A 98153-nucleotide genomic window follows, 5' to 3' on the forward strand; every position below is an offset into this window, starting at 1 on the left:
ACCGACTACTCGAACACGGCCCGATCACCACTTGACAGACCATAGGAGCGTCGGCGGGGAGCGGCGCGCTACGCGCGGCCGCCACACCGACCAGAGGGCCCCACCGCCAGCCTGATCCGGCCTCGACCGGCCTGCCGGGCGCCATCACACCTAGCGCGAGGAGCGCTCCTCGGCGCCGCACGCGCACTCGAGCGCGATCTCGTCGAAGTGGGCGGCGAGCGAGGTGCCGCGCATGATCCCGGAGCCGGGCGTGGAGTGCCCGTAGGTCTCCCCCAGCGCGTCGACGGCCAGCAACACGGCGGCGGCGGTGTACGTCGTCTGCTCGTGCGGCCAGTAGACGTCGCGCGGCTCGTCGTCGGCGGGCGGGTGCGCCGGGTCGGCGTACACCCAACCGGTCCAGTAGGAACCGTTCTCGCCGCGCAGGTGCTGCATCTCCTCGACCAGCTGGCGGGCACGGGACGGCTCACCCATCGCATCGAGCGTCATCGCGAGCTCGCAGGTCTCGGCGCCGGTCACCCACGGGTTGGTGTCGACGCAGCGGATGCCGAGGCCGGGGATGACGAAGTCGTCCCACCGCTCGGCGATGCGGTCGCGCGCGTCCTGGCCGCGAACGGCGCCGCCGAGGACGGGGTAGTACCAGTCCATCGAGAAGGTGGACTTGTCGGCGAAGAGGTCGCGGTGGCGACGTACGGCGTGGCCGAGGCGGCCGCCCGCGAGCTCCCACTCGGGCTGCGGGTCGTCCATCAGGTCCGCGAGCGCGACGCCCGCGCGCAGCGAGTGGTAGATCGAGGAGCTGCCGGTCAGCAGGCAGAAGTCGTCGACGGGCGTCCACCGGATGCCACCCCACGACTCCTGCAGCGAGGTCACGAAGTCCAGGCCGGCGCGTACGGCGGGCCAGAACCGCTCCACGAAGCGGATGTCGCGACGGATGAGCCAGTGGTGCCAGACACCGACGGCGAGGTACGCCGACATGTTGCACTCGCCGCGCTCGTCCTCGACCTCACCGGCGACGATCTTCATCGGCCAGGAGCCGTCTGGACGCTGCATCGTCAGCACCCAGTCGTAGGCGCGCTCGGCCGCTTCGACCTGGCCGCCGACGAGGAGCGCCATGGCCGACTCGACGTGGTTCCAGATGTCGGTGTGCTCGCCGACCGTCCACGGGATCGAGCCGCAGTCCTCCTGCATCGCCGCGATCGAGCGGGCCGTCTCGGCGACCTGCTCGGCGGAGAGCAGGCCGTCGACGTACGGCAGCCGCGACAGCGGGACCTCAGGCATCGCTGCTCTCGGGCTTGCGGAAGTAGAGCACCATCGACTTGCCGATCATCGGGTCGAGGACCTTCCCGGCCAGCTTGAGGGCGGTGGGCTGCTTCATGATCTCCCAGACCAGCAGCTTGTGGTACGCCTTGGCGAGCGGGTGGTTGTCGTTCTCGACGCCGACCGCGCACTTGATCCACCAGTACGGCGAGTGCAGCCCGTGGGTGTAGCTCTTGCCCTCGAAGATCATCGCGTCGCCCGGCGTACCGTCGTTGAAGCGGCCGCCCTTGGTGACCTTGTCGACGAGCTCGTGGTCGGTGTAGATGCGGATGTGGCCGCCCTCGGCGTGGTGGTAGTCCGGGGACAGCCGCCAGTTGATGACCTCGGGCAGCCAGCGGGGCACGGTGACCGCCAGGGTGCCGCCGGGGCGCAGGACGCGGATCAGCTCGCGGATCGCGGCGACGTCCTCGTGGATGTGCTCGAGCACCTCGGAGCAGACGATGCGGTCGAACTCGCCGTCGGCGAAGGGCAGCGAGAGGGCGTTGCCCTGCTTGACGTCGGCCTCGGCGCCCTCGGGCACCTCGCCGGCCTCCTTCATCGCCACGAACAGGTCGCGGACGCCCTCGAGCTCGTCGGCATCGAGGTCGAAGGCGATGACGTCCGCACCGCGGCGGTACATCTCGAAGCTGTGGCGGCCGGCACCGGCGCCCATGTCGAGCACCCGCTCGCCGGGCTTGAGGCCGAGACGGTCGAAGTCAACGGTCAGCATCAGATAGAGCTCTTTCGGTTGTCGAGTGCCCGCGAGGAACGAGCGGGTGTATCGAGACACTGCTTGTACTCGGTGATGACGTCGTCGAGGACGTCGGCGGTCTTGACCGCCACGGCATGCCAGCTGAACAGCTCGAGGACGCGCTGACGACCCGCGGCGCCCATCCGGGCCCGACGCTCGGGGTCGTCGAGCAGCGCGCCGACGGCGGCGGCGAGGGCGCCGACGTCACCGGGCTCGACGACGTCCGCGCAGAGACCGTCCGGCCCGACGACCTCGGGGATCGCGCCCGCACGCGAGACGACCAGCGGCGTCTCGCAGGCCATCAGCTCGGCGGTCGGCAGCGAGAAGCCCTCGTAGAGCGAGGGCACGCAGGCGAGCTCGGCCGAGCCCATCAGCGCGACGAGCTCGTCGTCGGTCAGGCCGTTGGCGAACGAGACCTTGCCGACCAGGTCGAGCTTGTCGATGAGCTTCTCGGTGACGCCGCCCTCCTTGGGCTTGGTCACCAGCACCAGCTCGAGGTCGCGCTCGGTGAGGAGCTTGGCGAACGCCTCGAGCAGGATGTGGATGCCCTTGAGCGGGGCGTCGGCGCTGGCCATCGCCAGGATGCGCCCCTTGACGCGGGGCGCGGCCGAGGGCCGGAAGCGGTCGTCGACGCCGAGGAGGATCGTGCGGATCCGGTCGCCGTCGACGCCGAACTCACGGACGACGTCGCGGCGCGAGGACTCGGAGGGTACGACGACGCGACGCAGCTGGGGCGCGGTGCGCTTCTGCTCGGTCAGGAAGGAGTACCAGCGCCAGACCCCGAGCTTGGGCAGCTCGAGGTGGAACCGGCTGCCGGCCTTCTTGCGGAACCACGGCGCGGTCTCGAGCTCGATCGCCCGGTCCATGGTGATCGGGTGGTGGATCGTCGCCGCGAGCGGGAGGAACTCCTCGATCGCCAGCAGCGGCGTGGCCAGCGTCTGGTTGTCGAAGACGATGTCGAAGTCGTCCTGGCGCTGGCGCAGCAGCTTGACGACCCGCTTGGAGAAGCTCATCGGCTCGGGGAACGCGCCGGAGCGCATGGTCAGCCACTCCTGCACGTCGATGAGGTCGCGGAACTCGCGCGGGTGCGGGTTGCGGAACTCGTCGCCGGGCTTGTAGAGATCCAGGCTGGGCACCTTGGTCAGCGTCACGCCCTCGTCGAGCTCGGGGTAGGGCTGTCCGGAGAAGACCTCGACGGTGTGGCCGAGCGCCACCAGCTCCCGGGTCAGGCGCCTGATGTAGATGCCCTGACCGCCGACATGCGGCTTGCTGCGGTAGGACAGCATCGCGATCCGCATCCGAAACTCCTTCTCCTGGCCGGCAGGACCGCAGAAGCAGGGCCGGAACAAACTGGAACGTGTTTCTAATTTTACGCTACGGGCCAGTAGCCTAGACGCGCCCGTCCCACTGTCAGGCATCGAGCACGACGAGGAGCCTTCGTGAGTACCAACGCCACGACCGCCGAATCCGTTCCGGACCCGGGCGGGTCGGCAGCCCAGCGCGAGCGCCGCCAGCGGATCCTCGACGCGACGTACGAGCTGGCCAGCAGCGGCGGCTTCGAGGCCGTGCAGATGCGGGCGGTCGCCGACCAGGCGGAGGTCGCGCTCGGCACCCTGTACCGGTACTTCCCGAGCAAGATCCACCTGCTCGTCTCCGCGCTCGACCGGCAGTTCGAGGAGGCCGCCAAGCGGCTCCACGAGCGACAGATCCCCGGCGACACCGCCGCCGACCGCGTCCTGTGGGTCCTCAAGCGCCTGACCCGCGGCATGCAGGGCGACCCGCAGCTGACCGAGGCGCTGACCCGGGCGTTCATGTTCGCCGACTCGGCCGTCAAGGCCGAGATCCACGCGGTGGGCATGTCGATGACCTCGATCGTCACGCACGCCATGGACGGCCGTTCCGCCGACGAGGCCGAGATCACCGACGAGGACATCGCCATCGCCCGCGTCCTGGGCGACGTGTGGCTCTCGGCGCTGGTCTCGTGGGTCACCGGCCGGTCGACGGCCGCCGAGACGGCAGCCCACATGGAGAACGCCGTACGCCTCGTCCTGCGGGACTGACACCGTCCTCAGGGCCGCTTGGCGCGCTCGGCCTTGCCGATCGCCTCCTCGACGACGCTGTTGAAGCGCGCGCCGTTCGGCCAGCCGTCGTAGTGGCAGGCCATGATCACCAGCTCCCGCAGCTCCTCGTGGGTGAGCTCCTGGTTGGCGAGCGCTGCCGGCACCTGGATGCCGAGGACGTCGTTGGCCCGTTGGCCCACGAGCATGCCGATCAGGAAGAGCCGGCGGTCGCGGTCGCCGATCCCGGGCCGCTGCCAAATGTCGCCGAACAGGTGCTCGACGGTGTAGCGGAAGAAGTCGCCGTCGCCGTCGCTCATCTCGAAGCCGTAGACCTCCTCCATCTTCTCCAGCCCCTTGCGGCGGAGCTCCGGGAGGTCGTCGAACTTGCCCGTCATACGCCGAGCCCCTTTCCTAGACGGTCGATGGATTGCTTCGCGAGCGGTACGTCGACCCCCAGCTCGTCCGCGAGCGCAATCGCGTGTGCCAGGTCCTTCTCCCCCAGTGCGCGGACGTGGTCGAAGACGCCGTACCAGAAGTCGGTGGGGTCCAGGGGCGCCGTGGTGTCGCGGTACATGATCGCGCCGGGGCCGCCGGTGATGGCGTCGGTGTGGCGGACGACCTCGCCGAGCTGGACCAGGTCGATCTGCGCCGCCTCAGCGAGCCGCTGCGCCTCGGTGACGGCGGTGAACGCGACGAAGTGGATCAGGTTGCGCGCCAGCTTCATCCGGGTGCCCGCCCCCAGCTCGCCCGCGTGGACGACCTTGCTGCCCATCGCTGCCAGCGCCGGGCGCGCCCTCTCGAACGCCTCCGCGTCGCCGCCGACCATGATCGCCAGGCTGCCGTCCGCGGCGCCCATCGGGCCGCCGCTGACCGGGGCGTCGAGGACGGTGTGGCCCTCCGCCGCGAGCTCGCCCGGCGTCGTCGGCGCGACCGTCGAGTGGATGACGATCGTGGTACCTGCCGCGACGTTGCTGGCGACCTCGCGGACCTGGCTGTCGTCACGCACCATCACGCAGAGGACATCCACGTCCATCGCGGCGACGCTCTCCGCGGCGGTCGCGCCCGCCGCGACCAGCTCGGCGACGGGGTCGGGCGCGACGTCGTACACCTGCAGCTCGATGCCCTCGGCCTGGGCGAGGCGCAGCGCCATCGGCTTGCCGATGTTGCCGAGACCGACGAAGCCGACCCTCATAGCCGGAACGTCTGGCCGCCGTCGACCGCCAGGATCTGGCCGGTCACCCACGACGCGTCCTCGGAGAGCAGGTAGAGCAGCGCGCCGACCATGTCGTCGACCTTGCCCATCCTCTTGATGGCCAGGCTGTTGCGGACGATGTCCTTGGCGGCGTCACCGGCCTGGACCCGCGTGGCCTCGGTGTCGGTCGGGCCGGGCGCGATCGCGTTGACGCGGATGCGCTGGCCGCCGAGCTCGTGGGCGAGCTGCTGGGTGAGGCTGTTGATGCCGGCCTTGGCGAGACCGTAGAAGCCGGAGTAGAGGTACGCCGCTGTGCTGGACTGGTTGACGATCGCTCCCCCTCCGCGCTTGGCGATCTCGGGGTAGACCGCGCGGGTCATGACGAGCGCGCCGTCGAGGTTCACGCTCATGAACCTCTTGTAGTAGTCCCAGTCGACGCTGATCAGCAGGTTGAACTCCATCGTCCCGTAGATCGCGGCGTTGTTGACCAGGTGGTCGATGCCGCCGAGCTCTTCCACCGTCGTGGCGACCAGCGCCTCCGCCGACTCCGCGCTGGAGACGTCGCAGCTGACGAAGATCGCCCGCCCGCCCGACTCGTTGATCCCGGCCGCGACCTTCTCGCCGGCCTCGCTGTTGAGGTCGGCCACCACCACAGCCGCTCCCTCGCGCGCCAGCGCCTCGGCGTACGCCTGCCCGATCCCCTGTGCCGCGCCCGTCACGACGACGACCTTGTCCTTGAACCTCATGCCACTCCTGTCCCGTGCGCCGCAGGAATCACCGGTTCCCCGGTGATTCCGTCACTTTCACCCCATTGCATTGCCCTGTAAGTGCAGGTTTCACCGGTGAACCGGTGATTCCCACACCCCCTCACGCCGGCTCCGCGATCGTCTTCATCTCGAGGTACTCCTCGAACCCGGCAACGCCCATCTCGCGGCCGAGCCCGGACTGCTTGTAGCCGCCGAAGGGGGCATCGGGGCTGAACCAGACACCGCCGTTGACGGCGAGGGTGCCGGTGCGGATCCGGCGGGCGACGGCGTGGGCGCGCTCGAGCGAGCCGGAGTCGACCGAGCCGGAGAGGCCGTACGGCGAGTCGTTGGCGATCCGGACCGCGTCGTCGTCGCCGTCGTGCGGGATCACCACGAGCACGGGCCCGAAGATCTCCTCCTGCGCGAGCCGCGACTCGTTGGTCAGGCCCGCGACCACGGTCGGCTCGACCCAGAAGCCGGGCTGGTCGATGACCTTGCCGCCGGTGACGATGCGGCCACCCTCCTCCTCGGCGAGACGGAAGTACGCCGCGACGCGGTCGCGCTGGACCGCGGAGATGACCGGGCCACAGATCGCACCAGGGTCCTCGGGCGACTTCGCGCCGATCGACTCCATCACCTGCGCGGCAGTCGCGACGGCCTCGTCGTACCGCTCGCGCGGCACCACCAGCCGGGTGGTCAGCGCACAGCCCTGGCCGGCGTGGATGCACGCGGCGAAGGCGGTCGCGCCGGCAGCGGCCGAGACGTCGGCGTCGTCGAGCACGATCGCGGCGGACTTGCCGCCCAGCTCGAGGAAGACCTTCTTCAGCGTCGGCGCCGCGGCGGCCATGATCGCCCGCCCGACCCCGGTCGACCCGGTGAAGGAGACCATGTCGACCCGCGGGTCGCTGGCCAGCACGGACGCGACCTCGTTGGAGCGCGGCGTGACCACGTTGAAGACGCCCGCCGGGATGTCGGTGTGCTCGGCGATGAATCGCCCGAGCTCGCACGCCACCCACGGGGTGTCCGGCGCGGGCTTGAGCACGACCGTGCAGCCGGCCGCGAGCGCCGGGCCGATCTTGGCCAAGTTGATCTGGTTGGGCACGTTCCATGGCGTGATCGCCGCGACGACGCCGACGGGCTCGCGCCGGACGGTACGCCGGGTCGGGATCCCCATCGGCTGGGCGACCCCGAGGTCGGTCTCCCACTCATAGGACTCGAGCAGATCCGTGACCCACTTCAGCCCCTCGACCGGTACGTCGAAGCCGGCCGCGCCCATCATGAAGTCGGGCATGCCGACCTCGGCGGTCGTCAGTGCGCGGAACTCGTCGGCGTTCTCCATCAAGGCGGCGTGCAGCTGGCGCAGGCACCGCACCCGCAGCTCGACATCGGTCGACCACGAGGTCTCGTCGAACGCCCGCCGCGCGGCAGCGATCGCCGCCTCGACGTCGGCCGCCGTCGAGTCCGGCGCCTGGCCGATGACCTCGCCGGTGGCCGGGTTGAGGACGTCGTACGACGCCCCGTCGCTGGCGCCCGACAGCTTGCCGTCGACCAGCTGCTGGGCCGGAGGTGCGGAGATCATCGTGGTCCTTCCTGGGTGATGAAGTCGCCGCGCTCGACCGGCGGCGGCCAGACGGTGCTGGGCAGGTCGGCGTGGCGGTAGTGACCCGGGACGCCGAGACCGGTGACGGACATCCGCTTGAGCAGCGTGTCCGGCGCCTTTCCGGCCTCGATGATCGACAGGAACGTGTGCGCGGTCGACGGCATGTCGAACCAGTCGCGCTGCCAGTCGATCTTCACGCCCTCGTCGGTCCGCTTGAGACCGAACCACGACCCGCCGAGCCCGAGGATCTCGTACTCCTTGCCGGTGTCGTCGAGGATCCCGGAGCGCTGCTTCCAGAAGCCGATCACCATCGCCTTCCGGTCGTCGATGACGGTGCAGACGTAGTCGTAGTGCCAGCCGTCGAGGCCGTCCATCTCGATGCCGATCGCCCAGTCGCGGATCTGGTCGCGCCCGACTGCCATGAAGTGCTCGTCGGGTGCGTACATCCAGCCGTACGTCGCGTCCTCGGCGTACCACTCCGCCATCGGGCGCCAGTCGCCGCTGGCCTCGACCTTGCGGTTGATCTCGAGCCAGGAGTCCCAGAACTCCTCGATCTCGGCACGCGTCAGGTCACTCATGGGTCTCCTCCAGAGAGAGTGCGAAAGCGGGGCAGTACTTCACGGCCTGCTGTACGTCGGACCGCAGCGACTCGTCCGGGTGCTCGTCCAGCACGACCACCACGTCGGCGTCCTCGTCGAAACCGAACACGTCGGGCGCCTCGCCCTGGCAGAGCTGGTGGCCCTGGCAGATGCCGGTGTCGGCGACAACCCTCATCGCTGCCCCTCGGTGGTTGAGTAGTCCGAGCCGCTAGGCGAGGACGTATCGAAACCACCACGGCGGCGGTAGCGGACCCGAGCCGGCTGGGCGAGCTGGATGACCATCTTGGAGAAGTCGTCGCGGTACTCGTCCAAGGGCTGCGCGGCCTCGAAGCTGAAGTCGCGCAGGATCACCGAGAAGATCGCCTTCATCTGCATCATCGCGAACGCGTTGCCGACGCAGCGGTGCTTGCCGGCGCCGAACGGGATCCAGGTCCAGCGGTTCTGCAGGTCCTCCTGCCGCGGGTCGACGTACCTGCTCGGATCGAAGAGATCCGCCTTCGGGAAGTCCTCCTCGATCCGGTTGGAGACCCGCGGCGACGCGGCGACCAGGGTGCCGGCCGGGATCGTGTGGCCGAGCAGGTCGAAGTCCTCCTGCACGAGCCGCATCAGGATGACCAGCGGCGGGTGCAGCCGCAGCGTCTCCTTGAGCGCCGACTCCAGCACCGGGATCGACCGCAGCGCCTGGAAGGACACCTCAGGAGCAGCGCCGTCGGCATCCGGTGAGTACAGCGCGTCGAGCTCGGCGACGACATCGCCCATCACGTCGGGGTGGCGGAGCAGCTCGATCATCGCCCAGGACGCGGTGCCGGAGGAGGTGTGGTGCCCGGCGAACATCATCGAGATGAAGATCCCGGTCACCATCTCGGCGTCGTACCCGACCGCGATGAGCACGTCGAGCAGGTCCCTGTCCTCACGCGCGATCTCGCCCTGCGCGACCCGTGCGGCGATGATCGCCTGCACCTTCGCGACCAGCTGCTCGCGGGCCTCGTCGCGCAGGCGGAAGGAGTCGATGTCGGCGTACGGGTCGACGTACGCGATCGCGTCCGTGCCGTGCTCGAGCTGGTGATATACGTGAGCGAACGAGCCGTCGAGCTGCTCGCGGAACGGCTTGCCGATCAGGCACGCCGATGTCGTGTAGATGGTCAGCTCGGCGAAGAAGTCGAGCAGGTCGATCTCGCCCTCGTCGCCCCAGCCCGCGACCATCCGGCGGATCTCCGCCTCGATCGTCTGCGCGTGGCCGCGCATCATGTCGCCGCGCAACGCCTGGTTCTTGAGCATCTGCTGGCGCTCCTCGGGCGAGGCGTCGAAGACCACGCCCTTGCCGAAGATCGGCGTCATGAAGGGGTACGCCGCCGCCTGGTCCAGCACCTCCTCGGGTGCGCGGAAGAACGCCTCGTTCGCCTCGGCCCCCGTCACCATCACGACCTCGCGGTCGGCGAGCCGGAAGCGCCCGATGTCGCCGCACTCCTCCCGCACGCGGTGGAAGAGCCCGATCGGGTCCACCCGCATCTCCGGCAGGTGGCCGGTGCCCTTGATGATCGCGGGCACGCTCGGGTCCTGGTCGTCGAGGACGACCGACACTTCCGGAATCGGTGGTTGAGTAGCCGCCGACGAACGAGGCGGCGTATCGAAACCGCTCATGACTTCTCCTCAATCGGTGCTTCGGGGTTCACGTCGACGGGGCTGAGGTGCACGCCCCGCGGGGCGGAGACGACGGTGGTGATGGCGTCGGCGATCGCGCGCGCCTTGAGGAAGTGCGAGTGCCGCGCGTGCCCCCACTTGACCCACTCGGTGAGGACCTTGGCGGCGGCATCGGCGTCCCAGTCCATGCCCATCTCGCTCCAGGTCGGGCCGGGCCGCACGATCGAGGCCCGTACGCCGGACCCCTCGATCTCCATCTGCAGCGCACCGACCAGCCCCTCGAGAGCAGCCTTGGTCGCGCTGTAGCCGCCCATGAACGGCCGGGGCCGGACCGCCACGTCGGAGGACACGAAGACGAAGTCGCCCCGCTGCCGCTCGAGCATGCCGGGGAGGAACGCCCGCACCAGCCGGTGCGGACCGACGACGTTGACGTCGAGCTCCTGCTGCAGCCGATCGACCCCCGTGTCGACGAGAGCGCCGGGTCCGATCAGGGCCGCGTTGCTGATGACGACCTCGGCCTCGCCCAGCTCCTTCTCGACGTGCTGGGCGAACGAGGCCACCGACTCCTCGTCGCTGACGTCGAGCGCGAACGCCACGGCCTCGCCGCCCTCGGCCCGGATCTCCGCTGCCAGCGATTCGCACCGATCGACGCGACGGGCGCCGAGCGCGACCGGAAATCCGGCCAGGGCCAGAGCCCGAGCGGTCTCGGCACCGATCCCGGAGGATGCTCCGGCGACGACGGCGGGCCGCCGCTCGGGATGCATCGACTTGGCCATCAGGACCTCCAGTCAAACGTCACGGGCAGCTCGGCGAAGCCGCGGACGCTGGTCGAGTGCACCCGCAACGCCCGGTCGGCGTGCACGGTGAAGCCGCCGACGCGGCGTACGAGCTCGGTGAGCACGACGCGTGCCTCCAGCCGGGCGAGGTTGGCGCCGAGGCAGAAGTGGCGACCGGTGCCGAAGCTCAGGCTCTGCGCGAGCTCGTCGCGATCGCGGCCGATGTCGAACACCGTCGGCGAGGAGAAGACCCGCTCGTCGCGGTTGGCCGAGCCGAGCAGCACCAGCAGCTTGGCGCCCGCGGGCACGGTCACGCCGGCGATCGACACCTCCCGCGTGACCAGCCGCGCGAGCATCTGGCTGGAGGTGTCGAAGCGCAGCGTCTCCTCCACCCAGACCGGCACCAGCGAGGGGTCGGCGAGCACGGCCGCCTGCTGCGACGGGTGAGCCGAGAGGTGCAGGAGCGCGTTGCCGAGCAGCTTGGTCGTGGTCTCGTTGCCGGCCACGATCATCAGCAGCAGGAACGCGATGACCTCGTGGTCCTTGAGCCGGTCACCGTCCAGCTCGGCCTGCAGCAGCGCGGAGGTCAGGTCGTCGGCGGGGTGGGTACGCCGCTCCACGACGAGATCACCGAGGTAGCCGAAGATCGCGATCGCGGCCTCCATGCCCGCCGGCGGTACGTCGCGTACACCGGCCTCCCGGTGCACCAGCAGGTCGGCGAGGCGGCGTACCTCGTCCCGATCGGCCACGGGGACGCCCATCATCTCGGAGATGACGTCCATCGGCAGCCGGCCGGCGAGCTCGGCGATCCAGTCGGACTCGCCCCCGCTCGCGGCCATCTTGTCCAGGTAGTCCTCCGCCATCGCCTGCACCCGCGGGGTCAGCTCGCCGACCCGGCGGGGCGTGAACGCCTTGGACACCAGCTTGCGGATCCGGCTCTGCTCGGCGCCGTCCAGCGCCAGGAAGCTCATCACCCGGTGGGCGTCCGCGCTCCAGGCCGACGCGTCGAGCGAGACCCCCATCCGGTTGGAGAACGAGGCGTCGTCGCGCAGCACGTCGAAGACGTCGGCATGCCGCGAGACCACCCAGAGGTCGTCGACGGAGTGGTGGACCGGGTCCTCGTCGCGCAGCCGCGCGTAGAGCGGATAGGGGTCCTCGTGGAAGTCGTAGTCGTAGGGGTCGAAGACGATCATCGCCCACCACCCAGGATCGTGGCGACGACCGTGTCGAGGCGGTCGCCGAGGTCGGCGTACGACGTCACGCCCATGCCGGCCTGCAGGAGGGCGCCCGAGAACGCCAGGATGATCGCGTCCAGCCGCGCCGGCGTCGACGAGGAGCCGAGCGCGCCGTCGAACATCTCCACGAACGTGCCCCCGATGCGCAGCCGCAGCCGCTCGACGTCGGGGTCCCCGCCGAGCAGCGCGAGCGTGGCCCCGGCCGCGAGGTGCGGGGCGGCCTCGAGCATCTCGGTGAGGCCGCGGGTGACCGACTGGACCCGCGCGACGGCGGTACGCCCGGCGACCTCCTGGGCGTCGGCGTGCTCGATCAGCCGCTGGGAGAAGAGCTCGGCCAGCAGGTGCGCCTTGGAGGAGAAGTAGGTGTACGCCGTCGCGGGCGAGACGCCTGCACGTACGGCGACCTGCCGCACGGTCAGCGCCTCGGGCCCGACCTCGGCGAGCTGCTCGAAGCCGGCGTCGACGAGGCGCTGCACCGTCTCGGCCTGCCGTGGGCGAAGGCCCTGGCGGGGAACACTGGTCACCTGACTGGACACCTGTCCAACTTAGAACAAGTTCTAGTAATGTGGCAAGGGTGAGCACCAGCAACTTCGAGTCCCTGACCCGCGAGCAGCTCGCCGTCGTCGTCCCCGAGCTCCTGCTCATCGGCCAGCTCATCGACCGCTCCGGCATGGCCTGGTGCATCTCCGCCTTCGGGCGCGAGGAGATGGCGCAGATCGCCATCGAGGAATGGGCGTCCTCCTCACCGATCTACACCCGCCGCATGCAACGCGCCCTCGGCTACGCGCCCGACGTCGCGGGCGAGGGCGACGTGATCACGATCTTCAAGGGCCTGCAGCTCGACATCGGTGCTCCCCCGCAGTTCATGGACTTCCGCTACACCGTCCACGACCGCTGGCACGGCGAGTTCGCGCTCGACCACTGCGGCGCGTTGATGGACGTCGAGCCGATGGGCCCCGACTACGTCCGCTCGATGTGCCACGACATCGAGGACCCGACCTTCGACGCCACCGCCGTCGCCACCAACCCGCGCGCACAGGTGCGGCCGATCCACCGTCCGCCGCGGCCCACAGGCGCCACCGGTCAGCACTGCGCGTGGACGGTCGCCATCGACCCGTCCCACCCGCCGGTCGCCGCGATCCCCGCGCTGGCCGTCAACGAGCGCTCGCGGGCGGCGACGCTCGAGCTGGACCCGATCGACCGCGCCGACGAGGGGGCCGCCGACTACGCCGGACCGCTGCTCGCCGACCTGGACTTCACGGCCTTCTCGCACTCGGCGCTCGTCCGGATGGCCGACGAGGTGTGCCTGCAGATGCACCTGCTCGACCGCGGGTTCGCGATGGCGGTCGCCGCCCGCGCGCAGTCACCCCAGCAGGCGCTGGAGATCCGGCGCAAGCAGCTGACCGGCGTCGCCGGCATCGCCGCCGAGCGCCTGGTCCGCGCCCTCGCTCTTCCCGCGACCGAGGAGGGCGCGCAGCGCCTCCTGGGCCTGCACCCGATCTTCAACCCGGCGCGCTACGTCCCGGCGGCGGCCTCCGAGGACGGCGCCTGGCACTCCCTCTGCGGCCCCGACTGGCCCGATGCCCTCCGCGCGATCACCCGCGCCGTCGACCCCCACCTCGACGCCGAGGTGGTCGGGTCCGCGGACGACTGGCACGCCCACGTCGTACGCCGGACCGAGCCCCTCGCCGAGGACCCGGCCGTCGCGGTGGTGCGGTTCAGCACCGGTGCGGCCTTCACGTTCGAGCCGCGCCGGTCGCTCCCGATCACCCCCGTCTGACGCAGGGCGCGGCCGGATGCGCGTCGTACCTGATGTTCTGGCCCCAGTTCGGCCGATTTCGGGGCCAAAAGATCAGGTACGACGGAACCCGGAGACCTCAAGGCGCCAGGTCGAACCAGTCCGCGAACCCGCTCGGGTCGTGCCGGCCGAGTGCGCCGTGCTCGAAGAGCCCCCAGCCCTCGGTCCCGTCGGGCACCCCCGCCCCCGGGCCGTGGACGGTCGCCGAGCCGACGTGGTCGATGACGCCGAACATGATCCGCCCGGCGACGGCCGGGTCGCTCAACGAGTAGGTGACCCGCTCGCTGAACCCGGCGCCCTTCCAGGTGCCGTGGGCCCAGTCGGGGTCGCCGCCGTACCCGCCGCCGACGTGGATCGGTGTCGGCAGGTGCGAGGTCACCTCGAAGCGCACCTCCTTGCCCGCGGGCGTCGAGCACAGCAGCGTCGCGCCCGTGGGCACGCGCGTGCCGGGCGTGTAGTGGACGACCACCCGTGGCCAGCCGAGCTGCTCGACCCGCCCGTCGCGCCAGACCCGCGTGCAGTCGTTGACCGTGCGGAAGCCGTCCGGTGTCTCCTGGATGATCACGCAGAGGCAGAACTCCTCGAACCCGATCGGCACGTAGAGCCACCACATGCCGTCGAAGGCCGGCTCGGCCGGGCGTCCGGCCGGCAACGCCTCGCCCTGCGGGCGGATGCCCCACGAACGGTCGCGCGAGCCCGTCCACACGTCGGGAGTGACCTCGATCGACTCACCGTCGATCGTGATCACACCCTCCCAGCTGCCGACCTGCGCGAACCGCTGGGCGTTCAGGACGGTGCCGGGTCCCTGGCGCATGACGTGCGGCAGCTCCTGAAGCACCGGGTGCAGGCCGCGCCAGCGCAGGTCGAGCGCGATGCCCTCGGTCTCCTCCAGCACGATCCGCAGCTCCTGGAGCGGCTCGACGACCTCGATCCGGTAGCCGCCCACCCGCTGCTCCAACCGGTCGCCCCCGCGGGGATCGGCAGCGTCGCAGAGGTGCACGGCGGTCTGCTCGTCGCCACGGTGCACCAGGACGTAGGCGTCCTTGGTCCCGAGGTTCGGGTAGAAGCCGAGCCCGGTGATCACCATGATGTCGCCGGACCGGTCGTGGCAGTTGAAGTACGAGCGGTCGTAGAAGTGCCGGTCGCTGCTACCGCCCCACGCCACGGGCTGGGGGAGCTGGTGGATCGGGTACTCGTCGAGCGGCCCGATCCCGACGTACTCGCCGTGCGAGCCGACCTCGCCCGCGACACCCATCAGGCGCCCACCTGCGCGAGGAGCTCCTCGACGAGGGGCTTGCAGTGGAACAACGTCTCGATGTCGTCGGGCCGCTCGATCTCGCCGAAGTGGATCTGCCGGGTGCCGGTGCGCATGAACACGACGCACCAGGTCACCGCGTTGTAGAGGTGGTACCAGGTGAGGTCGCCGAGGGTGGTCCCGGTCAGCTCCTCGTACGTCGCCCGCACGTCGTCCTCCGCCAGGAAGGACGGCATGCCCGGCAGGCCCATCACCTCGGTGATCGACTGGAACACCCGGTGGGCGAAGACCAGCCAGGACACGTCCAGCTCGCGCGGCCCGAGCGTGACCATCTCCCAGTCGAGGACCGCCACCGGCGAGAAGTCGCGGTAGATCGTGTTGCCGATCCGGGCGTCGCCCCAGCACAGGACCGCCTCGGCGGTCGCGGGCAGGTTGGCCTCGAGCCAGCCGAGAGCGCGCTCGACCAGCGGCGAGGACCCGATGTCGGGGACGGCCCAGTCGTACCAGACGCGGACGTGCGCGAGATTGCGTCCGAGCAGCGTCTCGCCGAGCTCGCGCGGCGCGAGGAACCCGAAGGTCGTCGCGGGGTCGGGGATCGCGTGCAGCCGCGCGAGCACCCCGACGGTGGTGTCCTGCAGCGTGCGCTGGTCGGTGGGCGAGGCGTCGAAGAGCCAGTTGTCGCCGAACGGGTAAGGCAGGACGTCGGGCGGCACGACGCCGTCGACGCGCTCCATGAGGAAGAACGGCGAGCCGATCACCTCGCCGGTCGGCTCGTTCCAGCCGACGGCGGGTACCGGGACGTCGGTCAGCTCGCCGACCAGCCGCATCGCCTCGCGCTGCGCGGTCAGGTCGTACGCCGCGAAGACCGGCACGTCCTCGGTCCGGGGCGCGACGCGGGCGACGTACTCCCCCGTGCGGCGTGCGGTCCCCGAGCCTGCCGCGGGGTCGGTCCAGGCGATGTCGAGCACGACGGTCTCCGAGGACATGCCGTTGGCCTCGATGCCGGCCCGGATCGCGACCTCCGGCTCGGCGCCCGCGGGCAGGAGCGTCGCCAGCCACTCCTCCATCCGGCCGGTCAGCGCGACGACGTCGCGTCCCGACCGCTGCAGGTGGAACTCCTCGGCCGTGCTCACGGCGTCGGCTCGGGAAGCGGCAGGTAGACGGACTTGAGCTCGGTGTACTGCGCCAGCCCCTCCGGGCCGAACTCGCGTCCGGTGCCGGAGGCCTTGAAACCGCCGAACGGCGCCGCGAAGTCCATCGTGTAGGTGTTCACGCCGTAGGTCCCGGTCCGCACCCGGCGAGCAACCGAGATGCCGGCCTCCTCGTCGGCGGTCCAGACCGTGCCGGCGAGTCCGTAGTCGGAGTCGTTCGCGATCCGCACGGCATCGTCCACGTCGTCGTACGGGATGACCGAGAGGACCGGACCGAAGATCTCCTCCTGGGCGATCCGCATCCGGTTGTCGACGTTGCCGAAGACGGTCGGCCGGACGTACCAGCCGGCCGCGAGCCCGGACGGCATGCCGGGGCCGCCGGCGAGCAGCGTGGCGCCCTCCTGCTCCCCCAGCGCGATGTAGGACGCCACCCGCTCCTGCTGGCGCTTGGCGACCATCGGGCCGATCTCGGTGCCCGGGTCCATCGGGTCGCCGACGACCATCGAGCCGATGGCCGACGCCAGCGCAGCGGCGACCTCGTCGTGCCGCTCGCGGCTGACCAGCACCCGGGTCTGGGCGACGCAGGCCTGCCCGGAGTTCATCACACCGAGGAACTTCATCCCCTCGACCACCGCGTCGAGCGAGGCGTCGTCGAGCACGATCGCGGCCGACTTCCCGCCGAGCTCGAGCGAGACGCGCTTGAGCTGCTCGCCGCAGATCGCACCGATCTTGCGTCCGGCCGCGGTGGAGCCGGTGAACGCGACCTTGTCGACGCCCGGGTGGCGCACGAGGTGCTCACCGACCTCGCGCCCGCCGGCCACGATCGACACCACCCCCTCGGGGACACCGGCCTCGATCAACGCCTCGGCCAGGACGTAGCCGTCCAGGGGCGACTCGGGCGCCGGCTTCACGACGACCGTGCAGCCGGCGAGCAGCGCCGGCACCAGCTTGGAGAGCACCGTGAACTGCGGGACGTTCCACGGCGGGATCGCTGCGACGACCCCGACCGGCTCGTGCCGGACGATCACGTCGGAGCCCAGGGAGCCCGGCCGCCGCGACTCCCACGCGAACTCCCGCGCGATGGCCAGGAACGCCTCGATCTGCATCCACGGCGCCGGCGCCTGGGCGAGCTGGCTGAAGGAGATCGGCGAGCCCATCTCGGTCGAGATGACGCGGGCCATCTCGTCGAGGCGAGCGGCGTACGACGCCGAGAGTGCCTCGACCACCGCGATCCGCTCGGCGGGCGACATCCGTGGCCACGGCCCCTCGTCGAACGCCTTGCGGGCGGCTGCCACGGCCGCGTCGATGTCGGCAGGCGTGCCCTCGGGCACCCGGGCCACCACCTGCTCGGTGTGCGGGCTGACCACCTCCAGGACCGCGTCGCTCGCGGGCCGCGCCCACGTCGTACCGATGAAGAAGGCGTCCCGGTCGAGCGTCATGGCCTGCCCGCCTTGCCTAGGCGCCGAAGGCGTGGGTGGAGGTGACGCCGCCGTCGATGGCGATCTCGGCACCGTTGACGTAGCCGGACTCGTCGGAGGCGAGGTAGACGTAGAGCGGCGCGATGTCCTCGGGCGTGCCGACCCGCCGCAGCGGGACCTTCGAGGCGCCGAACTCCATCGCCGCGTCGCCCCCGTGGACCCGCGTCATCGGGGTGTCGATCATCCCGGGGTGCACGGAGTTCACCCGGATCCCCTTCGGGCCGAGCTCCATCGCCGCGCACTTGGTCATGCCACGGATCGCCCACTTCGTGGAGGCGTACGCCGTGCAGGACGGCATGCCGGCGAGGCCCTCGACCGACGAGGCGTTGATGATCGACCCACCGCCGTTCTTGCGCATGGTGCGGGCGACGGCCTGCATGCCGAGGAAGGTGCCGACCTGGTTGACGTTCACCAGCAGGAGGAACTCCTCGAGCGGCATCCGCTCGATGTCGCCGAAGCGCAGCACCCCTGCGTTGTTGGCCAGCACGTTGATCGGTCCGAAGCGGGTGTTCGCCTCCTCGACGACGGCGGCCCACGAGGCCGGGTCGCTCACGTCGTGCGCCATGAAGTGGGCAGCGTCGCCCAGCTCCTCGGCGAGCGCCTGACCGGCCTCCTTGGCGATGTCGGCGATGACGACCTTCGCGCCCTCGGCGACGTACGCGCGGACGATCGCCGCACCTTGACCTTGCGCGCCACCGGTGACGATGGCGACCTTGTTCTCCAGACGCATTCCAGGCCCTTCAGACGGTGAGCTGCATGATCGAGTCGGCGGCGAAGCCGACGGACGGGTCGCGATCGGCGAAGAAGCCACCGAGCTGCTTGTCGAGGTCGTCGGCCGACCAGAGGTCGCCGGACGCGTCGAAGCGCTGCTCGACGACCGGCGCGGCCACGAGGGCCACCATCCCGCCGTACACGACGAAGACCTGGCCGGTGATCCGCTCGGCGGCCGGCGACGCGAGGTAGGCGACCAGCGGCGCGACGTGGTCGGCGGAGTAGGGATCCACCGCCTGGCCGGAGGTGTCCTCGCCGAAGACCGAAGCGGTCATGGCCGTGCGGGCCCGGGGGCAGATCGCGTTCGCGCGTACGCCGATCCGCGACAGGCCACGCGCCGTCGACAGCGTCAGCGCGGCGATGCCCGCCTTGGCCGCGGCGTAGTTGGCCTGGCCCGGCGAACCGCCGAGGAACGCCTCGGACGCGGTGTTGACGACCGAGCCGTAGACCGTGCCGGACTCGGAGGCCTTCGCGGTCTCGCGCCAGTACGAGGCGGCGTTGCGCGAGAGCAGGAAGTGCCCGCGCAGGTGGACCGCGATGACCGCGTCCCACTCCTCGTCGGACATGTTGAACAGCATCCGGTCGCGGGTCATGCCGGCGTTGTTGACCACGATGTGGAGCCCCCCGAAGCCCTCGACCGCGGCCTGCATCATCGCGTCGGCGGTGGCCCGCTCGGAGACGTCGCCCCCGACGGCCACCGCGGAGCCGCCGGCCTCCTCGATCGCCGCGACGGTGTCGTCGGCACAGCCCGGCAGGTCGGCGACGACGACGCGTGCGCCGGCAGCCGCCAGCGCGACCGCCTCCGCGCGTCCCAGCCCGGCGCCCGCGCCGGTGACGATCGCGACCTTGCCGTCCAGCGTGGTCGATCCCTCGCCGCTCACTCCTCGACCAGCGCGATCGCGTTGCGCGGGCAGGACGCAGCGGCCTGACGGGCCCGCTGCTCGTTCTCCGAGGTCACCTCGTCGGTGTGCACGACCAGGAAGTCGTTGTCGTCGAGCTCGAAGATGTCCGGCGCCAACGCCTCGCACATCGCGTTGGACTCGCACAGGTCGAAGTCGACCTTGATCTTCAGCGCCACTTGCTTCTCCTCAGCTCATCTTCCGGTGGTCCCAGGTGGCGACCTTGTCGGCGTGGACGATGACGCCCACCCGCTTGGTCGCCTGCTTCTCCACGGTCTGCCGACCGAGGTCGCCGAGCGCCTCGAACGACTCCGCGGCCAGCATCCGGGTCGCGACGGCCGAGCCGATCGCGAAGATCTGGTCGGGGTCGCGCACGATCTCGGCACGCCCCTGGATCGAGACTCCACGGAGCTCGAAGTAGTCGGTCCCGTCCTCGACCAGCACGCTGACCCGCGGGTCACGCTCGAGGTTGCGGATCTTCTGGCTGGCGGCGTACGTCCAGAACGCGATCGACCCGTCGCGCACGACGTAGAACAGCGTGGTCAGGTGGGGTGCGCCGTCGGGGCCGACCGAGGCTACCTGCACCTTGAGGTTCTCGGCGAGCAGGTCGGCGACCTCCGCCTCGTTCATGCGTACGCCGTCGCGCCCGCCCGTCCCGGCCGACACGATCAGCCCTCCGAGGAGTGCCCGGGGAAGACGTGGGCGCTGGGGTCGACCACGACGGCGGCGTTGTTGACGGCAGTGGCGGCCTCGCCGAACCCGACCGCGATCAGACGGACCTTGCCGGCGTACTCGGTGATGTCGCCGGCGGCGAACACGCGCGGCAGGCTGGTGCGCATCGAGGGGTCGACGACGATGTGCCGCTTCGCGGTCTCCAGGCCCCACTGCTGCAGCGGCCCGAGGTCGGCGACGAAGCCGAGTGCCGCGACGACGGCCTGGGCGGGCCGCGTGTGGGTGACCCCGTCGACGGAGATCTCGACCTCCTCGACGGCCTCACCGCCGATCAGCTTGGTCACCTCGGCCTTGGTGAGGATCTCGACGGAGGACGCGCGCACCTGCTCCACCGTCCGCGCGTGTGCCCGGAAGGCGTCGCGACGGTGCACGAGCGTGATGGAGCGGGCGATCGGCTCCAGGCTCGCGGCCCAGTCGAAGGCGCTGTCGCCGCCGCCGACGATGATGATGTCCTTGTCGGCGTACGGCTCGAAGCTCGGCACGAAGAACTCCATGCCGCGCCCCAGCCAGTCGTCGCCGGCCGGCAGGGGACGCGGGCTGAACTTGCCGATGCCGGCGGTGATCAGCATGGCCTTCGCGCGCACCTCGGTGCCGTCGTCGAGGGTCAGCGTCAGGCCCTCGTCGTCGGTGAGGAGCGAGGTCGCCGTCCGGCCGAGGAGGTACGTCGCCCCCGCCGTGTCGGCCTGCTCCACCAGGCCCGCGACCAGCTCACGGCCCTTGACGGTCGGGAACCCGGCCACGTCGAGGATCTGCTTCTCGGGGTACATCGCGGTGATCTGGCCACCCAGCTCGGGCAACGAGTCCACGACCGCGACGCGCATCCCGCGGAAGCCCGCGTAGTACGTCGCGAACAGGCCGGTCGGGCCGGCACCGACGATCACCAGGTCGCAGTCCACGCCGGAACTGTAACGTGTTCTAGTTCCGGCTGTCTGCATCTGGCAGCTCCTATTTCGCGTCGATGTTGTCGATCAGCCAGCCGGTGTTGGTGTGCACCATCGTCACCAGCAGGCGGTAGGGGGTCAGGGTCATCCGGCGGTCCTTGCCGATGCCCTTGCTGATCCACTGGTTGAGGAAGACCAGTGCCTGGAGCTGGGTGCGGTTGGCGCGCACGACGCCCTGGTAGGTCACCCGGGCGTCGACGTCGACCTTCTTGGCGATCGACTGGGCCTTGGCGTCCGACGTCGTCTGCTTGAACTTGGTCGCGAAGTCGGACGTCATCAGGTCGGCCGCCTTGGCGACGTCGTCGTCGAAGTGCTGCCAGTGCAGGCTGACCGCGGTGGCCGCGTCCTTCGCCGCCTGGTCGACGCCGGCGTCGACGTCGGTCTGGTTCAGGATCACGGGCCGGCCGGACGGAACGGCGATCTGGCCCGTCGGCACGTGGGGAGCACGGTCCTTGTGCACGGCGAACCAGGCACATTGACCGGCGACCACGAGCGCGAGGACGCCGAGCGCGACCATCAGGACCCGGGTGAGCCGTCCGCCCGCGAACAGCACCAGGAAGCCACCGGGCTCCTGCGGCTGCCGCGGCGGCTTGGGCTGTGCCGAGGTCAGCTGCTTGCGGGGTGCCGCGACCCGCTCGACCTGGTCACCCTCGTCGAGAGGTACGTCGACCCGCCCCGCGATCTTGCGGGGCCGGGACGTCACGGGCCGGGATCCGGCCGGGCGCCGCTTGGGCTGGCTCATGACCCCTCCCCGATGAACGTCACGTTGTTGACCAACCAGCGGCCACCGGACCGGGCGAGGTCCACCTTGATCTGGTTGTTGTGCGCCGCGACCTGCTTGTGGGTGATGTCGCTGGACACGGTTCCCTGGGTCGCCAGCACGGTGGTCGCCGAGTCTGCGTCGCCGGTCGTGTAGCCGGCGTACACGACCTCGGAGCGGTAGGTCGCGTGCAGGCGCTGCAGGAGCGTCTTGGTCCCCTTGACCGACTTGTCGTACTGCGCCCGGAACGCACCGGTCGTCATCGAGCGAACGGCCGCGATCGTCGAGTCGGCGGTCTTGTAGTCGATGTTGGTGAACGCGTTGACGAACTTGGTGCTCGCCACCAGGACGTCCGCGATGCGCTGCTGGTCGGAGGCCGGCGACTCGTCCATCGCCTGGACCACACCGCTGCCGACGTCACTGCCGGCGTCGACGGTCGGCGCCTGCTCGCGCTGGTGCTGGTCGTACATCTTCGCGCCGAGGAAGATCGCGGCACCCGCCACCAGCAGGACGCCCAGCCACAACGCGAGGTTGAGGCGGATGCGGCTGCGATCTGTCGTCGGTTCGGTCGACGTGGTCGGCACCTCGGTCACTGGCCCGCCACCGGGCCCACCAGCAGCCACTTCCACGCGTCTCCTCCCAATACCGACAGGTTGCCGGGCGTCTGATATCTGATGGCGCGTCCGTTGCGGTCGACCACGCCGGGGAGCGTGCTCGTCCCGGCGCTGCCACTGTAGTCACGGGCGGGTGACTTGTTCAGGCCCGCGGTGTAGGCCAGCGCGGCGTCGGAGCCGCGGCGCTCGAACGGAAGCGGAGACTCGCACTTGGCCGGGTAGGTCGGCGCGTCGGTGAGGTCCTGCGTCGAGCGCCACTCCGACGGCGGCTTGTAGCCCTTGGTGCACGGCGGGACGCTGTAGTCCATCTGCACGTTGATGTGTCCCCAGCCGTCCTTGGTCGATCCGGTGGGCCCCGCGGCCAGCAGCGGCGGGTAGGTCACCAGCAGCTGCTCGATGCCGGGCCGGTTCGCGTCGAGGACCGAGCCGACGCCGATCAGGTTCGTCAGCAGGCCGGGCAGCACCGGACCGAGGTCCTCCATCAGCGCCTGCAGCTCGCGGGCTGCCGCGGGGGTGTTGGAGATGACCTCGCGCAGGTTCTTGTCGCTGCCGCGCAGGGCTCCGGTGAGGGTGTTCAGGTCGGCCGCGAACGAGCGGACGTTCTCCTTCTGCCCGCTCTGGGTCTTGAGCACCTTGAGGCCGTAGTGCAGCAGCGCGACCGTCTCCTTGGTGTGCCGCGACGCCTGGTCGATGAAGACCGTGCCGCCGTCGAGGAGGCGCTGGAGGTCGCGGCCGGTCCCGTGGAACATCGCGCCGAGCTCCTTGACGGTGCTGCGCAGGCTCTTCTTGTCGACCGAGTCGACGAACTTGTTGAGCGTGACCAGCAGGTCACCCTCGTCGACGGGGAGCGAGGACCGGTCGCCCTGGAAGACGGTGCCGTCCACGGCGTACGGGCCGTTGCCGTTGGCCGGGTCGAAGTCGAGGTACTGCTCGCCGACCGCCGACAGGTTGTGCACCGCGATCGGTGAGGACGTCGGCAGCTTGGTGTCGTGCTCCAGCTGCATCGTCACCTTGATGCCGGTCTCGGTCGGGACGACCTGGGCGACCTTGCCGATCTTGACGCCGCGGTAGGTCACCTCGCTGCCCACGAAGAGACCGCCCGACCCGGGCAGCATCGCGGTGACGGTGATGTTGCGGCCGGTGATCCTGTCGACGATGCCGAGGTACGACGCCGTGACGTACACCAGACCGACGGCACTCAGGACGACGAACGCCGCCAGCCGGATCCGTACTCCCCTGGTCATGCGCCCGCTCCGAACAGCTGGGTGACCGTGCCGGGCTGCTGGTCGCCGGCACCCACGATCCCGCGCGAGAGGCCGGTCGTGCCGGTGTAGTTGCTGCCGAGGATGCCGGGCGCTCCGAGCAGGTTGCCGAGGTTCAGCGAACCAGCGGCCCCGAGCGTCTGGCAGACCGCACTGCTCAGCGCCTGCTTGTCCTTGCACGCCTGCTTGAGGCTGTCGGTCATCGTCGGGCTGCCGAGCACCGCGGAGCAGTTGGTCGACAGGACACGGTTGCTGGACACGCACCTGCTGACAGCACGGTTGCCGGTGGCCGCTCGGCCGAGCTGGATGTCGGGCAGCTTGAGCGCGGAGTAGAGGTTGGCGAAGTTGATGTCCACACGCGCGATCGTGTTGGCGTAGTCGCCGTGCACGATGTTGTTGGCGGCCTTCGGGAAGGGGAAGCTCGCCAGCAGGTTCAGGCCGGGCGCGAGCTTGTTGCCGGCATCGGCGATCTTGTTCAGCACCGGGCCCAGGTTCTTCAGGATGCTGAGGACGTCGGCCTTGCTCCCCCGGATGACCCGGGTGCCGACCACGCCGAGCTTCTTCAGCGATCCGAGCATGCGGATCATCTCGCCGTACTGGCTGTTGAGGACCCGGATCGCCGGACCTGTCGCATCGAGCGCGCTGCCGATGACGTCCTTCTCACCGTTGAGCGTGGTCGAGAGGTTGTTCAGCGAGCTCATCGCCTGGACGATGTCGCCCTTCTGTCCGTCGATCGTCTTCACGACGCTCGCCAGGTTGCTCAGCACCCCGCGCAGCCGCTGGGTGCGTCCGCTCATGATCTTGTTGGCTTCCTGGGTGATGGTGCCGAGCTGGCTCACGCCACCACCGGTCAGGAGGAACGACAACGCACCGAGGACCTCCTCGACCTCCGGGTCCTGCCCGGTGGCCGAGAGCGGGATGTTGTCGCCATCGCTCAGGCGGCCGGTCGGCGTCTCGCTGGTGGGCGCCTCGAGAGCGACGTACTTCTCGCCCAGCAGGGAGACCTGCTTGATCTCGGCGATCGCGTTGTCGGGCAGCTCGACGGACTTCTTGACGCGCATCGTCACCTCCGCGTGCCAACCGACACGCTCGACGTCGGTGACCTCGCCGACGACGACGTCGTCGACCATCACCGTCGAACGTGGCACCACGTTGAGGACGTCGCTGAAGTCCGCGGTGACCTTGAACGAGTCGCCCGCGGACACGGGGTGTCCGGGCAGAGGAAGGTCGTAGGCGCCGTCGAACTTGCAGCCCGCGAGGGCGAGCGTTCCCACGACGAGGAGCACACCGAGTCGAGCCGGCCGGGCGTTCATCAGCTGCCTCCGATCAGCGTCGACAGCGACGGGGTGTCCTGCTGGGCGTTGTAGACCGGCGTGATCCGCTGGTCCAGCGGCGACTTCTTCGCCGAGGTGCCCTGCGGCGTGAACTGGCTGTAGTCCGGCGGGAAGTAGGGGATCTTGGTGAGCAACGGCTCCATCAGCTGGCTGACCAGGTCACAGGCGGTCTTCTTGAGCGAGGCCGGCATGCCGGGCTTCTGCATGATCAGCGCGCAGACGAAGCCGTCGGCGTCCCAGGCGTAGCCGGCGATCGAGACCCGTGAGTTCTCGGTGCCGGTCTGGTGGTCGAAGGACGCCTGCAGGTTGCCCATCGCCACTGGCGCGATCCGGAGCGCGGTGTCGAGGTTGGTGCGCTCGGAGTTGATCGTGCCCATCACCGTCGACATGTTCTTGAGCTGTGCGACGAGAGCGTCGCGGTTGTCGTGGACGAAGCCCTTGACGCTGCCGACGGCCTGCGCGACCGCAGCGATGGTCCGCTGCAGGTTGCCGCTCTCCCCCGCCAGCGTCTTCGACACCCCGGCGAGGTCCTGCATGAAGGCACGCACCAGCTTGTCGTTGCGTCCGAGCGTCTCGGTGAACTTCGCCAGCGACGACACCGTGTCGAACAGCGGTCCCGCACCCTTGCCGAAGGTCTGGGCCGCGCGGGAGAGCTGCTGGATCATGTCGTGACCCCGGGCTCCCTGCCCGCCCAGCGCGTTCTGGCCGGCCTGGAGCAGGTGGTTGAGCGTGCCGTCCTTGTTGACGCCGTTCGGGCCGAGGGCGGTGGTCAGCGTCTCGAGGCTGTTGTAGATGCGGTCGAGCTCGACCGGCACCATCGTCGGGCGCTTGATGTCGGTGCCGTCGCGCATGACCGGGCCGCGCCGGTAGGCCGGCGTGAGCTGCACGAACCGGTCGGCGACCAGCGTCGGGGTGACGATCGCGGCGGTCGCCGAGGCCGGGACGCGGTACTTCGCGTCGTACTCGATGCCGACGCGGACCGAGTCGCCCTCCGGCGTCACCGACGTCACCTTGCCGACGTTCACACCGAGCACGCGTACGTCGGTGCCCGGGTAGACGCTCACGGCGCGGTCGAAGTGCGCGGTGACGTGGATCATACGGTGGGGCGAGCGCACGGTGTTGAGCAGCGCGGCGAGCGCGATCAGCACGACCACCAGGATCACCACCCGGCGGTCGATGCGCTGCCAGACGTGGCGGATCACTTGACGTTCCCGTTCTCGTCGGTCATCCCGGGCAGGAACTCACCGGTGGCGACGGCGGCGAGGTTCGAGGCGTACGCGTCGAACCACGGGCCGGTGCCGAGGATGTTGGACAGGATGTAGACGTAGGGACCGAGCTCGTGGAGCGTCGCCTTGAGCTGGTTCTTGCGAGCGACGAGGGTGCCGAGCAGGCCCTGCACCTGCTGCAGCGCCGGGCCGATCTGCTTTCGGTTGTCGGCCGCGACGCCCTTGAGCTCCTGGGCCATCAACCTGGCGTTGATCAGGAGCTGGTGGATCGCCACCTTGCGCTTCTGGAGCTCCTTGAACACCAGGTCGGCGTTCTTCATCAGCGACACGATGTCGTCGCTGCGGGCCGCGAGCACCCTGCTCACCTGCTGCGAGCTCGTGAACAGGGACTGCAGCTGGCTGTCGCGCGAGGCCAGCGACCGGGAGAGCCGTGCGATGCCCTGGAAAGAGGCCTGGACCTCGGGCGCCGCGCTGTTGAGCGTGTCCCCCACGACGCCCAGCGCCTTGGACAGCTGCGTGGTGTCGATCGCCTCGGTGGTGTCGGTGAGGTCGCTGAACACCCCCACGATGTCGTACGCCGAGGACGTCCGCTCGAGCGGGATCGTGGCGCGGTCCGCGAGCTGGTCCCCGCCCGACGGCGTCACCTTGAGGTACTTCTCGCCGAGCAGGTTGAAGACCTCGATGGAGGCGCTCGGCTCGCTGCCGAGCTCGACGTCACCGTCGATCTCGAAGGCGACGACCACGTGCGAGCCCTCGAGCGTCACGTCGCTGACCCGGCCGGCCTGGATGCCGCCGACCTGGACCACGTTGCCCTTGTGCAGCCCGCTCGCGTCGCTGAAGTCGGCGTAGTAGGTCGTACCGCGGAACCCGGGGAACTTGCCCAGGTTGAAGGTCGCGGCCGAGATGATCGCCAGGAGCACCAGGGTGATCACGCCGAGCCGCAGCACGCGGGCATTGGATGCGTTCGCCATCAATGGAGCTGACACCTCGGCGCGCTGGAGTGGAAGTCGTTCTTGGCGATGTACTTCTGGATCTCGCTCACGATCGGCAGGTTGCTGATCAGCGGGAGGGTGATCTTCGCCGAGACACCGCAGATGTAGTACTGGTACCAGGAGCCGTAGGTGCCGGTGCGGGTCTGGTCGGACATGACCTCGGGCATGCGCTCGAGGAGGTCGACCAGGTCGGCCTTCTGGTCGGGCCGGTTCAGCAGCGTGGCCAGCCGGCGCAGCGCCGCGATGTCGGTCTTGAGCAGCGGGCGGCCCCGATGCAGCAGGTCGGCCACGGCCACGGTCAGCCGGGAGATGTTGCCCAGCGAGCCGCCGATGGTGTGGCGGCCCTTGGCCAGGTTCGTCATCCAGTCCTTGAGCTCGATCACCAGGGTGTTGAGCTGCGTGTGGCGCTGGTTGACGGTGTTCAGCGTCGAGGTCAGGTTGGTGACGACCTTGCCGATCAGCTGATCGCGATCGGCCAGGGTGTTGGTCAACGACGCCGTGTGCTCGAGCAGGCCCCGAACGGTGCCGCCCTCGCCCTGCAGGACCTGGACCAGGTTCATGCTCAGGTCGTTGACCTGCTGGGGCGTGAGCGCCTCGAACAGGGGCTTGAACCCGTTGAACAGGGTGGTCAGGTCGAGCGCGGGCTGCGTCTGCGAGACCGGGATGGTGCCGCCGGCCGGCAGCGGCGCCGCACCGGGGTGCCCCTCGCCGAGCGCGATGTAGCGATCGCCGACCAGGTTCAGGTAGTGGATGTCGGCGGTGGAGGCCGTGGTCAGCGGGACGCCCTTCTTCACGCTGAAGGTCACGATCGCCTCGGTGCGGTGGTAGTGCTCGACGTCCTTGACGCCACCCACGCTCACGCCTGCCACCCGGACGTCGTCGCCCTTCTTGATGCTGCTCGCGGTCGTGAAGATCGCCTTGTACTCCTGCTCGGCACCCAGCCCGATGTGGCCCATGATCACCGTCAGCGTGCCGGTGACGACCAGCGAGACGACGGTGAAGAGGGCGAGCTTGATGCCGGCCGACAGCGTGGTCAGGTTGCGACGGTTCACGACCCCACCTTCCGTGCCGCGGTCGCCGGCACACCGTGCCGGACGACGGGGCCGTAGATCAGCGAGCCGAGGGCGCCGTACGTCCGCGGGCTGTGGCCGGACCGATCGGCGAGCATCGCGTTGAGGATCTGCTGGTCGCCGGCCGAGCCCGCGGAGCCGCCGGTGAACGAGCTCGGGATGTAGGGGCTGAACGGCGTGATGTCAGTCGGCGGGTGCTGTGCCTGCTGGATGCCCTGGTGGAGGCGGTGCGGCGTCGCCGGGATCTTGAAGTTGGGCAGACCGACGCACCACGGGCCGTGGCCGATCTCGCCGAACTTGATCGCGTCCGAGGCCCGGTAGACGTGGTACTGCGGGTTGAAGAACTCGATGTACTGCTTGACCCAGCCACCCTCGAAGGTCTTGGACAGGATCGGCGCGTAGTTGGCCGCGCCCTTGATCAGGCACGGGAACTCGGGCGAGTAGCGCGCCAGCAGCGCGACCACCGGGGCGCTGACGTGGCCCATGTCGATCAGGTTCGCCTCGTTGGCCGCGAGCAGCCGGCGCGAGGAGTCGGCGAGCCCGGTCAGGTCGGAGAAGAAGACGTCGATGTCACGTCGCTTCTGCACGACCGTGTGCGCGGTGACGGTGAGGTTGGCGAGGGTGTCGAGGAGGTCGGGCGCGGCGGCGTCGTAGTCGTCGGAGACCTTCGCCAGCTCGATGAGGTCCTGCTTGAGCGTCGGCAGCTGCCCGCCGATGGCGCCGAGGTACTTCCCGAGCTTGTCCATCGTCGCGCCGATCTGGTCGCCCCTGCCCTCCAGGGCGGTGGCGATGGCACCGAGCGTGGCGTTCAGGTCGGCCGGCCGGACCGCGCGCAGCAGCGGGAACAGGTCGGAGAGCACGCGGCTCAGCTCGACGTTCGTCGTCACCCGGCTCGCCGGGATCACGTCGCCGTTGGCCAGCGGGGTGGCGGAGGCGTTCACCGGCCGCACCAGCTCGACGAACTTCTGGCCGAACAGGGTGGTCGGCATGATCTTGACCGTGATGTTGCTCGGGATCTGCTTGGCGGCGTCGGGGTCGAGCGCCACCTTGATGTAGGCGTGGTCGCCGGCCTGCCCGATCTCGCGCACCTGCCCGACCAGTGCACCGTTGAGGCGTACGTCGCCGAAGCGGGCGAGCTGCAGTCCGGCCCGGTCGGCATCGATGGTCACCATGGTGACGTGGTCGAACTTCTTGTTGTAGATCGCGACCGAGAGCCAGATCAGCGTGGCGATCGCGAGCAGGAACGCCACCCCGGCGACGAAGAGCCGGTTGTGCTCCTTCGCCGTGTCGTGGTGGACGTTGACCAGCATCCCCATCAGCCCGTGATCCTCACGGTGGTGGTGGAGCCCCAGATCGCGAAGCTCAGGAAGAAGTCGGCCACCACGATGGTGACGATGCTGGTGCGGATCGCCTGGCCCACGGCGCGACCCACTCCCGCCGGCCCGCCGGAGGCGGTGTATCCGTAGTAGCAGTGGATCAGGATCACCGCGACGGCCAGGAACGCCAGCTTGAGGAACGACCAGAGCATGTCGACCGGTGGCAGGAACTCCAGGAAGTAGTGGTCGTAGGTGCCCGCCGACTGGCCGTAGATCAGGGTCACGATCAGGCGCGGCGAGAGGTACGACGCGCACAGCGCGACGATGTAGAGCGGGATGATCGCGATGAACGCCGCGACCATCCGCGAGGTGACCAGGAACGGCAGCGACGGCACACCCATCACCTCGAGCGCGTCGATCTCCTCGGAGATGCGCATCGCACCGAGGCGGGCGGTGTAGCCGCAGCCCACGGTGGCAGCCAGCGCGATGGCCGAGACCAGCGGCGCGACCTCACGGGTGTTGAAGTACGCCGAGATGAACGCGCTGAACTTCGCGACGCCGATCTGGCTCAGCGAGGCGTAGCCCTGCATGCCGACCTCGGTGCCGGCGAAGAAGGCCATGAAGCCGATGACGCCGGCCGAGCCGGCGATCAGGGTCAGGCCGCCGGCGCCGAAGGCGACCTCGGCCAGCGTGTTGAAGACCTCGCGGCGGTACTTGCGGACCGTCGTCGGCACCCACATGAGCGCCTTGACGTAGAAGAGCAGCTGATCGCCGTACCCCTCGATCGTCGCGCGAGAGGACTTGTAGGCGTCGGTCGCCAGATCTCCGATGGCACTCATCAGATACCTGCCGGGGGTGCGACCTGGAAGTAGATCGCGGTGATGACGGCGTTCAGGAAGAACAGCGCCATGAACGCCACGATCACGGACTCGTTGACAGCACGGCCCACACCGCTCGGGCCACCACCGGCCTTGAGCCCCTTGTAGGCGCCGATGATCGCCGCGAGCCAGCCGAAGATGGCCGCCTTGATCATCGCGATGTAGAGGTCGGGCAGCGAGGCCAGCGCGGTGAACGAGGACAGGAACGCTCCCGCGGAGCCTCCCTGGACGATGACGGTGAAGAAGTAGCCGCCGCCGATGCCGGTGCCGATCACGATGCCGTTGATCATCACGGCGACGAACATGGTGGCCACGACGCGGGGCGCGACGAGCCGCTCGAGCGGATCGATGCCGAGGACCTCCATGGCATCGATCTCCTCACGGATCTTGCGCGCACCCATGTCGGAGCAGATCGCCGAGCCGGCGGCGCCGGCGATGATCATCGCCGCGGCCATCGGTGCTGCCTCGCGGACGGTGGCGAGCACCGCGGTCGCACCGGCGAAGGACTGAGCACCGAGCTGACCGGTCAGGCTGCCGACCTGGAGCGAGATCACCGCACCGAACGGGATGGAGACCAGGATCGTCGGCATCAGCGTCACGCTGGTGACGAACCAGGCCTGCTCGACGAACTCCCGGAACTGGAACGGCCTGGTGAAGATGCGCTTGGTGACCTCGATGACCATCAGGGCGATCTCACCGGGTCCACGGACGATCGAGACAGCGCTCAGCGCCACGTTCGATCACCTCTTTCGCCGGTCGGGACCCACCCGATAGTAGAACGTGTTCTCGTTTATACAGCACTGCGACCGCTTGTGACGCGATCCACACCAACTAACTGCGCCGCGCCCGCCTCGGTCACGCTCACACGATCCGGCCCGACGACGTTACCCGGGAGTCAATTGCGACACCGTGTGCCGCTCACTTCGTGGCGTTCACCATCTGGCGAAGCTCCTTCTTGAGATCGCCGATCTCGTCACGCAGCCGGGCGGCGAGCTCGAACTGCAGCTCCGCGGCCGCGGACTTCATCTGGTCGGTGAGGTCCTGGATCAGGACGGCCAGGTCGCTGCTCGGCAGACCGGCCAGGTCGCGCGAGTGAGTACCGACGTCGGTGGAGCGCAGGCGCGGCGTCGGGCTCTTGCCCTTGCCCGCCGGCAGGCTGTCGAGGAGCTCCCGGGTGGACTCGTCCTCGCGAGCCAGCATCTCGGTGATGTCGGCGATCTTCTTGCGCAGCGGCTGCGGGTCGACGCCGTGCGCCTCGTTGTAGGCGACCTGCTTGGCGCGGCGGCGGTTGGTCTCCTCGATGGCGGACTCCATCGACGGGGTGATCCGGTCGGCGTACATGTGGACCTGGCCGGACACGTTGCGCGCCGCCCGGCCGATCGTCTGGATCAGCGACTTGTCCGAGCGGAGGAAGCCCTCCTTGTCGGCGTCGAGGATCGCGACCAGCGAGACCTCCGGCAGGTCGAGGCCCTCACGGAGGAGGTTGATGCCGACCAGGACGTCGTACGCCCCCAGCCGCAGGTCACGCAGCAGCTCGATGCGCTTGAGCGTGTCGACCTCGCTGTGGAGGTAGCGCGTGCGGATGCCGGCGTCGAGGAGGTAGTCGGTCAGGTCCTCGGACATCTTCTTGGTCAGCGTGGTGACCAGGACGCGCTCGTTCTTCTCCACCCGCTCCTTGATCTCGTGGATCAGGTCGTCGATCTGGCCCTTGGTCGGCTTGACCACGACCTCGGGGTCGACGAGGCCGGTCGGCCGGATGATCTGCTCGACGACGTCGCCCTGGACCTTGTCGAGCTCGTAGTTGCCGGGCGTGGCCGAGAGGTAGATGGTCTGGCCGATGCGCTCGAGGAACTCCTCCCAGCGCAGCGGGCGGTTGTCCATCGCGCTCGGCAGCCGGAACCCGTGGTCGACCAGGTTGCGCTTGCGGGACATGTCGCCCTCGTACATGCCGCCGATCTGCGGGATGGCGACGTGCGACTCGTCGACCACGAGCACGAAGTCCTCGGGGAAGTAGTCGAGCAGGCAGTTGGGAGCGCTCCCCCGCTGGCGACCGTCGATGTGCATCGAGTAGTTCTCGATGCCCGAGCAGCTGCCGACCTGCCGCATCATCTCGACGTCGTACGTCGTGCGCATCCGCAGCCGCTGCGCCTCGAGCATCTTGCCCTGGCGCTCGAAGGTGGTCAGCTGGTCCTCGAGCTCGAGCTCGATGCCGCGGATCGCACGCTCCATGCGCTCGGGTCCTGCGACGTAGTGGGTGGCCGGGAAGACGTGGAGCTCCTGGTCCTCGGTGAGCACCTCGCCGGTGAGCGGGTGCAGCGTCATCAGCCGCTCGATCTCGTCACCGAAGAACTCGATCCGCACCGCCATCTCCTCGTAGACCGGGAAGATCTCCAGGGTGTCGCCGCGCACGCGGAACGTGCCGCGGGTGAAGGCGAGGTCGTTGCGGGTGTACTGGATGTCGACCAGCCGGCGCAGCACCGAGTCGCGGTCGTGCTCCTCGCCCACCTTGAGCCGGAGCATGCGGTCGACGTACTCCTGCGGGGTGCCGAGGCCGTAGATGCAGGAGACCGTCGACACCACGATCACGTCACGCCGGGTCAGCAGCGAGTTGGTGGCGCTGTGCCGCAGGCGCTCGACCTCCTCGTTGATCGAGGAGTCCTTCTCGATGTAGGTGTCGGTCTGGGGGACGTAGGCCTCGGGCTGGTAGTAGTCGTAGTAGCTGACGAAGTACTCGATGGCGTTCTTGGGGAAGAGCTGCCGCAGCTCGTTGGCGAACTGCGCGGCGAGCGTCTTGTTGGGCTGCAGCACCAGCATCGGGCGCTGCACCTGCTCGGCCACCCACGCCACCGTCGCGGTCTTTCCGGTGCCGGTTGCGCCGAGCAGCACGACGTCCTGCTCCCCCGCCTCGATCCGCCGGGTGATCTCCTTGATGGCGGCCGGCTGGTCGCCCCCGGGCTGGTAGTCGGACTCGACCTTGAACGGGGCTACTCGACGCTCGAGATCGGTGACCGGACGCATGGCTCCAGCCTACGGACCTCCACCGACATCAAGGAGCCGCGACCGCGCGTATCGAGACCTAGGCCGCCCGGGCCAGCTCGCCCTCGGCCTCCTGCTCCTCGGCCGGCACCTCGGGGAAGACCCACCGCCGGTAGGCCCAGAACCGGAAGAGCGTGCCGAGCACGACACCCACCACGTTCGCCGAGATGTTCTGGGCGATCGCCGACGTCAGGCCCAGCAGGTAGTAGCTGGTTCCGAGGCACGCCAGCGAGATGGCCAGCCCGGCGACGTTCAGCGCCGAGAACAGCAGGTACTCCCCCGCCACCCCCACCCGGTCGCGCTGCCCACCACGGTGGGCGAACGTCCAGGCACGGTTCACGGCGTACGAGAACGTCGCGGCGACGACGACGGCCACGGTCTTCGAGGTCAGCGGCCCGAGCCCGACGACGACGCGAGCCAGGTTGAAGGCGCCGAGGTCGACGACGAACGCGGCGCCTCCGACGACGCCGAAGCGGGCGGCCTCACCGCGCGTGCCGGTGCTCATCGGCCCACCCCCAGCGGGCATCCGCCCAACCTGCTCGTGGTGAGCATCATCCGGGCGAGCACCTGCCAGGCGTCGCCGTAGTACGTCGGGACCCGTCGGCTGATCACGTCGGCGTCGGCGAGCGCCACCGCTGCCGCCGTACGCCGGCCGGCGGCTGCCTCGACGGCCGACCGGGCCGACCACGACAGGGCGCTCGAGTAGGCCACGACCGGATGACCCTGAAGGTCGTCGACGGCACGGGCGTCGGCATCGCGCTCGAGGATGAGCCGCTGGCTGGCGGCGTTGGTCCGGTCGGCCGACGCGCACGACTCGACCTGCCGCAGCGGCACCCGGGCGGCCTCGAGGCCGTGCACGACCGGCTCACCCGACGGCCCGGTCGAGGCGTGCACCGAGCCGTCCTGACCGACGGACGCCCAGTCCGGGACCAGCCGGCGGGTCGGCGCCAGCCGGCTGATGACCGTGCGGCCGCCGATCTCGAGCTGCTGCCAGCGTCGATCACCGGTGGCACGGTGGAGCACCCGCGCCGACACGGGCGAGAAGTAGCTCGGGTTCACCAGGTACGGCGGTGTCCTCGCGGCCCACGGCCCGGGCAGCAGCAGCCGTCCGACCGCCGACCGCACCGTCTCCCGGTCGAGGATCGCGGTCCCGAGCCGCTTGCCGGCCACGGTCAGTCCCGACCGGCCGAACGCCCGGCCGGCGAGGACCAGGGCGCGGGCCGCGTCCAGGTCGGCATCGGCGGCGCTCTGCGGGTCGACGACCGCACCGTCGCGCCAGTGCCAGCTCAGCAGCCCGTCGCGCCGCTGCAGGTTGGCGCGGGTCCAGCTCCAGATCCGGTCGAAGGCGGACCGATCGCCGATGCCGAGGGCGATCAGCATGGCGTAGGCCTGCCCCTCGCTCACGGTGTCGCCTCCTTGATCCAGGCGTACGACGCGACCGGTGTCGTCGACGTACCTGTCCAGGAACGCCCGCGCACGGTCGCGGGTGGTGGCGGCCGTCGTGGTCCCGGCAGCCGCCTCGCCGGCCGTGCGGCCGCCAGTGACGTGCGTGGCGCTGCCGGCGACGATCGCCGAGCCGACGGCACCGGCGACGACGCCGGCCGCGACCAGGGGCACCGCTCTGGTGAGTCCGCTCATCGGTCTCCCCCCGACCTCTGCGGGCCCGCGACGACCCGGCGCACCTCCACCCGGTCCATGCCGTGGCCGTACGCCGACACGAGCCGCGAGTGCTGGAACGCGCCGACCAGGACCGGGTAGGCGCCCCCGCCGGGGGCGGTGCCCTGGGTCGCGAGCGAGCGACGCATCGACTCGGTGACCAGCACGTAGCTGTAGTCGCGCCACCCGTGCGGCGTCAGCCGCATCACGGCCGGGTCCGTGTCAGCCTTGTAGTACCAGACGACACGCTGACGCGGCCGACCCGAGCGCACCAGGTCGACCCACACGGCGTCGTCGACGAGCAGCCGCGCGTTGCGCGGCGCGTGCGTCTCCAGCCAGCGCTCGGCGCTCGCCATCGGCCGGTCCTGGTCCTGGGTCGTCAGCCGGTGCAGGCCCGTCGCCCAGGACGGTACGGCGACCAGGGCCACCGCCACCGCCGCGAGGACCGCGGTCGAGCGACGCCAGCCACCCCGGCGTACGCCGACCTCGACGAACGCTGCGATCGCGAGCGCCGCGAACGGCAGCAGACCGATGACGTACGGCACGGGCAGGTAGCCGGGCCGCAGCAGCAGGACGACCTGGAGCAGGAGCGCGAACGCGAGGGGACGCAACCGGCGGTGTCCGAGGAGGACGACCGCAGCGATCACGCCGGCGGCCAGCAGGAAGGCGTCATAGTGGAGCCAGATCGCGACCGTCGCGAACGCCTGCGTCCCCCGCTCGAGGACGAAGCCGCTCGACTGGCGGGTGAACAGCTGGAACTTGATGCCGTCGACCAGGCTGACGTGGCCCGCACCGGGCAGGAGCTCGCCGCGCAGTGCCGCGAAGACGACGTAGCCGAGGCAGAGCATCGCGAAGAGCGAGCCGGCCACGGTGAAGGTGTAGCGCCGGGTGGCGCGGTGCGCGTTCGACCAGGCCCACCACAGCAGAGCCGGCGCCAGCAGGACCAGCGTCTCCTTGGTCAGGACCGCGACCGCGAAGCACGCCGCGGCACCGATGAGCGACATCAGCTCCCGCCGTCGCGGCGCGGCGAGCACGAACGCGCCGAGCAGCCACGGCATCGCGACGTTGTCGAGGAAGACCATCCGGTGGAAGGCGACCGCCACGGGCGACAGCGAGAACAGCAGCACGCCGAGGGCGGCGGCCGGCCGGGACAGGCGCATCCTGCGCGCGAGCAGCCACAGCAGGACCACCGAGACCAGCTGGGCGACGAGCATCGCCTCGCGGCCGGCCATCACCGCCGGCACCACCCGTCCGAACCCGTCGGTCAGCGTCGTCCAGAGCGCGATCTGCAGCCAGCCGAGCGGCGGGTGGTCGTACCAGTAGGTGTAGTGCGCGAGCTGGTGGAAGTGCTCGAGCGCGTAGGCCTGGGCGACATAGGTGCCCTCGTCGTCGACCCGCTCGGGCGCGGCGTACATGCCCCATGCCTGGACGGTCCCGGCGACCAGGAGCAACGCGGCCACGACGGCCAGCGACGCGCGGTTGCGGAGCAGCTTCTCCCGCAGCGTGGGGCGGCTCGGTTCGAGGACCTCCGGGGACGGAGGTACGTCGACGTGCGGGCGGTCGATCACGGCGGCCATCAGGCGGCCTCCTCGACGACCGGGGCCGGCGTACGGGCTGCGTCGAGGTGCAGACCCGCGTGCTCGGTCTTCTCCCAGCCCCTGCTGCCGACGACCTCCCGGACGACCGCACGCATCGCGGCGAACGCGAGCAGCAGCTGGTACGGCACCGCACCCAGGACCACGCGCACGTAGTCACGCAGCCGGACCGGCAGGCCGTAGCAACGGGCGAAGTCGCCCACCGCCGCGGTCTCGACGGCGAAGGTGACGACCGTCGGGACGATCGGCAGCAACGCCACCATCGCGACCGGCAGGGGGACGTGCACGGTGAGCATGAGGACCAGCGAGACCGGGACCAGCAACCCCGTCATCGCCTGCAGGAACGGCATCGCCAGCGTGTAGCGGGCGAGCGCACGCTGGCGCCACGACGGCAGCCGCCGCCACTCCCCCTTGCGGTAGACCTGCAGGAACCCCTGGTTCCACCGGGTCCGCTGCTTGACCAGCGCCGGCACCGAGCTCGGCGTCTCCTCGCGGGTCACCAGGGCGGGGTCGTAGCTGACCGCGACCGCGGCGCCGTCCGTCGACAGCCGGACGCCGAGCTCGCAGTCCTCCGCGAGGCACTCGCCGTCCCAGCCGCCGGCGGCACGCAGGAGCTCCGTGCGCACGAAGACGGTGTTGCCGCCGAGAGGGATGAACCGCTGGGCGGCGTGGAAGTGCAGCCGGCTGCGGAACCAGAAGTAGTACTCCAGGCAGTTGCGCAGCGCCCACCAGCTCGACTGCAGGTTCATCAGCTGTACGCCGCCCTGCACCACGTCGGCGCCCGACTCGGCGAAAGCGCCGTCGATCCGCCGCAGCAGCGCGGGATGCACGTCGTCCTCGGCGTCGAAGACACCGACCACGTCACCGCGGCACAGCGGCAGCGCCGTGTTCATCGCCTTGGGCTTGCTCTTGGGCACGTGGCCGTCCACGACGACCCGGACGATGCCGGGATGGCGATCGGCGGCCGCGCGGGCCACCGCCTCGGTGCCGGGGTCGTCGTCGCCGACGATCGCCAGCACCTCGAAGGCGGGGTGGTCGAGCTCGGCGAGCCGGTCGAGCGTGTGCCCGAGGACGGCCTCCTCGTGGCGCGCCGGGACGAGCAACGAGAACGAGCGATCGGTGAGCCTTCGACGGCTCGGGAAGCCGGTCGCCTCCAGGACGTCGGCACCCCACCAGGCGTGCAGCATCCACCACAGGGTGGTGGAGGCGACGACCGTGAGGCCGAGCGAGACGACGACAAGTGCGATGGACAGCAACGTGACGAACACAGTTTCCCCCAGGGAGTGAGTCGGATCGACGCCCCTGGGAAGAACTCACCCGGGACTCGACACGACGCCCGGTCACGGGCGTCAGGCCTGATTCACTTCCCCGCCCACCGTAGCGAGACGATGTCAGAACTCAAGCGCGCGGCGCGTCAGGCTCCACCCGGAACGCCTTGAGCACCGTCGCGAGCATGGCGTAGTGCCCGACCAGGAGGACCAGCTCGATCCGCTCCTGCTCGTCGAAGAGCCGACCGAGCTCCTCCCACAGGACGTCGGAGATGTCCTGCTCACCGACCAGCTCGTCGGCGACCCGCAGCGCCAGCGCTTCGCGCTCGGTCAGCGTGGCGGAGTCGAACGTCCCTTCGGCCGCAGCGACCTCGTCCTTGGACAGGCCCGCCCGACGTCCGAGCCGACGGTGCTGGGTGAGCTCGTAGTCCGAGCCGAGCAGCGCGGCGACGCGGAGGATGACCAGCTCGGCCTCGCGGCGGGCCAGCTTGCCGCCGGGCATCAGCTTGCCGGCGAAGTGCAGCCAGCCCCAGAACAGACCCCGGTGGCGACCGAGGGTGAGGAACACGGCCGGCGGGTTCGTGCCGGTCACCCGGCCGGCGATCCGGGCGAACCCGGCGATGACGGGGCCGACGTCGCGCCACCCGCCGGGGGTGATCCGCGGCTGCTCGTTCATGGTGTCCTCTGTGCCTTCTCGACGGCCGGGAGCACCCGGTTGGCGCCGAGGTTGAATGCCCGCATCGCGAGCGCGTAGCCGGGCGGGAACCAACGCTGCAGCAGGTGCACGAGTCGGATGTCGGCCGAGGTGTAGACCCAGTAGCGGTTGCGCAGGGCGCCCCGCCAGATCGCCTCGGCGGCCTTCTCGGGCGAGACCGCACGCTTCTGGAACGCCCGGCGGGCACGCACGAACGCCTTGCTCTGCTGGTCGATCCCGGCGATCCGGATGGTCTCGACCAGGCCGGTGTCGACACCTCCCGGGCAGACCAGGCTGACCCCGATCCGGTGCTTGCGCAGGTCGAAGCGCAGCACCTCGGAGACGCCGCGGAGCCCGAACTTCGAGGCGCTGTACGCCGCGTGCCACGGCATCGCGATGATCCCGGCGGCCGACGAGACGTTGACGAGCTGGCCGCCACGACCGGCGTCGATCATCGCCGGCACGAACTCCTCGATCACGTGGATCGGGCCCATCAGGTTGACGTCGACGAGCCGCTGCCAGTGCTCCGGCTCCAGGCTGCGCACCGTTCCCCAGATCGCGATCCCGGCGACGTTGAGCACCACGTCCATCGATCCGGAGGCGGCGCTCGCCTCGGCGGCGAGGCGACGTACGTCGGCATGGTCGGCGACATCGGCCGCCGAGGCCAGTGCGACCCGTCCCCCGCGGGCACGGATGCCGTCAGCGACCTCGGCGAGCGCGGTCTCCGCGATGTCGGTCAGGTGGAGGACCGCGCCGGCGTCGGCGGCCTGCTCGGCCACGGCCCGTCCGATCCCGCTGGCCGCGCCCGTGACGAGCACGTTCTTGCCGGCCAGGTCCCGGATCGGCCTCACGGCTCGGCCCGTTCGGTGCGCTCGCTCACAGGAGCCGCCTGAGCGGCTGGAGCAGCGCCTCGGTGAACCGGCGGTGCAGGTCACGCGCCTCCCACTCGCCGGCGGTGAGCTCGAGGCAGTTGGACTCGTCGACGAGGAACACCTGCTCGAGCTCGGCGGCCAGCGTGCTGTCGATGACCTCGAGGTTGATCTCGTAGTTGCCCTGCAGGCTGAGCCGGTCGATGTTGGCCGTGCCGACGGTGCACCAGTTGCCGTCCACGGTCGCGGTCTTGGCGTGGATCATCGCGTCCTTGTAGCGCAGGATCCGCACCCCTGACGCGAGCAGCTGGCCGAAGTAACCGCGCGAGATCCAGTCGGCCACCACGTGGTTGGACTTCAGAGGCAGCAGCAGGCGTACGTCGACCCCGCGGCGGGCGGCGTCCTTGAGCGCGTCGACGAAGTCCTGGTCGGGCATGAAGTAGGCCGTCGTGAGCCAGACGTTCGTGCTCGCGCGGTTGATCGCCTCGAGGTACATCGAGCGCACCGGGAACATCCACAGCCGTGGGATGTTGCGCTGGAAGCGGATCCGCGGCTCCCACGTCGATGCGGTCTCCAGCAGCAGCGGCCGCTCCGAGGAGCGCAGCCGCCGACGGCGATTGAGGTTCCAGAAGTCGGCGAACGCGCGCTTGAGGTCCCACACCGCGGGCCCGGTGACCCGGGCGTGGGTGTCGCGCCACTCGGTCTCGTACGGCGCACCGATGTTGTAGCCGCCGATGAACCCGACGTTGTCGTCGACGACCAGCAGCTTGCGGTGGTCGCGGCCGTAGCGCCGCAGGTCGAAGAACCGCCACCCGGCGGCGTACACGGGGTAGCGCAGCACCTTCACGTTCGGTGGGAACCGCTGGAAGGTCGGTGAGACCACCAGGTTGGCGAACGCGTCGTAGATGACGTAGACGTCGACGCCGCGGTCCGCCGCGTCGATCAGCGCCCGCTTGAAACGCTCGCCGGTCGCGTCGCCCTTCCAGATGTAGGTCTCCAGGAGGATCTGACGCTCCGCCGCGTCGATCGCGGCGAGCATGTCGTCGTACAGGTCACGACCGTAGGTGTACGTCGTCACCGACCCGTCCCCGACGCTGACCGTCGAGGGGGCGCGGGTCGGGAACGGCTTGGGCCGCTTCCCACGACGCCGGTAGGAGTCGACCAGCGACATGCTGATGGCGACCACGATCGGTACACCGATCAGCGCCAGCAGCAGACGTCGTACGGCGCTCCGGACTCCCACGTCGGTCAATCTATTGCATGCCTGAGCGGGTTCCGGGCAGGCCTCGGATCAGGACTCCTTGGAGTGCTGGACGACCTCGAAGTTGGAGATCTTCCACTGCCCACCGATGGTCGTCATCGTCATCCGGACGCGCTGCTGGTCGACAGTCAGCGGGTTCTGCGTGTGCGCGACGATGATCTGGTCGACGAATGCGAGGATCTCGACGTGGTGCGCGTCGACGACCCGGTACGCCGCATCGACGATGTCGCCCTTGGCGACCGTCTTCGAGAGCGCGATGACCTTCTCGGTCATCTTGAGGTTCCTGCGGAAGGGCTGCGCCACCTCCGGCGACGTGAAGGCATCCGCCCAGTCGTCGTAGGAGCCCGGCTCCTTCCACGAGTAGGCCTCCATGAGCTCGAGGTCCTTCTTCGCCTGCGCCAGCGCGGCCCGACCCGCGGCCGTGTCGGCCTTCGCGTCCGAGGCCTGGCCGTGCCACTTCACGGCCAGGACGCTCAGGACGACGACGGCGATCAGGAGCAGGGTGCAGGCAGCACCGAGCACCGCGGCGATCTTGCGACCGCTGTTCAGTTCACTCACGGATCAAGAACCTACCGACCAGGTCATCACGGGGCGTGCGCGGCGCCGCGCTGCAGGTAGGACAGCGACGCCGGGCAGTGACCGCCGGTCTGGAACGCCTCGCGCGGACCACGGGGGTCGTGACGGGTCGTGCCGTAGGAGCAACGGCTGTCCTTGTCCGCGATGATCTGGATGTTGAGGTGGTGGTTCCAGACCTTGTTGAGCAGCGACTGGATGCCGGGGGCGTAGTCACGCAGCAGCGCACGCAGCGCCCCGTCGTTGGCCGAGGTGAAGTCGGTGAACGAGACGCCCGTGGTCAAGAAGCCCGGGAGCACCTTGTCGGCGTCGTTGATCAGCTTCACCAGCTCGCTGAACTGGGCCGGAGCCGTCTTCAGCGTGTGGATGAACTCCGGCGAGTAGTTCTTGAGGAACCGCGCCAGGACCTTGGCCGTCGTGCCGAGCTGCGCGAGCTGACCCGCGTTGTCGGTGATGGTGGAGAGCGCGGGTCCGGCGTTGGTGATCAGCCGGTCGGTCTGCGGCCACACCTGGTCGAGGGTGGTCAGCAGCTGCTGACCCTGGTCCAGGATCTGACCGATGTCGTCACCCGTGCCGGCGAGGCCGGTGCTCAGCTCGCCCAGGACGCGCTTGAGCTTCTGCGGGTCGATCTGGTTGAGGACCTTGCTGATCGAGATGACCGTCTGGGTCAGGCTCGTGGGGATGTCGGTCGAGGTGGCCAGGACCGTGTCGCCGCTCTCGAGGTACGGGCCGGACGTCGACTTGTCCTGGCCGCCGACCATCTTCGCCGGGGGCTGGAAGTCGAGGTACTGCTCGCCGACCGGCGACAGGCTGCGCACGACGGCGTGCGACGCCGTGGGGATCTTGTCGGTGGAGGTGAGGCTGACCGTCGCCACCACACCGGTGTCGGACGGCACGATCTTGGTGACCTTGCCGATCCGCACACCGCGGTAGGTGACCTGGGAGCCCTCGAACAGACCACCGGTCTGGGCGAGGTCGACGCTCACGGTCTTGGGCCGCGAGGTCAGCGGCTCGGAGAGGACGGCGGAGAAGATGTACGCCACCGCGAGGATGAACACCAGGACGATGCCGACCACGCTGAGGTACAGCTTGTCCGTGAGGATCTTCTTCACCATCTCAGTTGCCTCCCAGCAGGCTGTTCAGGAGGCTGCCGACCCCGGAGGTCGTGGACGCGAGCCCACCCCCGCCGGGCTTGGTGCCCTTGGTGGTCTTGGTGCCCTTCAGCGGCGAGGTGCCGCTGAGCAGCGGAAGGCTACCGAGGTTGCCGAGCAGACCACCGGTGCCGCTGGTCACGCCGCCGAGGCCGATCAGGTTGAACAGGCTGCCCAGGCTGGGCAGCAGACCACCGAGGTCCAGGCTGTCCAGGTGCAGGTTGAGCGAGATGTTCAGGTAGTCGTTGGCCACCACGTCGTCGGCCACACCGGCCGCCTTGGCGATCGACTCCAGCGAGGCCTGCCAGCGACCCCGGTTGGAGTTGAACTCCGCCAGGACCGGGCTGACCTGCTTGAGCATCCGCAGCAGCTGCGCCCGCGTCGCGTCGACGGTGCTGTTCGCCGCACCGGAGAACGCCTCCATCGACTTGAGCAGCTTGGTGAAGGCCGGCGTCTCCTCGCGGAGGACCTTCGCCGCAGGGCGGAGGTCGTGCATCGCCGCGTTGATCGTGCCCTTGCGTGCGTTCAGCGTCTTGGAGACCGCGTTCAGCGAGGTGAGGACCTGGTCGATGCTGCCCGACGTCGCGTTGGCCTGGGTCAGGAAGACCTTCGACTTCTGCAGCAACGCCCGGAAGTCGCCCTCGTGACCGTTGAGCGCGGTGTTGAGCTCGGAGGTCACCGTCTGGAGCTGGTCGAGGCCACCGCCGTTGATCAGTGTCGAGGCCTCCGCCAGCGCGTCCTCGACGGTCGGTGCCGTCTCGGTGGCGGGCAGACCCAGCTTGGCGCCGTCCCCGAGAGCGGGACCGCTCTTGGGGTTGGTGATGTCGATGAAGAGCTCACCGAGCGGCGTCGTGTAGCGAAGGCGCGCGGTGGCGCCCTGGTGCAGCTGGGCGTCCTTGCGGATGGTCAGGTCGATCACGGCGGTGAAGTCCTTCTCACCGATCGAGGCGACCTTGCCGGCGTCGACGCCGTTGATCTTGACCGGAGCACCGACCGACAGGTTGAGGGCGTCACGGAAGTCCGCCTCGACCTTCATCGTGTCGCCGGAGACCCCCGTACCGGGGATCGGCAGGTCGCTCATGGTCAGACCACAGGCGCTCAGGCCGCCGGTCAGGCCGACGAGCACGGTGCCGGCGACTGCCGTGCGGATACGCGGGTTCATCACTGGGCCCCCAGGGAGATTCCGTCAAGGATGTTGCAGAGGTTGCCCGGCAACTGACCGCAGACCGACTGCAGGACTCCGCCCAGCGGGTCGAGGATCAGCGGGTCGATGCGCACCGGCAGGCGCCGGCCGCTCGCGTCGTGGGCACGCTGGATGTTCTGCAGCGCCAACGGCATGACGTGCAGCACCTCACGCAGCGCGTTCTGCTTGGCGAGGATGGTCTTCATCAGCTTCGAGGAGCCACCGAGCGCCTTGACGATCTCGGCACGGTTGTCGACCGAGAACTGCGCCACGACCGTGACGGCCTGGGTCAGGCTCCTCAGCGCCGAGCGGAAGTTCTTGCGCTCGGAGGCCAGGAGCTGGCTCGCGCTCGACACCTGGCGGATGAAGGTGTTGACGGTGCCCTTGTTCGCGGCGATCGTCCCGACGAGCTTGTCCAGCGAGGTGAGCGTCGCTGCGGCGTTGCCACGCTGGGTGGCGAGGCCGTTGATGCCCTCGGAGAGCGAGTGGATCGTCTGGTTCAGCAGCGGGCCACGGCCGCTCAGCGCCTTGTCGCCCTGGTTGATGAAGGCCCGGATGGCGCCGGTGGCGTCCTTGGAGCCACCGATGCCGGTCGCGAACCGGTTGAGGGCGTGCAGCACCTCGTCGAAGTCGACGGGGGTCTGCGTGTGGTCGAGCGGGATCGTGTCGCCGTCGGCCATCTGCGCGCCGCCGTGGTAGATCGGCGCGAGCTCGACGTACCGGTCGGTGGCGACGGATCGTGCGATCACCAGGGCGTGCGCACCGGCGGGGATCTTCTGGTCGCTGTTGATCTGCAGGCTGACCTCGACCTTGTCGCCCATCGGCTTGATCGCAGTGACCTTGCCGACGGGTACGCCGAGGATGCCGACGTCGTTGCCGACGAACAGACCCGCCGCGTCGGCCATGTAGGCCTTGACGGTGATCGTGCCGCCACCACCGATGCCGCAGGAGGTCGTGAGCATCAGGCCCATGCCGATGAGGCATGCACAGAGGATTCGCATCATCTTCGAAGTCATCACGTCACCTCATGTTGTCGGCGGGGAGCGCCGGCGGCTTCAGATAGAGATCGAGGTACGGGCCGTTGCCGGTCGCATTGGCGACGTACCGGACCGCGGGCGCCAGCGTCGTGAGCAGCTTCTGCAGCTGGGCGTCCTCGCCGTTGAGGGTGTCGAGCACCGTGTTGATGTCCTTCAGGGCGGGCTTCAGCTTGCCCTTGGTCGCGTTGACGATCGTGGTGAGCGAGCGGGCCAGGCTGGTCGTCTCGACGAGCAGCTTGTGGATGGCGGCCCTGCGGGCCGTCACCTCGGAGACCACCAGGTTCGTCTGCTTCATCAGGCCGATGATGTCGGCGCTGCTGTCGGAGAGCTGGGTGCTGACGTTGCGCGCCGAGACCAGCAGTGCACCGATCTGCGACGAGCGGTTCGCCACTGCCTCGGACAGCCGGGCGACGCCCTGGAGCGCCGGACCGATCTGGCTCTGGCTCGCGCCGAGCGTCGACGCCATCTGTGTCAGTGCCTTCGCCAGCAGGTTCGGGTTGAGCTGCTCGAGCGAGTGCGAGCCCTTGTCGATGACGTCCTGCAGGTTGAACGGCACCGCGACGGTGCGGAGCGTGTCGCCCGGCATCGAGCCCGTGCCCTTCGGCTCGACCTGGAGGTAGTGCGTGCCGAGCAGCGTCGCGACCTTGACCGCGCCGGTGGTGAGGTTGCCGAGCTGGATGTCCTTGGACAGCGCGAACTTCACCTCGACGTGGTCACCGGCCAGCTTGATGCTGGTGACCTTGCCCTCGCTGACGCCATGGACCTCGACGTCCTCGCCCTTGCGCAGGCCGCCGGTGTTGGCGAGCTCCGCGGTGTACGTCTTGGTGCCGAAGTTCGTGGTGCTGATGATGACCACGCCGACGGCGAGAAGGAGACCGAAGACGGCTCCGACGATGCCGACCTTGAACGGGTCGCGCGCATTCATGGGCTTCATCGACACACCGCCGAGTAGTTGTCGCCGCCCACGGGGACCGTGGAGCTACCCACACCCAGGTACAGCTTGCAGATGTAGACATTGAGCGCGTTCTCGTACGACGTCGCGCGGCCCAGCGAGCCGAGCAGCGTGGTGAACGCCGGTGCCGTGTTGGCGAGCGCCTTGCGCGACTTGGCCAGCGTGGACGCCGTCGTCGTGAACTCGTCGGTCGCGTGGACCAGCGGCACCTTCACCTCCTGCAGCAACGAGCTGGTGCTTCCGACCAGCCTGCTGATGCCGTCGATGGACGAGCCGATCGACTTGCGGTCCTTGGCGAGGCCGGTCATCAGGGCTTCGACCTCCTTGATCGTGGCCTTCAGCTGACCGCCCTGGCCGGCCAGGTTGTCCAGCACCGGCTTGAGGTTGGTCATCACCGCGCCGAACGTCTTGTCACGGTCGGCGAGGAAGTTCGTGAGCTGGCCGGTCTGGCCGAGCAGCGCCTCGATGGACGGGCCCTCACCCTGGAGCACCTTCACCATCGAGGTGGCGAGCTTGTTGACGTCCGCCGGCTGCAGGATCTTGAACAGCGGCCGGAAGCCGTTGAGCAGCTCGGTCAGGTCGAAGCCCGGGTTGGTGCGCGACTCCGGGATCGTCGCCCCGCTCGGCAGCTGCTGGCCCTTGGGGCCGTCCTGCACCAGCGAGAGGTAACGCTGACCCAGCAGGTTCTGGTAGCGCATGACGATCTCGGTGTTGTCGTACATCGGCTGCTTCTTGAGCATGTCGATCTTGACCGTGGCACCGGAGGCCGTGGCCGAGATCGAGGTCACCTTGCCGACACGGACACCCGCAGCCTTGACGTCGTCACCCTTGCGCAGGCCGTTGACGTCGGAGAAGTTCGCGCTGAACTCCTGCTTGTCGCCGCTGACACCGTTGAGCATGGTGTTCACCAGCAGGAACGCGAGGAACCCGCTCAGTACGGTGAACGCGGCGAACTTGATCGCGATCGACCTCAGGCCGGTCATCGGGCTCCTCCCAGAGCAGAGGTGAGGCTCGAGCTCGTCGTGCGGTACGACGGCCGGTCACCGGAGGTGTAGGACGGCGGCACCTTGGTGGTCAGCGTTCCGTCCGCCTGCACGTAGCCGTACTTCACCGTCGACTGCAGACGATCACCCGCGATGAGGTTCACGCCGATCGAGCGGCTGATGCCGACGACGCGGTTGTCGTAGAGCGCGTCGAGCAGCGTCGAGGACCCCCGGATGAACCGGACCAGGTTGGACTGGTTCTTCTTCAGGAACGCCGTGGCCGTGTCAGCCAGGGTGGTCCCGCCGGAGAGCACGGCGCTGATCGCCGCCTGGTTGCCGGCGATCGTCCTGGCGAAGACCAGGAAGTCGTCGGTGGCGTCGAGCAGGTCGGGCGCGACCCGGTTGATGACGGTGGTGGCCTGCGCGAGCTTCTGCAGGTCGGCGCGCACCAGCGGCATCTTCGGGTTGAGCCGGCCGAGGTAGCTGTTCGCGGTCGTGACCATGCTGGCGATCTGCGCGCCGCGGCCGTCGAGGGCCTGCGCCGCCGAGCCGAGCGCCGAGGCGAGCTCGGCCGGGCCGAGAGCCTTGACCAGGGAGTCGATGTCGTCGAGCGCGTCCTGCAGCTCGAGCGTCCCCTGGGTGCTGTCGGCCTGGACGGTGGCGCCGGTCTCGAGGTGGCTCGAGGACGCCTTGCCGTGGACGACCAGGTCGACGAACGTCTTGCCGAATACGGTGGCCGGGAGGATCCGGGCCACGACGTTGCCGGGGACGTGCGCCAGGTCGTCCTTGACCATGTTGAGGTCGATCTCGACCTGACCGTTGCGAGCGCGCTTGATGGCGGAGACCTTGCCGATGATGGCTCCGTTCATCTTGACGTCGGAGCCGTTGACGAGCGCGCCGCCCGCGTTGTCGACCAGCGCGGTCACGTGCGGCGTCGTACCGAACGTGCCGTTGCTGCGCAGCGTGATGAAGGCGCCGATGACAGCCAGCGCAAGGAGGCCGACGAGGCCCCGTCGAGCGAGGGTGTTCCTGGAGATTTCGCGTGCCATGTCAGATCACCCCGCGATCCGGAAGCCGGGGTCGCCACCCCAGAAGATGAGCGTGAGCACCATGTCCAGCACGACGACCGCGACGATGCTCGCGCGGATGGCCATACCGGTCGCTTCGCCGACCGCCTGCGGTCCACCACCGACCTTGAAGCCGTACCAGCAGTGGATCAAGCCGACCGTGAGGGCGAAGATCAGGATCTTGATGACCGAGAACAGGATGTCCCGTCCCTGGATCAGCGCCGAGAAGTAGTGCTCGTACTGGCCGGGCGACTGCCCGAACAGGATGACCGTCGACCACTGCGAGGCGATGTAGCTGCCGATCAGGCCGACCAGGTAGAGCGGGAGGATCGCGAGCATCGTGGCGATGACGCGAGTGGTCACCACGTACCGCATCGCGCTGACCGCCATGACCTCGAGGGCGTCGATCTCCTCGTAGATCTTCATCGAGCCGATCTGCGCGGTGAAGCGGCAGCCGACCTGCGCGGCGAGCGCCAGGGCCGCGATCAGCGGTGCGAGCTCGCGGGTGTTGGCGCTGGCCGAGATGAAGCCGGCGAGCGGCGCCAGGCCGACGATCTCCAGGCCGCTGAAGCCCTCGATGCCGAGCGAGGTGCCGGCCGCGATGGAGAGCAGGACCATGACGCCGACGGTGCCACCGCCGACGAGGAGGGCACCCGAGCCCCAGGCGATGTCCTTGAGCTGCCGGAGCATCTCCTTGGGGTACATCGCGAGAGTGGCCGGGATGCTCTTGAAGACGTCCCAGGCGAACGTCAGGAAGGACCCGAACGTGGCCAGGTTCTTCATGACGCCGTCGGTGAAGCCGACGATCAGGTCGGAGGCGCGGTCGCCCATGCTGCGACCGAGGTGGACATCAGACATCAGGCGCTCCCGGGGAACAGCATCACGTAGGCCTGCGTGAGCGCCACGTTGATGACGGCCAGCAGGATGACGGAGAGGACGACCGCCTGGTTCACGGCGTCGGCGACGGCCTTGGGGCCGCCTCGCGCCTTGAGGCCCTTCTGGGCCGCGACGATGGTGGCGACGAATCCGAAGATGAACGCCTTGATCTCAGCGACCAGGAAGTCCAGCGGCTGGCTCAGGCCGATGAACGAGTCGATGTAGGTACCGGAGGAGACCTGCCCGCCACCGACGACGACGACGAACGCCGTGATCATGGCGGTCATCGCAACGATGGTGGTCAGCAGCACCGACACCAGCAGGGCCGCGAGGATGCGCGGGGCGACGAGCCGCTGGATGGGCGAGATGCCCATGACCATCAGGGCGTCGGTCTCCTCACGCACGGTCCGAGCGCCGAGGTCGGCACAGATGGCCGATCCGACGGCGCCGGCGATCATCAGCGAGGTGACCAGGGGTGCGCCCTGGCGGAGCACGCCGATGCCGTTGACCGCGCCGATGAACGAGTTCGCGCCGATCTGGTTGGCCGCTGCGCCGATCTGGACCGAGGTGATGACGCCGAACGGGATCGACACCAGGATCGTCGGCGCGAGCGAGACCCGCGTCATGAACCAGCACTGGAGGAGGAACTCCGACCAGGAGAACCGCCGAGCCAGGATGTCGGAGAAGCCCCATTGCAGGGACTCCGCCGAGAGCTTGATGAGCTCACCCGTCGTCTCGATGCCGGTCTTGAACCGACCAGTCATGTTGTCAACGAAGGAGCGTCCCGAGGCAAAGACCGCACTCATGCGTGTTCCCCCTGTCCGCTGAGTCTCGCGAGTCCCATCAGCACCCCGTTCTCTTGCAGGCACGACCGGTAGACCGGTCCGTCGTCGAGCCAAACGACTGCCTGTTTCTCGATGTAACAGATATCACGCAATTTGGTCACGCACCCGTAGGTGTCCACGTGGCGCCATTCTCGGACCCCTCCGCGGACGATGGATTCCTGCCGTCCCGAGCAGGAACGGAACCCTCCCCCGTTGGGGCCGCCAGGGTTCGAGGTACGCCGAGAGCCTGGCGTCGTCGAATTCCTGGCCTTCCAGCGCCCACCCCACGTCCCGAGCCACGTGGTAGTCGCCGAATGACACCGCGTCCGGGTCCCCGATGGCCCGCTGACGCACTTCGGCACTGGTCCACACCCCTATGCCGCGCACGGAGCGTAGCCGAACATCGACCTCCTGCGACGCAATGTCGCAGAACTTCTCCCAGGCGTGCGCGCGGCCCGCTACCTCGACGAGGGTGCGAGACCGCGCGGGGTCGATGTGCAGCGCCAGCCATTCCCACGAGGGGATGCGGCGCAGCGTGTCGGCGTCGGGCTGCAGCATCAGGCCGGCCGCGGGCCCGGGCGCGGGCTCGCCGTGACGGCGTACGAGCTCACGGAAGCCCTTGAACGCCTCCTGGCCCGTCACCTTCTGCTCGATGATCGCGGGCACGAGGGCCTCCAGCACCCGCCCGGTGCGGCCGAGCCGCGCATCCGGGTGACGGTGCCGGATCTCCTCGAGGAGCGGGTGGCGCGGCTCGAAGCCGCTCCAGTCGTCGCTCTCCCCCAGCAGGTCCGGCAGCTGGTCCAGCGCCCATCGCGCCCCCGGCCCCCAGGCCTCGGCGTGGATGTCGCCGGCCGCGTCCTGGGGACGTACGGCGAGCGCGACCGGCCCGTCCGGCGTACGACTCGCCCGCCAGCTGACGCCCGTCGCGTCGCGCCGGTGCGTCGGGTCACCGGCGCCCCGACGGTGCTGCGCGAGCATCGCGTCGACCGAGACCCGGCGCCGCGGGTTCCAGACCCGCGCAGCGTCGGCACCATGCATGCTGCCGACTGTAGGGCTAGACCACCTTCTCGCGCGCCCCTTCCGGCGCAGAAGCCTCGACCGCACTAGGGTGAGCGCCGTGAGCACCGAGGGCAGCACCACCCGCCGTCCCCGGCTGGACCAGGAGGCCGTGCTGCAGGCGGCCGACGCGCTCGTCGACCGCGACGGGTACGACGAGCTGACGATGACCTCGCTCGCGGCCGAGCTCGACACACGTGTCTCCTCGCTCTACAACCACGTCGCGAACCTCGAGGACCTGCGCGCCCACATCCAGGTGCGGGCGATGCGACTGCTCGGCGAGAGCGTCCGCACGGCCGCGATGGGCCACGCCGGCGCCGACGGGCTGCGCGCGCTGGGCCACGCGCTGCGCGCGTTCGCCCGCCAGCACCCGCACCGCTACTCCGCGCTGACGCGTCCGCCGATCGACCGCGACGCCTTCTTCCGCGCCGCCCTCACGGCGCTCGAGGCGCTCTCGGTGATGGTGCGCTCGGCCGGGCTTCCCGAGGAGCGGATGCTGCCGACCGGCACCGCGATCTTCGCCGCCCTGCACGGGTTCGTCAGCCTCGAGGTGGCCGGCTACTTCGGCGAGCTCGAGGGCACCGGCGCCGAGGGCTTCGACCTCGACGAGGTCTTCGAGCTGGTCATCCGCGGCGCGGTCACCGCCGCGATCCTCGAGGCCACCCACTGACGCCATGCTCCTCACCACGCTCGTCGACGTGTCGTCAGCAGTGGGGGCCACGCGGTCGCGCAAGGAGAAGGCCCGGCTGATCGCCGAGCTGCTCGTCGCGGCCGATGCCGGTGAACGCGGGCTCGTCGCCCACTACCTGAGCGGACGGCTCCGACAGCGGCGTACCGGTCTGGGCTGGCGCAGCCTCCAGGCGCTGCCCTCCCCCGCCGACCGGCCATCCTTGGAGGTCGCCGAGGTCGACGCCGCCTTCCAGGCCATGTCCGAGCTGTCCGGGCCCGGCTCCGCCGGAGCTCGTACGACGGCCGCCACCGAGCTGTTCGCCCGCGCGACCGCCGACGAGCAGGCGTGGCTGCGCGCGATCACGGTCGGCGAGGTCCGCCAGGGCGCGCTCGAGTCGATCGTCACCGAGGCACTGGCCGCGGCCGCCGCCGTCCCGCTCGCCGCGGTCCGGCGGGCGGCGATGCTGGCCGGCGGTGCGACGTACGTCGTCGAGGCGGCGTTCGAGGGCATCGCGGCCCTCGAGGCGGTCGGCCTGACCGTCGGCCGGCCGGTCCTGCCGATGCTGGCGTCGTCCGCCACCGATGTCCCCACGGCGATCGCCAAAGCCGCCGGGCACTCGGGCGAGGTCGGTGTCGACGCCAAGCTGGACGGCATCCGCATCCAGGTGCACCGCGACGGCGAGGAGGTCACCATCGCCACCCGCAGCCTCGACGACATCACCGCCCGCCTGCCCGAGGTCGTCGATCTCGTCCGCTCGCTGCCGGCCCGCTGCCTGGTGCTCGACGGCGAGGCGCTGTCGCTCGCTGACGACGGCCGGCCGAGGCCGTTCCAGGAGACGGCCTCCCGTACGGCGACGCGGGCCGGCGACACGGTCGTCTCGCCGTACTTCTTCGACGTGTTGCACCTCGACGGCGAGGACCTCATCGACCGGCCGGCGCACGAGCGCTGGGAGGTGCTCGAGCGGCTCGTCCCCGCCGCCCACCGCGTACGCCGCTGGGTCGGGTCGTCGCCCGAGGAGGCCACTGCGTTCGCTGCGTCCGTGCTGGAGGACGGCCACGAGGGCGTCGTGGTGAAGTCCGTCGACGCGGCGTACGACGCCGGCCGCCGCGGCGCCGCCTGGGTGAAGGTCAAGCCGGTCCACACCCTCGACCTGGTGGTCCTGGCCGTCGAACGCGGCTCCGGCCGCCGCCGCGGCTGGCTCTCCAACATCCACCTCGGCGCCCGCGACCCTCCTCGCCCACCGGCTTCGTGATGCTCGGCAAGACGTTCAAGGGCATGACCGACGAGATGCTGGCCTGGCAGACGCAGCGCTTCGGCGAGCTCGCCGTCGACGACGACGGCTGGATCATCACCCTGCGACCCGAGCAGGTCGTCGAGATCGCCTTCGACGGCCTCCAGCGCTCGACCCGCTACCCCGGCGGCCTCGCCCTCCGGTTCGCCCGCGTCGTCCGCTACCGCGACGACAAGACGGCCGACGAGGCCGACACCATCGACACGGTGCGCGCGCTCCTGTAACTCCTAGTTGCACATTGCGTACACTCCGGGACATGGCGACGCGAGCACCCGAGGCGGACGGACGGCGCAAGGCCGCGGCCGTACGCCGCCGTGCCCGTGAGGCCGACATCATCGCCGCGACGCGCCGGCTCTTCGACGCCAAGGGCGTGCGGGACGTGCAGATCGAGGAGATCGCCGGCGCCGTCGGCATCAACCGCGCGATCGTCTACCGCCACTTCATCGGCAAGGAGGAGATCTTCGGTCTCACCCTGGTCGGCTACCTCGACGAGCTGCACGACGCGATGACCGCCGCCACCGACGGCCACGCCGACCCGACCGCGCGCCTGGAGACGACCGTCGGTGCGTTCGTCGACTTCGGCCTGACCCACCCCGCGTTCGTCGACTGCGCGCAGGCGCTGATGGTCCGCCCCGGCGACGAGCTGCTCGACGAGGTCTCCGAGCGGGTCCTGTTCCGGCTCGGGCGCGCGATGACGTCCTGCATGGGCGTGCTGTCCGACGTGCTCGCCGACGGCATCGCCAGTGGCGACTTCAAGCTCGAGAGCGACCCGGTCGTGCTGGCCAACATGTTCTACGCCAGCGGCCTGGGCGCTCTGCAGCTCGCGCGCCTCGGCATCCTGGTCGGCGAGTCCGCGCCCGGCGTACCCACGCGTGGGCAGATCTCGCCCGAGCAGGTCCGCGAGTTCGTCGTGGCCTCGGCGCTGGCGATGCTGGCGCACCCCGCCGCATCCTGACGGACCCCGCAAAAAACCCACGGGCCGCCCGGATGATCCGGACGGCCCGCGAGGGTCTTGGTTCCTAGAGGCTCACGCCGGCCTCGCTTCGCTCGGCAGCCTTCAATCGCCTCGGCATACGAGCAAGCTCGTCTGCGCTCGGCTCAATCAGGCTTCGAGGATGGCGACGACGCCCTGGCCGCCGGCGGCGCAGATGGAGATCAGCGCACGACCGCCGCCGTTCTCCTTCAGCATCTTCGCGGTGTGGGCCACGATGCGGCCGCCGGTCGCGGCGAACGGGTGACCCGCGGCCAGCGAGGAGCCCTTGACGTTGAGCTTGGTGCGGTCGATCGAGCCGAGCGGCGCGTCCAGACCGAGGCGCTCCTTGCAGAACGCCGGCGACTCCCAGGCGGCGAGGGTCGACAGCACGACGGAGGCGAACGCCTCGTGAATCTCGTAGAAGTCGAAGTCCTGCAGCGTGAGGTTGTTGCGCTGGAGCATCCGGGCGACGGCGTACGCCGGGGCCATCAGCAGGCCCTCCTTGCCGTGCTCGAAGTCGACAGCGGCAACCTCGGAGTCGACGAAGTACGCGAGGACCTCGTGGCCGTTCTCCTTGGCCCAGTCCTCCGACGCCAGCAGGACCGCGGACGCACCGTCGGTCAGCGGGGTGGAGTTGGCCGCGGTCATGGTGGCCGCCTCGCCCTTGCCGAAGACCGGCTTGAGGGTGGCGAGCTTCTCGACGGAGGAGTCGGCGCGCAGGTTGTTGTCGCGCTCCAGGCCGCGGAACGGCGTCATCAGGTCGTCCATGAAGCCGGCGTCGTACGCCGCTGCCATGTTGTGGTGCGACTTCACGGCCAGCTCGTCCTGCGCCTCGCGGGTGATCTTCCACTCGAGGGCGGTGATGGCGGCGTGGTCGCCCATCGACATGCCGGTGCGGACCTCACCGTTGTTCGGCGCCGCGATGCCGATGTCGGCCGGGCGGATCTTGGCGAGCGCCTTGAGCTTGTCGGCCGTGGTGCGCTTGTTGTTGACCGCGATCAGCTTCTTGCGGAGCTTCTCGGAGATCGCGATCGGGGCGTCGGACGTGGTGTCCACGCCGCCGCCGACGCCGACCTCGATCTGGCCGACCTTGATCTTGTTGGCGATGTAGTTGATCGCCTGGAGGCCGGTGCCGCAGGCCTGCTGCATGTCGACGGCCGGCGTCTCCGGGGCGAGCTTGGTGCTGAGCACCGACTCGCGGATCAGGTTGAAGTCGCGCGAGTGCTTGAGCACCGCGCCGCCGGCGACCTCACCGAGGCGCTGGCCCTCGAGGCCGAAGCGGGCCACCAGGCCGTCGAGCGCGGCAGTGAACATCTCCTGGTTGGACGCCGTGGAGTAGGCGCCGTTGGAACGCGCGAAGGGGATGCGGTTGCCACCGATGACGGCGGCCCGACGTACAGAGTTAGCCATGATTCCTATCCTGGGGGCATACGGTCTGGCCCGGAACCCTTTGGGAGCCAGATCACGAAATGTGGACACACAGTTACACAACTAGTTACATAAACTCCCGTTGCGGGCGAAGCCCGCTCTTCCCACCACAGACACAGATTGCGGAGGCGCCCCGCCCATGAGCGACAAGTACCAGGGCTTCGTGAGCTCGCCGATCGGCAAGATCCTCGTCAAGAACCTCGGCCTTCCCAACCCGGTCAAGCTCGACCGCTACACCGCCGGCGACCCGCTGGTCCAGGGAACCGTCCTCGTCGGCGGCAACGGCCGCGTCGCCGAGTCCCTCCCGGGCATGCTCGACGTCGTGGGCATCGCCACCGCCACGGCGCAGGCCGAGGGCGAGAAGTACAAGGGCCTGGTCTTCGACGCGACCGGCATCAAGTCCGTCGACGACCTGGTCGCCCTGCAGGCGTTCTTCACCCCGGTGATGCGCAGCCTGAAGAGCTGCTCGCGCCTCGTCGTCATCGGCACTCCCCCGGAGCTGCTCGAGGGTGCCGAGCGGATCGCCCAGCGCGGCCTCGAGGGCTTCACCCGAAGCCTGGGCAAGGAGGTCGGCAAGGGCGGCACCGTCCAGCTCGTGTACGTCGCCGAGGGCTATGAGTCCTCCGCGCTCTCGACGCTGGCCTTCCTGCTCAGCCCCAAGTCGGCGTACGTCTCGGGCCAGGTCGTCCGGATCGGCTCCAAGAAGGAGAAGCAGGCCGCCGAGGTCGCCGACTGGACCCAGCCGCTGGCCGGCAAGGTCGCCTTCGTGACCGGCGCGAGCCGTGGCATCGGCGAGGAGATCGCCCGCGTCCTGCACCGCGACGGCGCCAAGATCGTCGGCCTCGACGTGCCGCAGGCCGCCGACGACCTGGTCAAGGTCATGAAGGAGCTCGACGGCGACTGGCTGACCCTCGACATCACCGCCGCGGACGCCCCGCAGCGCATCGCCGAGCACCTGAAGAACCAGCACGGTGGCGTCGACATCGTCGTGCACAACGCCGGCGTCACGATGGACAAGAAGCTCGCCAACCAGACCCCCGAGCGGTTCGGCAAGGTCCTCGAGATCAACCTCCTGGCGCCCGAGCTGATCACCGAGGAGCTGCTCGCGCAGAAGGTGATCAACCCCAACGGCCGCATCATCGGCGTCGCCTCGATCGCCGGCATCGCGGGCAACCTGGGCCAGACGTCGTACGCCACCTCCAAGGCCGGCGTCATCGGCTTCGTCGACTCGCTCGCGGGCGAGCTCGAGGACGGCATCACCATCAACGCCGTCGCGCCGGGCTTCATCATCACCCAGATGACCGCGGCCGTTCCGTTCGCGACCCGCGAGGTCGGCCAGCGCCTCAACGCCATGTCGCAGGGCGGTCTGCCGGTCGACGTCGCCGAGACGATCGCCTGGTACGCCTCGGCCGCCTCCACCGCGGTCAACGGCAACACGGTCCGCGTCTGCGGCCAGATGATGCTGGGTGCCTGACATGGCCCTGCCCGTGATGGTCAAGGCCGCGCTCCCGATGGTGCCCGGCGTGAACCAGCTGCCCGGCATCAAGAAGACCGGCGGCGACCTGCCCGACGTGACGCTGCACCGCACCGCTGCGGTGGAGCGCGCGCAGGTGGAGCGCTACAACGCGGTGTGCGGCTTCCCCAACAAGGACGTCGCGCCGATCCCCTACCTCCACATGCTCGCGTTCCCGCTGCACATGGAGCTGATGACCAGCGCAGCGTTCCCGTTCCCGGCGATCGGCACCGTCCACCTCGAGAACTCGATGACCCAGCACCGCCCCGTCGCCATCGGCGAGGAGGTCTCGCTGGCGCTCCGGGCGGAGAACCTGCGGGCCTCCACCAAGGGCAAGGCGTGGGACATGAACGTCACCGCCACCGTCGGTGACGAGGTCGTGTGGGAGTCGACGTCGACGTACCTCCGCATCGGCAAGGGCGACAAGGAGAACGGCGACCCCGGCCTCCCGCTCGAGATGATCGACGTCAAGGGCCCGGTCTGGAAGCTGCCGGAGAACCTGGGTCGCCGCTACGCCGCGGTGTCGGGCGACCGCAACCCGATCCACCTCTACCCGATCACCGCCAAGGCCCTGGGCTTCAAGCGGCACATCGCGCACGGCATGTGGAGCAAGGCCCGCTGCATCGCCGCGCTCGAGTCCCGCCTGCCCGACGCGGTCACGGTCGAGGTCGCGTTCAAGAAGCCGATCTTCCTGCCCGGCAAGGCACAGTTCGGCGCCGAGCAGACGGCCACCGGCTACGACTTCGCCCTGGTCAGCCCGAAGAGCGGTGCCCCGCACCTGCTCGGTCGCGCGACCAGCCTGTAGCTCGCGCTGCGCGTACGACGCCCCGGCCCACCGCAGTGGGCCGGGGCGTCGTCGTCTCAGGAGTCACACGCGTCACCGGCTCTCACCAATTCCTGCACCTCCACCCCGATGCAATGGGGTGGAAGTGCAGGAATCACCGGTGAACCGGTGATTCCTGCGCGAGCGCGCCTCAGTACTTGTTGGGGCGGATGAGTCCCTCTTGGGCGACGGTCGCCACGAGCTCACCGGACTGGGTGAAGATCCGACCGATGGCCAGACCCCGGCCCCCCTGGGCGGAGGGCGACCACTGGTCGTAGAGCCACCACTCGTCGGCGCGGAAGGGCCGGTGGAACCAGATGGTGTGGTCGAGCGAGGCCATCTGAACGCGCGCGGGGTCCAGCGTGTGCGCCGACAGCGTGGCACCGAGCAGCGAGACGTCGCTGGCGTAGGTGAACAGCGCGTTGTGCTCCTGGCGGTCGTCGGAGAGCCGACCGTCGACCCGGATCCAGACCTGCGTGCGGGAGGGGTGCATGTCGTCGGGCTCGAGGCCGAACTGCGAGTTGCCGAGCCACCGTACGTCGAGCGCGGCCCACTCCTTGCCGAGGCCGTCGTCGGTGCCGCGCTTCTGCATCAGCTCGATCATGTCCATGCCCTCGTCGGGGCCCTTGACCGGCGGCATGACGTCCTGGTGGGTGAAGCCCTCCTCGTGCCGCTGGAAGCTCACCGACTGGTAGTAGATCGGGCGGCCGTGCTGGCGCGCCACGACCCGACGGGTCGCGAACGACTTACCGTCGCGCATCGGCTCGACGTCGTAGATGATCGGGATCGAGTAGTCGCCCGCGAGCAGGAAGTAGGAGTGCAGCGAGTGCACGCTGAGCTCCGGGTCGACCGTGCGGGTCGCGGCGATGAGGGCCTGGGCGGCCACCTGGCCGCCGTACACGCGCTGACGCGTGGTCTCGGGCTGGCGCCCGCGGAACAGGTTGGTGTCGAGCTTCTCCAGGTCCAGCAGGGAGACCAGCTTCGCGGTCGCCTCGGGTCCACCACTCATGCCGGATCTCCCCCATCGTTGTTGCGGTCGTCGAGACCGGCGAGGAACTGCTCGAACTGGCGGCCGAGGTCCTCCCCGGTCGGCAGTGGCTCGTCGGTCGCGAGCAGGCTGCTGCCCTCGGCCTCGGCCCGCTGGAAGGTGTCGTACTGCTGCTCGAGGGCATCGACGACGTCACGCACGTCCTCGTTGGAGGCGAGGTGACGGGCGATCTCCTCGTCCCGCTCGGCGGCGCTCGCGTGCAGGTCGGAGAGGTCCAACGTCAGCCGCGCGGCACGCTCGACGTGCTCGAGCAGGCCGATCGAGGCCCGCGGGAAGTCCAGCTGGGCCAGGTAGTGCGGTACGTGCGCGACGAAGCCCTGAGCGTCGTGACCCCACTCGCCGAGGCGCAGCTCGAGCAGCGCCTGCGCCGAGCTCGGGATCCGCAGCTCGCCGCGCCACGGGCTGGAGCCGGTGAGCAGCTCGGGCCGGTTGGCGTGGTGGGTGATCGCGATCGGGCGCGTGTGCGGGACCGCCATCGGGACGGCGCCCATGCCGACGACCAGGCTCACGCCGAACCGCTCGACGACCTCGAGGACGCCGCGGCAGAACGCCTCCCAGCGGGTGTCTGGCTCGGGACCGTGGAGCAGGAGGTACGCCGCACCGCCGGCGTCGTGCAGGAGGCGGACGACCAGCCGCGGGGCGTCGTACGCCTCGTAGTGGTCGCGCACGAAGGACATCGCGGGGCGGCGGGCGCGGTAGTCGTGGAACTGGTCGACGTCGAAGGTCGCGACCACGACCCCGCCACCGGTCGCGCCCGTGCTGACCAGGTGGGCGCACGCCAGCTGACCGGCGTTGCCGGCGTCGAGGAAGCCGTCCAGCGCGATCACCAGCCGCAGCCCCTCGGTGGCATCGAGCCCCTCGAGCTCGGGCACGTCGTCGACGATGTGGACGAGGCGCGGTTGGTTCGACGGAGCGGTCACAGGACCAGCCTAGTGACCCGGTCGCGCCCGCCGACGCTAGGAGCGGTACGTCGCCGCCATCAGTGCCACGCCGCGGCGTACGAGCTGGTCGGGGGTGATGCCGAGCAGCTCGGGGATGACCTCGTCCTGGTCGGCTCCCCCGGCCAACCGGTCGAGCAGGGTCCACAGCATCGAGGACCCGCTGGTGCGCGCGATGTACTCGCACACCCACCAGGACACGGCGTACCAGGCCTCGGCGTTGGGGCCGGCGAAGTCGGCGGTGGTCGGCAGTGAGGTCGCGGTGGCGCCGACGGTCAGCGCGCTGGTCGGCAGGCGGCGCTCGGACCTCATCATCGGACGGACCGAGACCCACTCGGCGACGCCCTCGGTCAGCCACAGCGGCGCGCCGTCACCCCGGCCCCGCAGGGTCGCGTGCGTCATCTCGTGGCGCGCGAGCCGCGCGAAGACCGACTCCGGCTGGCTGAGCACCCGCGGGTTGAACGCGACGCGGTAGCCGGCCGTGCCCTTGGCCGGGTCGTCGAGATCGGCGGGGATCGCGATGGTCAGGCCATCGACACGGTCGGGATCACCGACGGTCTCGCCGCCGAGCTGGTCGATGATCTTCTGGTCGCTGAGCGCATAGACGACCGTGCCCCAGCTGGTGCCGGCCGTGTTCGCCGCCGGGATCGCCAGGGTCGCGTCGTCCTTGGCGTCGGACGCGGTCTTCAGCACGCGGTCGGCGTCGGCGGCCGTGGCTGAGTCGAAGATGCCGAGCACGTTGCCGTACTCGCCGACATGGACATGCTCGACCTCCCACGGCTGGGTGCCCATGTCGTGGCTCTCCTCCCACCCCGGATCGGTGGTGGAGGCCAGGAGGTAGCGACGCCCGTCCGGGGTCGGCTTGAACAGCCAGCGGTCGTAGCTGTTGACCGGCTTGTCGTCGTACCCCTCGAGCTGGGTGGTCGTGCGGATCTCGGCCCAGAAGCTGTCCGTCGTGGGGCCCTTGGCGACGGTGCCGTCGACCACGGCGTAGCTGAGGACCTCGATCGGCAGCTGCTGGATGTTGTCGTAGTAGGTGCGCTGCGCGCGGACGATCCGGCCCCTCGCGACGGTGCGCAGGAAGCCATCGATGTCGTCGTCGTTCAGCATGCGTGCACGACGGTGCAGGTTCTGGTTGATCGACCACGTGACGTCGTCGAGGGTGCTGGCGTAGTAGTCCGGTGAGTTGTTCGAGCAGGCGGCGAGCGGGAGCAGACCGAGAAGAAGTGCCCCCGCGAGCGTGCGCTTCAGCGCGGACCGTCCGCGTCGATCAGGGCGATGGTCTCGCCGTCGGCGGTCATCGCATGCACCACGTCGAGCGCGATGCTCTGGGCGCTCAGCCCCACGCGCTCCAGGATGACCGCGCGCTTGGCGTGGTCGAGGAACTCCTGCGGGATGCCGTGGAGGTGGACCGGTCGCTGGACACCCGCGTCGTTGAGCGTCTGCAGCAGGACGGCTCCGACGCCGCCGACGCGGCCGTTGTCCTCGATGGTGACGATGCGGCGGTGCTCGCGCGCGAGGTCGACCAGCGCGGGGTTGACCGGCTTGACCCAGCGCGGGTCGACGGCGGTGACGCCGATGCCCTGCGCGTGCAGGCGCGCGGCGACCTCGACGGCGGTGGTGGCCATCGCGCCGACGCCGACGACGAGCACGTCGGGGTCGCCCTCGCGGACCAGGACGTCCATGCGGTCGCGGCCCTCGCCGATCGTGTCGACGGCCTCGATGTCCTCCGGCGGCGGCCCCTTCGGGAAACGTACGACGGTCGGCGCGTCATCGACCTCGACGGCCTCGTCGAGCAGCTCACGCATGCGCGCGATGTCGCGGGGCGCCGCGAGCCGGAGGCCGGGGACCAGCTGCAGCATCGACATGTCCCACATGCCGTTGTGACTGGCGCCGTCGTCGCCGGTGACGCCCGAGCGGTCGAGGACGAAGGTCACGCCGCACTTGTGCAGGGCGCAGTCCATGAGGACCTGGTCGAAGGCGCGGTTGAGGAAGGTCGCGTAGACGGCGAAGACCGGGTGCAGGCCGCCCATCGCCAGACCGGCCGCCGAGGTGGTGGCGTGCTGCTCGGCGATGCCGACGTCGAAGGTCCGGTCGGGGTAGAGCTGCTGGAACTTGTCCAGGCCGACCGGGTGCATCATCGCCGCGGTCATCGCCACGACGTCGGCGCGCCGAGCACCGAGCTCGACCATGTGGTCGGCGAAGTGGTCGGTCCAGATGCGGCCCTTGGGCTTCTCGGCGCCCGTCTGCACGTCGAACGGCCCGGGCGCGTGGAACTGGTCGGCCTCGTGGCGCAGCGCCGGGTCGTACCCCTGGCCCTTGCGGGTGATGGCGTGCACGATCACGGGGCCGTTGAAGCGCTTGGCGTGCGCCAGCGCCTGCTCCATCGCCTGGCGGTCGTGGCCGTCGATCGGGCCGACGTACTTGAGTCCGAGGTCCTCGAACAGGCCCTGCGGAGCGAGCGCGTCCTTCAGGCCCTTCTTGACCGCGTGGAGCGCGTCGTACGCTGCGTGCCCGACCCCCGGCAGCGAGCTCACGCGCTGCTTGACGATGTCGAGCGTCTGCTCGTAGCGCGGGTTGGTCCGCAGGCCGGTCAACGCGGTCGCGAGGCCACCGATGGTCGGGGTGTAGGAGCGGCCGTTGTCGTTGACCACGATGACCAGGCGCGAGTCCTTGGCGATCGAGATGTTGTTGAGCGCCTCCCAGGCCATTCCCCCGGTCAGCGCGCCGTCACCGATGACCGCGACGACGTGGCGGTCCTCGCCCTTGATGTGGAACGCCTTGGCCAGGCCGTCGGCGTAGGACAGCGAGGCGGACGCGTGCGAGCTCTCGACCAGGTCGTGCTCGGACTCGGCGCGGCTCGGGTAGCCGCTCAGGCCGCCCTCACGCCGCAGCGTGCCGAAGTCCTTGGCGCGACCCGTGACGAGCTTGTGGACGTAGGACTGGTGGCCGGTGTCGAAGACGACCTTGTCGTGCGGCGAGTCGAAGACGCGGTGGATCGCCAGCGTCAGCTCGACGACGCCGAGGTTCGGTCCGAGGTGGCCGGTGTTCGTCGCGACGGTGCGGATCAGCAGGTCGCGGATCTCCTCGGCGAGCGCGGTCAGCTCGTCCTCGGACAGGGTGCGCAGGTCGCGCGGACCGCTGATCTGGTCGAGGAGAGCCATGGGCGTCAGTCTAGGTGGTGGGGGCAGCGAACCTTGAGTGCCCTGCGTGCCGAGAAGGTGTCCATCGCAAGGCGGAGGAGGGAGGCGGGCCGGAGGCCCGTCGACTGACGACAACGCAGCGAGGGGCGCCTTCTCGGCACGCAGGGCACTCAAGGTTCGCTGCCCCCACCACCTCAGGCGCCCGGGTCACGCACAGAGCTGGCGGTAGAGGTCGGAGTCGAGGAACGCCGGTACCGCGAGCGCGGCGGAGTCGGACAGGTCGAGCGCACGTGCCCGCCCGGGCTCGACGAAGACGATCTGACGTCCCTCGCCGAGCACGATGTCGGCGTCGGTGAGGCTCGTCGCGGCAGCGAAGACCGCCAACGTGTCGAGCGAGTCGGTCTCGGGGTGGAAGACCTCGAAGGTGGCGAAGTGCTCGACGGCGCCGGGCTCCAGACGCACGCCGGTCTCCTCGGCCAGCTCGCGCACGGCACCCTCGGACTCGGACTCCCCCGGCTCGAGGTGGCCACCGCACAGGCCCCACTTGTCCGGAGCGATCCGCGGGTTCTCGTCGCGCTCCTGGAGCAGCACCCGACCCTGCGGGTCGACGAGGATCACGCAGGCGAAACCGGTCATGCGTCTCACGCTAGCGCCTGGCCCGTCACCCCGGCGGGCGCCTCGGGTCGCGCACGGCGGCGACGCTGTAGAACGGCGCCTGCCGGCCGGGTGCGTCGAACGCGAGCCCGTCGACGTGCCGGCGGCTGATGATCGTGGCAGGTCCCACGTGGCGCAGCGTGGCGCGGACGTCGATGTCCATCTGGATCGGGAAGTCGCTGCGGGCGAGCGCCGCCGCCATCGCGTCGGACGGTCGCGAGCCGAAGGGGTAGACCAGGACGTCGACCTTCCCGAGCACGGGATCGGCGATCGAGTGCCACCTGGCGTCGTCGGCCAGGATCGCGCTCGGCGACGTGTGGGTCAGGTCGATGTGGCCGTAGGTGTGGCTCGCGAACGTCCAGCCGTCGGCCTTCAGCGCCGCGACGAGCGGAGCCAGGTGCGCCCGCCCGGTCGGCGTACCGGCGTCCCGCTCCCCCAGCAGGCCCTCGAACGCGGTGACCGCGAGGACGCCCCGGGCGCCCTCGGCCGAGAACTCCGGGTGCGCAGCGACCTCGGCGTCGACCATCGGTACGACGTCCTGGTCGGTCAGGCTGCCGTCGTCGAGCTGTGCCCGGACCTCCCCGTCGCGGTCGAGGACCAGACGGCGCGCCAGGCCACGCCCCTCGAAGTAGCGGTAGTAGTTGACGTCGTCCTCGATCAGCACCAGCGGCTTGCGTCCTCGCGGCACCTCGACGGTCCGCGCCGCCACGTCGTGGATGTCCACCAGGGTCCAGCCGTGCTTCCAGAGCTGGTCGAGCAGCTGGGCGAACTCGTGGGACGTCACGAAGTAGTCCTCGAAGCCCCGCCCCAGCGCGTCGCCACGGAACGCCAGACGCGGCTGGAGGACGAGCGGGTGCACGAACACGCCCTCCACGGGTCCGTGCCACCGGACGAGGTCGGTCACGGGGGTGGCCGCGACGGGCGCGGGCGAGGCGGTGGTGGTGGGCGCGGTCGGCGCGCCGGACGTGGCGGACGGGCGCGTCGTCGTGAACGGCTGCAAGCACGCTGTTGCCGTGGCGAGCGATGCGACGGCGATCAGCGCCAGCACCAGACCGCGCACCCTGACGACGGCATCCATCGCGACCACCTCCACCAGGTGGGATGCGTGGAGCGCGCGGAAGGTTGCGGCGCGTCGCCGCTCAGACCGCTCAGTGGGAGAAGGCGGCGTACTTGCCCGGGGTCAGGAAGAAGCCGGCATGGGTGCGGGTGTTCACGCAGGTGACGCCGATCCTCTCGACGGCGCAGGTGATCGAGCCGTTGCTGATGACCGACGGCGGGGCCACGGTGGGCGCGCCGGGCTCACGGATGGTGTCGGTGTTGCACTGCGGCACGGCACCGTCGTCACCGATCTGGATTCGCCCGACCGAGTCGGCCATCGACTGCCCGCACACGCCGGGATCGCGGATGGCGCCCGAGCGGAGCTCGCAGGAGACCGGGATGTAGGGGTCCCGCAGCACGCAGTAGACGGCGTCGCCCGGGGTCGAGAACCGTGCGAGCGTCGGGTGGTGGACCGACCTGAGCGCGGCCAGCCGGGCGTGGGCGGCGGCGTACGTCGTCGGCACGCCCGCACTCCTGGCCCCGGGGTTGGCGGTGTCGGTGGCCATCGCGGTCGGCTTGGGCTCACCGGTCGGGGCCGGGTCGGTCGCGGGCGCAGAGGTCGCGGGCCTCCTGCTCGGCTTCTTGGTCCTCGGCGTGCTCGTCGGCGACGACGGCACGGACGGCTGGGCGGTCAGCGCCGGAGCGGTCGACGAGGCATCGGTGGCGTCGAGCGTGGCGGCGTCACAGCCGGAGACGGCGATCAGCCCGAGGAGGACGGCGGCAGCAGCAACAGTGGAACGCACCGATCCATCGTGCCAAGGCCGAGGCGTCGTACGCCGCCTCCCGCGCCGGGAGCGGCCAGCGGCCTGAAGGGATGCAGGCCGGCCACCCCTCAGCTGGAGGTCGCCGCCTGCCGAGCGGCGAGCCGCTTCTTGGCGCCGGGCACGCGCACGGCGATCTCGCTGAGCGGCACGAGCGCGACGGCGAGCTCCTCGAGGTTGTGGTCCAGGCCCTTCACCGAGTTGTCGATGCCGTCCACGACCCGCTCCAGGGACGCGAGCACCGGCCCGAGACCGTCGATGTTCTCGACCAGGTCGCCGAGCCGCTCCAGCACACCACCCTCGGCGACGAGCTGCTCGAGCACGCCCTCGCGGGCCAGCAGCCGGTCGACGACGCCGCCCGGCTCGAGCATCCGGTCGACGGCACCTTCGTGCGCGAGCAGCCGATCGAGCGGGCCGTCGACGGCCACGATCCGGTCGAGGGCTCCGCCAGGAGCGATGACCCGGTCGACGGTGCCACCTTCGGCGAGCAGCCGGTCGACGGTGCCGTCACTCGCGAGCAGCCGGTCGACCAGGCCGTCCTGGACCAGCAGGCGCTCCACCAGGCCGTCGGCGGCGATCAGGCGCTCGATCGTGCCGCCCCGCGCCAGCAGCCGGTCGACCAACCCGCCCGGCGCGATCAGGCGGTCGAGGACACCGCCGGTCTGGGAGAGCCGCGACAGCACACCGTTCTCGTCGAGCACCCGGTCGACGACGCCGCCGTGCTGCAGGGCCTGGCCGAGCGGACGGCCCGGCGCGGTGACCGCGGAGAGCAGGTGCAGCAGCCGGACGGGACCATCGGGCTGGACGAGCTGCGAGACACCGATGCTGGCCTGGCCGAACGCGATCGCCGCCCGCACCGGGAACGTCACGACCGTGACGAGGCCACGGAGCCTGAGCGGACGACGGGGACCGGCCGGCGCGACGACCGACCTCTTGACGGTGCGGAGCGCGGGCGCGACGGAAGCAGTCATGGTGGCCGCAGCCTAGGCGCGTGGCGCCGTGCGGTCGAGGGTGCCGCGCGCCGCCGCCGAGTCCGGCGTCCTCCGGTGGGCCACGGCCATCCCCAGGTCGGCGAGCCGAGGAGCGACCAGGTTGAGCACCTCGTAGGCGTCGGCGAAGAGCGTGTTCACGGTGAGCGGGCGGTCCTCCAGGGCTCGTACGACGCGCTCGGCGACCGTCTCCGGCGAGAGTCCCTTGCCGGCGTACGACTCCGTGGGGGCGGTCATCGCGGTGTTCACCGTCGAGACCCGCATGTTGGTGAAGGTGACGTTGTCGAAGAACGTCTCGCGGCCGGCGATCCGGGAGAAGACGTCGAGCGCGGACTTGGAGGCGAGGTACGCCGCGAACTTCGGCGCCTTGATCTGCACGCCCCAGCTGAGGATGTTCACGACGTGGCCGAACCGCTGCTCGCGCATGGCCGGCAGCAGACCCATCGTCAGGCGGACCGGAGCGAAGTAGTTGATCGCCATCGTGCGCTCGAAGTCGTGGAACCGGTCGTAGCTCAGGTCCAGCGAGCGGCGGATCGAGCGCCCCGCGTTGTTGACCAGGTAGTCGACCGCGCCGTGCTCCGCGGTCACCGCCGCGACCAGCGCATCGACGGCGTCGCCGTCGGTGAGGTCGCACGGATACGTCTCGGCGATGCCGCCGGCGGCCACGATCTCGGCACGGACCGCGGCGAGGTCGTCGGCCCGCCGGGCGACCAGCAGGACGTGCGCACCACGCTCGGCGGCGGCCGACGCCGTCGCGCGCCCGATGCCCGACGACGCACCGGTGACCATCACGGTCCGGCCCGCCAGCGGGCTGGCGCCGCCGGTGACGCGTCGCGTGACCCGGGCGATCGCTGCGTGCGGCGTCTGGAGGAGCAGACCGATGTCCATGCGCGTCATCGTAGCGACCTGCGACGCCTCCCTGACCGATCGGTCAGCAACGGTCCTCCAACGCAGGAACGCCCCGCCGCAACGTGTGCGACAGGGCGTTCCGGAGCGGCTTGATCAGGCCTTGCGGAGGTTCCGCAGGACGTACTGCATGATGCCGCCGTTGCGGTAGTAGTTGGCCTCGCCGGGGGTGTCGATCCGGACGACGGCGTCGAACTCGACGTCACCGGCCTTGACCTTCACCGTCTTGGGCGTGGTGCCGTCGTTGAGGGCGGTGATGCCGGTGATGGAGAAGGTCTCCTCGCCGGTCAGGCCCAGGCTGTCGGCGTTCTGGCCCGCGGGGAACTGCAGCGGGATGACGCCCATGCCGATGAGGTTCGAGCGGTGGATGCGCTCGTAGCTCTCGGCGATGACGGCCTTGACGCCCAGCAGCGAGGTGCCCTTGGCCGCCCAGTCACGCGACGAGCCGGAGCCGTACTCCTTGCCCGCCAGGACGACCAGCGGGATGCCGGCAGCCTGGTAGTTGACCGAGGCGTCGTAGATGAAGCCCACCGGGCCGTCGGCCTGGGTGAAGTCACGCGTGAAGCCACCCTCGGTGCCGGGCGCGATCTGGTTGCGCAGGCGGATGTTGGCGAACGTGCCGCGGATCATGACCTCGTGGTTGCCTCGGCGCGAGCCGTAGGAGTTGAAGTCACGCTGCTCGACGCCGTTCTCGGTGAGGTACTTGCCCGCGGGCGAGTCCTTCTTGATGGCGCCGGCCGGGCTGATGTGGTCGGTGGTGACCGAGTCGCCCAGCTTGAGCAGCACGCGCGCGCCGTCGATGTCGGTGACCGGAGCCGGCTCGTCGGGCATGCCCTCGAAGTACGGGGGCTTGCGGACGTAGGTCGACTTCTCGTCCCACGCGAAGGTGTTGCCCTCCGGGGTGGGCAGCGACTTCCAGCGGTCGTCGCCGGCGAAGACGTCGGCGTAGTCCTTGGTGAACATCTCCGAGCTGATCGCCTGGGCGATCGTCTCCTCGATCTCCTGCGGCGTGGGCCAGATGTCCTTGAGGAAGACGTCGTTGCCGTCCTGGTCCTGGCCGAGCGCGTCGTTGAACAGGTCGACGTTCATGTTGCCGGCCAGCGCGTAGGCGATGACGAGCGGCGGGGACGCCAGGTAGTTCATCTTGATGTCGGGGTTGATCCGACCCTCGAAGTTGCGGTTGCCCGACAGCACCGAGACGACGGCCATGTCGTGCTCGTTCACCGCGGCGGAGACCTCGGGGATGATCGGGCCCGAGTTGCCGATGCAGGTCACGCAGCCGTAGCCGACGAGGTTGAAGCCGAGCTTGTCGAGGTACGGCGTGAGGCCGGCCTTCGCGTAGTAGTCGCTGACGACCTTGGAGCCGGGCGCGAGGGTGGACTTGACCCACGGCTTGCGCTGCAGGCCCTTCTCCACGGCCTTCTTGGCCAGCAGGGCAGCACCGATCATGACCGACGGGTTGGAGGTGTTCGTGCAGGAGGTGATCGAGGCGATGGCGACCGCACCGTTCTCCAGCTCGAAGGACTGGCCGTCCTCGAGGGTGACCGGGACCTTCAGGCCGGGCTCGGTGGAGTACGTCGGCAGTGCCGCCGCGAACGCCTCGGCGGCGGCCGTGACCTCGATGCGGTCCTGGGGACGCTTGGGGCCCGCGATCGAGGGGACGACCGTCGCGAGGTCGAGCTCGAGCTTCTCGGAGTAGCGCGGCTCGGCCGACGGGTCGAGCCAGAGGCCCTGCTCCTTGGCGTATGCCTCGACGAGCGCGATCTGCTCCTCGGAGCGGCCGGTGAGGCGCAGGTAGTCGGTGGTCTGGCTGTCGATCGGGAAGATCGCGCAGGTCGAGCCGAACTCCGGGCTCATGTTGCCGATCGTGGCGCGGTTGGCCAGCGGCAGCGCCGAGACGCCCTCGCCGTAGAACTCGACGAACTTGCCGACGACGCCGTGCTGGCGCAGCATCTCGGTGATCGTGAGGACCAGGTCGGTCGCGGTCGAGCCCTCGTGCAGCTCGCCGGTCAGCTTGAAGCCGACCACGCGCGGGATCAGCATGGAGACCGGCTGGCCGAGCATCGCGGCCTCGGCCTCGATGCCGCCCACGCCCCAGCCCAGGACGCCGATGCCGTTGACCATGGTGGTGTGCGAGTCGGTGCCGACGCACGTGTCGGGGTAGGCCAGCAGCTCGCCGTCGACCTCACGCGTGAACGCGACGCGAGCGAGGTGCTCGATGTTGACCTGGTGCACGATGCCGGTGCCCGGAGGGACGACCTTGAAGTCGTCGAACGCACCCTGGCCCCAGCGCAGGAACTGGTAGCGCTCGCGGTTGCGCTCGTACTCGATCTCGACGTTCTTCTCGAACGCCTCGGGCGTGCCGAAGACGTCGGCGATGACGGAGTGGTCGATGACCATCTCGGCCGGCGCGAGCGGGTTGATCTTGGTGGCGTCGCCACCGAGGTCGGCCATGGCCTCACGCATCGTGGCCAGGTCGACGACACACGGGACCCCGGTGAAGTCCTGCATGATCACGCGCGCCGGCGTGAACTGGATCTCCTTGTCGGGCTCGGCGTCGGCGTCCCAGCCGGCGAGCGCCTTGATGTCGTCCGCGGTGATGTCCGCGCCGTCCTCGGTGCGCAGGAGGTTCTCCAGCAGCACCTTGAGGGAGTAGGGCAGGCTCGCGACGTCGAGACCGTCACCGGTCACCGCGTCGAGCCGGTAGATGCCGTAGGACTTGCCGTCCACGTCCAAGGTGCTCTTCGCACCGAAGCTGTTCACGCTGGCCATCCGCGTTGTCTCCTCGTCGACTCATCGGTCGGGATTGGTCCCTGTCGCCCATCCTGCCGCCGCGTCGGGCGGCGTGGGAAGTGAGGCGAACCTTATCCCTGTCATTACCCGGAAAGATTTATCTTGACGTCAAGATAACACAGCGGTGTGCACGTCGAGCGAGGAGTGGAACGGATCGCCCGGCTCACCGAACGGGCCGTAGACGACGAGCTCCCCGAACCCCAGCTCCTCCGCGCGCCCGATGGCGTCCTCGTACGCCGGAACGCCGACCGTCGGCTTGACCGTGCCGAAGCCGAGCAGGAGCGAGCGACGTACGGACGCGGGGTCGCGCCCGACGTCCGCACACGCCTGCTCGAACCGGTCGACCTGCTCCCCCACGAGCCGCCAGTAGGCCCCGGCGTCGAGGGTGGTCGAGCCGGGTCCGCCGTACGTGTTCCAGCCGTCGGCGTGCGTGGCCGCGAGCCGCAGCGCCTTGGGTCCGTGCGCGGCCAGCATCAGGAACGGCGCCTCGGTGCCCTCGGGCAGCGCGATCGTCTCCAGGCCCGAGAACGAACGGGTCGCGCCCTGCCACTGCGTGGCACCGGCCAGCACCGCGCGCATGCCGACCACCACGTCGGCCAGCCGCTGCGACATCTGGGCGGGCGTGACGACCTCGTCGCGGTCGGCCATCGCGCAGAACGGCGCGCCCGCTCCCAGGCCCAGCACCAGGCGCCCGCCCGAGACGTCCTGGACCGTCACGGCGCGGCGAGCCAGGGAGACCGGGCTGTGCAGCGTCGCCGAGGCGACCAGGGTGCCGAGCTCCATCCGCGTCGTGACGCCGGCTGCGGCGGCGAGCGTGGAGAACGCCTCGGCCAGCCACCCGCCTGCCGCCGTCGGATGGGTCAGGTGGTCGTAGACGTACGCGACGTCGTACCCGATCTCCTCCATCAGCCGGAAGTCGTCGGCCAGCTGTCGCCAGGGCCGGACGGGCGTGATCACCACTCCGTGTCGCATGGCCCCATCCTGCTCCTGGCCTGCTGGCAGGCAAGGCGGGGACTCAGACGGGAAGGGCCGGGTCCGCGAACTGGGTCCGGTAGAGCTCGCGGTAGCGCCCGCCGGCGGCGATCAGCTCGTCGTGGGTGCCCCGCTCGACGATCCGGCCGCCCTCGACCACGAGGATCACGTCCGCGGCGCGGATCGTGGAGAGCCGGTGCGCGATGACCAGTGCCGTGCGCCCGTCGAGCGCCTCGTCGAGGGCCGCCTGGACGGCAGCCTCCGAGGTCGAGTCGAGCGACGCCGTCGCCTCGTCGAGGATCACGACGCGGGGCTGCTTGAGCAGCAGGCGGGCGATCGTCAGCCGCTGCCGCTCGCCGCCCGAGAGCCGGTAGCCGCGCTCCCCCACGACCGTTCCGAGCCCGTCGGGGAGGCTGCGCACCATGTCCGCCAGCCGCGCCCGGGTCAGCGCGTCCCACAGGTTGTCCTCGGTCGCCTCGGGTCGCGCCAGCAGCAGGTTCCCGCGGATCGAGTCGTGGAAGAGGTGGCCGTCCTGGGTCACCATCCCGACCGTGGCGCGGATCGACTCCGCCGTCAGGTCGCGTACGTCGACGCCGGCCAGCCGCACGGCGCCGGCATCGACGTCGTACAAGCGCGAGACCAGCTGCGCGATGGTCGACTTGCCGGCGCCCGACGAGCCGACGAGGGCGATCACCTGGCCGGGCTCGGCGCGCAGCGAGATGCCGTGCAGCACCTCCTCGCCGCCGCGGGTGTCGAGGGTGGCGACGGCCTCGAGGGATGCCAGCGAGACCTTGTCGGCGCTCGGGTAGGCGAAGTGGACGTCGTCGAGCTCGACCTCGACCGGGCCCTCCGGAACCGTGCGCGCGTCGGGGCTGTCCTGGATCAGCGGCTCGAGGTCGAGGACCTCGAAGACCCGCTCGAAGCTGACCAGCGCACTCATCACGTCCACCCGCGCGCTCGCCAGCGCCGTCAGCGGTGCGTAGAGCTGGGTGAGCAGCAGCGACAGCGCGACCACGTCGCCCGCGTCGAGCGAGCCGTCGATGGCCAGGGACCCGCCGACGCCGTACACGACCGCGATGGCGAGCGCCGAGACGAGCGTCAGCGCGGTGACGAAGGTGGTCTGCACCATCGCCGTACGCACGCCGATCTCGGCCACCCGCTCGGCTCGGCTCGCGAACTCCACCGACTCCTGCTGCGGCCGGCCGAAGAGCTTGACCAGGGTCGCGCCCGGCGCGGAGAACCGCTCGGTCATCTGGTCGCCCATCGCGGCGTTGTGGCCGGCGGCCTCGCGCTGGATGCCGGCCAAGCGGCTGCCCATCCGGCGGGCGGGGACGACGAACACCGGCAGCATCACCAGTGCCAGCAGCGTGACCTGCCACGAGATCCCGAGCATCACGACGAGCGTGAGCACCAGGGAGACTAGGTTGGCGACGACACCGGAGAGCGTCGAGCTGAACGCACGCTGGGCACCGATGACGTCGTTGTTGAGCCGGCTGACCAGGGCGCCGGTCCGGGTGCGGCTGAAGAATGCGATCGGCATCCGCTGGACGTGGTCGAAGACGCTGGTGCGGAGGTCCAGGATCAGCCCCTCGCCGATCCTGGCCGAGAGCAGACGCGAGGTCAGGCCCATCGCGGCGCTGGCCACGGCCAGGCCGGCGATGACCAGGGCGAGGATGACGACGGTACGTCGCTGGTCGCCCTCGACGATCGCGTTGACCACCTTGCCGGCCAGGACCGGGGTCGCCACCGCCAGACCAGCGGTCAGCACGCTCAGCACGACGAAGCCGATCAGCTTGCGCCGGTGCGGGCGGGCGAAGCGCAGGATCCGCGCCGCCGTGGCCCGGTTGAACGCCCGTCGCTCGTCCGGCCCGTGCATGCTCCGGTAGACCTGGTTCCAGGCGATCTGCTCCATGCTCACATCAGCACAACCCGCTCAGCTCGAAACCATTCCCGCACGGTCAGGACGACGTGCGGGTGACGCGTACGTCGGCCCAGCCCGACTCCCCGTCGCCGGGGTAGATCCTCAGGACGGTCACGGTCAGGCCCGCGACCTGCATGGTGTCGCCCTTGGCGTACCAACCCTGCACCGCATTGCCCGACGGCCGTGGACCGGACGGGTTCGGGATGGCGCTCAGGCTCACCTCGAAGCCGTCGCCGACCTTCCGGATGCCCTGGGTGAAGATGAAGAGCCCGGTGCCGTCGACGGTGATGTTGGCCGGGTGGTTCGCCTGCCCCTGGCCGAAGTCCAGCGGCGAGGCCCGCACCTCGCCCGGGCCGCCGTGGAAGTCGGGCGGGCCACCGCAGGCGGCGAGCAGCCCCACCGTCAGCCCGATCACGAGGACGACACGGACCCGACCCAGCAGACGACGCAGCACAGGACTGATTGTCCCAGGCGGGTCCACGGACGATGCGGTCAGGCCGTCCCATCGCGCCGGACGGCACCGACACCGCCATCGCCACCACTTCGACTGGAAGGTCGCAGCGCGAGGCCCGGATTCGGACCACTCGGCGTCGAGCTTGTCGTCGGAATGGTCCGGGGCGTCAGCGGGCCAGCTCGAGCAGCGCCACGCACTCGACGTGGCTGGTCATCGGGAAGAGGTCGAAGGCGCGCAGGCTGACGAGGCGATAGCCGTGCTCGGCGAAGATCGCGACGTCGCGCGCGAGGGCGGCGGGGTCGCAGGCGACGTACGCCACGGCACGGGGAGTACGCCGGACGACCTGGTCGATGACCTTGCGCTTGGCCCCCTCACGGGGCGGGTCGAGCACCACGACGTCGTAGTGCTCCTCGCGGTGCTCGTCGCGGATGGACAGGACCGAGGCCACGTCGCCGGGGACGGCCTCGATGCCGGGCACGTTGATCTTCGACAGGTCCGACGCCGCACGGTCGCCCTCGACGGCCAGCACCCGCTCGGGCGAGCCGACCGCGTCGGCGAGGAACGCGCTGAACAGGCCGACGCCGGCGTAGAGGTCCATCGCGGACTCCCCCGGCTGCGGCTTCAGGAGGTCGAGGACGGTGGCGACCAGGACCTCGGGCGCGCCCGGGTGCACCTGCCAGAAGCCGTCGCCGGCGACCTGGAACTCCCGCCCGCGCACGTCGTACGCCGGTCCGGCGGGCGCCTCGAGCAGGCACTCGTCGACCGGGACCACGTCGTGGGAGCGGTGCTTGCGCATGCCGCGACCGCCGTCGGGCAGTGGGACGTAGCGCTGGCGGGTGCGCCACCGGAGGCCGTCGGTGTCGCCCGGAACGGCCTCGACCACGACGTCGAGATCGAGGCCCGCGAGCCGCGAGAGCTGCTCGCGCACGACGGCCGCCTTCAGCGATCGCTGGGCGGGAAGGGCCACGTGCTGGAAGTCGCAGCCACCGCACAGACCGGGGCCGGCGTACCGGCACGGAGCCTCCACCCGGTCGGCGGACGGCTCGAGCACCGAGACGGCGTCCCCGCGCCAGAACCGGTCGCCCTCGGTGCCCTCGGTCAGCTCGACGACGACCCGCTCCCCCGGCAGCGCGTGGCGGACGAAGACCACCCGGGTCTCCTCGGACCCGTCAGCGGCGGTCGACCCGGTCGAGACCCGGGCGACGCAGTGGCCGCCGTGGGCGACCGGACCGACGACGACCTCGAAGCGCCGACCGACGACGGACTCGCCCCGCGCCTGCCGCTCACGGGGGCGGCGCGTGGACCGGCGGGCAGGACGGCGCGTCAACGCCGGGCCCGACCGCTGCGCAGGTCGCCGGGGCGCACGCGACGCTCCTCCTGCTCGGCCCGCTCGAGACCGACCTTGGAGGACTGGAGCTGGTAGGGAACCGAGGTGACCATGACGCCGGGCGTGAAGAGCAGTCGTCCCTTGATCCGCAGCGCGGTCTGGTTGTGCAGCAGGTGCTCCCACCAGCGACCGACGACGTACTCGGGGATGTAGACCGCGATCACGCTGCGCGGGCTCTCGCGGCGGATGGAGCGGACGTAGTCGATGATCGGCTTGACGACCTCGCGGTAGGGCGAGTCGAGCAGCTTGAGCGGGATCCCCATGTTGCGGATCTCCCAGTCCTCCATCAGCCGCTTGGTGTCGTCGGCGTCGACCGAGACGTAGAGGCCCTCGAGCGTGTTGGGCCGGGTCGCCTGTGCGAAGGCCAGCGCACGCAGCGTCGGCTTGTGCAGCTTGGCGACGAGCACGACCGCATGGACCCGGGTCGGCATGACCTTGTCCTGGTCGTCGGCGGCGAGCTCACGGTTGACGTTGTCGTAGTGGCGCTTGATGGCGGCCATCAGCATCCAGAAGAAGGCCATCGCCAGGATCGCGATCCACGCACCGGCGAGGAACTTGGTGATGAGCACGACGACGAACACGGCGGCGGTCATGGTGAGGCCACAGGCGTTGATGATGCGCGAGCGCTGCATCCGCCGTCGTACGGCGGGATCGCTCTCGCTCTTCAGCCCGCGCGTCCAGTGCCGGATCATGCCGAGCTGGCTGAGGTTGAAGGAGACGAAGACGCCCACGATGTAGAGCTGGATCAGCCTGGTCGTCTGCGCCTCGAAGGCCACGATCAGCACGATCGCCATCACGGCCAGGAACAGGATGCCGTTGCTGAACGCGAGCCGGTCACCGCGCGAGCCGAAGGCGCGCGGCATGTAGCCGTCCTGGGCGAGGATCGACCCGAGCACCGGGAAGCCGTTGAACGCGGTGTTCGCTGCCAGCACCAGGATCAGGCCGGTCACCGCGACGATGAAGTAGAAGCCCGGCGGGAAGTCCGAGAACAGCGCCTTGGCGATCTGGGCGATGACGGCGTCCTGCACGGTGCCGTCACCGAGCGGCTTGCCGTTGACCGTCAGGCGGTGCATCTCGTCGGGGTCGACGTAGCGCAGCCCCATCCGCTGGGCCAGCACGATGATCATCATCATCATCGTCACCGCGATCGCGCCGAGCAGCATGAGCGTGGTCGCGGCGTTCTTGCTCTTGGGCTTGCGGAAGGCAGGCACGCCGTTGCTGATCGCCTCGACACCGGTCAGCGCGGCACAGCCGGAGGAGAACGCCCGCATCAGCAGGAAGACCAGGGCGATGCCGCCGAGGTCGCCGGCGCCGCCGTGCGAGGGGACGATGTCGTACTTGGAGCTCTCGACGTGCGGCAGCGTGTGCGTGAACAGCTTGAACAGCCCGAAGGCGCCCATGCCGATGATGCCGGCCATGAAGGCGTACGTCGGGATCGCGAACGCCGTGCCCGCCTCGCGGATGCCGCGCAGGTTCATGGCGGTCAGGACCACCACGAGCCCGACCGCGAGCAGCTCGACGTGGTCGTGCAGCGCCGGCACCAGGGCGCCCGCGTAGTTCGCGCCCGACGAGATCGACACGGCGACCGTCAGCACGTAGTCGACCAGCAGGGCTGCGGCGACCGTGAGGCCGGCGTACGGGCCGAGGTTGACGGTGGCCACCTCGTAGTCGCCACCGCCGGACGGGTAGGCGTGCACGTTCTGGCGGTACGACGCGATGACCGCGAGCATCACGAGCGCGACCATGATCGCGATCTTCCAGCTGAAGGCGTAGGCGCTCAGGCCCGCGACCGAGAGCATGATGAAGACCTCGTCCGGCGCGTACGCCACCGAGGACAGCGCGTCGCTGGCGAACACCGGCAGCGCGATGCGCTTCGGCAGCAAGGTCTCACCCAGCTGAGCGCTGCGGAGCTTGCGGCCGAGCACTACTCGCTTGGAAAGATCGCCGACACCCACGGGCGGCACCCTACGGCACCCCCTACGGCCGCGGATGGCCTAGGTTGAAGCCGTGCACGTCGTGATCATGGGCTGCGGCCGCGTCGGCTCGACGCTCGCGCGCAGCCTCGAGGACCGCAACCACACCGTGGCCATCATCGACACCGAGCCGGACGCGTTCCGCCGCCTCGGTCCCGGCTTCAACGGCGACAAGATCGCCGGGGTCGGGTTCGACCAGGAGGTGCTCGAGAAGGCCGGCATCCGCCGCGCTGACGCCTTCGCCGCCGTGTCGAGCGGCGACAACTCCAACATCATCGCCGCGCGCGTCGCCCGCGAGACGTTCGGGATCTCCTCGGTCGTCGCCCGCATCTACGACCCGGGCCGCGCCGAGGTCTACCAGCGCCTCGGCATCACCACCGTCGCCACGGTCAAGTGGACCGCCGACCAGGTCCTGCGCCGGCTGCTGCCGGCCGGTGCCGAGCCGGACTTCCGGGACCCGTCGGGCACCATCCGGGTCGACCACATCATGGTTCCCGAGCCCTGGATCGGTCAGCTGATGATCGACCTGCAGATCAAGTCCGGCAGCCGCATCGCCTGGATCGACCGGCTCGGCGAGGGCATGCTGCCCACCCGCGAGACCAAGATCCAGGAGGGCGACATGCTGCACCTGGTGATGCGCGAGGCGGACGCTTCCAGCGTGTACGCCGTGCTCGAGAACGGCCCGGAGGACCACTGACATGCGTGTAGCCATCGCCGGAGCCGGCGCCGTCGGCCGCTCCATCGCCCGCGAGCTGATCACCAACGGCCACGACGTCCTGCTCATCGACAAGTCGCCGACCTCGATCCGTCCCGAGCGGGTGCCCGCCGCTGAGTGGCTGCTGGCCGACTCGTGCGAGCTCTCGTCCCTGGAGGAGGCCCACCTCGAGCACTGCGACGTGGTCATCGCCGCCACCGGAGACGACAAGGTCAACCTGGTCACCGCCCTGCTGGCCAAGACCGAGTTCGGCGTCCCGCGCACCGTCGGCCGGGTCAACCACCCGAACAACGAGTGGCTGTTCACCGAGGCCTGGGGCGTCGACGTCAGCGTCTCGACCCCGCGCATCATGTCCGCGCTCGTCGAGGAGGCCGTCAGCGTCGGCGACCTCGTGCGGCTCTTCGAGTTCCGCAAGGGCAACGCCAACCTCGTCGAGATGACGCTGCCCGCGGACTCGCCGTACATCGGCAAGCCCAGCGGCAGCATCCCGCTGCCCGACAACTGTGCGCTCGTGACGATCCTGCGCGACGGCCAGGTCTACGCCCCCACGCCTGACCAACCGGTCGAGTCGGGCGACGAGCTGCTCTTCGTCGTACCGGCCGAGGCCGAGGACGCCCTGGAGAGCCTGCTCGCACCGGGCAGCCACCCCGAGGCTTAGACCTCCAACGGCGTCGCGTTGCGGCCGAGCAGCCAGATCATGGCCGCCCAGCTGCCGATGCGCAGCGCCCAGCCGAGGCCGAGCCGCAGCACCGCGATGATGCTGACGGCGGTGCTGGTGCTGATCGCGCCCTGGTGCCCCATCACCCAGACGGGCCCCTGGAGCGCCACGCCGACCGCGCCGGGCAGCAGCATCACCCAGGTGAGCCGGCTGCAGAGCTTCACGACCTGCGGGTTGGCGTGCCAGCCGACAGGGTCCTCGGTGGCCGCGCCGAGCATGAAGCCGAGCATCGGCCAGCGGACGAGGCAGCTGATGCCCAGGACGATCGAGTAGCCGAGGCTGATCAGGATCCCGGGCAGGAAGTAGGCGAGCGCCTGGTCGTTGGCGTCTCCCCCGCTGCCGGCCGCCATCCGGACGAAGATCCAGCCGATGAAGATGCTGAACAGCGCGTTGAAGACGTACTGCGTCGGACCCTTCTGGACCAGGCGTACGGCGAGCGCGCCGACTGCCATCACCAGGCTCGCGACCAACGCGATCTTGAGGTCCTTGGTCGGCAGCCACACGAGCGTGAACACCAGCCCCGGGATCGCGGCCTCGAGGATCCCGCGGCGGCCACCCAGCGAGTCGGCGAGCTGCTTGCGGACCAGCGCCTCGACGGTGTCCACGCCGACGTGGGGGTGCTCGTGCGCCACCGACTCGTCCGTCACCGCGCGCGCCCTCACAGGTCCGACAGCTTCGTTCGGGCGACCGCGGCCTCAGAGCGACAGGCCGCTGTCATCTGCCGCGTCGAGGCGGCCGCGCGCGCCCTCACAGGAGCTCGTAGCGCGGGTTGTAGATGATCCGCACGCCGTCGTACCGGCCGATCCGCCCCTGCACCTCGATGGAGCAGCCCGGCTCGATGCCGGCGATCCGACGCCGGCCGAGCCACACGACGGTCAGCGCGTCGCTGCCGTCGAAGAGGTCGGCCTCGAGGGCGGGAACGCCGCCGCGAGGGCGCAGCGTCACGGTCCGCAGGGTGCCGCGCAGGCGCACCTGCTCACGGTCGGGAGCCTCGGAGATGCAGATGACGCCGGCGTCGCTGATCGCCTTGCGCAGGTCGCGGGCGTCGATCTCCATGGTGTTGGCCCACTTGCTCAGCGAGCGGAGCACTCCCTTGCGCGGCATGTCAGGACTCGACCTGCTGCAGGCCCTCGGGCAGCTTCAGCTCGAGCGGCTCGCCGACGGGGAGCGCTTGCGCGCCACGGCGTACGGCGGTCTGGGCGAGTGCCTCGTCCCAGGCCTCGATCGCCTCGGGAGCCACGGCGGCGGCGCCGGTGAACGTCGCCCGCAGGAACCAGCGCGAGCCGTTGATGCCGACGACGCGGGCGGTCTGACGGGCCGCGGTGCCGTCGGCCTGCTGGTTGACGACCTCGCAGAGCAGCTCGGTGCCGAACCGGCCCTCCTGCTCGGTCACGTTGCCACCGAGACGGGTGGTCTCGGCGGCGATCTGCGGCAGGATCTCGCTCCACAGGTCGCCGTTGCGGGGCGCCGCGAACGCGCGCAGGTCGACCTCGGCGTCCTCGCCGGCCAGCTGCACACCGCGGACCTCGCCGGTCTGCTCGTCGAAGGCCACCCGCAGGTCGCGGCCGATGAACGGCGCGATCAGCAGGGAGCCGAGGTCGATCCGCTCCACGTCGTCCTCGGGCAGCGCCTCGGCGTCGTAGGGGCCTGCGGCCCGCGTCTCGTCACTCGTCACTTCGTCGTCTCCCGATGGTCCTGGGCCGGCGTGCTGCCGACCCCAGTAGAACCGTAACCGCCCGCACCACGAATGCTGTCCGGAAGGTCGTCGACGGCGACGAAGAGGGCGCGCTCGAACCGCTGGACGACCAGCTGCGCGACCCGGTCACCGCGGTTGAGCGTGATCGCCTCGACCGGGTCGTGGTTGATCAGCAGCACCTTGATCTCGCCGCGATAACCGGCGTCGACGGTGCCGGGCGTGTTCACGATGGAGAGACCGTGCTTGGCGGCCAGCCCGGAGCGGGGGTGGATCAGCGCGACGTACCCCTCGGGCAGCGCGATCGCGATGCCGGTCGGGACCAGCGCACGCTCCCCCGGCGCGATCGTGACGTCGACGGTCGTCACCAGATCGGCGCCGGCGTCGCCGGGATGGGCGTACGCCGGGAGCGGCAGCCCCTGGTCGAGGCGGCGTACGGCGATCTCCAGATCGTGCGGCGGAACAGCTGTGGACGACACGAGACGGAACCCTAACCGTCGGCGCCCACAGCGCGGATGGGAGCATTCTCCCCGTGAGCAGCGCGCCCGGCACCTACCACGAGCGGCTCGGCGTACCGCTCCGCTGGTGGGCCCAGGGAACGATGGCCGTCGCCATCCTCTGGTTGACCATCGTCGTGGCCATCCCGGGTCCGACCGCGTGGATCGCCACCGCCCTCGCATTCGTCCTGATCGGCGCCTGCCTCTGGTGGTACGGCGATGCCCGCGTCATCGTCGCCGACGGCTGGTTCCACGCGGGGCGCGCCAAGATCGAGACGTCGTACGTCGGATCCGTGACGGCTCTCGATGCCCAGCAGACGCGCGACGTGGCCGGCCGCGATGCCGACGTCCGCGCCTTCTTGATGCTGCGGCCCTACCTCAAGCGCGCGGTCAAGGTCGAGATCCTCGACCCGGCCGACCCGACGCCGTACTGGCTGGTCAGCTCGCGCCACGCGGACGCGCTCGCGCAGGCGCTGACCGCCGCCCGTCCGCAGGGCTGACGCTCGACCCGCACCTCGCCGGATGCCATAGGCTCCCGGTATGGGCAAGAAGAACAAGGCAAAGGGCGAGAGCTCCAAGGTCTGGTCCCTGATGGCGCTCGTCGCAGGGCTGGGCGGCGCGACCGTCGCCAAGAAGGGTCTCAACGCCGGTTGGAAGGCCGCGACCGGCAAGCAGCCCCCCGAGAACCCGGCCGATCCCGACGTCCAGATCGCCGAGGCCGTCGCCTGGGCTGCCGCCAGCGGCACGATCGTCGCGCTGGTGAAGATGGTCGCCCAGCGCCGTGCCGCCAACTACTACGTGAAGTCCACCGGTCAGCTGCCGCCGCCGCTGCGCAAGGACGCCTGACCGTCGAAAACGAAGAACCGGGCGAGCCGTGATCGGCTCGCCCGGTTCTGACGTTTTCACGCGCAGTCGCGGCAGATCATCTTCTTCGGATCGGCCAGCTGCGAACGGTGGTGCACCAGGAAGCAGCTCATGCAGGTGAACTCGTCCTCCTGCTTGGGCTTCACCTCGATGGCGAGCTCCTCGTTGGACAGGTCGGCGCCCGGAAGCTCGAAAGCCTCAGCAGCCTCGACCTCGTCCTCGTCGACCTTGCCCGAGTTCTTGTCGTGGCGGCGCGCCTTGAGCTCTTCGATGCTCTCCTCGGACTGCTCGTCCTCGTTCTTGCGCGGTGCGTCGTAATCGGTCGCCATGACAGATCCTCTTCTCCTCAGCTGTGTGGACTGACCCCTCAGCGCGGCAGATTGTGCACCATCTGTGGTTGCACCGCGACACCGGTACCCCAAGCACCGTGTCGCTCCCTGCCGAACAGCGTGTGCGCGCAGGCTATTCCCGGGCGAAGCCGGCCGCGTGAACGGCCTGCAACAGCTCGGCGAATCCGTGAGCGGGACCACAGACGACGAGGTCGCCGCCACCCGCCCCGACGGTGATCTCGAGGCGGGCGCCCGCGAGTCGTGCGATCAGCCCGCCGGCGGCGTGGTCCCACAGGTTGATGCCCTCCTCGACGTACGCGTCGGCGGATCCCTCGGCGAGGTGGCACAGCTCCAGCGCGCACGATCCGTGTCGCCGGATGTCGCGCACCTGCGGCAGCAACCGGGCGACGGCCGCCCCCTGGATCGCGCGCACCTCGGCGCTGTAGGAGAACCCGGTGAGGACCAGCCGCTGGGCCAGCGGCACCGGAGGACGTACGCCGAGCGGCGTGCCCTCGCGCGTGGGCACACCGGTCTCGGTGTCACCGGCGTACAGGCGGCCGTTGGCGACGTCCAGCACGACGCCGGCCACGACCTCGCCGTCGACCTCGGCGGCGATCGAGACGGAGTACTCCCGCAGGCCGTAGAGGAAGTTCACGGTGCCGTCGATCGGGTCGACGATCCAGCGCACGCCCGTCGTGCCCGGGTGGTCGTCGCCCTCCTCGCCCAGGATCGCGTCGTCGGGACGGGCCGCCAGGAGCCGCTCGCGGATCAGCTCCTCGGCCTCACGATCCGCGACGGTCACGACGTCGACGGAGCTGGACTTGGTCGCTGCCACACCGACGCTGCCGGCGTACGACTCGATGAGGGTGCCTGCCTCCCGCGCGACCGCCTCGGCGAGCTCCCGCAGCGCGACCGGCGAGACGCTCATGCGCGCGGGAGGCAGCAGCCGGCGCCGCAGCACTTCTCGGCGACCGCGCGGCCGACGACGAGCTCGCGGAGCGCCGCCACGAAGGAGCGGTGAGTGCCAGGAGTGCCGGCCCTAACGGCGGTGATGCCCAGCCGCTCGGCGGTGGCGAGGGCCTCGGTGTCGAGGTCGTAGACGACCTCCATGTGGTCGGAGACGAAGCCGATCGGCACGATCACGACCGCCTTGACGCCTTCGGCCGCGAGCGCCTCGAGGTGGTCGTTGACGTCGGGCTCGAGCCACGGCGTACGGGGGGAACCGGAGCGGGAGCAGTAGGCGAGGTCGGAGATGTGGGCCCCACCCACCTCCCGCCACACGGCGAAGCTGATCTTCTGCGCGATCTCCTCGTGCTGGGCGACGTACGCCCCGCCGTCGGGTCCGCTCTCGTCGTTCATCGCGGTCGGGATCGAGTGGGTCACCATCACGAGGCGCGCGTCGTGGCGCAGGTCGTCGGGCAGCTGCTCGAGGGCGTCCATCGTGCGCTGCGCGAACGCGTCGACGAAGCCCGGGTGGTCGAAGTACGGGCGGATCTTCTCGAGCACCGGAGCGCCTGGCACCGCCGCGACCGCAGCCTCGATGTTGCCGAGGTACTGCCGGCAGCTCGACCACGACGAGTACGCGCTCGTCGTCACGACCGCCGCGCGCTTGATCCCGTCCGCGGCCATCTGCGCGATGGTGTCGGCCGCGTAGGGCGCCCAGTTGCGGTTGCCCCAGTACACCGGCAGGTGGATGCCGTTGTCGGCCAGGTCGGTCTCGAGGGCCGCGATCAGCGCCCGGTTCTGGTCGTTGATCGGGCTCTTCCCGCCGAACAGGAAGTAGTGCTCCCCCACCTGCTCGAGCCGCTCGCGCGGGATGCCGCGGCCCCGCGTCACGTTCTCCAGGAACGGGACGACGTCCTCGGGACCCTCGGGCCCACCGAAGGACAGCAGCAGGATCGCGTCGTACGGCGGAGCGGCGTTCACGGCTCCATCGTAGGGAGGGCCGAACGCCGCCAGATCACCACCGCCGACCTCACTCACGTGTGAGTGAGGTCGGCGGAGCCATCGCTCTCAGCCGGCAGGCGGAGCCTGCGGACAAGGCTCGAGGTCCGGCACAGCGTCGACGACGTCGGTCGCGCGCTTGATCGTGCGCGCCCAGGCGCCGGGTGCGACATCGGTTCGCTGCTCGAGGAGGACCGAGGTCCGCGGGTCGAAGAACGCGGATTCGTGCCCATAGGTCACCTTGACGGCCGCCCGGCCGAGATCGTCGCGGGAGTCCGCATCCACCGCGACGCCATCGCTGGCCGCCAGCATGCGCAACGTCGCGGCCCGCAGTGCGGGGCTCGCGAGACCCGACCAGAGCAGGTCCTCGGCCGCCCCGAAGTGGTTAGTGGTCCCGCGGTTGTCGCCCGAGGGGCGGCCATCGAGGTACGCCGCCAGCGCAGCCGGTTCCGTCGGCAGCTCGGCGAGCTCTGCGGAGGTCATGTCGTAGTAGCTGTCCGTGGCGGGCGCGGGCGCGGGGAACCTCGCGAGACACGACCGCTGCCCGCGCTGCGGGACCGAGTAGGTCCACGTGGTGCCCTCGGGGGCCGTCCAGGTGTGGGACTCCTTCCGGTAGAAGTGGCCGGCGCCGGTGCGGTTCTCCCCCATCGTCATGAACGCGGCGGTCTCCTCGGTCACCAGGTCGACGTACGCCAGCTGGTGCGGGCCCACCGTCGCCCCCTGATCGCCGGCGGTGACCGCAAGCCCGCGCAGCACGGAGGCCGCGGACGGCGAGGGACCTCCCGGGCTGCCGGCCGGCAGCACCGCACCGGCGACGACGGTCGCCGCGGCAACGGCCAGGCCACCCGCCGCGAGCCAGCGAGAACGCCTCCGCGGATGAACGATCCCGTCGAGAACCGGTTCGCGAGCGGCATCCCACTCGTCGCGGACCGCGTCGCCGGGCCGCAGCGCGACCAGCTTCTCCATGACTTCCAGCTCATTCATCGCACACCTCGGATCTCTCGTGGACGGCCCGCTCGCGCGGCTTCCTCCTGATCGACATCAGCCGCATCGACGGCAGCCATGAGCCGCGCCCGAGCACGGGACAGGCGCACCTCGAACGCACGCTGGTTGCACCCCACGACCTCCGCTGCCTGAGCATTGGTCAGCCCGTCCCAGGCGACGAGCAGGAGGGCCTCGCGGTCCGCCTCGCTGAGGACGGCCAGCGCCCCCAGCATCTGCTCGCGCTCCACCGCCACCTGCTCGGGGCCACCGCTCGGCGCCGCCACCTGGTCGAGCTGGCCAACGATGTCAATGCGCTCGGTCGCGCGCCGGGACCGACGTTGTCGGTCTGAGAGGACGTTCCGCGCCACCACCAACAGCCAGGGCAGCGGGTCCTCCGGCACGTCGGCGAACCGCCGCCACGCGATGAGGAAGGTCTCGGCCACCACGTCCTCGGCCAACGACGGATCAGCCCGCCGGCGTACCGATGCGTAGATCCTCGGCGACAGGTCCTCGAACCAGAGGGAGAACGTGTCGGACGGCTTGCTGCTCACACTCGGTAATGGTGCGGCAGGACGCGTTCTCACACCGGCGGACCGAGAAAGTCCTACCAGCGCCCGTTGTCGATCAGCCCGCGCGAGCCGGGCGCGATCACGTTGAAGAGCCGCATCGACCCCCGCCGGCCCGCCGGGGCCGTCGAGTCCGGGTAGAACGAGATCACCGACACCGCCGCCGGCGAGAGCTCCATCGCGAACAGCGCCTCGAGCTCCGCACCGACCGCGTGCGCGACCAGCGTCTTGATCGGGGTGACGTGGGAGACCACGAGCACCGTGCGGCCGGAGTAGGCCTCCAGGACGCGCTCCAGGCCCGCCAGGACCCGCGCCTGCACGTCACGGAAGCTCTCTCCGCCGGGCGGGGGTACGTCGATGCTGCCGAGCCAGGACTCGAACTCGGTGCCGTACTGCTCAGCGACCTCGCCGAAGGTCAGCCCGTCCCACTCGCCGAACTCCATCTCGGCGAAGCCGGGCTCCTCGACGACCTCCAGCCCGAGAATCGCGGCCGCGATCTCGGCGGACTCGCGGGTACGGCGTACGGGCGAGGCGACCGCGACCGCGATCTGGTCGCCGATCTGACCGAGCCACTCGGCGGCCTCGGCGATCTGGGCGCGCCCCTCCTCGGACAGCGGCGGGTTGTCGCCGCCGAGCCCGCTGGAGAAGCGCTTGCTGGTCGTGTGGGTGGTGACGCCGTGGCGCAGCAGCACCAGCGTGGTCGGCGCACCCAGCACCGCGACGCTCGGCGGGGCGCCGGGCGTCGCCAGCTCCTCAGCCTCGGCCTGGGCTTCGATCTCCTCCTCGAGGGAGGCACCCGGGACGGTGACCCCGTCGCGCAGCCCGTCGAGCGCCTCGTTGGCGAGCCGGTCGGCGTAGGAGTTCTGCTCCCGCGGGATCCAGGAGTACGTCGTCCCGATCGGCGCGAGCGCCAACGCCTCGGCCGCGAGCGGCACCATGGCGGGGTGCTTGATCTTCCAGCGCCCCGACATCTGCTCGACGACGAGCTTGGAGTCCATCCGTACGGCGACCTCGGCCTCGGGAGCGATCGAGGCGGCCAGGCGCAGGCCGGCGATCAGCCCGCGGTACTCGGCCACGTTGTTGGTCGCGATGCCGATGGTGGAGCCGTCCTCGGCCAGCACCTCACCCGTCGACGCGTCCATCAGCACGGCGCCGTACGCCGCCGGCCCGGGGTTGCCCCGCGAGCCCCCGTCGGCCTCGATGACGACCTTCATCGCAGATCGAACCTGCCTTCCGGTGGTCGAGACCTACAGACCGCTCTCGTCGGTGCGGACCAGGATCCGCATGCACTCCTCGCAGCGCACGATCTCGTCGGCGTCCTTCATCCGGATCGCGGAGAGCGCGGCCGGGTCGAGGGTCAGCATGCAGCCGCCGCACTGACGCGCGCGCAGGAGCGCCGCACCGATGCCGGTCTTCTCGCGGATCCGCTCGTAGAGCGCGAGCAGGTCGGCGGGAACCTGCTCGGCGATCGGGCCGCGCTTGCTGGTGGCGACCGAGAGATCGGCCTTGAGGTCGCCGGCACGGTCATCGCGGCTCGCCTCGAGCTCGGCGATCCGGGCATCGATCTCGGCGAGGTCGGAGGTGAGCTTGGCGAGGCCGGTCTGGGCGGTCTCGAGCTGCTCCATGACCTCGAGCTCCTCGTCCTCGAGGACGCTGATCCGACGCTCGAGGGTGGCCATCTCGTGCTGCATGCGCTCGATGTCCTTGGGGTTGCCGATCTGACCGGCGTCGATGCGGTCCTGGTCGCGCTTGCGGCGCGCCTTGACCTGCTCGACGTCGGCATCGGCCTTGGCCTGGACCCCGGCCAGGTCGTCGACGACGATCTGCTGGTCGCGCACCCAGCCGTCGGTCTCGGCACGGCGGGCGGTGAGCTCGGCGAGCTCCGCGGCCTCGGCGGGGTGGGTCAGCTGGTGCCGCAGCTGGTCGACCTGACGGTCGATCTGCTGCAGGTCCAACAAGGTCAGCTGCGCGCTCGGGTCCGCCTTCATGTCGCCATTGTCCAGGGGTCCGTGCTGAGGGCGCTCACCCGGGTCTCGACGTCGTCGCCCAGGACCTCGGCGAGCCGCTCGGCGACCACCGGCAGCCAGGTCGACTCGGCCGCCCAGTGCGCGACGTCGACGAGCGCCGGGCCGCCCTTCTCGACGAACTCCGCCGCCGGGTGGTGGCGCAGGTCGCTGGTCAGGTAGACGTCCGCGTCGCTGCTCGCCATCCGGTCGAGCAGGAAGTCGCCCGCTCCCCCGCACACGGCGACCCGCTTGACGACACGGTCCGGGTCTCCGGCGTACCGGACCCCCTGCGCGGTCGGCGGCAGCGTCGCGGCGACGTGCTCGACGAACGCACCGAGGGTGGTCGCCTCCACGGCCCCGATCCGCCCGGTCCCGGTGCTCACGATGCCGGGGTCGGCCAGCTCGACGACGTCGTACGCCGGCTCCTCGTAGGGATGTGCCGCGAGCATCGCCTGGATGACGGTGGCGCGGAGCCCACGCGGTGCGATCACCTCGACCCGGACCTCCTCGACGGTCTCCAGCTCGCCGACCGTGCCGATCATCGGGTTCGAGCCCTCGAGCGGCCGGAAGCGCCCCTCACCGATGCCGGAGGTGTACGACGCGTAGTCGTAGTCGCCGATCTGACCGGCGCCCGCGTCGCCCATCGCCGCCCGCACCGGCGCGGCCGCGTCGGTCGGGACGAAGACGGTGATCTTGTCCATCGGCGCCACCGGCGTCGAGATGATCGGCTTGAGGTCGGTCAGGCCGAGCGTGTGCGCGAGCGCCTCGGAGACGCCGTACGTCGCCTGGTCGGCGTTGGTGTGTGCCGTCAGCAGTGCGCAGCCGGCGCCCGCCAGGGTCGCGAGCGTGCGGCCCTTCGGCGTGGTCGCGGCGAACCCGTGGACGGGCTTGAGGAAGAGCGGGTGGTGCACGACCAGCAGGTCGGCCTTCCACGCCGCCGCCTCCTGCGCGACCGCGAGCGTCGGGTCGACGGCGAACAGGACCTTCCTGACCGGCTGGTCCGGGTCGCCGTGGACCAGCCCGACGGCGTCCCAGGAATCGGCCGTGGCCGGCGGGTACCAGCCGTGGATCAGGTCGACGACATCCTTGAGCGAAGGCATGCGATCACCCTAGGGCGCGGAAGTCCGGTGGACGCAGAGGGACTCGAACCCCCGACATCCTCCTTGTAAGGGAGGCGCTCTACCAGCTGAGCTATGCGTCCGTGAGCAGCAGCACCCTATCGACGTACGCCGGCTCCGGCCCAACCGGGCGAACGACCCATCGGGTCTCGATACGCCGGTCGCTGCCACTCGCACGCTCGTGGCTGCGCGGCTACTCGACCTCCCACCCTGATCCGCGGCTTCGCAAGCTCAGCCGCGGGGGGTGTGAAAAAACGTCGGGGGTGTGAAAAAACGTCGAACCGCTGGCGTCTCGGGTCACCAGCGGTTCAACAAGGGGAACTTTAGTGGCGAGGCTGGCGGCAACCAACCAAAACCACGGAATTCAGGCAAAAATGACTCGAAGTGACTAGGACCTTGGTCCTAACGGAGGACGCGCAGGGCGCTCAGGCGACCTGGTGGAGCTGTGCGACCAGCTCGTCGAGGTCGCGGGCGGTGCCGATCGGGTTGTGCACGGCCCAGGCGATGCGGCCGTCCTTGCCCACGACATAGGTGGAGCGCAGCGCACAGCCGGCGTCCTGGTCGAAGACGCCGTACGCCTGGGCGACCTCGCCGTGCGGCCAGAAGTCGCTGAGCAGGCCGAAGTTGAGACCGTCGGTGTCGGCGAAGGTGCGCAGCGCGTAGACGGGGTCGCAGGAGATCGCCAGGATCTCGGTGTCGAAGGTCATCAGCTCGTCGAGCCGTTCCCGGATGCTGCCGAGCTCGCCGGTGCAGACCCCTGAGAACGCGAACGGGTAGAAGACCAGCGCCACGGCCTTCTTCCCGGCGTAGGACGACAGGGCGGTGTCCTGTCCGAACTGGTCGCGCAGCGTGAAGTCGGGCGCCACGGTGCCGACCGCGAGGCCGACGGCGGTCTCGCTCACGGGTGCTCGGCCAGCTCGCGCTTGAGGACCTTGCCGGTGGCGTTGCGGGGCAGCTCGTCGAGGAACACGATCTCGCGCGGGACCTTGTAGCGGGCGAGGTTGGCCTTGACCCAGTCCTTGATCTTCTCGTCGGTCACGCCGTCGTGGTCCCGGACCACGAACGCCCGCAGGCGCTTGCCGAAGTCGGGGTCGTCGATGCCGATCGCCGCGCAGTCGGAGACGCCGTCGAGCTGGGCGATGCAGTCCTCGACCTCCTTGGGGAAGACGTTCTCGCCGCCGGAGACGATCATCTCGTCGTCGCGGCCCTCGACGTAGAGCCGCCCGTCCTCGTCGAAGCGCCCGACGTCACCGGAGGACATCAGGCCGGCGATGATCTCCTTGCCGCCGCCTCCGGTGTAGCCCTCGATCTGGAGGTCGTTGCCGACGAAGATGCGGCCGGAGGTGCCGGTCGGCACCTCCTCCCCCTTCTCGTCCAGGATCTTGACGACGGTTCGGATCGGCAGGCGCCCCGCGGTGCCGGGGGCCTCCCGCAGGTCCGTCGGGTCGGCGATGGAGGCCCAGGCGATCTCGGTGGAGCCGTAGGTCGAGTAGAGGTTGTCGCCGAACTGGTCCATCCAGCGCTCGGGCAGGTCGCCGGGCAGCGCGGAGCCGGAGGAGGCCACGGCCTTGAGGTGGGGCAGCGGGTACGCCGCGAGGGTCTCCGCGGGCAGCGCCATGATCCGCTGCAGCATCACGGGGATGACCGCGAACGACTCGCACTCGTTGTCGTGCAGGAGCTTCAGCGCCCCCTCGGGGTCGAACTTGCGCGAGAGCACGAGCGTGGTGCCGAGCAGCATCGAGAGCTGGTAGTGCGCGAAGCCCCAGGTGTGGAACAGCGGTGCCGCGACGTGGCACTTCCAGCCGCTGCGCAGCGGCATGCGGGAGAGCAGGGAGAGCGCGGCAGCGATGCCGCCCTGCGGACGAGGGGCGCCCTTCGGCGTACCGGTGGTGCCGGAGGTGAGGATGATCGTGCGGCCGTGGCCGGACGGCGGCACGAGCTCGTCGTCGCCGTTGGCCGCGATCAGGCCCTCGAGCGTGTCGGGAGTGGCCGCTCCGTCGGTCCAGGCGACGACCCGGTCGGCGAGGTCGGCGCCGGCGAGCAGGCCGTCGAACTCCTCGTCGTGGATCACGACGCGCGGGTTCTCGCGCGCCAGGACGTCGGCGAGCTGGGGGCCGGCGAACGCGGTGTTGAGGTAGAGGACGTCGGCGCCGAGCTTGCTGATCGCGATCGAGGCCTCGATGAAGCCGCGGTGGTTGCGGCACATGACCGCGACTCCGTCACCCTCGGAGACGCCCCGGGCGCGCAGGCCGTGCGCCAACGCGTTGGTACGCCGGTGCACCTCCGCGAACGTCAGCGAGCCGAGCTCGTCGATGATCGCGGTGTCGTTCGGGGAGCGCAGCGCGAGGGTCTTGAAGCCACCCGCGGGGTGCGGGCCCCACTGGTAGAGCGTCTTGCCCATGCCCGCGAGGACCTTGGGCGAATAGAGCTGGACGATGCCCGATTCCGTGAGGATCTTCAGGCTGAGCGCGGCTTCCTTCGCCTTGTCGGTGATGCTGCCCACTGCCAACTCCCGTCGCTGCTCCTGTGGTGACGGGCCGACGCTATCGGACGGCGATCCCGATGTGGGGTCAGCCCACGGTCTTCGGGGCGACCAACCGACTGGCCGACCACTCGCGACTGACCGACGCGGTGGTGGTCTGCGACAGCCCGGCGATGGGCGCGGCCTCCGCGACGTCGGCCGGCTCGACCGCACCGGGTCGCCCGACCTTCGGGGTCATCAGCCAGATGAAGCCGCCTCCGACCAGGTCGGTGAGCGCGTCGACGAGACCGTCGACGAGGTCGCCGTCGTCGTCGCGCCACCAGAGCAGGACGGCGTCGACCACGTTGCCGTGGTCACCGTCGACCATGTCCCCGTCGATAGCGTCCTCGATGGCGACGCGCAGGTCGTCGTCGACGTCCTGGTCCCATCCGAGCTCCTGGACGACGACGCCCTTCTTGAAGCCCATTCGGTCGCCGACCCCGATGGGGGTCGTCCCGCCGGCGGCGGTGGAAGTCACGGTGTTTCCCAGCTCCTCGTTCGTGGTGGCGACGCGGTCGCGCGTCGGTCTTGAGGAGTAGTCCACCCGAGTCGCGCACGTCGCGCAACTACTCGAGCCAGGACGGGACCCCGTCGCGGCCCCGAACGATGGCTACTCGCAGGTAGATTCTCTCCTCTCCATCGGGGTGCAACGATGTGTGACGTGACCCACGACGTGACATCCGGGTCGGCCCCCTCGGTCATCCACGAGGGCCTGCCGACCCAGCTTCCGGACATCGATCCTGACGAGACCCAGGACTGGATCGACTCCTTCGACGCGCTGGTCGACGAGCGCGGCCGCGGCCGTGCTCGCTACCTGATGCTGCGACTCCTCGAGCGCGCGCGCGAGCAGCAGGTCGGCGTACCCGCCCTGCGCAGCACGGACTTCATCAACTCCATCCCGCCCGAGCGCGAGCCGTGGTTCCCCGGCGACGAGGAGACCGAGCGACGCATCCGCGCCTACATCCGCTGGAACGCCGCGGTGATGGTGTCCGACGCGAACCGGCCGGGCTTGGAGGTCGGCGGACACATCGCGACGTACCAGTCCAGCGCGAGCCTGTACGAGGTCGGCTTCAACCACTTCTTCCGCGGCAAGGAGCACGAGGGCGGGGGCGACCAGATCTACATCCAGGGCCACGCCTCCCCCGGCATCTACGCCCGCGCGTTCCTCGAGGGCCGACTCGACGAGCGCCAGCTGCTCGCGTTCCGCCAGGAGGTCCAGCACGGTCCGGGCGCCGGCCTCCCGTCGTACCCGCACCCCCGCCTGATGCCGGACTTCTGGGAGTTCCCGACGGTCTCGATGGGCCTGACCGGCATCAACTCGATCTACCAGGCGCGGTTCAACCGCTACCTCCAGGGACGCGGCATCAAGGACACCTCGCAGCAGCGCGTGTGGGCCTTCCTCGGCGACGGCGAGATGGCCGAGCCCGAGTCGATGGGTGCGATCCGCCAGGCGGCGCGCGAGGAGCTCGACAACCTGGTCTGGGTGGTCAACTGCAACCTGCAGCAGCTGGACGGTCCGGTCACCGGCAACGGCAAGATCATCCAGGAGCTCGAGGCCAACTTCCGTGGCGCGGGCTGGAACGTCATCAAGGTCGTGTGGGGCCGCGAGTGGGACGACCTGCTCGCCCGCGACATCGACGGCGTGCTCGTCAACAAGATGAACTCCACGCCCGACGGCGCCTTCCAGAACTTCTCCGTCGAGAACGGCGCCTACAACCGCGAGCACTTCTTCGGTCCCGACCCGCGCCTGCGGGCGATGGTCGAGCACATGAGCGACCGCCAGATCGAGAAGCTGCCGCGCGGCGGTCACGACTACCGCAAGGTGTACGCCGCCTTCGACGCCGCGACCAAGACCGTCGGCCAGCCGACGGTGATCCTGGCCCACACGGTCAAGGGTTGGACGATCGAGGCGCTGGAGGGCAAGAACGCCACCCACCAGATGAAGAAGCTCAAGCTGCCCGACCTCCTGAAGTTCCGTGACCGGCTCTACCTGCCGATGAGCGACAAGGAGCTCACCGAGCGCTACGAGTCCGACCACACGGCGCCCTTCTTCCACCCCGGCGAGAAGCACCCCGACATCGAGTACATGCTCGAGCGCCGCCGCCAGCTCGGCGGCTCGCTCCCCCAGCGCCGCGTCTCCCCCAAGCCGCTCAAGCTGCCCGGCGACGCGGTCTACTCCGAGCTCAAGAAGGGCGCGGGCAAGAACAAGGTCGCCACCACCATGGCGACCGTCCGCCTGCTCAAGGACTGGATGAAGGACCCCGAGATCGGTGCGCGCATCGTGCCGATCGCGCCGGACGAGTTCCGCACCTTCGGCATGGACTCGATGTTCGCGACCGCGAAGATCTACAACCCGGCCGGCCAGACCTACGAGTCGGTCGACCGCGCCCAGCTGCTCAAGTGGGTCGAGTCCGAGCACGGCCAGCTGATCCACGAGGGCATCAGCGAAGCAGGGGCGATGGCGTCGGCGACGGCCGCCGGTTCGGCGTACGCCACGCACGGCGAGCCGATGATCCCGTTCTACATCTTCTACTCGATGTTCGGCTTCCAGCGCACGGGCGACTCGATCTGGGCGATGGCCGACCAGATGGCGCGCGGCTTCCTCATCGGCGCCACCGCGGGTCGCACGACGCTGACCGGCGAGGGCCTGCAGCACGCCGACGGTCACTCACCGCTGCTCGCGGCCACCAACCCGGCGGTCGTGCACTACGACCCGGCGTTCAGCTACGAGGTCGCGCACATCATGCGGTCCGGCCTCCACCGGATGTACGCCGCCGCACCCGGCCGCCCCCACGGCGAGGACGTCATCTACTACCTGACCGTCTACAACGAGCCGGTCGCGCAGCCCGCCGAGCCGCAGGACCTCGACGTCGACGGCCTGCTGCGCGGGATGTACCGCACCACCAGGTCCGAGGTCGCGGGCCCGAAGGTCCAGCTGCTCGCCTCCGGCGTCGGGTACCCCTGGATCGAGCGGGCAGCCCAGCTGCTCGCCGACGACTGGGGTGTCTCCGCCGACCTCTGGTCGGTGACGTCCTGGAACGAGCTGGCGCGCGACGCCATCGCTGCCGAGCGCTGGAGCCTGCTCAACCCGGGCGAGTCCGCGCGTACGCCGTACCTGTCGACCGTGCTCGCCGACGTGGAGGGCCCGGTCGTCGCGGTCTCCGACTTCATGTCGGCGGTCCCGCTCCAGATCGCGCGTTGGGTGCCGGCCGACTACCGCGTCCTCGGCACCGACGGGTTCGGCTTCGCCGACACCCGCGCAGCCGCGCGGCGGTTCTTCCACGTGGACGCCGAGTCCGTGGTCGTGCAGGCGCTGCAAGCGCTCGCCGATAGCGGTGAGATCGCCCCGGAACGCGTCAAGGAGGCGGCCGACCGCTACCGGATCGGTGACCCGACGGCCGTCAGGGGCGTCGTGCAGGAGGGCGGCGACGCCTGAGCGGCCGCATCCACCGCATCGCGCTTGGCGCCGTCGATGAGCAGGCGGCGCCAGCGCGACCGGGAGTAGGTCGCCGGCTTGGTACGGCGTACCCAGTCGACGACCAGCTCGGCGAACTCCTCGGGGTGGTCCTTGTGCGGGAAGTGCCCGGCGCGGTCGTAGATCGTGATCTCCGCACGGGGCGCGATCTCGGCTGCCTCGAGGGCGTGCTTGACGGGGATGACGCGGTCGTCGCGGCCCCAGACGATGTGCAGCGGCAGCTGCTGGGTCAGGTACGCCCGGTCGCGCATCGACTGCACCTGACCGCGCCAGTCGATCGCGGCGCGCACCAGGTGCGCGAGCGCTCGACGGCCCCGCGGGTCCGACCAGGACTCGAGGATGTCCGCCACCTCGGCGAGGTCACGGGTGTGGCTCAGCCCGGTCGCGCGCAGCGCCCGCAGGGTGCGCTGCTCGAGCTGGCGCAGGCCCGGCATCGTGAGGGCACCCGCCACGTAGGTCCAGCCCGGGAAGCTGATCGCACGGATGAAGGCCGTCACCTCCCGGCCCAGCCCACCGGCGTCGACCAGCATGAGCCGCTCGGTGCGCTCGGGGAACTGGTAGGCGAACTGCATCGCCACGCCGCCGCCGAAGCTGTGCCCGACCACGGTCGCCTTGTCGATCCCCAGGATGGTCAGCAGGTCACGCATCCCGTTGGCATAGCCGGCGACCGTGTAGTCGGCGCGCGGCTTGTCCGACGCCCCGTGACCCAGGAAGTCCGGTGCGACCACGGTGAACTCCTGCGCCAGCCGGTCGATGACCGGCGCCCACGTGCGGTGGTCGCACGCCAGGCCGTGCAGGAGCAGCAGCGCGGGTCCCTTGCCCTGCTTCACGTAGGCACGGCGGTGACCGTGCACCGTCACGTAGGCGACATCGTCCATGTGAGGAGTCAACCAGCGCCTTGTTTCAGGCGTGCAACGGCTCGGGCATAGTCTGCGGCCCATGAGCGATCAACCCACGGACGACCGCCTGGCGGCGCTGATCGGGGAAGTGGTGGGTCGGCCCGCCGACGAGATCGGACCGGGCCAGGTGCTCGGCGAGATCGGCGTGGACTCACTGGCAATGATCGAGGTGCTGCTCGGGATCGAGCAAGCGTTCGCCGTGCGCGTCGAGGACGACGATGTCGCGGCGCTCTCGACGTACGACGCCCTCGCGGCGTACGTCGGGCAGCGGGTGGCTCAGACGACCTGATGCAGCCAGCGGACCGGCGCGCCCTCACCGGCGTGCCGGAACGTCTCGAGCTCGTCGTCCCACGGCTTGCCGAGGAGCTTGTCGATCTCGTTCTCGATGGTCGTCTCGCCGAGCGCGGCGCGCACGCTCGCGGCCTTGAGCCGGTCCTCGGGGATCATGATGTCGCCGTGGATGCCGGTCACGGCGTGGAAGACACCGAGGTCGGGCGTGTAGGAGTAGCGGGCGCCCTCGGTGGAGGACGTCGGGTCCTCGGTCACCTCGAAGCGCACGTGGTTCCACCCGCGAAGGGCGGAGGCCATCGACGCGGCAGAACCGGCGGGGCCGCTCCAGGAGAACTCGGTCCGGAAGGTGCCGGCCTGAGCGGGCTGAGGGGTCCAGTCGGGGTTGACGGCAACGCCGAGCACGCCGCCCACGGCCCACTCGATGTGGGGGCACAACGCAGACGGCGCCGAGTGGACGTAGAACACACCCCTGGTCGCACTGTTCTGGGTCACCACGGTTCTCCTCGATCTGCCTTCCATCCGGCGCGAGTTACGCCTTCCCCAGCGGTCTCATCACGGTTGGTCGGTCGATCAGGAATCCAGTGACTCCTGTGTAGTTGTGTGTCCCATTGTGGCCCATGAGCAGGCCGAAAACCAGTCTTTAGGCGTTCGACGCGTCGAGTGTCATCAGCTCGTCGAGCACAGCCGTCGCAATGCCCAGGCCACCAAGGTGGGATTCGCCGGCGATCACCGACATCGTGGCGTCCGGCAGGCGCTCCACGACGTGGGCTCCGTGCGCGAACGGGACGATGTGGTCGGCGTCGCCGTGCCACCAGCGCACCGGCACCTGTACGTCGGCCAGCTCGAACCCCCAGTGCCGCGTGAACAGCACCAGGTCGGCCAGCGGTGCGGAGGTCTGGAACCTGCTCCCGTTGAGCAGGTCGTCGAGGAACATCGCCTTGAACTCCGGGCGCGCGAGCAGCTGCTTGTCGCCGCGCGGCTGGACCGCGGCGTACAGGTCGAGAGCGGGGCCGGCCAGCGGCTTGACCAGCTTGATCGCAGTCGTCAACGCCGCGCCGGCGGGGATCCTCGCGGCCGCGAGCACGGGTGCACAGGCGACAGCGAGCTGGATCAGGCCACCCTCCGCGGCGTCCGGTCCTCGCGTGGGGGCCACACCACCGAGCACGCCCACCCCGACGACCCGGTCAGGCAGACCGGCACCGGCAGCCAACGCGTAGGGGCCGCCACCCGACAGCCCGATCACGCGGACCTCCCCGATGCCCAGGGCGTCGAGCATGACCTCGAGGTCACCGGTCCAGTCGAGGATGTCGTCGTACAGGTGCGCGGTGGAGTTGCCGATGCCGGGCCGATCGACGCCGACCAGCCGCAAGCCGTGCTCAGCGGCGTACGCACGTGCCTCGACCGGGATCTGACGGCGACCGCCGGGTGTACCATGCATCCACACGACCGCCTCACCGTGCGCACTGCCGTACTCGGCGAAGCTCAGGCGTCGCCCTCCGCGGACGGCGACGTTTCCTTCCAGCACGGGGCGATCAAGCATGGGCAGAGTCTGGCACGCGCCATGCCCGCGCTTGTCGGGGACCGCCCCCGCCGTGGCCTAGGCTTCGACCATGGAGAACACCGGTGACGACGCCACCCTGGTGGCGCCCCGCCTCCCGCGGCCACGTCTTCGATCACGCCTGTGGCGCTGGGTGCCTGCCGTCGCGGCCGTCGCACTCCTGATCGCGTGGGTGAGCTGGTACGTCTCCACCCCCGAGTCGCTGCCGAGCGACGACATCGAGGTGACGGCATCCGGCATCGTCGGCAAGCCGTTGTATGTCGGCATGTTCGTGGCACCCGCCGGCTTCGACCGGGCCATCCACATGTCCGGCGTCAAGGTCGACGTGCGAGCGTCCTCCAAGCTGAAGATCACTCCCCTGCTCTGCCGGCACGGCTCGTTCCAGGTCACCACCGACACCCAGCAGTTCTGCCCGAGCCTCGACGACCCGGCGGGTCAGCGGCTCAGCGCCGGTGACTCGATCGTGCTGAAGATCGAGAGCCCCAGCTCGGTCATCGCCGACATCAGCCGGATCCGCATCGGCTTCCAGGAGGGACTCCGGTGGGGAACCGAGCCCGCTGGGCACGCGGGTGCTGAGGTCTCCCTCGTCAATCACACCCAGCAGTAGGTCCCGGGGTCGAGCCTCAGCCGAGCTGCTTCTCCAGGGCTGCTGCTCGATCGGCGGCGTCGGTGATCTCGTCGCCGTCGATCGCCTCGCACTTGTGGAACCAGAGCAACGCGTCCTGCAGGCGGCCGGCGTGCTCGAGCGTGTCCGCGTACGCGTAGCGCAGCCGCAACACCCAGGCATCACGGCTCTTGCTGTTGATGGGCGCGAGCTCCAGCGTGCGTAGCGCGGCGTCGACCTGACCGAGGTCGCGACGAGCGCCGGCCTCGACGATCGTCATCTCCGCCTTCGACTCCGCCGGGAAGTTCGCGACGGAGGGGCTCTTGGCCAGCTCCAGGGCGCGCTTGGCGTTGCCGAGCGCACGGTGGCAGTCGGCCATGATCGGGAGGTACGCCGTCGCACCGTTCATCCGCTTCGCCGCACGCAGCTCGGCGAGCGCCTCGGCGTAATGACCGGCAGCGTAAGCCGTCTCACCGACGGCCTCACGCACGACCGCGAGCCGGGGCGCGCGAGCGCGTGCCGCCAGCGTGTGCTTGTACGCCGTCTCCGGGTCCTCGTCGATGAGCTCGCCTGCCGCGGCCAGATGACGCGCGACCCGCAGCCCCAGCTTCTCCGGGATGCTGCGCAGCTGCGCACGGATCTGCGGGTCGAGCTCCTGACCGGTGATCTCCTCGGGCAGCGGCGGGCCGTCGTACTCGGCCTGGTCAGTGGTCCGCGGCGCGCGCTCCGCCTCGCGGCGAGCACCCGCGCTCGAGGGGCCACGGCGCTGGACGGGCTTGCTGTCGCGGCGATCGTCGCGCTTGAAGCCGGGCTTGCCGTCGCGACGGTCCTCACGCTTGGCGCCGGGCTTGCCGTCGCGGCTGAAGCCGTCCTTGGAGCCCTGACCGCGACGCGAGTCGCTGCCTCGGGAATCGCTGCCTCGAGAGGAACCGCCGGTACGTCCGGCACCAGACCTGGGCCCACCACCTCCGGAGGAGGGCTTGCGGGGGCCGCTGCTACGTCCACGGTCCTGCGACACGGTTCTCTCTCTTCTGTTGGAACGACACAAAAACAACGCAGGGGCCACCCTATCGGATGGCCCCTGCGGCAATATTTGTCCGGCGGCGTCCTACTCTCCCACACCGTCTCCAGTGCAGTACCATCGGCGCTGGCAGGCTTAACTTCCGGGTTCGGGATGGGACCGGG

The 98153-nt window shown here is 70.0% G+C and carries 99 protein-coding genes, 1 tRNA gene and 1 rRNA gene; 15 read left to right on the plus strand and 86 right to left on the minus strand.

Going from position 1 to position 98153, the window contains the following annotated elements; translation table 11 throughout:
• Positions 1 to 150 precede the first annotated feature (150 nt).
• From ACYVJ3_RS13960 to ACYVJ3_RS13970, 3 genes are read right to left on the minus strand one after another with little or no spacing between them, the layout of a single operon-like run.
• Positions 151 to 1275 carry a prenyltransferase/squalene oxidase repeat-containing protein gene (locus ACYVJ3_RS13960; RefSeq protein ID WP_460853641.1) on the minus strand — a complete coding sequence of 375 codons (1125 nt, stop codon included), beginning with the start codon at positions 1273 to 1275 and terminating at the stop codon, positions 151 to 153.
• On the minus strand, positions 1268 to 2023 hold the full coding sequence (locus ACYVJ3_RS13965) for a class I SAM-dependent methyltransferase (RefSeq protein ID WP_460853642.1): 756 nt from the start codon (positions 2021 to 2023) through the stop codon (positions 1268 to 1270). The genes ACYVJ3_RS13960 and ACYVJ3_RS13965 overlap by 8 nt, the downstream gene beginning before the upstream one ends.
• Entirely contained in the window at positions 2023 to 3342 is a 1320-nt protein-coding gene (locus tag ACYVJ3_RS13970) for a glycosyltransferase family 4 protein (protein WP_460853643.1), read from the minus strand. Before ACYVJ3_RS13970 ends, ACYVJ3_RS13965 begins: the two co-directional genes overlap by 1 nt.
• A 141-nt stretch (positions 3343 to 3483) precedes the next feature.
• Between ACYVJ3_RS13970 and ACYVJ3_RS13975 the strand changes: the two genes are divergently transcribed.
• Positions 3484 to 4104 carry a TetR family transcriptional regulator gene (locus tag ACYVJ3_RS13975; protein ID WP_460853644.1) on the plus strand — a complete coding sequence of 207 codons (621 nt, stop codon included), beginning with the start codon at positions 3484 to 3486 and terminating at the stop codon, positions 4102 to 4104.
• A gap of 8 nt (positions 4105 to 4112) precedes the next feature.
• On the opposite strand, the gene ACYVJ3_RS13980 is transcribed toward ACYVJ3_RS13975, so the two are convergent.
• The 10 genes from ACYVJ3_RS13980 to ACYVJ3_RS14025 all read right to left on the minus strand — a co-directional run bounded on the left by ACYVJ3_RS13980 (position 4113) and on the right by ACYVJ3_RS14025 (position 12429).
• Positions 4113 to 4499, minus strand: a complete 387-nt coding sequence (locus ACYVJ3_RS13980; protein WP_460853645.1) for a carboxymuconolactone decarboxylase family protein — start codon at positions 4497 to 4499, stop codon at positions 4113 to 4115.
• Positions 4496 to 5296 (minus strand): NAD(P)-dependent oxidoreductase, encoded by an 801-nt coding sequence (locus ACYVJ3_RS13985; protein WP_460853646.1) that lies wholly within the window; start codon positions 5294 to 5296, stop codon positions 4496 to 4498. Before ACYVJ3_RS13985 ends, ACYVJ3_RS13980 begins: the two co-directional genes overlap by 4 nt.
• Entirely contained in the window at positions 5293 to 6042 is a 750-nt protein-coding gene (locus ACYVJ3_RS13990) for an SDR family oxidoreductase (protein ID WP_460853647.1), read from the minus strand. Before ACYVJ3_RS13990 ends, ACYVJ3_RS13985 begins: the two co-directional genes overlap by 4 nt.
• 121 nt (positions 6043 to 6163) lie before the next feature.
• Positions 6164 to 7621, minus strand: coding sequence for an aldehyde dehydrogenase (locus ACYVJ3_RS13995; RefSeq protein ID WP_460853648.1), 1458 nt, complete (start codon positions 7619 to 7621; stop codon positions 6164 to 6166).
• Positions 7618 to 8220 (minus strand): nuclear transport factor 2-like protein, encoded by a 603-nt coding sequence (locus ACYVJ3_RS14000; protein ID WP_460853649.1) that lies wholly within the window; start codon positions 8218 to 8220, stop codon positions 7618 to 7620. The genes ACYVJ3_RS13995 and ACYVJ3_RS14000 overlap by 4 nt, the downstream gene beginning before the upstream one ends.
• Complete coding sequence (locus tag ACYVJ3_RS14005; RefSeq protein ID WP_460853650.1) at positions 8213 to 8416, minus strand: ferredoxin; 204 nt, start codon at positions 8414 to 8416, stop codon at positions 8213 to 8215. The genes ACYVJ3_RS14000 and ACYVJ3_RS14005 overlap by 8 nt, the downstream gene beginning before the upstream one ends.
• Complete coding sequence (locus tag ACYVJ3_RS14010; protein WP_460853651.1) at positions 8413 to 9882, minus strand: cytochrome P450; 1470 nt, start codon at positions 9880 to 9882, stop codon at positions 8413 to 8415. The genes ACYVJ3_RS14005 and ACYVJ3_RS14010 overlap by 4 nt, the downstream gene beginning before the upstream one ends.
• The gene (locus tag ACYVJ3_RS14015) at positions 9879 to 10658 is read right to left on the minus strand and encodes an SDR family oxidoreductase (protein ID WP_460853652.1); all 780 of its coding nucleotides are present in this window, start codon (positions 10656 to 10658) and stop codon (positions 9879 to 9881) included. Before ACYVJ3_RS14015 ends, ACYVJ3_RS14010 begins: the two co-directional genes overlap by 4 nt.
• Positions 10658 to 11851: a cytochrome P450 gene (locus ACYVJ3_RS14020; RefSeq protein WP_460853653.1), complete on the minus strand. Its 1194-nt coding sequence runs from the start codon at positions 11849 to 11851 to the stop codon at positions 10658 to 10660. The genes ACYVJ3_RS14015 and ACYVJ3_RS14020 overlap by 1 nt, the downstream gene beginning before the upstream one ends.
• Complete coding sequence (locus tag ACYVJ3_RS14025) at positions 11848 to 12429, minus strand: TetR/AcrR family transcriptional regulator (protein ID WP_460853654.1); 582 nt, start codon at positions 12427 to 12429, stop codon at positions 11848 to 11850. The genes ACYVJ3_RS14020 and ACYVJ3_RS14025 overlap by 4 nt, the downstream gene beginning before the upstream one ends.
• Positions 12430 to 12467: 38 nt before the next feature.
• Here ACYVJ3_RS14025 and ACYVJ3_RS14030 point away from each other — a divergent pair, with 38 nt between their 5' ends.
• On the plus strand, positions 12468 to 13673 hold the full coding sequence (locus ACYVJ3_RS14030) for a hypothetical protein (RefSeq protein ID WP_460853655.1): 1206 nt from the start codon (positions 12468 to 12470) through the stop codon (positions 13671 to 13673).
• A 97-nt stretch (positions 13674 to 13770) separates the two neighbouring features.
• Here the strand turns inward: ACYVJ3_RS14030 and ACYVJ3_RS14035 are convergent, their stop codons facing one another.
• The 36 genes from ACYVJ3_RS14035 to ACYVJ3_RS14210 all read right to left on the minus strand — a co-directional run bounded on the left by ACYVJ3_RS14035 (position 13771) and on the right by ACYVJ3_RS14210 (position 50433).
• Positions 13771 to 14946 (minus strand): hypothetical protein, encoded by a 1176-nt coding sequence (locus tag ACYVJ3_RS14035; RefSeq protein WP_460853656.1) that lies wholly within the window; start codon positions 14944 to 14946, stop codon positions 13771 to 13773.
• On the minus strand, positions 14946 to 16079 hold the full coding sequence (locus ACYVJ3_RS14040) for a phosphotransferase family protein (protein WP_460853658.1): 1134 nt from the start codon (positions 16077 to 16079) through the stop codon (positions 14946 to 14948). Before ACYVJ3_RS14040 ends, ACYVJ3_RS14035 begins: the two co-directional genes overlap by 1 nt.
• Positions 16076 to 17536 carry an aldehyde dehydrogenase gene (locus ACYVJ3_RS14045; RefSeq protein WP_460853659.1) on the minus strand — a complete coding sequence of 487 codons (1461 nt, stop codon included), beginning with the start codon at positions 17534 to 17536 and terminating at the stop codon, positions 16076 to 16078. The genes ACYVJ3_RS14040 and ACYVJ3_RS14045 overlap by 4 nt, the downstream gene beginning before the upstream one ends.
• 16 nt (positions 17537 to 17552) lie before the next feature.
• Positions 17553 to 18305 carry a glucose 1-dehydrogenase gene (locus ACYVJ3_RS14050; protein WP_460853660.1) on the minus strand — a complete coding sequence of 251 codons (753 nt, stop codon included), beginning with the start codon at positions 18303 to 18305 and terminating at the stop codon, positions 17553 to 17555.
• A 10-nt stretch (positions 18306 to 18315) separates the two neighbouring features.
• A complete protein-coding gene (locus ACYVJ3_RS14055; RefSeq protein ID WP_460853661.1) occupies positions 18316 to 19227 on the minus strand; it encodes a 3-oxoacyl-ACP reductase in 912 nt (303 codons plus the stop codon).
• A complete protein-coding gene (locus ACYVJ3_RS14060) occupies positions 19224 to 19424 on the minus strand; it encodes a ferredoxin (RefSeq protein WP_460853662.1) in 201 nt (66 codons plus the stop codon). Before ACYVJ3_RS14060 ends, ACYVJ3_RS14055 begins: the two co-directional genes overlap by 4 nt.
• Before the next feature lie 10 nt (positions 19425 to 19434).
• A complete protein-coding gene (locus ACYVJ3_RS14065; protein ID WP_460853664.1) occupies positions 19435 to 19911 on the minus strand; it encodes a pyridoxamine 5'-phosphate oxidase family protein in 477 nt (158 codons plus the stop codon).
• 2 nt (positions 19912 to 19913) lie between these two features.
• A complete protein-coding gene (locus tag ACYVJ3_RS14070; protein ID WP_460853665.1) occupies positions 19914 to 20873 on the minus strand; it encodes an NAD(P)/FAD-dependent oxidoreductase in 960 nt (319 codons plus the stop codon).
• A gap of 49 nt (positions 20874 to 20922) precedes the next feature.
• On the minus strand, positions 20923 to 21660 hold the full coding sequence (locus ACYVJ3_RS14075) for a hypothetical protein (protein ID WP_460853666.1): 738 nt from the start codon (positions 21658 to 21660) through the stop codon (positions 20923 to 20925).
• Complete coding sequence (locus ACYVJ3_RS14080; RefSeq protein WP_460853668.1) at positions 21657 to 22271, minus strand: hypothetical protein; 615 nt, start codon at positions 22269 to 22271, stop codon at positions 21657 to 21659. The genes ACYVJ3_RS14075 and ACYVJ3_RS14080 overlap by 4 nt, the downstream gene beginning before the upstream one ends.
• The gene (locus tag ACYVJ3_RS14085; RefSeq protein WP_460853669.1) at positions 22268 to 23536 is read right to left on the minus strand and encodes an MCE family protein; all 1269 of its coding nucleotides are present in this window, start codon (positions 23534 to 23536) and stop codon (positions 22268 to 22270) included. Before ACYVJ3_RS14085 ends, ACYVJ3_RS14080 begins: the two co-directional genes overlap by 4 nt.
• Positions 23533 to 24867: an MCE family protein gene (locus ACYVJ3_RS14090; RefSeq protein ID WP_460853670.1), complete on the minus strand. Its 1335-nt coding sequence runs from the start codon at positions 24865 to 24867 to the stop codon at positions 23533 to 23535. The genes ACYVJ3_RS14085 and ACYVJ3_RS14090 overlap by 4 nt, the downstream gene beginning before the upstream one ends.
• Complete coding sequence (locus tag ACYVJ3_RS14095) at positions 24867 to 26090, minus strand: MCE family protein (RefSeq protein ID WP_460853671.1); 1224 nt, start codon at positions 26088 to 26090, stop codon at positions 24867 to 24869. The genes ACYVJ3_RS14090 and ACYVJ3_RS14095 overlap by 1 nt, the downstream gene beginning before the upstream one ends.
• Positions 26087 to 27085, minus strand: a complete 999-nt coding sequence (locus tag ACYVJ3_RS14100; protein WP_460853672.1) for an MCE family protein — start codon at positions 27083 to 27085, stop codon at positions 26087 to 26089. The genes ACYVJ3_RS14095 and ACYVJ3_RS14100 overlap by 4 nt, the downstream gene beginning before the upstream one ends.
• Positions 27085 to 28158 (minus strand): MCE family protein, encoded by a 1074-nt coding sequence (locus ACYVJ3_RS14105; RefSeq protein WP_460853673.1) that lies wholly within the window; start codon positions 28156 to 28158, stop codon positions 27085 to 27087. Before ACYVJ3_RS14105 ends, ACYVJ3_RS14100 begins: the two co-directional genes overlap by 1 nt.
• Positions 28155 to 29492 carry an MCE family protein gene (locus tag ACYVJ3_RS14110; RefSeq protein WP_460853674.1) on the minus strand — a complete coding sequence of 446 codons (1338 nt, stop codon included), beginning with the start codon at positions 29490 to 29492 and terminating at the stop codon, positions 28155 to 28157. Before ACYVJ3_RS14110 ends, ACYVJ3_RS14105 begins: the two co-directional genes overlap by 4 nt.
• Entirely contained in the window at positions 29492 to 30331 is an 840-nt protein-coding gene (locus ACYVJ3_RS14115; protein WP_460853675.1) for an MlaE family ABC transporter permease, read from the minus strand. Before ACYVJ3_RS14115 ends, ACYVJ3_RS14110 begins: the two co-directional genes overlap by 1 nt.
• Complete coding sequence (locus ACYVJ3_RS14120; RefSeq protein WP_460853676.1) at positions 30331 to 31104, minus strand: MlaE family ABC transporter permease; 774 nt, start codon at positions 31102 to 31104, stop codon at positions 30331 to 30333. Before ACYVJ3_RS14120 ends, ACYVJ3_RS14115 begins: the two co-directional genes overlap by 1 nt.
• A 184-nt stretch (positions 31105 to 31288) precedes the next feature.
• Positions 31289 to 33388, minus strand: coding sequence for an excinuclease ABC subunit UvrB (uvrB, locus tag ACYVJ3_RS14125; protein WP_460853677.1), 2100 nt, complete (start codon positions 33386 to 33388; stop codon positions 31289 to 31291).
• A gap of 58 nt (positions 33389 to 33446) precedes the next feature.
• A complete protein-coding gene (locus tag ACYVJ3_RS14130; RefSeq protein WP_460853678.1) occupies positions 33447 to 33911 on the minus strand; it encodes a GtrA family protein in 465 nt (154 codons plus the stop codon).
• Positions 33908 to 35044 (minus strand): glycosyl hydrolase family 8, encoded by a 1137-nt coding sequence (locus tag ACYVJ3_RS14135; RefSeq protein WP_460853679.1) that lies wholly within the window; start codon positions 35042 to 35044, stop codon positions 33908 to 33910. The genes ACYVJ3_RS14130 and ACYVJ3_RS14135 overlap by 4 nt, the downstream gene beginning before the upstream one ends.
• Entirely contained in the window at positions 35041 to 36639 is a 1599-nt protein-coding gene (locus ACYVJ3_RS14140; protein WP_460853680.1) for an ArnT family glycosyltransferase, read from the minus strand. Before ACYVJ3_RS14140 ends, ACYVJ3_RS14135 begins: the two co-directional genes overlap by 4 nt.
• A complete protein-coding gene (locus ACYVJ3_RS14145) occupies positions 36639 to 37925 on the minus strand; it encodes a glycosyltransferase (RefSeq protein WP_460853681.1) in 1287 nt (428 codons plus the stop codon). Before ACYVJ3_RS14145 ends, ACYVJ3_RS14140 begins: the two co-directional genes overlap by 1 nt.
• 130 nt (positions 37926 to 38055) lie before the next feature.
• On the minus strand, positions 38056 to 38601 hold the full coding sequence (locus ACYVJ3_RS14150; RefSeq protein WP_460853682.1) for a carboxymuconolactone decarboxylase family protein: 546 nt from the start codon (positions 38599 to 38601) through the stop codon (positions 38056 to 38058).
• Positions 38598 to 39470: an SDR family oxidoreductase gene (locus ACYVJ3_RS14155; RefSeq protein WP_460853683.1), complete on the minus strand. Its 873-nt coding sequence runs from the start codon at positions 39468 to 39470 to the stop codon at positions 38598 to 38600. Before ACYVJ3_RS14155 ends, ACYVJ3_RS14150 begins: the two co-directional genes overlap by 4 nt.
• 25 nt (positions 39471 to 39495) lie before the next feature.
• Positions 39496 to 40731 carry a phospholipase D-like domain-containing protein gene (locus ACYVJ3_RS14160; RefSeq protein ID WP_460853684.1) on the minus strand — a complete coding sequence of 412 codons (1236 nt, stop codon included), beginning with the start codon at positions 40729 to 40731 and terminating at the stop codon, positions 39496 to 39498.
• 48 nt (positions 40732 to 40779) lie between these two features.
• Positions 40780 to 41307: a hypothetical protein gene (locus tag ACYVJ3_RS14165; RefSeq protein ID WP_460853685.1), complete on the minus strand. Its 528-nt coding sequence runs from the start codon at positions 41305 to 41307 to the stop codon at positions 40780 to 40782.
• A 26-nt stretch (positions 41308 to 41333) separates the two neighbouring features.
• Positions 41334 to 42437 (minus strand): MCE family protein, encoded by a 1104-nt coding sequence (locus tag ACYVJ3_RS14170; protein WP_460853686.1) that lies wholly within the window; start codon positions 42435 to 42437, stop codon positions 41334 to 41336.
• Position 42438: 1 nt separating this feature from the next.
• Entirely contained in the window at positions 42439 to 43635 is a 1197-nt protein-coding gene (locus ACYVJ3_RS14175; protein WP_460853687.1) for an MCE family protein, read from the minus strand.
• Positions 43635 to 44672, minus strand: a complete 1038-nt coding sequence (locus ACYVJ3_RS14180) for an MCE family protein (protein ID WP_460853688.1) — start codon at positions 44670 to 44672, stop codon at positions 43635 to 43637. Before ACYVJ3_RS14180 ends, ACYVJ3_RS14175 begins: the two co-directional genes overlap by 1 nt.
• Before the next feature lie 4 nt (positions 44673 to 44676).
• A complete protein-coding gene (locus ACYVJ3_RS14185; protein ID WP_460853689.1) occupies positions 44677 to 45618 on the minus strand; it encodes an MCE family protein in 942 nt (313 codons plus the stop codon).
• A 5-nt stretch (positions 45619 to 45623) separates the two neighbouring features.
• Complete coding sequence (locus ACYVJ3_RS14190) at positions 45624 to 46628, minus strand: MCE family protein (RefSeq protein WP_460853690.1); 1005 nt, start codon at positions 46626 to 46628, stop codon at positions 45624 to 45626.
• Positions 46625 to 47677: an MCE family protein gene (locus tag ACYVJ3_RS14195; RefSeq protein ID WP_460853691.1), complete on the minus strand. Its 1053-nt coding sequence runs from the start codon at positions 47675 to 47677 to the stop codon at positions 46625 to 46627. The genes ACYVJ3_RS14190 and ACYVJ3_RS14195 overlap by 4 nt, the downstream gene beginning before the upstream one ends.
• A gap of 6 nt (positions 47678 to 47683) precedes the next feature.
• Positions 47684 to 48553 carry an MlaE family ABC transporter permease gene (locus ACYVJ3_RS14200; RefSeq protein WP_460853692.1) on the minus strand — a complete coding sequence of 290 codons (870 nt, stop codon included), beginning with the start codon at positions 48551 to 48553 and terminating at the stop codon, positions 47684 to 47686.
• Positions 48553 to 49335 (minus strand): MlaE family ABC transporter permease, encoded by a 783-nt coding sequence (locus ACYVJ3_RS14205; protein WP_460853693.1) that lies wholly within the window; start codon positions 49333 to 49335, stop codon positions 48553 to 48555. The genes ACYVJ3_RS14200 and ACYVJ3_RS14205 overlap by 1 nt, the downstream gene beginning before the upstream one ends.
• Positions 49336 to 49500: 165 nt before the next feature.
• Positions 49501 to 50433 carry a DNA-3-methyladenine glycosylase family protein gene (locus ACYVJ3_RS14210; protein ID WP_460853694.1) on the minus strand — a complete coding sequence of 311 codons (933 nt, stop codon included), beginning with the start codon at positions 50431 to 50433 and terminating at the stop codon, positions 49501 to 49503.
• A 79-nt stretch (positions 50434 to 50512) separates the two neighbouring features.
• Here ACYVJ3_RS14210 and ACYVJ3_RS14215 point away from each other — a divergent pair, with 79 nt between their 5' ends.
• The 4 genes from ACYVJ3_RS14215 to ACYVJ3_RS14230 are packed head-to-tail and all read left to right on the plus strand — an operon-like array spanning position 50513 to position 53367.
• Positions 50513 to 51121, plus strand: coding sequence for a TetR/AcrR family transcriptional regulator (locus ACYVJ3_RS14215; protein WP_460853695.1), 609 nt, complete (start codon positions 50513 to 50515; stop codon positions 51119 to 51121).
• A 4-nt stretch (positions 51122 to 51125) separates the two neighbouring features.
• Positions 51126 to 52373 (plus strand): ATP-dependent DNA ligase, encoded by a 1248-nt coding sequence (locus ACYVJ3_RS14220; protein WP_460853696.1) that lies wholly within the window; start codon positions 51126 to 51128, stop codon positions 52371 to 52373.
• Complete coding sequence (locus tag ACYVJ3_RS14225) at positions 52373 to 52636, plus strand: ATP dependent DNA ligase (protein WP_460853697.1); 264 nt, start codon at positions 52373 to 52375, stop codon at positions 52634 to 52636. The genes ACYVJ3_RS14220 and ACYVJ3_RS14225 overlap by 1 nt, the downstream gene beginning before the upstream one ends.
• A 32-nt stretch (positions 52637 to 52668) precedes the next feature.
• Positions 52669 to 53367, plus strand: coding sequence for a TetR/AcrR family transcriptional regulator (locus ACYVJ3_RS14230; RefSeq protein ID WP_460853698.1), 699 nt, complete (start codon positions 52669 to 52671; stop codon positions 53365 to 53367).
• A gap of 147 nt (positions 53368 to 53514) precedes the next feature.
• Here the strand turns inward: ACYVJ3_RS14230 and ACYVJ3_RS14235 are convergent, their stop codons facing one another.
• Entirely contained in the window at positions 53515 to 54795 is a 1281-nt protein-coding gene (locus tag ACYVJ3_RS14235) for an acetyl-CoA C-acetyltransferase (RefSeq protein ID WP_460853700.1), read from the minus strand.
• 157 nt (positions 54796 to 54952) lie between these two features.
• On the opposite strand from ACYVJ3_RS14235, the gene ACYVJ3_RS14240 reads away from it, so the two are divergent.
• Together ACYVJ3_RS14240 and ACYVJ3_RS14245 are read left to right on the plus strand one after the other, a co-directional pair.
• A complete protein-coding gene (locus ACYVJ3_RS14240) occupies positions 54953 to 56287 on the plus strand; it encodes a 3-oxoacyl-ACP reductase (protein WP_460853701.1) in 1335 nt (444 codons plus the stop codon).
• Position 56288: 1 nt separating this feature from the next.
• The gene (locus ACYVJ3_RS14245) at positions 56289 to 57131 is read left to right on the plus strand and encodes a MaoC family dehydratase (protein WP_460853748.1); all 843 of its coding nucleotides are present in this window, start codon (positions 56289 to 56291) and stop codon (positions 57129 to 57131) included.
• Between the two features lie 169 nt (positions 57132 to 57300).
• Here ACYVJ3_RS14245 and ACYVJ3_RS14250 read toward each other — a convergent pair whose 3' ends face one another.
• From ACYVJ3_RS14250 to ACYVJ3_RS14320, 15 genes are all read right to left on the minus strand, one after another.
• Positions 57301 to 58158, minus strand: a complete 858-nt coding sequence (locus tag ACYVJ3_RS14250; protein WP_460853702.1) for an acyl-CoA thioesterase — start codon at positions 58156 to 58158, stop codon at positions 57301 to 57303.
• Positions 58155 to 59117 (minus strand): PAC2 family protein, encoded by a 963-nt coding sequence (locus ACYVJ3_RS14255; RefSeq protein WP_460853703.1) that lies wholly within the window; start codon positions 59115 to 59117, stop codon positions 58155 to 58157. The genes ACYVJ3_RS14250 and ACYVJ3_RS14255 overlap by 4 nt, the downstream gene beginning before the upstream one ends.
• A 36-nt stretch (positions 59118 to 59153) precedes the next feature.
• The gene (locus tag ACYVJ3_RS14260) at positions 59154 to 60245 is read right to left on the minus strand and encodes a hypothetical protein (RefSeq protein ID WP_460853704.1); all 1092 of its coding nucleotides are present in this window, start codon (positions 60243 to 60245) and stop codon (positions 59154 to 59156) included.
• Positions 60246 to 60382: 137 nt separating this feature from the next.
• On the minus strand, positions 60383 to 62299 hold the full coding sequence (dxs, locus tag ACYVJ3_RS14265; RefSeq protein WP_460853705.1) for a 1-deoxy-D-xylulose-5-phosphate synthase: 1917 nt from the start codon (positions 62297 to 62299) through the stop codon (positions 60383 to 60385).
• 186 nt (positions 62300 to 62485) lie between these two features.
• Positions 62486 to 62914: an NUDIX domain-containing protein gene (locus ACYVJ3_RS14270; protein WP_460853706.1), complete on the minus strand. Its 429-nt coding sequence runs from the start codon at positions 62912 to 62914 to the stop codon at positions 62486 to 62488.
• A gap of 25 nt (positions 62915 to 62939) precedes the next feature.
• Complete coding sequence (locus tag ACYVJ3_RS14275; RefSeq protein WP_460853707.1) at positions 62940 to 64010, minus strand: polysaccharide deacetylase family protein; 1071 nt, start codon at positions 64008 to 64010, stop codon at positions 62940 to 62942.
• Between the two features lie 70 nt (positions 64011 to 64080).
• Entirely contained in the window at positions 64081 to 64773 is a 693-nt protein-coding gene (locus ACYVJ3_RS14280; protein WP_460853709.1) for a hypothetical protein, read from the minus strand.
• A gap of 89 nt (positions 64774 to 64862) precedes the next feature.
• Positions 64863 to 65762: a hypothetical protein gene (locus ACYVJ3_RS14285; RefSeq protein ID WP_460853711.1), complete on the minus strand. Its 900-nt coding sequence runs from the start codon at positions 65760 to 65762 to the stop codon at positions 64863 to 64865.
• A gap of 12 nt (positions 65763 to 65774) precedes the next feature.
• Positions 65775 to 66668, minus strand: coding sequence for an SDR family NAD(P)-dependent oxidoreductase (locus ACYVJ3_RS14290; RefSeq protein WP_460853712.1), 894 nt, complete (start codon positions 66666 to 66668; stop codon positions 65775 to 65777).
• Positions 66669 to 66782: 114 nt separating this feature from the next.
• Positions 66783 to 69458, minus strand: a complete 2676-nt coding sequence (gene acnA, locus ACYVJ3_RS14295; RefSeq protein ID WP_460853713.1) for an aconitate hydratase AcnA — start codon at positions 69456 to 69458, stop codon at positions 66783 to 66785.
• Between the two features lie 129 nt (positions 69459 to 69587).
• Positions 69588 to 70451: an LLM class flavin-dependent oxidoreductase gene (locus ACYVJ3_RS14300; protein ID WP_460853714.1), complete on the minus strand. Its 864-nt coding sequence runs from the start codon at positions 70449 to 70451 to the stop codon at positions 69588 to 69590.
• 43 nt (positions 70452 to 70494) lie between these two features.
• Complete coding sequence (locus ACYVJ3_RS14305; RefSeq protein WP_460853715.1) at positions 70495 to 72363, minus strand: ABC transporter ATP-binding protein; 1869 nt, start codon at positions 72361 to 72363, stop codon at positions 70495 to 70497.
• Positions 72364 to 72409: 46 nt separating this feature from the next.
• On the minus strand, positions 72410 to 72826 hold the full coding sequence (locus ACYVJ3_RS14310; protein WP_460853716.1) for a hypothetical protein: 417 nt from the start codon (positions 72824 to 72826) through the stop codon (positions 72410 to 72412).
• A gap of 166 nt (positions 72827 to 72992) precedes the next feature.
• Positions 72993 to 74153 carry a class I SAM-dependent RNA methyltransferase gene (locus ACYVJ3_RS14315; RefSeq protein WP_460853717.1) on the minus strand — a complete coding sequence of 387 codons (1161 nt, stop codon included), beginning with the start codon at positions 74151 to 74153 and terminating at the stop codon, positions 72993 to 72995.
• Positions 74150 to 76168: an APC family permease gene (locus tag ACYVJ3_RS14320; protein WP_460853718.1), complete on the minus strand. Its 2019-nt coding sequence runs from the start codon at positions 76166 to 76168 to the stop codon at positions 74150 to 74152. Before ACYVJ3_RS14320 ends, ACYVJ3_RS14315 begins: the two co-directional genes overlap by 4 nt.
• 52 nt (positions 76169 to 76220) lie before the next feature.
• Between ACYVJ3_RS14320 and ACYVJ3_RS14325 the strand changes: the two genes are divergently transcribed.
• Positions 76221 to 76883, plus strand: coding sequence for a potassium channel family protein (locus tag ACYVJ3_RS14325; protein WP_460853719.1), 663 nt, complete (start codon positions 76221 to 76223; stop codon positions 76881 to 76883).
• A gap of 1 nt (position 76884) precedes the next feature.
• The gene (locus ACYVJ3_RS14330; protein WP_460853721.1) at positions 76885 to 77559 is read left to right on the plus strand and encodes a potassium channel family protein; all 675 of its coding nucleotides are present in this window, start codon (positions 76885 to 76887) and stop codon (positions 77557 to 77559) included.
• On the opposite strand, the gene ACYVJ3_RS14335 is transcribed toward ACYVJ3_RS14330, so the two are convergent.
• From ACYVJ3_RS14335 to dut, 4 genes are all read right to left on the minus strand, one after another.
• A complete protein-coding gene (locus ACYVJ3_RS14335; protein ID WP_460853722.1) occupies positions 77556 to 78266 on the minus strand; it encodes a DUF3159 domain-containing protein in 711 nt (236 codons plus the stop codon). The genes ACYVJ3_RS14330 and ACYVJ3_RS14335 overlap by 4 nt on opposite strands.
• Positions 78267 to 78366: 100 nt before the next feature.
• Positions 78367 to 78723 carry an OB-fold nucleic acid binding domain-containing protein gene (locus tag ACYVJ3_RS14340; RefSeq protein ID WP_460853723.1) on the minus strand — a complete coding sequence of 119 codons (357 nt, stop codon included), beginning with the start codon at positions 78721 to 78723 and terminating at the stop codon, positions 78367 to 78369.
• Between the two features lies 1 nt (position 78724).
• Positions 78725 to 79294, minus strand: coding sequence for a DUF3710 domain-containing protein (locus ACYVJ3_RS14345; protein ID WP_460853724.1), 570 nt, complete (start codon positions 79292 to 79294; stop codon positions 78725 to 78727).
• The gene (dut, locus tag ACYVJ3_RS14350; RefSeq protein WP_460853725.1) at positions 79291 to 79791 is read right to left on the minus strand and encodes a dUTP diphosphatase; all 501 of its coding nucleotides are present in this window, start codon (positions 79789 to 79791) and stop codon (positions 79291 to 79293) included. The genes ACYVJ3_RS14345 and dut overlap by 4 nt, the downstream gene beginning before the upstream one ends.
• A 53-nt stretch (positions 79792 to 79844) precedes the next feature.
• On the opposite strand from dut, the gene ACYVJ3_RS14355 reads away from it, so the two are divergent.
• Positions 79845 to 80309, plus strand: coding sequence for a DUF3093 domain-containing protein (locus ACYVJ3_RS14355; protein ID WP_460853726.1), 465 nt, complete (start codon positions 79845 to 79847; stop codon positions 80307 to 80309).
• Between the two features lie 40 nt (positions 80310 to 80349).
• The gene (locus tag ACYVJ3_RS14360) at positions 80350 to 80655 is read left to right on the plus strand and encodes a DUF4235 domain-containing protein (protein WP_460853727.1); all 306 of its coding nucleotides are present in this window, start codon (positions 80350 to 80352) and stop codon (positions 80653 to 80655) included.
• 56 nt (positions 80656 to 80711) lie between these two features.
• Here the strand turns inward: ACYVJ3_RS14360 and ACYVJ3_RS14365 are convergent, their stop codons facing one another.
• The 12 genes from ACYVJ3_RS14365 to ACYVJ3_RS14420 form a co-directional block, all read right to left on the minus strand.
• Positions 80712 to 81002, minus strand: coding sequence for a DUF4193 domain-containing protein (locus ACYVJ3_RS14365; protein ID WP_460853728.1), 291 nt, complete (start codon positions 81000 to 81002; stop codon positions 80712 to 80714).
• A 133-nt stretch (positions 81003 to 81135) separates the two neighbouring features.
• Positions 81136 to 81930 carry an inositol monophosphatase family protein gene (locus ACYVJ3_RS14370; protein ID WP_460853729.1) on the minus strand — a complete coding sequence of 265 codons (795 nt, stop codon included), beginning with the start codon at positions 81928 to 81930 and terminating at the stop codon, positions 81136 to 81138.
• On the minus strand, positions 81927 to 82928 hold the full coding sequence (locus ACYVJ3_RS14375; protein WP_460853730.1) for a ferrochelatase: 1002 nt from the start codon (positions 82926 to 82928) through the stop codon (positions 81927 to 81929). The genes ACYVJ3_RS14370 and ACYVJ3_RS14375 overlap by 4 nt, the downstream gene beginning before the upstream one ends.
• Before the next feature lie 87 nt (positions 82929 to 83015).
• The gene (locus ACYVJ3_RS14380; RefSeq protein ID WP_460853731.1) at positions 83016 to 83930 is read right to left on the minus strand and encodes a CU044_5270 family protein; all 915 of its coding nucleotides are present in this window, start codon (positions 83928 to 83930) and stop codon (positions 83016 to 83018) included.
• Positions 83927 to 84481 carry an RNA polymerase sigma factor gene (locus ACYVJ3_RS14385; RefSeq protein WP_460853732.1) on the minus strand — a complete coding sequence of 185 codons (555 nt, stop codon included), beginning with the start codon at positions 84479 to 84481 and terminating at the stop codon, positions 83927 to 83929. The genes ACYVJ3_RS14380 and ACYVJ3_RS14385 overlap by 4 nt, the downstream gene beginning before the upstream one ends.
• Before the next feature lie 53 nt (positions 84482 to 84534).
• Positions 84535 to 85710, minus strand: coding sequence for a bifunctional RNase H/acid phosphatase (locus ACYVJ3_RS14390; protein ID WP_460853733.1), 1176 nt, complete (start codon positions 85708 to 85710; stop codon positions 84535 to 84537).
• Between the two features lie 33 nt (positions 85711 to 85743).
• Complete coding sequence (locus ACYVJ3_RS14395) at positions 85744 to 86484, minus strand: zinc ribbon domain-containing protein (RefSeq protein ID WP_460853734.1); 741 nt, start codon at positions 86482 to 86484, stop codon at positions 85744 to 85746.
• Complete coding sequence (locus tag ACYVJ3_RS14400; protein ID WP_460853735.1) at positions 86481 to 87602, minus strand: Nif3-like dinuclear metal center hexameric protein; 1122 nt, start codon at positions 87600 to 87602, stop codon at positions 86481 to 86483. Before ACYVJ3_RS14400 ends, ACYVJ3_RS14395 begins: the two co-directional genes overlap by 4 nt.
• Before the next feature lie 28 nt (positions 87603 to 87630).
• Positions 87631 to 87703, minus strand: a tRNA-Val gene (locus tag ACYVJ3_RS14405).
• A gap of 342 nt (positions 87704 to 88045) precedes the next feature.
• Entirely contained in the window at positions 88046 to 88522 is a 477-nt protein-coding gene (locus ACYVJ3_RS14410; RefSeq protein WP_460853736.1) for a peroxiredoxin, read from the minus strand.
• Positions 88519 to 90123: an AMP-binding protein gene (locus ACYVJ3_RS14415; RefSeq protein ID WP_460853739.1), complete on the minus strand. Its 1605-nt coding sequence runs from the start codon at positions 90121 to 90123 to the stop codon at positions 88519 to 88521. Before ACYVJ3_RS14415 ends, ACYVJ3_RS14410 begins: the two co-directional genes overlap by 4 nt.
• Before the next feature lie 67 nt (positions 90124 to 90190).
• The gene (locus tag ACYVJ3_RS14420; RefSeq protein ID WP_460853749.1) at positions 90191 to 90568 is read right to left on the minus strand and encodes a DUF3052 domain-containing protein; all 378 of its coding nucleotides are present in this window, start codon (positions 90566 to 90568) and stop codon (positions 90191 to 90193) included.
• A 234-nt stretch (positions 90569 to 90802) separates the two neighbouring features.
• On the opposite strand from ACYVJ3_RS14420, the gene aceE reads away from it, so the two are divergent.
• A complete protein-coding gene (gene aceE, locus ACYVJ3_RS14425) occupies positions 90803 to 93577 on the plus strand; it encodes a pyruvate dehydrogenase (acetyl-transferring), homodimeric type (protein WP_460853741.1) in 2775 nt (924 codons plus the stop codon).
• Here aceE and ACYVJ3_RS14430 read toward each other — a convergent pair.
• Complete coding sequence (locus ACYVJ3_RS14430; RefSeq protein WP_460853742.1) at positions 93517 to 94494, minus strand: alpha/beta fold hydrolase; 978 nt, start codon at positions 94492 to 94494, stop codon at positions 93517 to 93519. The two genes, aceE and ACYVJ3_RS14430, sit on opposite strands and share 61 nt — an antisense overlap.
• A gap of 61 nt (positions 94495 to 94555) precedes the next feature.
• Between ACYVJ3_RS14430 and ACYVJ3_RS14435 the strand changes: the two genes are divergently transcribed.
• Positions 94556 to 94804 (plus strand): acyl carrier protein, encoded by a 249-nt coding sequence (locus ACYVJ3_RS14435; RefSeq protein WP_460853743.1) that lies wholly within the window; start codon positions 94556 to 94558, stop codon positions 94802 to 94804.
• On the opposite strand, the gene ACYVJ3_RS14440 is transcribed toward ACYVJ3_RS14435, so the two are convergent.
• Together ACYVJ3_RS14440 and ACYVJ3_RS14445 are read right to left on the minus strand one after the other, a co-directional pair.
• Positions 94792 to 95325, minus strand: a complete 534-nt coding sequence (locus ACYVJ3_RS14440; protein WP_460853744.1) for a DUF3145 domain-containing protein — start codon at positions 95323 to 95325, stop codon at positions 94792 to 94794. The genes ACYVJ3_RS14435 and ACYVJ3_RS14440 overlap by 13 nt on opposite strands.
• A gap of 121 nt (positions 95326 to 95446) precedes the next feature.
• Entirely contained in the window at positions 95447 to 96346 is a 900-nt protein-coding gene (locus ACYVJ3_RS14445; protein ID WP_460853745.1) for an alpha/beta fold hydrolase, read from the minus strand.
• 70 nt (positions 96347 to 96416) lie between these two features.
• Here ACYVJ3_RS14445 and ACYVJ3_RS14450 point away from each other — a divergent pair, with 70 nt between their 5' ends.
• Complete coding sequence (locus tag ACYVJ3_RS14450; protein WP_460853746.1) at positions 96417 to 96971, plus strand: hypothetical protein; 555 nt, start codon at positions 96417 to 96419, stop codon at positions 96969 to 96971.
• Positions 96972 to 96987: 16 nt separating this feature from the next.
• On the opposite strand, the gene ACYVJ3_RS14455 is transcribed toward ACYVJ3_RS14450, so the two are convergent.
• Positions 96988 to 97986, minus strand: coding sequence for a tetratricopeptide repeat protein (locus tag ACYVJ3_RS14455; protein WP_460853747.1), 999 nt, complete (start codon positions 97984 to 97986; stop codon positions 96988 to 96990).
• 77 nt (positions 97987 to 98063) lie between these two features.
• Positions 98064 to 98153: ribosomal RNA gene (gene rrf / locus ACYVJ3_RS14460) — 5S ribosomal RNA — on the minus strand; the annotation flags it as partial.

This window comes from Nocardioides montaniterrae (genome assembly GCF_054782655.1).

What these genes read in the sequence shown, in the direction of transcription:
- ACYVJ3_RS13960 (WP_460853641.1), bottom strand. Translation starts at nt 1,275, where the DNA reads ATGCCTGAGGTCCCGCTGTCGCGGCTGCCGTACGTCGACGGCCTGCTC.
- ACYVJ3_RS13965 (WP_460853642.1), bottom strand. Translation starts at nt 2,023, where the DNA reads ATGCTGACCGTTGACTTCGACCGTCTCGGCCTCAAGCCCGGCGAGCGG.
- ACYVJ3_RS13970 (WP_460853643.1), bottom strand. Translation starts at nt 3,342, where the DNA reads ATGCGGATCGCGATGCTGTCCTACCGCAGCAAGCCGCATGTCGGCGGT.
- ACYVJ3_RS13980 (WP_460853645.1), bottom strand. Translation starts at nt 4,499, where the DNA reads ATGACGGGCAAGTTCGACGACCTCCCGGAGCTCCGCCGCAAGGGGCTG.
- ACYVJ3_RS13985 (WP_460853646.1), bottom strand. Translation starts at nt 5,296, where the DNA reads ATGAGGGTCGGCTTCGTCGGTCTCGGCAACATCGGCAAGCCGATGGCG.
- ACYVJ3_RS13990 (WP_460853647.1), bottom strand. Translation starts at nt 6,042, where the DNA reads ATGAGGTTCAAGGACAAGGTCGTCGTCGTGACGGGCGCGGCACAGGGG.
- ACYVJ3_RS13995 (WP_460853648.1), bottom strand. Translation starts at nt 7,621, where the DNA reads ATGATCTCCGCACCTCCGGCCCAGCAGCTGGTCGACGGCAAGCTGTCG.
- ACYVJ3_RS14000 (WP_460853649.1), bottom strand. Translation starts at nt 8,220, where the DNA reads ATGAGTGACCTGACGCGTGCCGAGATCGAGGAGTTCTGGGACTCCTGG.
- ACYVJ3_RS14005 (WP_460853650.1), bottom strand. Translation starts at nt 8,416, where the DNA reads ATGAGGGTTGTCGCCGACACCGGCATCTGCCAGGGCCACCAGCTCTGC.
- ACYVJ3_RS14010 (WP_460853651.1), bottom strand. Translation starts at nt 9,882, where the DNA reads ATGAGCGGTTTCGATACGCCGCCTCGTTCGTCGGCGGCTACTCAACCA.
- ACYVJ3_RS14015 (WP_460853652.1), bottom strand. Translation starts at nt 10,658, where the DNA reads ATGGCCAAGTCGATGCATCCCGAGCGGCGGCCCGCCGTCGTCGCCGGA.
- ACYVJ3_RS14020 (WP_460853653.1), bottom strand. Translation starts at nt 11,851, where the DNA reads ATGATCGTCTTCGACCCCTACGACTACGACTTCCACGAGGACCCCTAT.
- ACYVJ3_RS14035 (WP_460853656.1), bottom strand. Translation starts at nt 14,946, where the DNA reads ATGGGTGTCGCGGGCGAGGTCGGCTCGCACGGCGAGTACGTCGGGATC.
- ACYVJ3_RS14045 (WP_460853659.1), bottom strand. Translation starts at nt 17,536, where the DNA reads ATGACGCTCGACCGGGACGCCTTCTTCATCGGTACGACGTGGGCGCGG.
- ACYVJ3_RS14050 (WP_460853660.1), bottom strand. Translation starts at nt 18,305, where the DNA reads ATGCGTCTGGAGAACAAGGTCGCCATCGTCACCGGTGGCGCGCAAGGT.
- ACYVJ3_RS14075 (WP_460853666.1), bottom strand. Translation starts at nt 21,660, where the DNA reads ATGAGCCAGCCCAAGCGGCGCCCGGCCGGATCCCGGCCCGTGACGTCC.
- ACYVJ3_RS14085 (WP_460853669.1), bottom strand. Translation starts at nt 23,536, where the DNA reads ATGACCAGGGGAGTACGGATCCGGCTGGCGGCGTTCGTCGTCCTGAGT.
- ACYVJ3_RS14090 (WP_460853670.1), bottom strand. Translation starts at nt 24,867, where the DNA reads ATGAACGCCCGGCCGGCTCGACTCGGTGTGCTCCTCGTCGTGGGAACG.
- ACYVJ3_RS14100 (WP_460853672.1), bottom strand. Translation starts at nt 27,085, where the DNA reads ATGGCGAACGCATCCAATGCCCGCGTGCTGCGGCTCGGCGTGATCACC.
- ACYVJ3_RS14110 (WP_460853674.1), bottom strand. Translation starts at nt 29,492, where the DNA reads ATGGGGATGCTGGTCAACGTCCACCACGACACGGCGAAGGAGCACAAC.
- ACYVJ3_RS14115 (WP_460853675.1), bottom strand. Translation starts at nt 30,331, where the DNA reads ATGAGTGCCATCGGAGATCTGGCGACCGACGCCTACAAGTCCTCTCGC.
- uvrB (WP_460853677.1), bottom strand. Translation starts at nt 33,388, where the DNA reads ATGCGTCCGGTCACCGATCTCGAGCGTCGAGTAGCCCCGTTCAAGGTC.
- ACYVJ3_RS14130 (WP_460853678.1), bottom strand. Translation starts at nt 33,911, where the DNA reads ATGAGCACCGGCACGCGCGGTGAGGCCGCCCGCTTCGGCGTCGTCGGA.
- ACYVJ3_RS14135 (WP_460853679.1), bottom strand. Translation starts at nt 35,044, where the DNA reads ATGAGCGGACTCACCAGAGCGGTGCCCCTGGTCGCGGCCGGCGTCGTC.
- ACYVJ3_RS14140 (WP_460853680.1), bottom strand. Translation starts at nt 36,639, where the DNA reads ATGGCCGCCGTGATCGACCGCCCGCACGTCGACGTACCTCCGTCCCCG.
- ACYVJ3_RS14150 (WP_460853682.1), bottom strand. Translation starts at nt 38,601, where the DNA reads ATGAACGAGCAGCCGCGGATCACCCCCGGCGGGTGGCGCGACGTCGGC.
- ACYVJ3_RS14170 (WP_460853686.1), bottom strand. Translation starts at nt 42,437, where the DNA reads ATGGTGAAGAAGATCCTCACGGACAAGCTGTACCTCAGCGTGGTCGGC.
- ACYVJ3_RS14175 (WP_460853687.1), bottom strand. Translation starts at nt 43,635, where the DNA reads ATGAACCCGCGTATCCGCACGGCAGTCGCCGGCACCGTGCTCGTCGGC.
- ACYVJ3_RS14180 (WP_460853688.1), bottom strand. Translation starts at nt 44,672, where the DNA reads ATGACTTCGAAGATGATGCGAATCCTCTGTGCATGCCTCATCGGCATG.
- ACYVJ3_RS14185 (WP_460853689.1), bottom strand. Translation starts at nt 45,618, where the DNA reads ATGAATGCGCGCGACCCGTTCAAGGTCGGCATCGTCGGAGCCGTCTTC.
- ACYVJ3_RS14190 (WP_460853690.1), bottom strand. Translation starts at nt 46,628, where the DNA reads ATGACCGGCCTGAGGTCGATCGCGATCAAGTTCGCCGCGTTCACCGTA.
- ACYVJ3_RS14195 (WP_460853691.1), bottom strand. Translation starts at nt 47,677, where the DNA reads ATGGCACGCGAAATCTCCAGGAACACCCTCGCTCGACGGGGCCTCGTC.
- ACYVJ3_RS14200 (WP_460853692.1), bottom strand. Translation starts at nt 48,553, where the DNA reads ATGTCTGATGTCCACCTCGGTCGCAGCATGGGCGACCGCGCCTCCGAC.
- ACYVJ3_RS14205 (WP_460853693.1), bottom strand. Translation starts at nt 49,335, where the DNA reads ATGACTGGTCGGTTCAAGACCGGCATCGAGACGACGGGTGAGCTCATC.
- ACYVJ3_RS14210 (WP_460853694.1), bottom strand. Translation starts at nt 50,433, where the DNA reads ATGCATGGTGCCGACGCTGCGCGGGTCTGGAACCCGCGGCGCCGGGTC.
- ACYVJ3_RS14220 (WP_460853696.1), top strand. Translation starts at nt 51,126, where the DNA reads ATGCTCCTCACCACGCTCGTCGACGTGTCGTCAGCAGTGGGGGCCACG.
- ACYVJ3_RS14225 (WP_460853697.1), top strand. Translation starts at nt 52,373, where the DNA reads ATGCTCGGCAAGACGTTCAAGGGCATGACCGACGAGATGCTGGCCTGG.
- ACYVJ3_RS14230 (WP_460853698.1), top strand. Translation starts at nt 52,669, where the DNA reads ATGGCGACGCGAGCACCCGAGGCGGACGGACGGCGCAAGGCCGCGGCC.
- ACYVJ3_RS14235 (WP_460853700.1), bottom strand. Translation starts at nt 54,795, where the DNA reads ATGGCTAACTCTGTACGTCGGGCCGCCGTCATCGGTGGCAACCGCATC.
- ACYVJ3_RS14240 (WP_460853701.1), top strand. Translation starts at nt 54,953, where the DNA reads ATGAGCGACAAGTACCAGGGCTTCGTGAGCTCGCCGATCGGCAAGATC.
- ACYVJ3_RS14245 (WP_460853748.1), top strand. Translation starts at nt 56,289, where the DNA reads ATGGCCCTGCCCGTGATGGTCAAGGCCGCGCTCCCGATGGTGCCCGGC.
- ACYVJ3_RS14250 (WP_460853702.1), bottom strand. Translation starts at nt 58,158, where the DNA reads ATGAGTGGTGGACCCGAGGCGACCGCGAAGCTGGTCTCCCTGCTGGAC.
- ACYVJ3_RS14260 (WP_460853704.1), bottom strand. Translation starts at nt 60,245, where the DNA reads ATGCTGAACGACGACGACATCGATGGCTTCCTGCGCACCGTCGCGAGG.
- dxs (WP_460853705.1), bottom strand. Translation starts at nt 62,299, where the DNA reads ATGGCTCTCCTCGACCAGATCAGCGGTCCGCGCGACCTGCGCACCCTG.
- ACYVJ3_RS14270 (WP_460853706.1), bottom strand. Translation starts at nt 62,914, where the DNA reads ATGACCGGTTTCGCCTGCGTGATCCTCGTCGACCCGCAGGGTCGGGTG.
- ACYVJ3_RS14275 (WP_460853707.1), bottom strand. Translation starts at nt 64,010, where the DNA reads ATGGATGCCGTCGTCAGGGTGCGCGGTCTGGTGCTGGCGCTGATCGCC.
- ACYVJ3_RS14285 (WP_460853711.1), bottom strand. Translation starts at nt 65,762, where the DNA reads ATGACTGCTTCCGTCGCGCCCGCGCTCCGCACCGTCAAGAGGTCGGTC.
- ACYVJ3_RS14290 (WP_460853712.1), bottom strand. Translation starts at nt 66,668, where the DNA reads ATGGACATCGGTCTGCTCCTCCAGACGCCGCACGCAGCGATCGCCCGG.
- acnA (WP_460853713.1), bottom strand. Translation starts at nt 69,458, where the DNA reads ATGGCCAGCGTGAACAGCTTCGGTGCGAAGAGCACCTTGGACGTGGAC.
- ACYVJ3_RS14300 (WP_460853714.1), bottom strand. Translation starts at nt 70,451, where the DNA reads ATGCGACACGGAGTGGTGATCACGCCCGTCCGGCCCTGGCGACAGCTG.
- ACYVJ3_RS14305 (WP_460853715.1), bottom strand. Translation starts at nt 72,363, where the DNA reads ATGGAGCAGATCGCCTGGAACCAGGTCTACCGGAGCATGCACGGGCCG.
- ACYVJ3_RS14330 (WP_460853721.1), top strand. Translation starts at nt 76,885, where the DNA reads ATGCGTGTAGCCATCGCCGGAGCCGGCGCCGTCGGCCGCTCCATCGCC.
- ACYVJ3_RS14340 (WP_460853723.1), bottom strand. Translation starts at nt 78,723, where the DNA reads ATGCCGCGCAAGGGAGTGCTCCGCTCGCTGAGCAAGTGGGCCAACACC.
- ACYVJ3_RS14360 (WP_460853727.1), top strand. Translation starts at nt 80,350, where the DNA reads ATGGGCAAGAAGAACAAGGCAAAGGGCGAGAGCTCCAAGGTCTGGTCC.
- ACYVJ3_RS14365 (WP_460853728.1), bottom strand. Translation starts at nt 81,002, where the DNA reads ATGGCGACCGATTACGACGCACCGCGCAAGAACGAGGACGAGCAGTCC.
- ACYVJ3_RS14370 (WP_460853729.1), bottom strand. Translation starts at nt 81,930, where the DNA reads ATGAGCGTCTCGCCGGTCGCGCTGCGGGAGCTCGCCGAGGCGGTCGCG.
- ACYVJ3_RS14380 (WP_460853731.1), bottom strand. Translation starts at nt 83,930, where the DNA reads ATGAATGAGCTGGAAGTCATGGAGAAGCTGGTCGCGCTGCGGCCCGGC.
- ACYVJ3_RS14390 (WP_460853733.1), bottom strand. Translation starts at nt 85,710, where the DNA reads ATGAAGGTCGTCATCGAGGCCGACGGGGGCTCGCGGGGCAACCCCGGG.
- ACYVJ3_RS14395 (WP_460853734.1), bottom strand. Translation starts at nt 86,484, where the DNA reads ATGAAGGCGGACCCGAGCGCGCAGCTGACCTTGTTGGACCTGCAGCAG.
- ACYVJ3_RS14400 (WP_460853735.1), bottom strand. Translation starts at nt 87,602, where the DNA reads ATGCCTTCGCTCAAGGATGTCGTCGACCTGATCCACGGCTGGTACCCG.
- ACYVJ3_RS14420 (WP_460853749.1), bottom strand. Translation starts at nt 90,568, where the DNA reads ATGGGCTTCAAGAAGGGCGTCGTCGTCCAGGAGCTCGGATGGGACCAG.
- ACYVJ3_RS14430 (WP_460853742.1), bottom strand. Translation starts at nt 94,494, where the DNA reads ATGGACGATGTCGCCTACGTGACGGTGCACGGTCACCGCCGTGCCTAC.
- ACYVJ3_RS14435 (WP_460853743.1), top strand. Translation starts at nt 94,556, where the DNA reads ATGAGCGATCAACCCACGGACGACCGCCTGGCGGCGCTGATCGGGGAA.
- ACYVJ3_RS14440 (WP_460853744.1), bottom strand. Translation starts at nt 95,325, where the DNA reads ATGGAAGGCAGATCGAGGAGAACCGTGGTGACCCAGAACAGTGCGACC.
- ACYVJ3_RS14445 (WP_460853745.1), bottom strand. Translation starts at nt 96,346, where the DNA reads ATGCTTGATCGCCCCGTGCTGGAAGGAAACGTCGCCGTCCGCGGAGGG.
- ACYVJ3_RS14450 (WP_460853746.1), top strand. Translation starts at nt 96,417, where the DNA reads ATGGAGAACACCGGTGACGACGCCACCCTGGTGGCGCCCCGCCTCCCG.